Below are 112,863 nucleotides of genomic sequence, written 5' to 3'. Positions count from 1 at the left end.
GGACCGTTTCTCCATGTTCAAAAAGGGGAAGAGGAGCTTTGGTTAAGCCGTGAAACGCGAGAAGAGATTGAACTCCTTGATGAGCAGCTGAATAAAGGGAAGTAAAAAGGCAGCGGGAAATCGGCTGCCTTTTGGCTGTAGAAAAAGCCTGTGTTAACCAGTTAGAGTTGTCCATTTGTCGTGGGAAGGATCACATTCCGCTTACCGGTGGATGCTTGCTGCGGGCACGGCCTCAGCTAACTTGGTCAAGAAAACCATTTGACCAAGTGGATCTTCGGCCCGTGCTGTTCCCGCAGGCATCACCACCGAACGCTCCTCGTGCGGACGTTAGAATATAGGAGAGAAATTGTGCCCTACGCAGGTTCGCACATGCAAAAGAACGGCATGGGCTGCGCTATTCCCGCTTGCGTGGAAAAGAAAATGGGAAGGAACAGGCGCTGATGACGGCTTTCTGCCGGGATATGAAAAAGATTGTCCTCCATCCAGCAAGGGTGAGCTGGGTCAAGGAGAGTCTTTTTCGATGTTAAAGAAGTTCCAAGGAGCGGTGCTCCTTCCACTCCTGCTAAAAGCTCGGGCGCTCGTCCGCGGAAAGGGAAGGGACTTAAGCTTCTGGCGGTAAGAAAGAAAAAAGCTTGTAAAGAAACAGAGGTTTCTCTACAAGCTGAAGGCAGCGGGAAATCCGCTGCCTTTCTTGTTATTCTTTCGTGTATATCTCATGTTTCAATTCTACTTCTTTCACTTCTGCCTGAGGCAGGAGGATTTTCTCGAAATCAAAGGCATTCAACTCTTTGCTGTCTTTCACTTTGTTCGGAAGATCCGGATTTGCAAGAGCACCGGTCCCAATGGAAACGAGATGGGCTTGCCCGGAAGTCAGAAGGGCTTCGGCTTTTTCCGGGTCCTGGAGCTGACCATTGGCGATCACTGTAATTTTGCTGAACGCTTTTGCTGCTTCTGCCAGTGTTCTTGTTCCCTCACCGAAGGAAGCGGCAGCAGCATCACCGTCTGTGACGTGGATATAGTCGAGACCGGTTTTACCGAGAACTCCGAAGATTTCTTCCGCTTCTTTTTCACCACCGGCCCATTTATGGGCTTGATCGGATACTTTCCCTTGCGAAATCCGGATACCGACGATAAAGTCTTCTCCTACGGCTGCAAGGACTTCATCTACCACTTCAAGGACGTAACGCAGCCGGTTTTCTACAGAACCCCCATAAGCGTCTTCTCTGTGGTTTAAGTAATCGGTCAGGAACTGATCCAGCAGATAGCCGTTGGCACCGTGGATTTCCACGCCGTCAAAACCAGCAGCTTTTGCGCGCTTGGCACTGTCGACAAAACTCATTTTCGTCTCCGTCAGGTCTGGTTCATCCATCGCTCTAGGCGTCTGGAACGGACCTGATCCCCCGTAGAAGCCAAGCTGTTCGCCTTTAGGGGCGATGGCAGATGGAGCGATGGTTTCATCTGTATAAGCATTCCCCTGACTTTGGCCTCCCGCGTGCATCAGCTGGGCAATCATGATGGAGCCTTCATCGTGAACCGCTTCTATCACGGGTTTCCATGCATCCGCCTGAATATCTGTCGCAAGGCCTGGTTGATTGTTGTAGCCCTGGCTGAAGCTCTGATCTGTGTAGATGCCTTCGCTGATAATGGCTGCAAAGCCGCCTTTAGCAAAACGGCGGTAATATTCTTTCATTGTATCGTTGGCACGGCCATCAGCCTCTGCGCTGATCCTGGTCATTGGTGCCACAACATAACGGTTTTGGAGTGTTCTGCTGTCTAAATGGAATGAATCAAAAAGCATGTCTTCTGCCACCTTTCCTTATCGTAAGCTCTTTCAGGGTACGTTCTTTTTGTCTCAAATTCAAAGTAAATGCTCAGCCAGCTATAAGCTAGCATACCCCTGCGTCTTTTTTTCATTAGAGACAGTCATCCTTCAATAATCTTCCATCCTGCCGATATAGTAGAAGATAGAACTTTTTAGGAGATGAGCATATGAATTTAGAAGGTAGAGTGGCTGTTATTACCGGTGGTTCCGATGGAATCGGGAAAGCTGCTGCAGAGGAGATGATCCGCCAGGGAGCACGGGTGGTGCTGGCGGATATCAATGAGCACCAAGGAGAGCAGGTCGTTGAAGCATTAAGAAAGCAAGGCGGAGAAGCTGTTTTCTGTAAAACGGACGTGACTGCCTATAATGAGGTGGAAGCGTTGGTGGAAACCGCTGTCGATGCCTTTGGTACGATCGATATTATGTTCAACAATGCAGGGATCGGCGTCAATAAGCCCTTCCTTGAGCATACCCCGGAAGACTATCACGCGGTTGTCGATGTGAATCAGCACGGGGTCTATTATGGAATGCTGGCTGCAGCCAAGAAAATGAAAGAGCTTGATGTGCAGGGGGTGATTATCAACAATGCTTCTGTTTTCGGATTTACAGGAACGCTTGGTATTACCGGCTACCAGGCAGCAAAAGGAGCGGTCGTCACGCTTACAAAGCATGGAGCTTTAGAGCTTGCTCCACACGGCATACGTGTTGTCGCAATCGGACCGGGTGGTGTGAATACGAAAATTGTAGACGGTTACAGGAAAGCCGGCCTTCTGGAATATATGGAGCATCAGCAGTTGACGAGAAAGCTGATTGAGCCGGAGGAAGTCGCTGGTGTGGTGGCCTTTTTAGCTTCCGATGTGTCCCGTTCCATCAATGGAACAACCGTCATGGCGGATGATGGGTTCACTGTGTTCAAGTCCGACATCCGGCCATAAGGAGAGAAGAGTATGAATAACGTAGAAGCAATGAAGCAGAAGGACATGAAGAAGAAAAACGGCCTTTTATTTGCTGGTTTCGGGATCTCTCTTGCTGCTGCTTTTTTGAAGTCTTTCGTAGAACAAGATATGGCGGCTGTGGCGATGTTCGGCACAGAAATGCTTTTATATACGCTTTTGTATACGGTCCTTACATTTGTTATGAGAAAAGACAGCTGGTTCCCTTACATCAGTGTTGTTCTCGTCCAAGTATTTACAATGGCCGGGATATGGGTGACGGGCGGGGGATGGACCATTATATTAGTGAGTTATTTCCTGGCCATCTTTTCCGTCGTTCATTACAAGGCGGCTGTCTTTGCGCTTGGGTATGGACTCGGATTGGTCACGATTCTGACAGGCACTTTTTTAAGTACGGTCAATAAGGACGCCATTCTTGAGGAGGCACCGACAATCCTGTTGGTCTACATTCTCATGGGCCTGCTTCTCGGAGTCTTGATCTACCTTGGCAACCGGCAGGATACATTTATCAGAAAGCTCCTTCTGGAAGCCGAACAACGCTCCAAGGTGGAACAGGAAAAACGCCGCACATTGGAAGAGCATGTAAGTGTGATCATTGATGATTTGTCCAAGGTGAACGAGCATGTACAGCGGAATCGGGTATCGCAGGCAGAAATGAGGCATGCCATTCAGGAAGTAGCGGCTGGCAGCCATCATCAGAGCGGACAGATTACTGCCATTTCCGACCAGTCCAGTTCTTCGCGTACCGAAATGGAAGAGTTGAGCGGTCTTATGGATACACTGAAGGAAGAGACCGGCCGGGCAGGGGAATTGACCGGAGAGGGAAAAACAAAGGTACATAGGTTTACCAAGGGTGTGGAGGAGGTTCACGCGTTTATCCATGATTTGAAAGAAACCTTCTATACACTTAGTGAAAAAGTGAAGGAAACCGACAGCTTCTCTAAAGATATTAAGAAAATTTCAGAGCAGACGAATCTTCTCGCTTTGAATGCGTCCATTGAGGCTGCGAGAGCAGGGGAAGCCGGCAGAGGCTTTTCTGTTGTCGCTGAGGAAATCCGCAAGCTTGCCGAAGTAACCAAGCGGGCGGCTGATCAAATCACTGAGAATCTTTTTGAAGTCAGCCAGAATAATGCAGAAACCTTGTCCAAGATGGAGGTAAGTGTAGAGAAGATGTCTTCGATACAATCTTCTTCTACAGATATACACGGCACCTTCCAGGAGCTGAGCCGCGTGCTTATAGACATCAATCAAAGCTTTGATCAAACGAATGAAGCGGCGGGCCGGGTTGTAGAAAGCAGTACGGAAATTGATCGCTGGAGCGGAGATCTGGCAGCCGTCATCGAGGAGTCGAGCGCCGGAATGGAGCAGATGAGTGCCACAGTAGAGTCATTGACGGATGATAATGGAAAAATCGCCGATACCATGAAAGAAACAACAGACCGAGCTGTTCACCTGCTGGAGGAGAACGTATAAAAAAAGACGGGCTTCATGCCCGTCTTCCTTGGAGGATTCAAGCGAACTGCTTTAGTGCCTTGTACACTTCCTCTCCCTCATCATTTAATACGTGACCGCTTCCGTGGCAGCGGCTGCACTTGGTTTCATAACTGGTTTCCTCGACGGCCAGTTTCCAAGCCGCTTTCTCACTGGCATGATTGACGCGGCTGTAATGGTCCATAATCATATTAGCCTTGCTGTCATCATATTCTTTATAGGCTCCTGTTCCTTGACATAAGGGGCAGACATGATAGAGGTGACTCACCGTATGTTTATTCAAACCGACCACTTCCTTCGTATTTGATATAGTTAAAGTATGATTGATTTTATGAAATATTCTGACAAAAGGCAATACTTTTTCTTCCCATAAAAAAGAAAAAAAGTCATTTTGGACGAAAGACCTACCCGATAGAGATAGAAAAATCTGTGTTATCCAGTTAGAGTTGTCCGCATGTCGTGGTGAGGGGGACACGTTCCGCTTTTTGGGTGGATGGTTCCCGCAGGCGTCACCACCGAACGCTCCTCGTGCCGATGCCTGTGGGAAGACAGCTTTACCCTATGATAAAAGAGAACGTTGAGTACAGCTCCTCCGCTGTTTCAAAAGAACAGGACAAGCTGCGTTACGGCCGCCTGCGTGGGAACAATCCTATCCATGACCAAGTATGGATGACCACTCTTTTGGAGTCACTAGAAAAAAGGTTTCTCTACAAGCTAAAAAGCCACCGGAAATCCGGTGGCTTTTTTCTATCGTCTGTTATTTACCAATGAACATTTGTGTCCAGTAGTTGCCTTCTTCGGCGTGACCTACACCGATGTGGGTGAAGTCAGGGTTCATAATGTTTTCTCGGTGCCCCTGGCTGTTCATCCAGCCTTCAACAACCTGCTCTGGAGATGTCTGTCCCATAGCGATGTTTTCACCGGCTGTGCGGTAGTCAATACCATATTGATCCATCATATCAAATGGAGAACCGTACGTCGGGCTGTTATGGGAGAAATAGTCATTGTTCTGCATATCGAGAGACTTGTCCTCCGCTACTCCGCTGAGCTCTGTATCCAGTTCCAGTGGTTCAAGACCCTGTTTTTCACGTTCCTGGTTCGTAAGTTCCACCACTTCTTTTTCAAAAGCGGATACGTCAGAAGAAACATTCTCTTCCTGGGCGGAATCCTGCGCTTGAGCTTCTTCTTCTGATGCTGTTGTTTCTTCAGGTGCCGGCTGTGGTGCAGCTTCTTCTTCTGCCGGTTGCGCAGGCTCCTCTTGCTGAGCCGGCTGCTCTTCTACGGGTGCCTGCTCAGAAGGCTGGGCATTCCAATTGAATTGTTTAAGCAGAGACTGTACATCCAATTGATCATACTGACCATTGTTCAATGCCTCTTCATTTTGTTTTACCCAGTCGTTCACTTGACTGGAATCTATTTGAATGGTTTTTGTTTGAACCTGATAGTCTTTCTGAACCTCACCTGTAGAAGCAAGGGATGTGGCTGGTGATGCTAGTAGAGACAGCGCAAGTGCGCCAGTCAGAATAAGTGGCTTTTTCATAATCTAAAATTCCTCCTTGATGAGTTGTGTTGTTTGGAACAACTCTATCGTACCATCAAGATCGTGTAATATAGGAGGTTGAATCTGGAAACTGCCATTCTGAGAGATAGAGCATATGGGAGCATCCCCTGTGGAAGAACGACTGAACCCAACGGCGGCGTGAACAGAATAGTCTCATAATTTAATAGAGGGCGGAAGGAAGCATAGGAAGAGTTATCCATTTCGATTATAAATTTCATAAAAGTGCGCCTTGACAGCTTTTGTAAGAGAGGAGATTTGTTACATATGTAACATCAGTGTTACAAGGTAAATCTTCTATGAACCCGTGCTGCAAGAGGCGGGATGGGCCTGGTACACGACATCGGCTTATATTTTTTAGTTGGAGGGATTGGAAAAAGTTATGGTATAGTGAAGGTAGAAATAAAGGAGGTTGATTGTATGACGATGATAGACCTGTCGATTCCGAAGCAGAAACAGCCTTTACGGATAAAAGCGGAGCGGGCTGCCTTTTATGAACAGACACAGCTGATAGAAGGATATGATGATGAAAACTGCTGGCTGCTGTTCTTTTTCAAGCAGACCTTCCTGACGGCTGTTAAGACGAAAAAGATGAAGCGGACCTCCTACGCTTCCCGTGTATGGAAAGAAGGCTTGGTTTATGACCAGCCGCATCCCCTCCTTACGAGATTGTTAGACGCAGAAAAACCCCTTCAGAAAATCAACTATCCCCAGTTGAAAAAGAAAGCTGCCCGGCATTTTACAAGGCAGGAACAAAGCCGGATCCTCACTCTCTTTGAATCTTTTATTCCTAAAAAACAACTGCTTGCTGATATGAAAGCTGTCTTTTATACGTGTAGACGGGAAGGTAAAATGTTTGAATCCTACACAATCGTACGGGAAATGGTGCGTCTGGCGCCTGAGAGCCGGTTCGTACAGGAAATCAGCCATGACCTCGCTTTTGCTTCCGCATCAGAAGCTTACGAAACGCAGGACGCTTCCTTATTCAAACGCGATCGTTTGTACGCCGAAGACCATGCATCGATGGAAGAGAAGTCGCGCCTCCTACTTAACGAAAACAGGGAAGTGGAACACCTTGTCCACAGAATCAACTCCCTGCCCTCATCCTTATCTGCTGAAGAATCAGCAGCGTTCCTTCATTTGGTAAGGGACACCTTTGAGACCCGGGACCAAATGTCTCTGTTGGAACCACTCATATCCAGCCGTCCTGCCTATGATCAAGTCACGGATTTCCTGTTTGACCGCTATCTTGATCAACGTTTAGTAGAACCATCGGCCGGCATCGTTCAACGCTTTGATATCCAGCCGCACTCAGACCAAATGGCATCGGCCGCGGCTATGCTTGATGAAATCGATATGCGGCAGTCCCTTGATGCGGTGCATATCCTTTTGGAGAAAATCCTTCCAGTTCTACCGGAATCGACGGGACACCTGGTAGAGAAATATATTGAAGCCTTGTTTGAGAAGATGGAGATGGAAGAAATCATTGAAAGAATACGACCTTTGTCTGAACAATCCCCGTCGTTTGAGAAAATCGTGCGGATGAAAGAGATTTCGGGTGATCTCGATCACCTCCTTGAACTTGGGGAAGGGTACTATAGTTTCCACCAGCTGGACCAGGCTCTGGAATGTTTCCAAATGGAGATGGAGCTTCAGCCTGATCGTCCTGAGCCCCTCCAATGGCTTGCTAAAGTCTACCAAGATAAACAGATGATGGAGGAGTCTAAAGCGTACCAGAAGCTCTGTGTGGACCTGCAAAAACGAAGCTGATTTTCAAATCATCCGGCGCCGGGAAGCTGATCTTTCATAAGATCAGCTTTTTTTGTGTGGATATTATTGTAAAAAGAACCGATGTGTAATATACTACATTACAACACTAATGCACCCATTCGGAGAGAAGGTGATCAAAGTGATCCTGGATACAGATGGCATGAAACCGATTTATATACAAATCGCAGAATGGATCGAAAGTGAAATCATGAATGGCGGTTTGAACGTGGATGAGAAGGTTTATTCGCAGTATAAGCTGGCGGACATATACAATATCAATCCCGCAACAGCGGCCAAAGGGCTTACAAAATTGGCAGAGGAAGGGATTCTTTATGATAAGCGGGGAATCGGTAAATTTGTGGCCGAAGGGGCAAGGCAGATGATTATCGAGAAACGGAAGAACCAGACATTAAAGCAGTTGATTGACGATGTGGTGACAGAAGCCGGCTATCTTCAACTGTCAGAGAATGAGATTATTGAACTTATCCGGAACTCATGGAAGGGGGGATCAGAATGAAAGCCGTTCAATGCGAAGAAGTAACGAAAAAGTACGGCAGAAGAACAGCGCTCCATGGGGTATCCTTCTCCGTGGAGGAGAATAAAATCATAGGTCTTGCCGGTCGGAACGGAGCAGGGAAAACGACCTTGTTAAAGATTCTCGCAGGCCTTTTGAAAGAAAGTGATGGAGAAGCTGAGGTCTATGGGAAACGGCCGTTCAACAATCTTTTGGTATCAGCCAACAGCATCTACATTGATGATCAGATGAATTTTCCAACGTCCTTAACGCTAAAGGAAATTTTAGAGGAGGGACGCCGCTTTTATCATAATTGGGATCATACACTTGCGATGAACTTGTTTGACTATTTCGGTTTTCACCCAAAAGGTCGTCACAACCAGCTGTCCAAAGGAAAAGAGAGCACCTTCAATATGATTATCGGCCTGGCTTCCCGTTCAGCGCTTACGATTTTTGACGAACCCACTACAGGGATGGATGCCGCGGTTCGGAAGGATTTCTACAGAGCCTTATTAAAAGACTATCTGGCATACCCGCGGACGATCTTACTATCCACACATCATTTGGAAGAGGTGGAGGATATGCTGGAGGAGATCATCCTTCTGGATAAAGGAAATCTTCTGCTGCATACCTCTATGGAAGACATGAAGTCCTATGCGGTCGCGGTATCCGGACGGAAAGAATCCATGCCGGAGTGGATGAAGCTTAAGGTTTTCTTATATGAAGAAAAGCAGGGACCTCACGAAAAGACCATCATCCTTGAGAATGATCTCACAACGGTGGAAAAAGAAGAGTTGAAGCGGAATGGTGTCCAGCTGTCAGCCGTTTCAGCGAGCGATGCCTTCATTTATATGACAGGAGAAGCAAATGGGAAAGGAGGCTTGGATGATGTATTCAGCGGACATATCAACAGCGGAAGTGGTCAAAAAACAAATCAGCTATAAATGGCGCGCCTATATCAGCGTGTTTACGTCGTTGGTGGTCATTCAGCTTCTGGCCGTTCTTTTTTCGTTGAATGGAACGGGAATGAGCAGTTCAGGAGGAATGAATTACAATATTCAGGTGGATTATTACAATGCAGATATGATTATGATTTTTACGATTTTCTGGGGATTTATAACGGCGCTGCTTCTGACGACCAAAGCCTACAGAGAAGATGACTTTGCGTTTGTTACCAACCGCACGAGCGGCACGTTGTCTACGATCATCTATTTGTGGATCATCTGCTCGATTGCGGGGTTCACGGCGTCACTTTCTGGATACCTCTTGAAAGTGGTGGTCTTCCTGTTCACCTCGCAGGAAATCTTGAACAGCACCGGGGCAGGAGGCACGGGGATCTATCTCATGGGCCTTGTATCGCTCATTCTGACTATTTTTATGTTCGCAGGCTTTGGTTATGCGGCTGGTATGATCGTCCAGTGGAATAAGGTGTTCGTCATTCTGCTTCCTGTTCTGATGATTGGTCTCTTGTTTTCACTGGAAAAGGCGGGCTATTCGCTGGATCGATTCTTTTTCCAATTCCTTTTTTCTGAACAGAATTTCTGGCTGTTTATCATGAAGAGTCTGGCCATCAGTACAGCTGCTTATGTTACCGCCTTTCTCATCTCAAACCGATTGGAAGTGAAAAGATGATGGTTCTGCTGCCTATACTTATTCTTGCTCTGGTCGTCGCCGTCACTGCGTTTTCTTCTATAGGAACGATGAAAATGCGCCTGGGTCAGGGGAAAACAGGGTTATGGATGCTTGGAGGGTATTTCGTCCTTCTGCTGGTATCGATGATTGTCTCTGCTTTCCTTTCTTTTGAAACAACAGCTTCAATGAATGAGGAAAGCACACATTCAAAAAATCGATCAGAAATATCCATCCCTATGTTGATTGCCGAGGGAAAAGTGGATGAGGTGAACAAGGATACCCTTGTCAAAGAGTGGTCTTTTGAGCTTCAGGATCACTCATTGACACTTGAAGCCTATGTGGAAAACGAAGGTGGGCCGAGTATTTTCATAGAAAAAACTTCTGATCTAACCGGGAGGGTTCAAGCCTCTTATTACCGCTCGCCGATCTACGTGGATGGTTTAAAAGTCCAGGAAGAATTCAAACCGACTTTGGCCATGAATCAGCAAACCTTGACGGTGAGCGTGGAAAAACCGGTAGATATTCATTACCAAATGTTCACCTCTGAATTTCCTTTCACCCAGTTTTCCGGGGAACGCGGGGACCGGGGAAGAGGAACTCATATCGATTGGGGCGAGGAGGCTGTCTATATTCAGGTTCCTGCAGGGACGGAGATTAACGGAAATTATACCCTTATTGATCCGGCTGCATAAAGAACATGCAAAACGTCTAGGTGTCAGACTCCTAGACGTTTTTTATTCAGCGGCGTTTCCCGCAGCAGCCGCCTTTACGCGGCTTTCGGCGAGGAGGTCTCTGTAAAGGCGCGGCGTCCGATTTTTTAGGTTGATCGTTGTGACTCATCCTTTCCCCTCCCTTCTTTACTATCATAAGCATCTATGATGAAAGCGAAACGGCGTTTTGGCCTAAACAGGTCAGCTCACACCTGTGCGCGGTGGTGATATTCAGACTTGAAGGTTCATAGGATAAAAAAGAAGGATAGATGGACAACGTTTGCCTATGGGGTGAAACGTATGGATGGAGGAGGCGGAAGTGATGAATAAAGACGCTGTACAACTGCAGCAGAAAGTGATTTATTACCGCTCAGAGCTGGATAAATATAAGAAAAAGGTACAGGATTATCAGGAAAACTATCACTACTCCATGCTGGAAAGTTTAAAAAAAGAAAATGAACAATTGAAGCAGGAAAGCGGGCGCTGGTCGGAAGAAGAAGCGGTGCTGAAAGGTGAACTGGCTAAAAGAAACCAGACGTACGAACTCCAGCTGGAAAAAGCCCGGACGGAGGAAGAGCACTATAAAGCAGAAATCAAGAAGTGGCAGGCCCATGTCGTTGATCTGAAAGAATCTGAAAAACAGGAAGAAGCTAGAAGGAAACAGCTCGAGGCCGAGCTTGGGGAATATCAGCAGCGCTTTTTTCAGTCTCAGCGGGATACGTCCATGCTGCAGAGAAGTTATGCGGAACTGAAAGTCGAGATTCAAAGAGAGCAGGATAAACAAAGGGAATGGCATAAGAAAGCGGAAGAATTAGAAAAGTTGTTTGTGGAAGAAGGAAGACGGACCCGCCGTATGCTGCAGGACCAAGCCTTCTTAATGAACAATTACTTGGAAAGCCGGCGCCTGCTTCAAAAAGAAAAGCAGGAGAAAGCTTCTCTCCAAAAAGATGCCTCCCTGCGGAAAAAGGAACTGGAAGAGATGCAAAAACAGTACGAAGTCGAGCGGGAGCAGGTCCGTCAGTTAAAAGGAGAACTCCAAAAATGGCAGACGGCTGCCGATCAACGGAAGAAGGAAGAGGAAAAGCTTCTTCACCAAATGGAGGACCAGATGGCTTCCTTTTTTGGTGAAGCCATCCGCCCTAAACATATGGCCGGCAATAAAAGTACTTTCATGAAAGTGTTGGAAACGAAGATAGAAGAACTTACTTCAGAAATCGAAGCCAGCGAGCAGCATAAAGATAAATAAAGCCCTCAACCTTGAACTTTCAAGTTTGAAGGATCCCTGTTTTTGGCTGGTATCCTCTTTGACTGTATTTCGACTGTGAAATCCAAGTCTTTGTTTCGTAGTATAAAGAAGTCCGGCGTTCTGTAAAATAGAAGGCTGGACTTCTTTTTGTCTCGTCATTTAGTGATGTCACGTTCCACTTATCGGTGGATGCTTGCCGCGGGCACGGCCTCAGCTGACTTGGACAGGAAAACTACCTGCCCAAGTGGATCTTCGGCTCGCGCTGTTCCCGCAGGCGCCACAACCGAACGCTCCTCGTGACATTCGTAGGCTGCTTGGTGTACATCTATTTTGAATAGAGTTGGTTTCACCTGGTAATCGGCATTTCTGATTAATAGATCCCTGGTTCCGGGGCTTTTTTTATTGCTCGGAAGATGGAATGGTGATGTTCAGCTGTCTTCGGTCTGTTCCATCTGTGTCGACGGTCCAGTATTCCCGTTGGGGTTCGCGTCCTGCGAAGTTCCGGTCGATCGTGTAGAGAATCTGGTCAGACGAACGGAAAAACAGGGGATGCCCTGCCTGAACGGAGCTTTTTGTAATCTGCTTGATGTTTTCCCCATTGGGAGTCATCGTGAAGATTTCATATTCGAAGGTGCCTTTTTCATTTGTGGAGGCCACATCGGAAAAGGCGACCGTGTTCCCATCAGGGGATAAGCGCGGACCGCTGACGACGGGTTCCTGGGCTTTCGAATAGGACAGGGATTCCGGCCACATCGTCGTCGTTTCTCCCGATGCGAATTGAAGGCGCTCGATGGCATGTTTTTCATAATCCAGTTTATAAAGCAGCTCCTCTTCGCTGATGACCTGCAGAGAATTGATGGAGACCGAATTCAAGTCGGTGACCTCTTCCATTTCTCCGGATTCGATGGCCAGTTTATAGACATCGAATTCCGTCGGCTGGGTGCGGCCATCATCATAGACGTCCTTATATTCTTCATTTTTCAAAAGGTATAACCGGGTGCCGTCCGGAGAGAAACTCATATCTGATACGTACGTTTCCTCATCAAGCAGAGGAGTGGTTTTCCCTTCCTCCCACAGCATCAACTGTTGATGGTGGTGGACATCGCCTTCCCATTGACGGATAAAGGCGACTTTCCCGTCTGAAGCGAAAACGGGACGCGTATCGTCTTTTCCCTTCTCCGGTTCCGTCAACCGCTCGGCTTCACCACCGCTGGAAGAAACGGTATACAGACTCCCGTGTCCGTCCTGATGGTAGGTGAAGACGATGGATTCATCATCATGGGAAAGATCAGGGGCTTCTCCAAGACCGGTCGGACCGCCGGAAGAATCAGCGAATGTCCCGGTCCAGTACAACAAGCCGAACAACACGGCCATACTGCTAATGAACAGGATGTTCTTCTTTACCAGCGACAACAGCTTCACCTTCCTTTAGCATAGTCTTTCGATAAAACGTGCGAAACGGCTCCGGATAGAAGGAAGATCACTCCGTAAATGCCTATGATTAAATGAAACAGTAAACCAACCAGAAGGATGAAAGCTCCGTACCCGGTCAAGGCTTGTGTGGTTAGAAGCAGAGCCTTTCTTTTTTTCATCCACACCAACGACCCTGCAATGATAAGGAATAAGAAAAAGACCGACCAGGCCAGCGTAATAAGCAGATCAATCATAAAGATCCTCCTTTATATCCAACTCAATATTGTAAGTGGCAGGCCTGCAAGCAGAGCGCAGAACAATAGACCGGTAAAAATGGCTGTGACAGGCTTTCTTCCAATCATGTTCATTTGATATTTGTAGAAAGCCAGCCAGGCTGCTACAGCTGTCAAAGGGAGGAAGACCCTGGCATTCATGCCGCCGAAAACAAGCGCTCCCCATGTGGTGAACAAACCGGCCCCGGAGATCATCACTCCATAGATAAGGTTGACGGTGTGGCTGATTGTTGTCACTGTCCGCTCTTTTTTATCAGCAGAAGGACTCGTAGTAGCGTTATACGAATTCCGTACGATAAAAACAAGGCAGAAGAGGACAAGAAGGGTTATGAAAAAGCTCATGAAGATGACCTGCAGCTGATAAAACGGGGGTACGACCATATAGTTGAACGCATTCCACAACATTGTCAGGAACACAATCACATTGACGGACCAATAATGCCGGCCGGTTCAGGCTATGTTGATGGCAGTCAAAACGACGAGCATTCCGAGTGACAGCTGGATGGCAAGCCATCCAGGCCAGGGGTCCCCGAACGAGAACGTCGCTGTAAGGTGAATGAAGATACCAAGCAGGATGGTACCGGACCCGATCAAGTAAAGCAGTCCCCGTTGGAAAGGGTACAGACTTTCCTGGATACCGCCCCCGATCATGCCGGCATCCCCAAAATCCTTGATGGCCAGTTTCTCCGCTCTTTTTTCATTTTCACCCTCATCGATATACTTTTGTTTGGCGCTCGTAAGGTGAGAGGTCAATTCTTCACGGATTTCCTCCCGTTCTTCTTTCGTGCTCTGCATTTCCTTCAATATGTGATCGACATGCTTTTCAATTCTTTTCATGCCAGGTCCTCCGACGTCTTAGAAATAAGGTCGCTGACACTTTTCCATTCCTGAAGCTTCTGCTGCAGGATGGTGCGGCCTTCATCGGTGATGCGGTAGTATTTCCTCCGTCCTCCGGTTGTTTCGGACCAATAAGACGTCAGCCATTCTTTGCGTTCCAGTCGTTTCAGAGCGGGATAGAGGGTGCCTTCGCTCATATTGTAAAGCTGGTCACTCTGCTCCTTCAGGTGTTTGACAATCTCATAGCCATACATGTCTCTGCGGTTGACTAAGTTCAACATGAGAATATCGATGCTGCCTTTCATGATTTCCCGGTCCATAGATTCACACCTTTTCCAAATTATTCTAAAACCATTGTATAACGAGGCACCTCGTTTAACAAGGGGATAAATGGAAAACTCACACATCTGGGCCTTCGCACATACAGTATCCATTGAGGTGGTGAAAGATGATACATCGCGCTAAGGAGATCCGCGATGATCCGGTTCAAATGGAACAGCAGGAATGGAAGCAGAGACAGCGTCAGCAGCGCTTGAAGCAGGCTCTGACGGTGTCATCACCGGTTTTCCTGCTTCTGCTCTGGGAATGTTTTTCGCGGATGGGATGGATGGATGCCCGTTTCTTCCCACCCCCGAGTGCCATTCTCTTCACATTTTGGGAGCTGGGGCAGAGCGGTGAGCTGTTTCATCATATTGGAATTTCCCTGTTTCGGATTGCTTCAGGATTTTTACTCGGGGTTATCCCGGCGGTGGCGATCGGTTTATTTATGGGATTGTATTCACCGGCACGCCATTTTCTCTCTCCGTTGATTATGGCTGTTATGCCCATCCCTACGCTTGCGCTGCTGCCGATCATCATTATTATGTTTGGGGTCGGCGAAGTTTCGAAGATTGTAACGATTGCCGGCAGTGTCTTTTTTCCAGTTGTCATCAACACCGTGGCCGGGGTGACGAACATCGACCGGATTTATCTGGATGTAGCAAAGAATTACGGGGCGGGGTCCAGACAGTTTTTCTTCAAAATCGCCCTCCCGGGGTCTCTGCCTGTCATGCTCGAAGGTATCCAGATGGGGCAGGCGATTGCCCTGTTGACGATTGTGGCTGCTGAAATGATGGGAGCAAATTCAGGAATCGGTTATCTTATTTGGACGTCCTATAAAGCATTTCTGTTGAAGGAGATGTATGTCGGGCTGATCGTGATTTCGTTCTTCGGTTACCTATTCTCAGTTCTGCTGCGCGGCCTGCAGGTGAAGCTTCTTCCATGGAGGTGATCCAATGAGTACGAAAATCGTCATGAACGATTTAACGAAAGTATTTTATAAAAAAGATGCGAAAGTAACAGCGCTGGAAAACATATCGATGAACATCGAGGACGGTGAATTCATCTGCCTGCTCGGTCCGAGCGGCTGTGGAAAAACGACCCTTCTCCGAATATTGGCAGAGCTGGAAAAGCCGAGTGCCGGCTCGTTTGCCATCACAAGGGAGAAAGACGGGCGCCCACTTCAGTCCATGGTTTTTCAGGAACGGGGGGTTATTCCATGGCTGACAGTGGAAGGGAATGTGAGCTTCGGTCTGAAGATGAGACGCACGCCTGATGAAGTGACAAAGGAGCGCACAGCGTATTACCTCAAAAAGACGGGCTTGGAAAAGTTTTCCGAGTTGTATCCCCGTGAACTGTCGGGTGGGATGAAGCAGAGAGTCAGCATTGCAAGAGCATTTGCCAATGACCCGGAAATCCTTCTGATGGATGAACCCTTTGCTGCCTTGGATGAGCAGAACAAATTCATTCTGCAGGAAGAGCTGCTGTCAATCTGGGCTGAAACCAAAAAGACGGTCTTGTTTATTACCCACAGCATTGATGAAGCCCTCCTTCTCAGTGACCGGATCCTTTTAATGAGTGCGCAGCCGGGAAGGATCATTAAGGAAATCCATATCCAGTCACCAAGACCACGGACGATGGAGCAGATCCGCTCTGACCCGGAAATGGCCGCTCATTTTGTCAGCGTCTGGAACCATCTGCAGAACGAAGTGCAGCAGTCGCGTTCCCCTATTTGAAAGGAGTCGGAATATGATGGTGAAAAAAGTCTGTCACCTGCTTTCGTTTTTATTATTCCTTTTTCTTCTGTTCGGCTGTGGCGCCGTAGAGGAAGAGAAACAGAGGGAAGGCCCCCCGCCTTCAGGAGATATGGAGCCGCTTGAGAAGAAAACGACGGTCGTCATTGCAGAGGATGGTGCGGCTTCCGGGGCCGGCTTTTACATTGCGAAGGAAAAAGGATATTTTGAAGATTACAATATTGATATCCGGTTTACAAGTTTTGCCAATAGTGATGATATGCTTCCGGCTCTTGCCGCCGGAGAAGTGGATATCGCCGGTGGTGTCTCGACAGCGTCCTTCTTTAACGCGATCGCCCAGGGCATTGATGTAAAGATCATTGCCGACAAAGGGCATTACTTTGAAGGGAATTCTTATTTCAGCTTCGTTATCCGCGAAGATCTGCAGAAGGAGATTCAGGAGTATGCCGATTTGAAAGGGAAGCGGATTGCGGTCTCTTCAAGGAATGCTGTCGATGATTACATTTTTCAAAGAATGCTTGAGCATGCCGGTCTGACAGAGGATGATGTCGAGCTCGTCCTGATGTCCGATTTTGGGAATATGCTGGCAGCAATGGGCAGCAAGTCGATCGATGCAGCCTTGCAGATCGAACCTTTAATCACCCAAGGCGAGGCGCAGGGTCTTCACGTCCGCTTTAAAGATGCGACCGATTATGCCCCCGACGCTCAAATTGCTATGGTTCTCGGGTCACCGGACTTCGTTGAAAAAGAAGAAGAAGTTTCTGTCCGGTTCATGGCAGCGTATTTAAAAGGGATCCGTGATTATAACGACGCCTTCCTATACGGGGAGGGATTGGATGAAGTGATTGGAATGATGACGAAACATACGGCTCTCAAAGACCCGGCCATATGGAAGAAGGTCGGTGTCACGGGTCTTGATCCCGACGGCCGGATGTTTGTTGAAGATATTCAAAAGCAGTTTGCGATGTACAAGGAGAACGGTGCCATAAGTGGTGATGTGGATTTTGATCAAGCTGTTGATACATCGCTGACGGATCGCGCATTAGAGGAAATCGGTATGTACGGCCGGTAAAGAAAAAGGCATCCTGACACCAGGGGTGCCCTTTGTACTTTATTTACAAAATATTTCATCATTTTTGACATAACATTTCAAAATGATTCATTGGACGCATTAGGAAGGGATGGGAAAAACAGGAGTTTGCGACTGATCAGGGCCTAAAGTGGTATAGACGACTATATCATAATTCGTTACGCTTTTATTACAATTTGCAAACGCTTTCAAAAAGTTTGTACATAGACCGTCTTTTTCCGATCTAAACGTTTTGCAGAAGCGGCTCCGGATACCCGTGGCCCTTTTACAAATAAATAAGGATAAGGAGGAATGGCAGATGAAGACAATTGGAAAGTGGAGTGCCTTGTTTGTGCTGGTGCTCGGTCTTGCACTTCCCCCGGGACAAGGGGCTGTAAAGGCAGAAGAGGAAACGGAGAGACCGGAACTCATGCTCCTCGAAAATGTTCCACAGGCGGATGTGACTGTGAAAGATGGACAGTTCGACTTAACGGCCTTACATGTGTACGGGGATGGATCGTTTAAAAAGGTTGAAGAGGGGCTGTCATGGGCAGCTTCGAATAAGAAGGTGGTCCAGGTGGATGACAAGGGGCAGCTGACCTTCACAGGGGAGCCTGGTAGATCCTGGGTTGCTGTATCGAATGGACGGGATAAAGATTGGATTTTCGTCTACGTTAAAGGTGGTAAAAAACAGTCGGAAATCCAAATTCAAAAAAATAGAGGGCAGAAATACGACCTGGTTCACCATGCGATGGAGAACATGTCGATGAAAGAAAAAGTCGGTCAGATGCTGATGCCTGACTTCCGGAATTGGAACGGGGAGAATGTTACCAAAATGCTTCCTGAAATTGAAGATCTCGTAAAGGAGTATCATCTTGGCGGAGTCATCTTATTCAGGGAGAATGTCGTAACAACCACTCAGACGACAGAGCTTGTGGCGGACTATCAGGCGGCGGCTGAGAAATATGGACTGCTTGTCACAATTGATCAGGAAGGCGGAATTGTGACCCGTCTGCAGTCCGGGACGGATTTCCCGGGGAATATGGCTTTAGGAGCCACACGTTCGGAAAACATCAGTCAGGATGTAGGCCGGGCGATCGGGGAAGAGCTGTCTGCTCTTGGTATCAATATGAACCTGGCACCTGATATGGATGTCAATAACAACCCGGATAACCCGGTCATCGGGGTAAGGTCCTTCGGCGGAAATCCCGAGCTTGTGGCAGATATGGGACAGGCTTATATGTCAGGCCTTCAGGAAACAGGTGTTGCCGCCACAGCGAAGCACTTTCCGGGGCACGGGGACACGGCTGTCGATTCCCATATCGGCCTCCCGGAAGTACCGTATGACAAGGAACGGTTGAAGGAAGTGGAATTGTATCCCTTCCAACAGGTGATGGATGCCGGGATTGATGCTGTCATGACGGCTCATGTCACATTCCCGGAAATCGATGATACGAAAGTCGTTTCCAAAAAGGACGGCGAAGAAATCGCTCTGCCGGCCACTTTGTCAGAAAAAGTGCTGACGGGTCTGATGCGTGAGGAGATGGGCTATGAAGGCCTTGTGATTACAGATGCGTTGAATATGAATGCGATTCAGGAACATTTTGGGCCTGTGGATGCGGTGATCCGCGCCATTAATGCCGGAACAGACATCGTCCTTATGCCGGTAGGACTCGAAGAAGTGGCGGGTGGAATTTATGAGGCTGTTGACACAGGGGAGATCGAAATGAAAACCATTGAGAATTCTGTAGAGCGGATTCTCACTCTGAAAATCAAACGGGGCATCATCAAATCTGAACAGCCGCCTGCGCTTGAGGAACAAGTAGCGCATGCTGAAGAAGTCGTCGGTTCAGAAGAACATAGGCAGGTGGAAAAGGAAGCCGCAGAGAAATCCATCACTCTTGTGAAGAACGAGGAAGTCCTGCCGCTTCAGGCAGAGACAGACGATAACATCGTCGTTGTCGGTGATTCATTCAGCTCCTCCTTAGCAGAGGCTGTGAAGAAGATCCATGACCGGACCACGTTGATTGATCACAATTCTGAGGCCTTTACGTCCGAAGAGCGGACGGCTCTTCAAGAAGCGGATTATGTCATTGCGGGCACCTATACGTATAATGTCTGGACGAGATCACAGGATCACCCGCAGATGCAGCGGATGCAGGAAATTCTGGAGATCGCTGAAGGACCAGTCATCGGCGTCGGGATCAGAAATCCTTATGATGTGATGGCTTATCCGGAAGTGGACGCTTATATCGCTCAGTACGGGTTCAGGGATGCGAGTTTCTCAGCCACTGCGTCGACTATTTTCGGGGATAATCATCCTTCAGGAACACTTCCGGTGACCATTCCAGGGGAAAACGGTGTGCTGTATGACTATGGAACAGGAATGAGTTACTGAATTTTAAAAAAAGGGGAGAGGTTCATTTGAAAAAATGGCTGGCTGCGGCACTTGTGCTGATCATGACTTGGACGACATTTTCTGTTGTAACGGCGGATCACAATGGAAGCAATGGGAAGCATAAAGGACATTATAAAAATGGAAAAGCCTTGAAGCTTGGGGTGGAAGTCCTGCTTGATGATAAGAAAGAGCTGATTGAAGGGAAAAAAGTCGGCCTGATTACGAATCCGACAGGTGTGGATAAGGACTTGAACAGCATTGTCGACCGGCTCCATAAGGACGAGGATATCGACTTGACGGCTCTCTATGGCCCGGAGCATGGAGTCAGAGGGAGTGCTCAGGCCGGGGAATATGTGGAATTCTATACCGATGAACAGACCGGTCTCCCGGTGTACAGCTTATATGGGGAGACGCGGAAGCCGACTCCTGAGATGCTTGAAGATATTGACGTACTGATGTTTGATATCCAGGATGCAGGTACACGCTTCTATACGTACATTTATACGATGGCCTATGCAATGGAAGCGGCACAGGAAAATGACATTCCTTTCATTGTCCTGGATCGTCCCAACCCGATCAGCGGAGACACGGTCGAGGGGCCGGTGCTGGATATGGATTATCAATCGTTTGTAGGGAATTACCCTATCCCGCTTCGTCACGGCATGACAGTCGGGGAGCTGGCGATGCTTTTCAACGAAGAATATGACATCGGTGCTGACTTGGAAGTGATTGAAATGAAAGGGTGGAAGCGCAAGATGGACTATGACGATACAGGCCTTTCCTTTGTCGCTCCATCACCGAATATGCCGACGGTGGACACCGCCTACGTGTATCCGGGAGCGGCGTTGATCGAAGGAACGAATGTATCGGAAGGGCGGGGAACGACCCGGCCGTTCGAGCTGATCGGTGCGCCATTCATAAACAGTACGGAGCTGGCTGAGGCCATGAACGCCAATCATCTGCCGGGGGTAATGTTCCGTGCCGCTTCCTTTACCCCGTCCTTTTCCAAGCATGCAGGAGAATTATCTCATGGCGTGCAGATTCATGTGACCGACCGGGATGAATACAAAGCAGTGGAAACAGGTCTGACCCTCGTAAAGACCATTCATGATCTGTATCCGGATGATTTCGCTTTCCGTGCAGAGAACAGTTCAGGTATTTCCTTCTTTGATTATTTGATTGGAAATGGCTGGGTGCGTGAAGCGGTCGAAAACGGCAGATCGGTGGAAGATATCCAGGAAGAGTGGGAAGAAGACCTGGAAGACTTCAATGATTTGAGAGAAGATTACCTCCTTTATAAATAATGGAAGCTCCTGCCTCAGAAGTAGTTAATGGGGGCAGGAGTTCTTTTCTTTGTAAGCGTTATTTTTACATTCAAGGGTACCTTGTGATAAAATTTGTAAATATTCATACATATTTGACAAAAAATGTGCGGGAGAGAGGGGAAGGTCATGAGTCAAACGGCTTTACTTAAAAACGTATGGAATCGGATGTGGGTGCTTCATCGAGAAGCGAAGGAGCTGCTGACATTCGCCTCAGGGGGATCAGGTTCCACAGGAAGTGCAGGTGCACCGTCGGCCTCGAGCGAGGAAGAACCTGGACCAGCTTTTGATAGGAGACAGAGAATCGGACTTGTACTCGGGCCGCTTTTGTTTGTGCTCACGCTGTTATTTCTGGAGGCGGATGGATTGTCCGCCAGTGCGGTGGCAGTCCTTGCCAGCACCCTTTGGATTGCGACATGGTGGATTACCGAGGCTGTACCCATTCCGGCGACATCGCTGCTTCCCCTCGTCCTTTTCCCGATTACAGGAGGGCTTGATGGGGGAACGACAGCTTCCTCTTATGGCGATAATACGATTTTTCTTTTTATGGGCGGTTTCCTTATTGCATTATCCATGCAGAAATGGAACCTTCATAAACGGATAGCTTTGTTCATTATTAATGCGGTCGGGACCAGTACAGAACAGATTGTACTCGGGTTTATGGTTGCGACCGGTCTGTTGTCCGCCTGGATTTCCAACACTGCCACAGCGATGATGATGGTGCCGATCGGTATGGCTGTTATCTATCAGGCTTCTGAACAACTGAAAAAACAGGGAGAAACCGTGGATCACAGTAATTTCAACTTCGGGAAAGCCGTCATGCTTGGTGTCGCTTATAGTGCTTCCATCGGTGGGCTGGCAACGCTGATCGGAACGCCCCCGAATACGATTTTCAAAGGAATCGTGGAGCAGACGTACAATATTGAGATCAGTTTTGCCGGCTGGATGGCCTTTGGTGTCCCTGTTTCGGTTATCTTTATCGCTTTGGCGTGGTTTTACTTAGTAAAGATCGCTTACCCCATGAAAATCAAAGAGCTGCCGGGCGGACGCAAGGTGATCAACAAGGAAAGGAAAGAGCTGGGGGCGATGTCATCCGAGGAGAAAATCGTCATGGCTGTTTTTACGCTTACAGCGGCTGCCTGGATATCCCGTTCCTTTTTTCTCGCTCAAATCAACGAAAATATCAATGATACGATGATTGCCATGACAGCGGCTGTGCTGTTGTTCCTCATTCCTTCGTCGAATAGAAAAGGGGACTATCTGCTTGACTGGGATACAGCGAAAGGGCTGCCATGGGGAATTCTCCTTTTGTTCGGGGCGGGCCTTGCCATTGCGTCCGGATTTCAGGAAACTGGTCTGGCGGAGTGGATCGGGACCCAGCTGACCGTGCTTGACGGGGTCAATCTACTGGTGATTATCGTCATTGTCACAGCCATGGTGATTTTCTTGACAGAGATTACGTCCAACACAGCAACGGCAACGATGATGTTTCCGATTATGGCTTCTCTGGCCGGTGCGATTTCTGTTCATCCGTACAGTTTAATGATTGCTGCAGGCATGGCTGCGAGCTGTGCGTTTATGCTGCCCGTTGCTACACCGCCCAACGCTGTTGTTTTTGGTTCAGGATATCTTCGTATTCCAGATATGGCAAAAGCAGGATTTCTGCTGAATGTCGTGGCGGTTGTCCTCATTACTCTGGCTATCTATTTCTATCTCCCAATGGTATGGGATCTGGACCTGGCCTCTTTTCCGGAACGTTTTAACTCATAGAAAGAAGTGGATGTCATGGAAGCGACTGCTGCACAGCATCAACCCTATACACCATCAGAAGCGGGTTTCTGGCGCGTGACCATCGCGCTGATGCTCGCTTCCTTGTCTATATTTTCAACCCTTTATGTCTTTCAGCCGCTGCTTCCGGTTTTTACATCGGAACTGGATATTACAGCCACACAATCCAGTTTGCTGATGTCGGCCTGTGTTACGGCTATGGTTTTCGGTCTGTTCGTTCTTGGTTTTGCTGCGGATCGATACGGACGGGCGCTTGTGATGCGGGGATCTCTCCTTTTCACAGCTCTCAGTTTAATCCTCATCCCGATCATGCCGGAATTTGAATGGATGGTGACGCTCCGTTTTATCCAAGGGTTCTTCCTGGCTGGTATCCCAGCGGCTGCCATGGGGTATCTGGGCGAGGAAGTGTCGTACAGGCATATCGGTCTTGCGATGACCTTGTATATTTCCAGTAATGCTCTTGGAGGCATGGGAGGACGTGTCATCGGAGGTTACTTGACCGACTTATTTGACTGGCAGATGACCCTCTGGTCGTTTTCGGCCTTTGGAGTACTGGCTGCCGTCTTGTTTCTCTGGCTTTTTCCTAAGGAGCGTTTCTTTGAAAAAGCCGAACAAAATCTTGTAGTGGATTTAAAGGGCATGCTGATCCATTTAAAAAGTGTCCCGCTGCTTGTGTTGTTTCTTCTTGGCATCTTGATGCAGATTGTTTTTACGGCGGTTTGGACGTATCTGCCCTTTTATCTTGAGGGCGACCCGTTCCACTGGCCTTTGAAGTGGATTGCCTTCACGTACTTCGCCTATCTTTTCGGTGTGCTGGCCCCTCCAGCTGCAGGCAGGATCTCGGATCAGGCCGGGTTGAAGAAGGTTATGTTCTGTGGTGTCGTGATTTTCCTGATAGGGACAGTTCTTACTGCTGTAAGAGAAGGTTGGAGCATCCTGATCGGACTGTCGCTTTTGTGTATGGGGTTTTTTGTGGCTCACTCCATGGCTTCCGCGCTTGTCAGCAAAACAGCGACCCACCACCGGAGCGGAGCGTCAGGGTTTTATTTGATCAGCTACTATCTCGGAGTGGCCATCGGAAGTACGGCCGTGGGTACTTTATGGGAGAATTTTCAATGGTATGGGGTGTTGAGTGTAGGCTTTCTTCTCCTTGTTCTGTTCGTGCTTTATCCTTTTTATAAAGAGGCCTGATCTGATTTCTTCATGTGATAAAATAAAGGGAGGGAGAGGATACGATGCATGATGTTAAAGGAACTCAAGTGGACGCTCAGACACGCTGCGTCCATTACCACAGCGATATCGATATCATCGCTTTAAAATTCCACTGCTGTGGAACGTACTATGCCTGCTGGTCCTGCCATGAAGAACATGCCGGTCACAAGCCGTCCCGGTGGCCCCGGGAACAATGGAATAAGCGGGCGGTTCTCTGTGGAAACTGCGGATATGAGATGACCATTCAAGCATATATGAATACATCCAGCTGTCCTTCCTGCAGCCACAGGTTCAATGAACGCTGCAGCCTTCATTATCCATTATATTTTGATATGGAAAGCCGCCCATAAAAGGAGGGCGGTTTTTTTGTGCAGAAAAAAAGCCCCGGGACCTGGGGGGGGCCGGGACTGCCTGCCGTGTTATTTGTTCATCTTGAAGTGCGCATTTAATTGACCGCGCAGCATTCGTTCCATCACTTTGCCCTTTTTCGTTTTCTGCAGATCCTTCCTGATTTCATAGGTCTGCACACCTTCCTCGCGTTTATCTGCAATCTGTAGAAGTATTTCTACATCGGAAAATGAATATTTGCGCGTTCCGCGTTTGGTACGCTCCGGATAAATAAGTCCTCGTTCTTCATAATAACGGATTTGTCTCAGGGAAAGCCCGGTCAGTTCATTGACCGTCCCGATGGAAATAACTTTTTTATGTTTATACGACATACATTCTCCTCCTTGGCGGCTAAGGACGGTTCAATCGTGATACAAGCGTTTCCAGTTCAGTCAAGGTGAGGGTGTAGAGTATTTCATCAGCAGCCTGATAGATGCCGGCTTCAATCAACTTTTGAATATAGTATTCTTTCATTTGGTCAACGGCCGCTCGCAAGTGGTTGGACATTATACATCACTCCCGTTCGGATTCCATTTTTTGTTTAAGTTATAATCAGTCTAATGGGAATTGTCTTAATTGTCACTCTTTATGTTAGAAAATCTAACATATTTTTTTCGGAGTGTGAGAAGATGTTCCATTATCCGTGTCGCCTTCATGAATCTTTTATCTGCTTCTTCCGTTAAAATGGATAAAGTCGGCGGGGAAGATGTCTGTCGTAACTGCTGGATTCATGAAATGCTGCAGGCACCCGTATGTCTTGCTTTTTTTTATAAGAGTATAATAATCCCTGTTTATCACAGGGGGAAAAGGTGAATAGGACAAGAAAAAAAGGAATGTGATACTTATGTGGGTCAAGCATCCATATTTTAAATATGTGACAGGAGCTGTACTTTTCCTGATTCTCATTTATTTTCTTGAAAAGCTGGAGTTTCTCTATCCAGTAAAGACCATTTTCGGTACGCTTTTTTATCCGATTTTAATCGCCGGTTTTCTTTTTTACATACTCCGGCCTGTTGTGGAGGTTTTAAGCAGGACGCGTTATCTTCCTAAACCGGCGGCGATTCTCCTTGTATTTGCTGTGATTGGCGGTGCGTTAACGGCGGCCGGCTGGGCTTTGTATGCAACCATTCAAAAACAGATCAACAATATATCCCAGCTTCCTGACAAGGTGAAAAAGACTGCGGAAGAAGCCTCGGACACTTTGGAAAAGAATGATATGGGCATGGTCTCCACAGCGAATATCCAGCAAAGGGTGACGGAGTATTTTGGTGGACTGACCCAGCAGATCGGCAGCCATATGTCCGATATCTTCACAACCGTTGCCGGAGCCGCTTCGGTTCTGGTGATTGTCCCTTTCGTCTTATTCTTTTTACTGAAGGATGGGGACCGCCTTCTTCCTTTCTTAAAAAAGGGACTTCCCGGGAAGTTGAAACCGCGGGGAGAAAAGCTGCTGCGGGATGTAGATAAAACCGTTTCGTCCTATATTGTCGGACAGGTGACCGTGGCAGCAATCGATGGGGTGCTTACCTATATCGGATACGTGATCATCGGTCTTGATTTTGCACTTATTCTCGGACTCTTTACAGCGTTTGCCTGCATCGTTCCCTTTGTAGGTCCTGTCATCGGTGCTGTGCCTGCGATCGGTGTGGCTCTCATGCAGGAGCCGTCCATGGCGTTTTACGTCGTCATTATATTTGTTGTCGTGCAGCAGCTGGAGGGGAATCTGGTGGCACCTTATGTTTTTGGAGAGAAGCTGAATATTCATCCCCTCACCGTCATTCTGCTGCTTGTCGTCGCTGCTCCTTTGTACGGAGTGGTGGGTATGATCATAGCTGTACCCACGTATACAGTGCTGAAAGTCATTTTGAAACACAGTTATCAAACCTATCAAATCTATTATTCTAAATAAAGAGAAAGGCCCGGAAGAATGACTTCCGGGCCTTTCTTTATGCTGTTCTCTGAAAAAAAGAAGGAAGTTTCAGGGATTACCGGAACAGCCTGTTGAATTTTTATTCGATAGATTGTATAGTTACTTAATATCAGAAATGTTTATTTATGCACTCATACTTATAAAAATGTCGGAGGAGGAAGAAGAATGGAACTACAACAGGAAAAAATGAAAGAGACAGCAGGAGCATCTGCTTATACAACGAAGCAGTGGATGAAATTCATCCTTCCTTCTATCATCGGAATTCTACTATTTCTCGTACCTATTTCTATCAATGGCAGAGTAACGATCGGGCTCGGAATTCTAGCGGATGGACTTCAAGGGGCCATGGCTGCTTATATTCCAGCTTTTATGACAGGGGTCATCGTCTTCTCGACACTCGGAACGTTCATCGTGAAATTCGTTCCCGTGGAAAAGAGAAAACCGGAGGCCTTCCTGTTTCAATTATTTGATGTAGGGCCGCTTTGGATGGCTTTCCGTTTCTTTGGGGCTGTTTTTGCGGTTCTGACTCTCACCCAGACGGGCCCGGCGGTGATTCAGTCGGATTTGACCGGCGGTGTCGTATTGAACGATCTGATCCCTGTATTGATGGTCTGGTTTTTGTTCGCCAGCTTGTTTATGCCGCTGCTTTTGGAATTCGGACTGATGGACTTTATCGGTACCGTGGTGCGGAAGGTCATGCATCCCCTGTTCAAGCTTCCGGGGCGGTCTTCGGTCGATGCAATGGCTTCCTGGATGGGGAGCGGGACGGTCGGGGTTTTATTGACGACCCAGCAGTATGAGGGAGGCTATTATTCTAAACGTGAAGCATCCGTGGTGGCTACGAACTTTTCCATTGCTTCCATTGCCTTCAGTTTAGTGATCGCCAAGTTCCTGAATATCGATCACCGGTTCGTTGCCTTCTACTTTACAGTCGTCGTCTGCGGGATTGTAGCTGCGGTCATTTGCCCGCGTATTCCTCCACTGTCGAGAAAAAAAGAAACGTATTACGGACCGGTCGGCAAACAGATTGATGAAGTCGTTCCGGAGGGAGTCTCTTCATTCAGATGGGGATTGGAAAAAGCGGTGGAAAAAGCCGATCAAGTGAAAAGTGCTGGAACGGTTGTGAAAAAAGGGGTTTATAATGTACTGGATATCTGGCTTGGATTGATTCCGTTGGTTATGGCTCTTGGAACGGTTGCGCTGGTAGCTGCAGAATTCACGCCCGTCTTCACGTATTTATCGTACCCATTTCTGCCTCTGCTGCAGCTGCTCCAGATTCCGGAAGCATCAGCCGCAGCTCCTGCGATGATCGTCGGGTTTGCTGACATGTTTCTTCCGGCTGTTGTGGGGAGCGGGATTGAATCAGAGCTGACCCGTTTCATAATCGGAGTCATGTCTCTTACGCAGTTGATTTACATGTCGGAAATAGGCATTCTGTTAATCAAATCTAAAATTCCGATCAACTTCTTTGAACTGTTCATCATTTTCCTGCAGCGGACCGTAATCACGCTGCCTGTGGCCGCGTTGATCGCTCATCTCTTCTTCTTCTAAACACGCTGTTCATAAAAAAGAGGCGCCGCTGATATTCAGCGGCGCCTTTCATTTTATTTCAATAGGGGAGGTCATTACATTCATAGGTTTCGGCTCTTTTTGTCATTTTCAGGGGGCCTTTACGACTTTTATCCTTCAACGTTAAAAAAAGTCGGCGCTGTGATGAATGGAATGTTTCTCATGCTTGATATCCACGCGGGAATTAGGGTAGAGTATGAAAGGATTCTAATCTTGAAGAAAGAAGGAGCATGTATGGAAAAAGAAAATAATATCAAGGGAAATGGCTTGGCCTTAATTCCTTTTCTCGTCTTTATTGTCCTTTTTATCGGTTCTGGGATATGGACCGGAGATTTCTACCAAATGCCGGTGCTGGTCGCTATATTTGCAGCGATTTTAACAGCTCTGTTTATGAATAGAAAAACGGATTTCCAGACAAAGCTGCAGCAGTTTACGGAGGGAGGCGGGCATTCCAATATCATTCTGATGGTCGTCATTTTTCTGCTTGCCGGAGCCTTTTCCACTGTCGCTGAAGGGATGGGAGCGGTAGATTCGACAGTTAACCTCGGGCTGGCCGTTCTGCCGGGACAGCTGCTTATTGTCGGCCTGTTTCTTATTGCGTGTTTTATCTCCATTTCCATGGGGACATCTGTAGGAACGATTGTCGCGCTGGCGCCGATCGGAGTCGGTATTGCAGATCAGACAGGATCGGCCCTTCCATTAACTCTGGGAGCGCTCATTAGTGGGGCGATGTTTGGGGATAACTTATCGATTATCTCTGATACGACCATTGCGGCTGTCCGTACCCAGGGAACGAAGATGAAGGACAAATTCCGCGCCAACTTTCTCATCGTCCTTCCGGCAGCCATTGTAACAGCTGTTATATATGGCGTATTGACCGCTGGTGCATCGGGGAGCGCGCAGGGAGATCAAAGTTTTGAAATCATCAAAGTTCTTCCTTATCTTGGAGTGCTCGTGTTTGCTGTGATGGGGATTAATGTCATCTTCGTCTTAATGGGAGGCGTGATCTCTGCCGGGCTGATTGGACTTCTGATGGGGGATTTCTCAGGAATGGAACTCATCACTCTCATTGGAGATGGTTTTGCCGGGATGCAGGAGCTTTCTCTGCTTGTTATCCTTCTTGGAGGTCTGGTGGAGCTGATCCGCAGAAATGGTGGAATCGATTTCCTATTAGAAAAAATCAGCAGTCGTGCCCGCTCCAGCCGTGGCGGTGAATTCAGCATCGCCGGTCTTGTTGCCGCTGTGAACGTGTCGACAGCGAACAATACCATTTCTATTATTACGGCAGGTCCGCTTGCTAAACAAATCTCTTCACGATTCGGGATTGACCCTAAACGATCGGCGAGTATGCTTGATATCTTCTCAAGCTCGGTGCAGGGGCTGATTCCGTATGGGGCGCAGATCTTATCTGCCGCCAGTGTAGCGAGTATATCACCCGTCAGCATTGTACCGTTTGCCTTTTATCCCATTCTCCTGGCGTTATCAGGAATTCTTGCGATTCTGTTCAGGTTTCCACGTTCTCATGCAAATCAAAAGTAAAGCATTTGAAAAAGCATCAAGCCCTGGCTTGATGCTTTTTTTATTGGGATTGACCATTGGTTATGTAGAAAAGTGGGGATAGGTCAATGCATTCTCCTGTTCAAATGAAGTTTGTTAGCCGTCTTGATTGACGGACAGCAGTGCCTGTTTCAAATCATTGTAGGTTTCCAGCTCTTTGAAGCTGATTTCTGAATCGATAGCAGCCATAGCCATTTCTGTCCGGATGCCTGTCAGGACGGTCCTCGTACCGAGCAGTTTGATGGTTTTCGTTAGATTGAATAAGTCATGAATGAATACATCATCAAACGTGGCAATGCCGGAGAAATCAATGAACAATAGACGCAGGCCGTATTCTTTCACTTTATGAAGGGTATGATCTTTAACGACTTCAAAACGGTCCGGTGAGAATTCTCCTACCAGGGGCAGGACAGCCTGAAATTCATCAATGAGCACCACTGGAGTTGATACTTCATTTAAGTCCTTCTCGATTTTCTCATGTTCTTGTTCTTTCAATTTATTATAGTTATCTGTGGTTGCACGAATCGCTGCATCAAAGGCAGTCACGACTTCTTCCGTAACGAGAAAGCCCTCTTCCACCTTCGCTTCCTTGATCATGTCTGATTTTCTCATGTGCTTCATCAAGGAGAGGCGGAAAACGCAGAGGACATCTACGGTCTGTTTGAGAAGCACCCCACGGGAGTAGAGGTAATTATTCGTATCATAACCGATTTCGGCTGCGTTGGTTTCCTCTGGATGCTGCAGAAGACTTCTCGCCACACGATCAAGAAGCAGGGACAGCATATCGAAGTGATAAGTCAATTCCTGATCGGTATAGTCGATTTCTAATTGGTCCAATGTTGCGGGAAGCAGTTCACTGACAAGTTTCGTCTGGTTATCTTCAAAGTATTGCGCGAGTCTTTGGTTTAAACTGTCCATCTTTGGTCTCCTTCCGATAAGCATTATTGTACCTATACCCTATTTCACCGTTCTATAACTTAAAATTTCCCAGTCGGAGCATTTGATTCTACACTTATTTATTTACTCGGATGATTGTCCGGAAACGGCGAGGTACTGTTGATTGGAAAAAGGGATGAACTGCTGCCCGTTCCAGGAAAGGGGCGTTTGGATGAGGCCGAGGCCATCGGCATTATACCGTCCGATGACGCGTTGGAATGCGAATAATTCATATACACCATCACCGTTGAAGTCGATGGGATATAACTGATTGAGTCCGGATACTGATCCTTCGATCGGGATGAGCAGTGTCCCGTCATCAGCATAGATTTCAGAAAGATAGTCCTCACCGCGGTTACTCAGGTCAATGATAAAAGACAGGGCGAGTGTCTCATTCGTCACGTCCACTTTATAATCATTCTGGTAAGTGACGGAATACGTAAATAAAGAATCGAAGGTCTCATAATTAAATAGAAGAGAAGGCTGATTGTTTAAGAATGCATAGACATAGTAATAACCAAAACCGCCGCTTCCGCCTGAGTCCATACTGATTAAAATATTATCGGTGCCATCCCCCGTGAAATCACCTAAGAACAGCCGTGGTTGATATCCAGTGTTTGTAATGAGGGGAATACTGTAAAACTGCTGGGTACGCCCGTCCTGGATAATGAGCGTAATGCCGGTTACGTACGGACTGTCGGAAGACTGGTACCCGGTCAAGTACACAAAGTCGGTGATGGAGTCTCCGTTGACGTCTCCGTGAGCAAAAGCTGTAACAACTGCCGTTTCTGCCTGCCGCCTGAAGTAATGCTGCATGACGCAGACCTCCTTTATTACAGCTTATGCAGGCTGGGTGGGTCGGTGGAACCAAAAAAAAAGAGCCCGAGGGGCTCTTTTTTAAAGACGGCTGAATCCTTCCTGCTCAAGGAAAGACGCTGCCTCCTGATAGGAGTTGAACGCGCCTTCCAATGTTTCATCAGCATAGACGTTGTAGCCGTCTTCTTCTCTTAATAAAATCAAAGCCTGATCGCGATCGTTCAGCCATTCTTCCATAACCGGATTTTTTTCAGCCGGGGATAAGGAAAGCGAGTCAACCGCCTCTTTGATTAAATGTCTCAAAGCATCGGCGCTGTAGTCTTTAATATTGATCATGCCGCGCTCATCCGTGTCTGCGCCTTCGATTTCACCGGCATAGACAAAGCCGTTGCCATTTGGATGAAGGCGGTATACGATGATTTTCTTATCATAAAGGCTATCCTCATAGTGGAAATTCACTCGTCCAAGCGAGACATCTTTCCGGTCTAATTCCGAAAACTCTTCAATAATTGCAACTTTTTCTTCAAATGTAAGCATAACGTCCTCCTGATGTCATTCGTAGGCTTAGTATAGCACAACCACGAACGTCATACATCAAGTCTGCAGCAATCATTTTGCGCCGAAGTTCATGCGTGTGTAACGCCCGCGGACGATTTGATAAATGCCGTACAGCATCAATCCCAATCCAGCAATACCGAGAAGGACCTGCCCAAAGGGCTGCTGAGATATTTCAGAAAGAGCACCGTCCATGCCTTTAGCCTGATCAGGGTTGGACGTCAAAGCGGTCCTGATGAAGAAGAACCCAATTAAACCAAGCACAACGCCACGGGCAGATAAACCGAAGCGTCCACTCGTTTCAGCTACTTTTCGGTGATGTTTATCCATATCACCATGATTGAAAGATTTCATAAACCGTCCTGTGGATCCTTGGTAAAATTCATAGACGGCATACCCGATCGTAATGAGCCCGACAGCTCCGACGAGCCATTGACCGAAAGGCTGGGATAACAATTGCGCGGACATGGTTTTTTCCGTACTTCCGCCGCTTGAGCCTGCATTCATAGCGATTTTCACTGCATTGTAGGCAATACCACCATAAATGACAGCAGCTACGACATACCCAATCCGGGTAATGATCCCTTTTGCGTCACTGCCTTTATTTGCCGGGTCAAGAACGGCTTCGATCAGCCGCCAGATAATGTAGCCGAGCAGGCCGATGGCCACACCCCATAACAGGATTTCACCAAAAGCTACTTGAGCCACGGTACGGAACATACCGGATGTTCCGGTCGTTTTTCCGCCCCCGACACCGATCACTGCCATGAAAGTGAGGAGGCCGATCAGCATGTATACCGTTCCCTTGGCCATAAAACCGAACCGGGCCAGCCGGCGGACCCATGGTTTTATATCCTCCTTGGTTTGTTGAGCATCTGAATTGCTTGAGGATGTAAATGTAGAAGCCATCTCTCTTTGTTCACTCCTTCTTTAACTTATGATTGCTTAAAGAAGTATTTCCCGATGTGAGACAAAAAGAAACCGGCTCGTGGTGGAAATCATGTTAAAATAGGGGAGAGAAAGGGGGGCGTCCTTATGTATATGACTGTAAAGGAAACTGCTGCATACCTGGAGCTTCCTGATGACTATATCGAGTATCTGATTCATCATAATAAAATTAAAACGGTCCATGATGGGGAGCAGTGGCTGATCAATAAACATCAATTCTCCAAGCATTTGGAGCAGATGGAACACTACAGGGAATTGATTCAGGAGTATTTGAACAGCCCGATTCCGGAAGATCCTGATATTAAGGATGAAGACTAAAAAAACAGAGCCGGTAAGGGCTCTGTTTTTGGCTATTTTCGAACAGCTACGGCTTCGATTTCTACTCTGGCTCCTTTAGGCAGTCTGCTGACCTCAACGGCGGCGCGTGCTGGATAAGGTTCTTTCAAATAGCCGGCATATACGTCGTTCACAGCGGCAAAGTCATCCATGGAAGCAAGGTAGATATTCATTTTAGCTACATGGGAAAAGTCGAGACCGGCTTCCTTCAGAACAGCTTTCAAGTTTTTCATAACCTGATGGGTCTGTTCAGTGACGTCATCGGATACAAATTCCATCGTAGCAGGATCCAGAGGGATCTGGCCGGAAAGAAAAACAAGGCTGCCAAGGTCAACCGCCTGGGAGTAAGGTCCGATGGCACCGGGTGCCTGGGTGGTGGAAATCGTTTGGAACATGGTTCTGCCTCCTTTTATGTATGTGGCTAAAGTTTACCACGTTTTTTTCTTTGGACATAGCGTTATCCGCCGGCGGTTAACCCGCGGCCTTCGTTCTTTAAAAGGAACGTCTCCCGTTTTTTTTCGGTTTAGGCTTCAGGAAACGGGGAAAATGATTGAGGAAGGAGTTGAGGGCATGCCTTATAAAGAAAGACTTGAAAAGCAGATTGAGGAATTAAGAAAACACATGTATGACATATATAATAAGAACCCGGAGGATCCGGAGCTGCTGCGCATTTCCCAGGATCTGGACGACCTTTTGAATCGTTTCGGAAATGAGGACAGCTATCACTGCTCAAACCAGTGAACCTTTTTTACAGAGGAAGGGATGCATGGTTTGATGCTTTCGGCGTGTTGTGTTAAATTATCAGTAATGCCGCCCTGCGATCATTACGACTGCGGGAAACTTAACCATTCCTTCAGGGTGGCAGGTTTCATACATAAAAAAGAGCCTTCTGCATCGAGCAGAAGGCTCTTTTTTATGTACTTTTAAGGTGCAAACGCTTTACTTCAAGAAAAAAAAGAATAAAAAAATAAATATTCAGATAATGGGTTGTTATTCGACAAAGAAGCGGCTAGAATACTTTTTATATTCTCATTTGGAAGGAGGCTCAGCGATGGTCACATTTATCGCATCTGTTGTTTTACTTATTCTCGGTTATTTGGTTTATGGAAAGGTGGTCGAACGCATTTTTGTCATCAATGACGAAAAGACGACACCGGCCTATGAACAAAATGACGGATTTGACTACATGCCTATGAGCTGGTGGAAAGCGAGTTTGATCCAGCTTCTCAATATCGCTGGGCTTGGACCGATTTTTGGTGCTGTTATGGGTGCTCTGTACGGGCCCGTTGCATTTATATGGATTGTCATTGGATCAATTTTCGGAGGAGCGGTCCACGATTACTTCTCTGGAATGATGTCTCTTCGGCATAAAGGCGAGCAGTTCCCCGGCCTTGTAGGGAAATATCTTGGAAACCCAGCCCGTGTCGTCATTAATATTCTATCGATTGGTTTGATGGTGCTGGTTGCCGCTGCATTTACTGCAGGGCCGGCTCAGCTGATGGCAGAGGTTACACCGCTTGGTTTCTTTACATGTATCCTGCTTATTTTTGCTTACTTTCTGGTGGCGACTGTTCTTCCTATCAATAAAATTATCGGAAAAGTGTACCCGGTTTTCGGGGCGATTCTTATCTTTATGGCCGTCAGTATCGGAATTGGATTGTTCTTCTTTGATCACCCGGTTCCAAACCTGACTGTGGAGAACCTCCATCCTCAGGAACTTCCCGTCTGGCCGCTGCTGATGGTTACCGTTTCCTGTGGTGCCATTTCAGGGTTTCATAGTACTCAAAGCCCGATCCTTGCCCGGACGTTGAAAAAAGAAAGCGAAGGAAGAAAAGTATTTTATGGCGCAATGATTGCCGAGGGTATCATTGCCTTGATCTGGGCCGCAGCTGGAATGGCCTTTTTCGGGGGCACAGGAGAGCTTCAAACGGCGCTTGACGCAGGCGGTCCGGCCGGCGTGGTCAACGAAATCAGTACATCTACGCTCGGGACTCTCGGTGGTATTCTTGCCGTTCTGGGTGTCATCATCCTCCCCATTACGACAGGGGATACAGCGCTTCGGTCGTCCCGAATGATGCTGGTGGATCTGCTCAAAGGGTTTACGAATAAAGAATGGAATGGGAAATGGGCGACGATTCTCCTTGCTGTACCTGTCGCTATCCCAACCTTCATGCTCACACAGATGGACTACAGTTTCCTTTGGCGTTATGTCGGCTGGTCGAACCAGGTAGTGGCCACCGTCATGCTTTGGACGGGAGCCATGTATTTGATGAAGCAGGCGAAGTTCCACTGGATCTGCAGTGTGCCCGCGCTGTTTATGACTGCGGTGGTCAGTACCTACATCTTTTATGCGCCGGAAGGATTCGGCCTTGCTTACTCCACATCCATGATATTAGGCGCCGTCATCTGGACAGCCGTCTTCACATGGTTCGTGTGGCAGGTGATCAAACACAAATTGCAGAAACAGCAGCGTGTCCTTACAACGAAAGCAAGCTGACCTCAACACCTTCCATCGTGGAGGGTGTTTTTTCGTCCAGGGATGCTGTGCCTTTGAAGGGTTGATAAAAAGGGCGGTGGATGGATCATATCCTAGTAACTTTATCGGGATTTTATGATAAAATAAAGAAAGTATCGAAATGAAAGGAGTCCTGGCATGAGTAAAATCTATGTACTTCATGAAAACGACGAATGGACCGGCCACTTGACGGAACGGCTGGAAGAATTGGATCTTCCCTACGAGTTATGGCATCTGGATCAAGGGACGCTTGATCTGACAAGCGAGCCTCCGGAAGGCATTTTTTATAACAGGATCAGCGCATCGTCTCATACGAGAAATCACCGTTTTGCACCGGAATATACAGAGGCTGTCCTTGCTTGGCTGGAGCGCCACGGCCGGACGGTAATCAATGGCAGCCGCGCGCTTCGTCTTGAGGTAAGTAAAGTGAATCAGTACATGGCCTTGAATCAGGCAGGTATTCAAACACCGAAAACCATCACAGCCGTGGGCAGATACAACATTCTTGAAGCGGCCCGCAAGCTTGATCAATCCTCTTTCATCACAAAGCATAACCGTGCCGGAAAAGGTCAGGGGGTTCAATTGTTTCATTCGACTGAAGCTCTGAGAGAATATATCGACGGCCCGTCCTTTGAGGAACCGGTCGATGGAATAACGCTGATTCAACAGTATATCAAGGCTCCCGAACCTTACATCGTCCGCCATGAATTTGTCGGTGGGAAGTTTGTCTACGGGGTGAAAGTGGATACATCAGAAGGATTTGAGTTATGTCCGGCTGATGCCTGCACAATCGAAGACCTTTACTGCCCGACAGATCAACAAGCGGAAGCACCGAAAGCAAAGTTTGAAATTCTGGAAAATTATCGTCCGGAAATTGTCGATCATTATGAGGCATTTTTAAAGGAGAACAACGTTCAGGTTGCAGGAATCGAAGCGATCCAGGATGCGGAAGGGAATCTTTTCACTTACGACGTTAACACAAACACGAATTACAACTCGGATGCCGAGGCTGCGGCCGGCATTTACGGCATGCTTGAGCTTGCCCGTTATCTTGGCGGCCTGCTTGAGAAATCGTATGTATAAACAAAGAGATCGATCACACCTTGTGATCGATCTCTTTTTAATGTCGTTTGCTCAGCCACAAGACTCCTGACTTGGCAAGACGAGGGAGGACACCGGTCATAGGCTTTTGGAGCATATTGCCGAATCCGTCGTTTTTCCCAAGCGAGCCGAGGGATCCCTTCAGTTTGACGTCGCCGGGACGTTCCGGTACGCGGTTCTGGAGAACGGCACGAAGGACATCTGCAACTTTTTCGCCTTGCTGGCCGGCCAGCTGTGCACTTGGAGAGTACTCGGAAGACGCACAGTCTCCTACAACATAGACATTTTGATGAGAGGGTACCTGGTAGAAATCATTAATGATGACTTTTTCCTGATCATCTTTTTCAAAAGGAAGCTCTCGTACGAGGAAATTCGGACGTACACCAGCGGTCCATACTGTGACATCATTGATATAACAAAGGCCGTTGTTGCAGACCCCATCCTTCTCGACGTACTCCACATTGGCATGGTGGATAACCTCGACACCATTGTCATTGAACCACTTTTCTACATATTCCTGAATCTTTGAATCAAAAGCTTTCAATACAGAAGAGCCCCGGTCAAGCAGGCGGATGTTCAAATCCGGCCGGCTTTCACGTACCTCAGAAGCGACTTCAATGCCACTCAGCCCGGCACCTACAACGGTAATTTTGCCGTATGCTCCGAGGTTATTGATGGAATAGCCGGCACTACGGGCTTTGGAGAACGTCTGGACACTCTCTGTAAATTGCTGCGCCCCTTCGATGCCGTGATAGTTATCCTCACAACCCAGTCCGATAAGGAGATAATCATAAGGAACAGGCTCAAGGCCGCCTTTCACCCGGACGTGCCCGGCTTCAACATCAATGTTTTCAATTTCATCAAAAACGTAATCCACCTGCTCATGCTCAGGAAAGTCTACACGGGCATGACGGTCGGATTCCGTGCCTGCAGCAATGGTATAAAATTCTGTCTTCAATGAATGGTACGGGTTCCGGTCGATCACGGTGATGTGTACATCATCCCTTACGCCGTCAAGCAGCCCGTGAAGAGCGTTCATGCCGCCGTATCCCCCACCTAAAATGACAACTTTTTTCACTTTTGTTCCACCACCTTCACAAATTCAAGTCCCCTGCGTTCCCTTCTCGTAAACGTTTTCTATCATTTGTTACAATCATTAGCGTATCAAAAAAATCGTCGAAAAACTATATGAATGGCGCATTTATTCCTGGGTGTGGCAGAATATGGATGTCTTTTTTGATGAAGGAAGACATAGTAGAATGAAGCTAATTCAGAAAAAGAGAGGGTCAGATGATGAAGCAGGTATACAGCAGGGTGGTACAATTTCGTGGCTCCCATTACGATTATGGATATTTTCAGGGGAAACAGCTGAAAAATTCGATGACGATAAAAAACCGGGAAAAACAGTGGAAGGTACGTATCCCGCGTTTTACAGTAGAAGAATCAGAAGTGAAGGAGGCGATTACCCGCTTTGCTCCGGGCATTTGGGATGAACTGCTGGGCCTCAGGGATGCCCTGGGGTGGCCGATGGAACGGGTGATGATGGAATTCGGCGGCTACCGGGTCGACTATAAACGAAGCGGCTGCTCCATCATGACGGGTAACGGGTATTTTATCCGTAATTATGATTATATGCCGAAAACGTATGAAGGGCGTTACGCCTTGTTTCAACCGGAAGATCAGGGATACAGCACAATCGGACCGACGCAGAGAATAACCGGTCGTATGGATGGGATGAATGAAAAGGGACTCGTTCTCGGCTATAACTTTATGCATCGGAAGAGGCCGGGAGATGGGTTTATCTGCTGTATGATTGGAAGAATCATCCTCGAATCCTGTGCGGATGTAGAGGAAGCCGTGGCGATGCTGAAAGAAATCCCCCATCGTCATTCGTTCAGCTACACGGTATTTGATCCGAGCGGACGTACGTATGTTGTGGAAGCTTCTCCGCGTGGAACGGCTGTAAGGGAAGCGGATGTGTGTACCAACCATTTTGAAATCATGGTAGAGGAAAACCGGAACCATCTGGTGGATTCCAAACGGCGGATGGAGGCTGTTCAGGCCGGACGTGAACAGCTTTCCGGGGCTTACGAAGCTTTCCGTCTGATGAATGATACAGACGGCGGTGTATTTTCGGATCTCTATGACCAATGGGCTGGTACGATTCATACAGCCGGCTACCTCCCGAAGGAAAGAAAGGCATGGTTTGCTTTAGGTGGAGATCAGGAGCCGGTGGAATTGGACTTTCATCAGTGGCTTGCAGGGAAGGATGAAGCACGGACGATGATTTATGGAGAAGTGGACACAGAACTGCCTTTTGTCCACATGGAAGACGGGGCTTACTGGAATGGAAGAAAACGGAGATAGGGGGAGCGCAATGACGGAACGTGTGGTTGTATCGTGGAGTGGCGGGAAAGATTCTGCTTTTGCTTTATACCTGATGCTGAATGATCCTGCCTATACTGTAAAAGGGTTGATCTCAACCGTGTCTGCAGAAAGGAAGAGGCTTCCGGTCCACGAAGTGAAAAGGGAATGGATAAGGAGCCAGGCTGAGGCCCTGCAGCTGCCCTTATACGAGGTGGAACTTCCGGAAGAGGCCTCCAATGAGCAGTACGAGCAGGCGTTGGGACGACAAGCGGAGCAGCTGAGGAAGGAAGATGTCTCCGCTGTCGTCTACGCCGATCTTTTTCTTGAGGATATCAAAGATTACCGCCTGCAGCTCTTGGATAGGATAGGGATGGAAGGAATATTTCCTTTGTGGAAACAGCCGGCAAAAGAAACAGCAGAGACGTTGATCCAGCTTGGCTTTAAAAGCATCGTCACGACCGTGGATACCGACGTGCTGCCTGAAGAGTATGCAGGAAGGACGTTCAACATGGATTTTCTGGATGCTCTTCCTGAAGGGGTGGATCTGTGCGGGGAACATGGGGAATTCCATACCTTTGTCTATGATGGCCCCTGTTTCATCCACCCGCTGCCCGTCACCTCTGGACTTCGTTTTACCTCTTTAGGTGGAAGATTTGCTCATGTAGAATTAGAGGAGCCCGGCAAATAAGTATGGTAAGATAAGTAGTCGAGAAAAGATTCACTGGAGGTAATTATGGAAGACATTTTACAGTTGAAAGATAAGAACATCGTCGTGATGGGTGTAGCCAATAAGCGGAGCCTTGCCTGGGGCGTAGCGAGGTCCCTCTACAAGGCAGGAGCGAATGTCATTTTTACATATAGAAAAGACCGCAGCTATACGAAACTGCAGAAGCTTCTTGAAGAAGAAGGCGTCGAGGCGGGAGCTGTTGTTCAGTGTGATGTAAACAATGACGAAAGCATCCAGGAGGCCTTTACGACAATCGGAGAGCAGGCAGGTGTGATCCACGGGGTCTGTCACTCCATTGCCTTTGCCCATGCGGAAGACTTGAAAGGCGACTTTATTGAAACGTCCCGGGACGGCTTTGCCTTCGCTCATGATACGAGTGCTTACTCCCTCATAGCGGTAGCCAAAGCGGCGCGGCCGTATATGACAGAAGGCGGTTCATTGATGGCTATGAGCTATCTCGGTGCGGAGCGCCTGGTGAAAGGATACAACGTCATGGGGGTAGCAAAAGCCTCCCTTGAAGCGGCTGTCCGTTACCTCGCTGAAGATATGGGACAGCAGCAGGTCCGTGTGAATGCGATTTCTGCGGGAGCTGTCCGTACGCTCGCTGCAAAGGGTGTACCAAGCTTCAATGAAATTCTCAGCAAGATCGAAGAAACGTCTCCGCTTAGAAAAAATGTGACACAGGAAGAGGTCGGCGATATGACGCTGGCTATGATGAGTCACCTATCCCGGGGGGTAACCGGCGAAATCGTGTATGTGGATTCTGGATATAATATTTTAGGTTGAACAAAAAGCTCCCTTATTCAGGGAGCTTCAGCTTGTAGAGAAACCTCTGTTTCTTTACAAGCTTTTTTCTTTCTTGCCGCCAGGAGCGAAAGCCCCTTCCCTTTCCGCGGACGAGCGCCCGAGCTTCCTCGCAACACCCACGCTCGGCGATCTCGGACCACTCGTTCTTCCGCAGGAGTGGAAGGGGCACCGCTCCTTGGGAGTTCTTTAACATCGAAAATGACTCTCCTCCACCCAGCTCATCCTTGCTGGATGGAGGAGAGTCTTGTTCATATTCCGGCAGGCATCCGTGATCAGCGCCTGTTCTTTCCCTTTTTCTTTTCCACGCAGGCGGCCATAACGCAGCCCATGCCGTTCTTTTGAATCTGCATACACGAGGAGCGTTTGGTGGTGATGCCCGCGGCATTCATCCACCAAAAAGCGGAATGTGACCCTTGGCACGACAAATGGACAACTCTAACTGGTTAACACAGACTTTTTCTACAGCCAAAAGCTCCCTTATTCAGGGAGCTTTTTTAATGGTTAGGAAACGTTTCACGTGGAAAAATTAGGGTATGGGTAATTTAGTGAGTGAAAATCAGCACAGGACCTTATCATTAGATCGGAGGCTTTATGTATGCAGAGACAACAATCAATCATCGAAGAGTCACTGAAAGCAGTTATGGAAGATGAAGATTTTCTACCGGATCTGAAGTACCAGTCCAGAGAGCAGGCGTATAAATCACTGGTGGCCCTTCTATCCACACCGAATCACGTGCACAAATCATACTTAAGAGTTCCCATGGAGGACGGTCAGATCGTTCGTATTCCAGCCTTTCGTATTCAACACAGTGATACGGTAGGCCCATATAAAGGCGGGATCCGCTTCCATGAATCGGTCCATGAAGACGAAGTGGCCAACCTCGCTAAGCTGATGACGTTGAAAAATGCCCTTCATGAGCTGCCGTTCGGCGGAGGAAAAGGCGGCGTCGGAATCAATCCCAAAGATTACAGTGTGAAGGAACTGAATCTGATCTGCAAAAAATATGTCCAGTATTTTAACGATATTCTGGGGCCTGATAAAGACATACCAGCTCCTGACGTAGGAACGGGAGAACGGGAAATGGACTGGATGATGGGTGAGTACAAGGCGCTCCATCCGGGAGAACCCTACCGCAACAGTTTTACAGGCAAAAGCATTGTGAACGGTGGGTCACTTGGACGCCGCGAATCAACAGGGAAAGGTGTCTACTTTACGTTCCGCTATATGCTGCATGACTTCTTGAAGAATAATAAGGACTGGCTGGAAGGGACCGATAATATATTTGCCAAAACGGCGCTGAATCATGCCGATAAAGAATTGAAAATGGCTGTTCAGGGCTTTGGAAACCTTGGATCAGTAGCCGCGCTTGAATCCAGGAAATGTGATTACTTGAACAACAAAGTGGTCGCTGTCAGCGATGCAAACGTCATGTTGTACAACCGTGATGGGCTGGATATTGAAGCACTTGTGGAATTCACGAAACAGAATGATGGAGACCTTCCCACCGAAGATCAGCAGCTGGAAGAGCACGAACTCCAAGCAGAAATCAGAGACCGGGATGAACTGCTTACCATGGATGTCGACGTCCTGTTCCTTGCAGCGCTGGAAGATCAGATTCACGAAGGCAACATGAAGGATATCCAGGCAGAAATTATTGTTGAAGGCGCTAACGGACCTATTACAGAGGAAGCAGATAAGCATCTGGCGGATAAAGGGGTCTTGATCATTCCGGATATCCTTGCCAATGCCGGTGGTGTGATCGTTTCCTTCTATGAATGGGTGCAGGGAAGAGAGGCGCGTTTCATGAACGAAGACGAAGTATTTGAACGGCTGTTCGATAAAATGAAACATACGATGGATACGATTCTTCCGCAGTTTTTCGGAGATCCGTTCCCGCTCCGTCAAAACTGCTATATCCACTCCGTTATGAAATTGTCCAACATTATGTACCGCCAGGGAAAACTATACTAAAGAAAAAGTTCGTCCTACCCAGTTAGAGTTGTCCGTATGTCATGTTGAGAGGGCACGTTCCGCTTATCGGTGGATGCCTGCCGCGGGCACGTCCTCCGCTGACTTGGTCAAGAAAACCATTGGACCAAGTGGATCTTCCGCTCGCACTGTTCCCGGAGACGTCACCACCGAACGCTTCTCGTGCCGATGCCTGTGGGAAGACTGCTTTATCCTATGATAAAAAAGAACGTTGAGCATCGCTTCTTCGCTGTTTCAAAAGCACAGGACAAGCTGCGTTACTGCCGCTTTGAGAAAATCCTATATTGGTGACCGCTCCTTTGAGTCACTGGAAAAAAGGTTTCTCTACAAGCTGAAAAAACTCAGCCTTTCAAAGGCTGAGTTTTTTGTGCATTTTTCCGGAAAAGTGGGAAAGGTAAGGAGTGATGAACCTAGAAGGAGGAATTATCGTGTTAGAAGGAAAATCTGCCTTAATTACAGGATCAGGCCAAGGCATCGGTTTGGAAATTGCTACGGAATTTGCAAAAGCCGGTGCCAAAGTTATGTTAAATGACATCAACCAGGAAACATTGGACAAATCGGTCGAGGAGCTTCGATCTCAAGGCTTTACGGTCGAAGGTGTTGTCGCCAACGTAGCGAAAGAAGAAGATGTGAAGAATGCGATTGAAGAAACAGTCAGTAAATTCGGCCGTATCGATATTCTCGTCAATAATGCCGGGATTCAGCACGTGGCTCCGGTGGAGGAATTTCCATCTGAGAAGTTTGCATTGATTCTTGATATTATGCTCAAAGGCCCATTTTTCGGAATCAAGCACGCCTTTCCCCATATGAAAAAGCAAGGGTATGGACGTGTCTTGAATATGGCTTCCATCAACGGTTTAATTGGGTTTGCCGGTAAAGCAGGGTACAACAGTGCCAAGCACGGGGTTATCGGGCTGACGAAAGTGACGGCTCTGGAGGGAGCTGATGATGGCATTACCGTTAATGCGATCTGCCCAGGCTATGTGGATACGCCGCTTGTTCAGAATCAGCTGGAGGACCTGGCGAACACGCGGAACATTAAGAAAGAAAAAGCCTTGGAAGAAGTCATCTATCCACTTGTCCCTCAGAAACGTCTCCTTCAGGTCCAGGAGGTCGCTGACTACGCCATTTTCCTTGTCAGTGATAAAGCGAAAAGCATCACCGGTCAAGCTGCAGTCATTGACGGTGGGTATACCGTTCAATAAAACCATAAATAAAGGAAAACCCTGTCCTTGGTGCAGGGTTTTTTTATGACTTAGACAAAAAAGGGAGGAACTTCTCATCATGAGAAGTTCCTCCCTTTTTTCTATATGATCATTTGGAGACGTCTGAGGCAGCCGGGTTAATTGATTCCCATCATAGCCAGCAGGATGATGGCTATGGTTGCAATCATTGGAATGACCAAGCCCACTACGAATACGTCCTTGTAGGAATCCTTATGGGTCAGGCCGGTAACCGTGAATAAAGTCAGCAGTGCCCCGTTATGAGGAAGGATGGAAGCACCTGAAGCTACAGAGGTAATTCTGTGGAAGGCTTCCAGACTGAGTCCTTGATTCACTGCTATATCATAATACTCCTGACCGAGCGCTTCCAAAGCGATTCCCATACCACCAGAAGCAGAGCCGGTGATCATCGCTAACAGCTGGACAGCGAAAGCTTCTGAAAAATAAGGGCTGAGTGGAATACTGAAAATAAGCTCTTTCACTGTATCAAATCCGGGGGAAGCGGTAACCACTGTCCCGAAACCAACAGCCGCACTTGTATTAATGGTCGCCATAACCGATCCGGAGGCACCGCCGTTTATGGCTTTGATAAAGTCTTTATAATCTCTCCAGTTAAATGCCATAATCAGCAGAATTCCGATGAGCAGGGCGGTCAGGATATTCAAGTCAAATATATTCAACGTCGCTACTACTGCAATGAGGGGGATGGTGGATAAAATCCAGTTTGGAAGTTCTTCCTCGTTGACACTTTTCACCTGGTTATCCCCTTCAGGTTCTGTAAAGGTTTCATCATTTTTAGTCAGCCGGCCTTCGCGGAATTTCAAATAAAAGTATCCGCCGACAGCCATGATTAAAGCGGCGGCGATGCCCAGAATCGGTGCCGCCATCGTATTGGTCTCGAATGTATTGATCGGAATGATGTTCTGAATCTGTGGTGTACCCGGAACAGCGGTCATCGTAAATGTGAAAGCGCCGAGAACAAAGGTGGACGGGATCAGTTTTCTTGAAACATTCGCTTCTCTGAACATCGCTACAGCGAGAGGATAAACAGCGAAAACGACGACGAACAGACTGACACCGCCGTAGGTTAGAATAGCAGCCGACAGCAGCATACCAAGGATGGCCCGTTTTTTCCCAATGACACTGGAGATTTTGTGAGCGACGGACTGGGCAGCTCCTGTATCCTCCATCAGCTTTCCGAAAATCGCACCGAATAGGAAGATGGGGAAGTAGTCTTTTGCAAAATCTACGAATCCCTGCATGTACGTGTCCGTATAGGCAGGGAGGATGTCCATTCCGCTTAGAATTGCGACAAAGCCTGATACGAGCGGAGCAATCCAGATGATGGACCAGCCCAGGTAGGCGAGAAGCATGAGTAAAACAAGTCCTAAAAGGATACTAATCATGATGATTCCCTCACTTTATGTGGTTGATGTCTGTTTTACTATGTCCAATTCAGCGGATTTGATGAACCACATAAAAAAACTGCCGGCGCTTGGCCGGCAGTTTTGTTGATCAACCTGTATTACGAAGTCCTGCAGCGATTCCGCTGATCGTCAGCAGTACTTCTGTTAGAATTTCATCGTTTGGATCTTCTTCCTTGCGGAGCTCTTTAATCAACTCCACCTGCAGGAAGTTCAATGGGTCGACGTAAGGGTTCCTCAGACGGACGGATTCCTTGATCGTCGGCTGATGATTCAACAGTTCATCATCTTCTGTAATCCGGAGGAGGATTTCTTTCGTACGCTCATATTCTTCAACCACTTCATTGAAGATCCGCTTTCCGATCTTTTCATCCTGGACAAGCTCGGTATACTCACGGGCCGTTTGAATGTCGGCTTTCGTCAGGGCCATCTGCAGGTTATTGATGGTAGAACGGAAGAACGGCCAGTTTTCATACATCTGCTGCAATTGGTCAAGTTGCTCGCTGCCTTGATCGGCATAATAAGCGAGACCCGTTCCTGCGGCGTACCAGGCAGGGAGGAGCTGGCGGTTCTGTGTCCAGGCAAAGACCCATGGAATGGCGCGCAGATTTTCAAACTTAGAGCTGTCCTTACGCTTCATTGGCCGTGACCCTATATTCAGGCCGCTGATTTCCTGAAGCGGCGTGGCTTCATTGAAGTACGTAAGAAATTCAGGGTCGCCGAAGACAAGGTCCTGGTATTTTTTAAGAGACACTTCGGAAATTTCTTCGATGGCCTGTTCCCATGTGTCTTCACGGTGGTGGCCCTGCTCCGATTCCTTCGAGACATTGGCTGCGCCTTCCACAAGGGTGGAGGCTGCCTGTTCCAGGCTTCGGTAAGCAATGTCACGTAGCAGATAACGGGAAGAAAGCACTTCTCCTTGTTCGGTGATCTTCACTCCTTCACCCAGGGTTTCAGCAGGTTGTGACAGCAGGCTGCGGTTCAATGGTCCGCCCCCGCGGCCTAATGAGCCTCCGCGGCCATGGAAGAACTTGAGACCGATACCATAATCCTCGGCCATTTCACGGATTTCCTGCTGAGCCTTGTACAAACGCCAGTTGGCCGTGAGTGTTCCACCATCTTTACTGCCGTCGGAATATCCAAGCATAATTTCCTGTGAACTGCCGCGCTTTTTCAAGTGACGGCTGTATATGTCCATATCAAACACAGTTTTAAGAATCTCAGGTCCGGCAACGAGATCGTCCACGGTTTCCAGCAGCGGGGCAACATTGATGTTGCTTTCCACTGTGCCATCGGCGTGAAGTCTGTAAATACCCGCCTCTTTAGCAAGGACAAGAACTTCCAGAAGATCACTTGCAGCTTCTGTATGACTGATCAAGTAAACTTCAATGGAGCGTTTACCGAACTCCAGGTGAGCTTTACGGATCATTTGGAAAACGGTCAGCATCTGCTGGGTGGACTCTGAATAATCCTCGTTCAGCAGGGAAATCGGACGCGGGTCTTTCAATACATCCTGAAGGACGGCCAGCTTCCGCTCTTCAGAGAGAGCTGAATAGTCCTCTTCAATTCCAACCTTACGGAGCAGTTCGGTAACCGCAGCTTCATGCTCCCCGCTGTGATTACGGATGTCCAGAGTAGCGAGATGGAAGCCGAACATTTCCACCTGTCGGATCAACTTTCTCAATTTTTTGAGTTCGCCTCGGTTCGGCTGGTGGGTCTGGGCGCTTTCCTGTATAAGGAGAAGGTCTTCATGCAGTTCGTCTGCATCTTTATAACCAATCTCAGACCGGCCTACTTGACGCAGGCGTTCAAGGATGATGGCAAACTTCCTGCGGTAGATTTCCCGGTCATCCCGCCATCTCTTTTCTTCAGAAAGAAGAGGTTCCTGCTCCTCGATCGATCGTTTCAGAGCGTCGGTCACGGTCACTTGTGTCGAAGAGTGACTGAATCGTTTCATCAGCTCCACAAGGACCTGGTCATATTTTTTCAAAGCAAGACGGCGCTGCTTCTCAAGCGTTTCCCAAGTGATTTCCGGAGTCACGTTCGGGTTTCCGTCACGGTCTCCACCAATCCAGGATCCGAATTTAAGGAAATTCGGTACGTCCCAGTCTTCTCCTGGGAAATGATCTTCCAGACGATTTTCAAGCTCCTGATGAATATCAGGAAGAACATCAAACAACGTCTGGTCGAAGTAGTACAATCCATTCCGTACTTCATCCATGACGGTCGGTTTGCGCTCACGGAGTTCATCCGTCTGCCATAGAACTGTCACTTCGTTCTGGAGGCTGTCCTGAAGATTTTGGCGTTCTCCTTTTGTGAGCTGCGGGTGATCCAGCTTTTGAAGGATTGCAGCAATCCGTTTCTGGATTTCGAGCACAGTTCTCTTGGTTGCTTCCGTCGGGTGTGCGGTAATGATCAATTCAAGGGAAAGGTCGTGGAGCACATCTTGAATCAACTCTTTGGAAAAGTTGTTGTTTTTCAAATTAACCACGGCACTTTCCAATGAAAAAGGCTGTGCCCCATGATCTTCACGGAGCTGATATTCTCTTCTTCTGCGGATTCTGTGGTTCTGCTCAGCGATATTCACAAGATGGAAATAGATGGAGAATGCGCGGATGACCTGCGAGCGCATAGGAGGCTCGAGGCTCTGGATTTCTTGTTTCAGCTGTTTATAAGTATGCTGTTCAGGGTTTTGGCGTAAGTCTTTGGTCAGCTGGCGGATGGTTTCTACTTTATTTAATAACTCTTCACCGCCGTGATGGACAAGAATGTTTCCAAGCATTTGTCCAAGGGAACGGATATCTCTCCTCAGGGGAGTCGTGTGGTCGTTTGTACTGTTAAGCGTTGTCACAATTTCACCTTCCTGTCAGATCTGTAAAATGGATAGTATTGTGCTTCATAATATTATCAGAATTATTTGTATAGTCAAATGTTCAGCAGTACCCTGTGCTTTTATATGGAAGCAGCAAGGGGGAAGGAATGCTTCCGTAAAGTGTGCTGGCCATAGACATGTAAGCGCTGCCTTCTACTCTGAGTAAAGAACCTTCTTTTCTATTTTAATTTTTTTTGAAGCAGAAAACAAAGATATCAATGATATGGAAACATCCGCTGATTTTTCCATTCATTTTTGGTGAGGAACATTTCCAGTGTGTGCCAAGGCTGGGTCTCCGTCATTTCCTTATTTTTATCTTGTTCTTTGAATGAGAACCCCGCTTTTTCATATACCCGGAGAGCCGGAGTGTTGAAGGCGAAAACGCCTAAGGTGACGCTCTCCAGATGAAGTCGGTCGAAGGCGTAGGTTGTGATTTCACGCAGCATCCGTGCAGCAACCTTTTTTCCTCTGTGTTCGGGATTCGTTATCACACGACCGATTCTTCCTGTCTTAAGAGGTTCGATCCGGCCGATGGAAATGTGTCCGGCCGGGCTGTCTTCCAACAGAGCTGTGAACGATTGACGGTCCTCCTTATTCAAGTATTTCTCCCACTGGCTCAAGGAGAGGGGGTGCTCAAAACCGGAGCCGCTCCATTGTTTCAGCTCGTCCTTTGACCTGATCCATTGACTGATCGTTTCAAAATCTTCCATCCTTGCCTGCCTTAATTTCATAATATAACTCCTTTATAACCAATGGTCTGTTCAGATACTATTACTGATCAGAGGTTTCTGTGCTTTCCAGATGATATCCTGATCTGCTTTAAAGTGGTAACAATTCAGCTGTTTATATTCCATCATATCAGGTGGTAAACTATACAAGGTTAAGTAATTGTTGAGGAGGGAATCAGATGGCTGATCAAGAGGGAAGAAATGAAGAAGTCATCGATGAAGCCTTAGGAGAAAAAGAAATCAAACGCCTGGAGTTCCATGGCGGGGTATTTGCTGCAACGATTCCTTTGGTTTTCTTTATCATTTGGGCCATTGTCTTAAGTGTGGCAGGCCTTGTTACAGAGCAGGGGCTTGTCTTAGGAATTGTGATTGGAATCGGCCTCGGTCTGTTCTTTACTAAATCGAAATGGTCAGATTATGCGCAGAGTCTGATTACAGGGATGGCTCAGCCGGTAGGGATCGTTTCGATCATTGCCTGGTTCTGGGCCGGCATGTTTGCAAATATGCTGTCTGCCGGAGGACTGGTGGATGGTCTGATCTGGTTCGGCTTCCAAACAGGGCTGGAAGGTGGAGCTTTCGTCGGTATTACGTTTCTGCTCGCCGGCTTATTTTCCACAGCCGTAGGAACTGGATACGGTACGGTAGCCACGTTCGGTGTGCTTATGTATCCAGCTGGTGTCATATTAGGAGCGGATCCGGTGCTGCTTGTTGCAGCGATTTTAAGTGGAGCTGTATTCGGGGATAACCTGGCGCCTGTTTCTGACACAACGATCGTCTCTGCAACGACACAGGAAGCGGATGTCCCTGGAGTTGTCCGTTCCCGTTTTAAATACTCCATGGCGGCTGCTGTTCCGGCAATGATTCTTTTCATTGTTTTCGGCGGCGGTGGGGAACAAGGAAGCCAGCAGGTGATCAATGACCTGCAGAGCCAGGTGTCACCCAACGGTCTGTTGATGCTGGTGCCATTTGTACTCGTTCTTATCCTGGCGCTGAGAGGCCAGCATCTTCTGACGTCCTTATCATGGGGGATTCTTGCATCCGTGGCTTTCATATATTTGAGTGGCATATCCTTAAAGGAAGTGCTGTATATTCATTTTAATGAAGCAGGGGACCCTGTGATTGAAGGGGCCCTAATTGATGGAATCAGCGGATATTTCAATATGGCTGTTTTGATCCTGTTCATTCTTGCGGCGGCTTACATGCTTGAAGTAGGAGGGACGATGGAAGTGATTAAGAACTTCTTCCTCCGCATCATCAATGGTGTAGTCCGCAGAGCTGAACTCGCCATCTTTGGTATTGTAGCTTTCTTGAATGCCTTCATCACAATCAACACAGCGGCGGAAATTGCAGCGGCTCCGTTTGTGAGGAAAATCGGGAAGGAATTGAATATTCATCCATACCGGCGGGCCAACTTCCTGGATACAGTGACCTCTTCCCTGGGGTATATTTTCCCTTGGAGTGGTGGTGTCCTGCTTTCCTGGGCCACGGTTCAGGGAGCGGCAGACAAGTATGACTTCCTCCCCGTCGTTTCGCCTGGTGAAGTATTCCCGTATGTGTTCCAAGGATGGCTCCTTCTGCTTGTTATGCTGATCGCAGCATGGACAGGATGGGGGCTCCGTTACACCGGGAAGAACGGCGAAGAAGTGAAGCCTGAAAAGTAAACAGGATCGTCAAAGATAGAAAAAGCGCAGAGATTCGTCTCTGCGCTTTTCAACTGTAGACAAGAGACTTGACTTGCCATCCAGTGGATCTGTAGGTGGTGTGCCTGGTCACGTTCCACTTATCGGCGGATACTTACCGCGGGCACGGCCTCGGTTCACTTGTATAGGAAGACCACCCAGCCAAGTTCCTCCGCAGAAAGGGAGTGGTCTCAGTTCCTGAAGGCCCGATAAAAAGCGGGGAATTTCAAGCCAGAGATTTACCTCTGCGTGTTTTTCTACGGGTTTATAAAGCTTCCACAGTTTCTTTCATTTGATCAAGGTGGCGGAGTTCGTGCCAGCCGATGAATTCAATCCACTGCACCAAGTCCATGTCTCCGAAAGCGGGGTGGGGAAACACACGGTTCTTCAATGTTTCTTCATCTTTGTTATGAATGAGGAATAACGTAGCTTCCCTTGTTTTTTTCAATCCATCCTCGGCTTCTGCAATCGTTTGGAACGTACCTTCAGGCCGGACGGACTCAGGGGCTTCCACCTTGTAGTCCCTTTCCGTCGTCCGGTGGATCGGTTTTTCGGAAGTCTGCTGGATATCTCCCTGCTTTACTGCCTGCTTGATCTGGTAGACGACAAGTTGTTCCATCAGGTACAGGTGCTCCAGAATTTCAAGGACCGACCATTTTCCTTCCCCGGGCTTCTGTGCTGCCATTTCGTCAGAGACGGAATGGGCATACTCCAACAGCTGTTTTCTTTTCTCATCAAGACCATACATAAACAGGTCCTCCTCGTCCTTAGGTTGTTTGAATAGATCAAATAGAATCATCATTCCCCTGCCAGGTGGTGATGAAACCTTTCCTCCATTGTAAACGTAAAACGATAGACAAAGGTTTCATAAATGGTCTAACCCACCCCGGGGTGTGGTATAGAACTATAACCTACATAAAAGGAGGAATCTGTCATGGCAGACTATTCGATTGAGGAGTTTATCAGGGCGACGAAACAGGATGATTCAGAAAATGATTATTTTGAGCTGGAAACCCCGCGTATTCTCGAGGTGAACCTGATGGATCAGGTCTGGGCGAAATCCGGGGCCATGATTTCCTATAATGGGAATATCAAGTTTGAGAGAGAAGGGATTCTGGAGCACGGTGTAGGAAAAATGTTCAAGAAGGCGTTGACGGGAGAAGGCAGTTCGCTGATGAAAGCGACAGGGCGCGGACGTTTGTATCTCGCTGATCAGGGGAAAAAGATTACGATTTTTGACTTGGATAATGAAACGATAACAGTAAACGGCAACGACCTTCTGGCTTTTGAACCGAGCATCGACTGGGATATCAAGCTGATGAAAAAAGTGGCCGGGATGGTTTCCGGCGGTCTGTTTAACGTGACCTTGAATGGCAGCGGACGTGTGGCTGTCACCTCCCATTACGAACCACTGACATTGCTCGTACGCCCGGGAGAACCGGTTATTACGGATCCTCATGCGACCGTAGCCTGGTCCGGGCATTTGGAGCCGAATTTCAAGACGGATGTAAGCTTTAAAACGTTTATCGGACGGGGAAGCGGGGAATCTATTCAAATGCAGTTCGAAGGAGATGGATTTGTCATCGTCCAGCCGTATGAGGAGATTTATACAACCGGCAGTCAGTAAGACTTTTCTTTTGCGTGGACTGGCATAGTCATGCTAAAGTGTGAATACAATGATGATACAAAAAGAATCATCATTTATCCTTTACTTCGTTACTGAAACGTAGTATATTGATAATCAACATTAAATAAATAACGGAAACTTCTTATCCAGAGAGGCGGAGGGACTGGCCCTTTGATGCCCGGCAACCATCGAATCAATCCACGGATTGACGAGAACGGTGCCAATTCCTGTAGGATGAACACCATCCTAAAAGATGAGAGGATCGTACGGATTGATACGAACCCCTTTTCTTATGTGGATAAGAAAAGGGGTTTTTTGCATATCAGCATACCCGTCATGGCTCTCGATAGAAGTTGCGTTAAAGGAAAGGGAAGATGTAGATATGGCAACAGCAATTTTCGGCGCAGGATGTTTTTGGGGAGTAGAAGCATTTTTTGAGAAATTCGAAGGGGTAACGGCAACAACCGTCGGTTACATCGGGGGACATCTCGAAAACCCTTCCTATGAAGAAGTGAAACAGGGAAATACCGGTCATGCGGAAGCTGTCCGTATCGAATATAATCCTGCTGTCATTACGTATGCCAAACTGGTCAATATCTTTTTTGAAGCTCACGACCCGACACAGGTAAATCGTCAGGGCATTGATGTAGGACATCAATACCGTTCAGTGATCTTCTATACAGATGCAAGCCAGAAGTACATTGCAGAAGAGAAAATCAAAGAATGGAGTGCCAAAGGCATCTTCAAGCGTTCAATCGCTACACAGGTGGAAGAGGCTTCCTCTTTCTTTGAAGCAGAAGAGCATCACCAGAAGTACATTCAAAAACATGGCTCCGCAGCCTGTTCCATCGGCTGATGAAAAGCCCCTCACTGAGGGGTTCAGCTTGTAGAGAAACCCCTGTTTCTTTACAAGCTTTTTTCTTTCTTCCCGAAAGGAGCGGTGCCCTTTCCGCGGACGAGCGAACGAGCTTCCTCGCAACACCCACGCTCGGCGGTCTCGGACCACTCGTTCTTCCGCAGGAGTGGAAAGGGCACCGCTCCTTGGGAGTTCTCTAACATCGAACAAGACTCTCCTTCACCCCGCTCATCCTTGCTGGATGGAGGAGAGGCTTGTTCATATTCCGGCAGCCAGCCGTTATCAGCGTCTGTTCTTTTCCTTTTTTTCCACGCAAGTGCGCAACAGCGCAGCCCGTGCCGTTCTTTTGAATCTGAGAACCTGCGTAGGGCGTGCCCGCGGCATTCATATACCGATAAGCGGAAAGTGGCCCTTCCCACGACTAATGGACAACTCTAACTGGTTAACACAGGATTTTTCTATAGCCAGAGCCCCTCAGTGAGGGGGCTTTTTTTATGGGGGAAAGTTCACTAGAATGGAGGAGATGAAGAGAGGAGGGAGAGGCTGTGTTGAATGATATCATCCTTATGGTCATGTGCGCCTTTATGGTTCTTGGAGCTCTTGATTACTACATATTGAATCACCGCCTTGCCTTAGGATGGCGTTTTTATGAAGCCTTTATGATGATGGGTCCTCTGGCCTTGTCCATGGTGGGGATCATCTCTCTGGCCCCGGTGCTGTCCAGATGGCTCGCGCCGGTCGTCACTCCATTGTTCCAGGCTGCAGGAGCTGATCCTTCGATGTTTGCTTCTATGCTGCTTGCCATTGATATGGGGGCTTATCCTCTGGCGGAATCGCTCGCGGCAGACAAAGGAGCGGCTGTTTTTTCGTGGGCTCTGCTTGGGACGATGATGGGCCCTACGCTTGTGTTTACCATTCCAGTTGCCTTGACCGTTGTAGCAAAAAAAGATCATCCTTTTTTCGCAAAGGGAATTCTTGCAGGAATGGTGACGATTCCAATCGGTTGTTTCATCGGCGGGTGGACAGCCGGCTATGAACCGGGGTGGATGCTTAGAAATCTGCTTCCGGCCATGATTCTATCCCTTTTCATCGCCGCCGGTCTCTGGCTCTTCACAGCCTTGACCATTCGTCTGTTTTCCTATTTCGGCAAAGCGGTCGAAATCATTATTATTTCAGGGCTTGCTCTCATCATTATTGAAACGTTAACAGGTATAACGGTTCTCCCCGGTATGGCTCCGTTATCAGAAGGGATGCTCATCGTGGGTAAAATCACTGTCACACTTGCAGGGGCTTATCCGCTGGTGGCGTTTATCAGCAGGCACGGCGAAAAAGTGCTCACCCGTGCGGGAAGACGTCTCGGGATGAACGCGGTATCGATGACAGGATTCATCGCATCGCTTGCTCATCATTTGCCGATGCTTGCCGTCATGAAGGACATGGACGATAGAGGGAAGACCATCAATGCGGCCTTTGCAGTCAGCGGAGCATTCGTATTCGGAAGCCACTTCGCATTTGTGGCCGGCGTCCAGCCGGACATGATACTTCCGGTGATCGTGGGCAAATTAAGTGCAGGTATTCTTGCTGTGAGTTTAGCCCTGATTCTAACGAGACAAGACGTTTCATTTTATGAAGAAGAAGATTCTTCGTATAATGAAGATTGAAATTGATCATAAAGGAGTTTTTCAAATGACGACAGATATGCGCAGACAATTTGACCAATACATCGAGAAATTCAAACAGAATGCCTCCCAGGAAGTTCAGGACAAAATGAGCGACGCCATTAATGAATTGGAAGCCTCTGAAGAGGGGAACGGTCTTTCCAAAGGAGAAAAAGCCCCGGACTTCATCCTTCCAGATGCCAAAGGTGGTCAGGTTCAGCTTTCCGAACAGCTGAAGCAGGGTCCTGCTATCGTAACTTTCTACCGCGGCGGCTGGTGCCCTTACTGCAACATGGAGCTGCGTGCCTATCAGGAAATCATGGATGATATTCATAATGAAGGAGCTCAGCTGATTGCTATCAGCCCGCAGACGCCGGATCAATCCATGACTACTCAGGAGAAAAACGACCTGGAGTATCACGTTTTGAGTGATGTTGGAAACAAAGTTGCTCAGCAGTTCAACCTTGTTTATGAGCTCCCGGATTATCTTGTAGATGTGTATAAGGATAAAGGATTGAATGTAGACAAGCATAATGGAGACGATTCCTGGACGCTTCCAGTATCCGCTACCTACATCATTGATACAGATGGTACGGTTGTATACGAATATACAAAATCTGACTATAAAGACCGTGCAGAACCTTCTGAAGTTCTCCAAGAGCTGAAAAAAGTAAACGCATAAGTCCAAAAAGATGCCCTCCATGGATGTGGAGGGCGTTTTTTTATGAGTGGAAAAATCCGAAAAGGTAGAAGCCGGCTGCCAGCATCAGCAGGACACTGACCTGGATGCAGATGCCAATGATGGAACAGATTTTTCCTGCCGTCGCAAAGTGCCGGCCGTTTTCTTTTTCCTCCTCTTCGCTGCGTAAGAAGGCATTGGCCATCACGATGCCGATGATGCCTGTTATTAATCCGGCGAGAGGGAGGAAGATGGACATGATGCCCAGTACGAGGGATGTCACAGCCTTTTGATACATAGAATGCTCCTCTCCTCCAAACAACCTTAGGGAGGTTATTTGGTATATCGGTTCGCATAGCTGCTGGCGGCGATTGAGTCGGGCTTGATTTTTGGTTCCATCCCAAGGGATTCAATCCTGGCCACCATTTCATTTACATACACTCTTGTCCGGTTCCGGTCACCGGAACCTATATCAATGTGTCCTTCCATTGTAAATGTCGCACCTTTGTAGATGTGAGGGAGGACAATATCAATTAACTCATTTTTCCGTTCTTCTGTAAAAAGGGAGGCAACCCGCTCTGTTAAAGATGTTTCATAGGAAATCCGCTCATGCAGGGTAGTCATTTCCCTGGGGATGACTTCTTTGCGGTAACAGGCCCAGGCCCCTTTTCCTACCCGCTGAATGACGACTCCGGTAATAAACAGCGTGCGGGAAGGGTGGACTTGTGAATCTGTTCCTACCATTAAACGGTAATTCCCGACAGGCTCCCGTTTCATAAATGTTAAAATATGTGAGAACACTTCTGCAAATCCCATTTTTTTATGCGTGAGGTTTTGAAACAAATCGAGCTGGTGCACATGTGCCATCTCCTTTTTTATTTCTAGGCAGTGGAGTGTGGGGGATAAGTGTATTCCCTTTTTTCTCCTTGGGCAATCCTTGATTGTCCTGCCGTGAAACTGTCTCCATCCAAGCAGCTGTGACCATTCTGTTATTAGGATATTCATAGACCTGCTTGAAAGATAACATGTTTTTAAATAGAGTATGTGTGCATTCTGCGCAATTTATGTAAAAAATAGTCAATGTGCAGAGGAAGGGGAGTGAAAGGACTGGATAACCTGGATCCATATCCTGCCCGTTGGAGAAAATGCATGGCACTGGAAAAAGGGCCCTGGTGGTGAGTGAAACAGGCCCTAGAAAATAAAAATCCAGCAAAGAATAATAGTGATCACAAAAGTGATCGCGTAGATCGTGGAGAGTAAAGGAATGCTTCCTTGATCTTTTTTATCGGATTTCAAGTGCTGCAGATCCTCTTCCGGGGTCAACTGGTTTTCCGACTTGTCCATGTTTTTGGCAATGACAACCGTACTGACCAAAGCGGTAATCGACAAAACAATGATGATGGCATAGTACAAAGGATACATTGAACATCCGCCCCCTGATTAAAGTCTTACCTTCATTATAATAGAAAGCGGGCGGATGTTGGAAATGTTCCTGATTTACATATGTTCCGGCGCAGCCATTCCAAGCAGACGCAGCCCTTCCTTCAGTACGACGGCAAATGCGTAAACGAGCGTCAGGCGTTCCTGTTGGGAAGCGGAGCCGATAATTTTTGATTTGGCATAAAAGTGATTGAATGTTCGGGCAAGGTCCAGCAGGTAACGGGCAATTTTAGAGGGATCATTGGTCGTACAGGCCATTTGAGTCATTTCTGGAAATGCACGGACCGCCTTTACTAATGGCCAGGCTTCAGGGTCGTCAACCGCCGGCTGCGGAGTGTCTGCCGAAAATCCGCCTTTACGTAAAAGCGAGCATGCGCGGGCATGAGTGTACTGCAGATATGGACCGGTATTTCCTTCAAAAGTAAGCATATCCTCGAGAGAAAATTCAATATCATGACGTCGATCCTGCTTTAAATCGTGAAAAATCACGGCTCCAACTCCGACTTGGCGCGCTGTTTCTTCAGGATTCGTGAGGTTGGGATTTTTCTCTTTCATATTCAAGAGTGCCTGCGCTACGGCTTCCTTCAGAGCTTCTTCCAACAAAACCGTCTTCCCTTTTCTCGTAGACATCTTTTTTCCATGCTGCAGAATCATCCCGAACGAGACATGCTCCAATCGGTCTGCCCACTCAAACCCGGCCTTTTTCAATACAAGCTTCATCTGCTGAAAATGAAGGGACTGTTCACTGCCAACAACATACAGACTTTTTTCGAAAGGATAAGACTGATAGCGGTCGATGGCGGCAGCGAGATCACGGGTGGCATACGTAGTGGTGCCGTTGCTTTTACGGATCAGACAAGGGGGCATTGTATCGCCCAGTTGAACCACATCCGCTCCTTCTGATGTTTCCAACAGACCCTTTTCCTCCAAAAGTTTGATGACAGGCTCCATTTTGTCCGTATAATAAGCCTCACCGCGAGTCCAATCAAAATCCACTCCAAGCATTTCATATAACGTGTTGAATTCGTTCAGGGAGGCTTCGCGGAACCAGTTCCAAAGGGTGAGCGCCTCCGGGTCCTGGGATTCCAGCTTCTTGAACCATTCTCTGCCTTCTTCAATGAGGGAAGGTTCTTCCTCGGCAGCTTCGTGAAATGTCACATATAGCTTAGTCAGTTCCTTGATTGGATCAGCTTCGACGACATCTGGATCGCCCCAGCGGGTGTAGGCGGCCAGAAGTTTCCCGAACTGTGTCCCGTAATCTCCGATGTAGTTGACCTTTACGGGAGTATAGCCGCACTTGTCCATGAGATTGGCCAGGGCGTTTCCAATGACGGTGGAGCGGAGGTGACCCATGGAGAAGGGTTTGGCGATGTTCGGAGAGGACATATCTAAGACTACGTTTTTCCCCTCCCCAAAGGTATGGCTGCCATAAGCTTCAGGGTCCTCAAGAACTTGATTCAACGTATGTTCGGTAATGAACGAGCGGTCAAAGAAGATGTTGATATAACCACCCTGGACCTCTACCTGATCAAAAACAGGGTGGTTCAGTCTGGAGGCGATTTCTCCTGCAATGATGACTGGTTTTTTACGCATCGACTTGGCTAGAGCGAAGCAGGGGAAGGAGACATCCCCAAAGGATGCCTTTTTCGGTACCTCCAACATGGACTCCACCCATTCGCGTGGATAATCCTCTCCGAGTATGTGAGATATTTGAAGTGCTGTCATTTGCTTTTCCATCTATGCTCCTCCTTTTCCATATAAAAAGGCCCCGTCTCTAAAAAAGAGACGAGGCCTGGACTCGCGGTGCCACTCTTATAGCTGAATGTAAATCAGCCGCTTGAATTTGATAACGGGGTGTCCCCGGATCTTCCTACGTGTGTTTCAGAAGACCATCTCCAAAGTCCGGTTCACCGACAGAAGGACATCCGGGCTTCCACCACCCCCGGTTCGCTGTGACCTTCCCGCCGGCTACTCTCTTTGTCATTGATTTTGAATAGTTGAAAAGATTATATCGGATTTCCAGCCACGATGCAATGTTTCATGTAAAAAGGGTCCATGTGGAATGCGGGACGTGATACGCGCCAACGTAAGAAGCCGCGTTTTGTAAAAATACAGTAAATAGGCCTCTATAACGATCGGTTCTGGAATGAATTTCATAAATTTTCACATTTTAAACTGGGTATATAAACCCTTTTAATTCCCATAAATTTATAATGATCCCGTTCATGGAAAATAACGTGTGTAAAAAGGCGCATATGAATGAGAGCGGTTTCTTTTATCCTGTCAGAAAATGAACCATTCGATGGTGTTCAGGCAAGACTGCCTGATAAGTAAAGCCGGCTTATCATTTGTTTATACAAAATATTCATGAATGCTCGAACGTATGGGACAGCGATGTACGTCTGTTGTGCTGTTTAAGGAGTATTTGAAAAACATCTTTCAAGCAGGAATAGGAAACTTTGATTATGACAAATAGATAACATTTGTATGACAAATCGATAACACTTCTATGTAAGCCTGTGAGAAAGTAAATCCATCACCAACGAGCGGAGGATGTACGCATAGAAAGATGGGGGAGGAATTTTCTATCTAATTACATAATACTTTACTACCTTTTGACGTTTATTCTTGATGTGATAGTGTTGTTTTGCAATCAGATTTCGACACATTTTTTGGAAAGGGAGGTGACGTATGGGAATGATTCCGAGTTATTCACCCGACCGTTTACACAGCATGATGGTTCAAGCGGTGAAGACTCATTTGAACGAAGCCGTCCTTGCCCGGATGGCTGAGCGGTTTATCTCCTATAAGAAAGCAGAAGGGTTTTCCTTTTCGCCGTTGACGCAGCTGCACTTTCATATCCATAGCAGGAAAAAGCATGAAGGGGTGTATGTTCTATCGGCAGCTATCGAGTTTTTAATACTGGCTCTTGATATCCTGGATGATCTTCAGGATGAAGATGCTGGCGATAAACCTTGGAGTCAGGTGTCTTCTGCCTCGTCCATGAATATTTCGACGGGGTTTTTGATGCTGAGCATGCAGCTGATGCATGAGTCCCCTTTTCAAAAAGAAACATCTTCGGATGCTCTTCAGGCCATGCACCAGCAGGTCCTGCAGGCGGTGAATGGTCAGCACGCCGACCTGAATGAATCCGCTTCTACGGAAGAAGAATTTCTAAGGATGATCAGGCGGAAATCCGGTTCGCTGATGGCATGTGCCTGTATGGCCGGAGCAGCTTTTCAAGAGAATGAAGACCTTTCAGGCGTTCGTTTGTATGCGGAGAGTTTTGGAATTGCGGCTCAGTTAGTGAATGACCTGCAGGACATTGTGCGTTTCGATGCTAAAAATGATCTCATTAACAAGAAGTGGACCCTCCCTGTATTTCTGCTCCTGCGGGAAAGCAGTGAGGAAGCCGGCTGGGTACGTGATTACTATGAAGGCCGTGTCGATCAATCGTTTATCACAGATAGAAAGCAGCCGTTGTTTGAGTGGGTATCCCGGTCCCCTGTCAAACCATATATCCAGGTGCTGATCCGGAAATATCAACGGCAGGCGTTACGGGAGCTGGACGTGTTTCAGGCAGGGCAGGCTTGGAAGGAACAAATGAGGAAGAGGATTGAAGATTTATAAAAGATGGATCTTGCATAAGGAGGAAACAATCATGCTATTTGAATTGGTTCAGAAGATTGTACAAAATCCAGCGCTTATGAATGCTGTGAAAGAGGGAAAAGCCGACCTTCCGGGTGTTTCTGAAGTGGAAAAGGAAGCCCTTATTGATGTGTTCGCATCCGAAGACCTTCAGGGCATAGAGTGGAGAATGTGTTACTGGAAGTAATCCATGATAGAGATCCTGAAAGCCAGAGATACTCTGGCTTTTTTGACGTTATAAAAGAAAGGGAATGGAAATGGCTCGAATAAAAAGTAAGAGATTTATCTTTTATTTTAGTTTTATCTTTGTTGTTGCTCTTTATTTAATTTTCGTAACGATGACGAAAACATATGTAGGTATCGATGTCAGTGAGAATAAAGAAAGATCCTTGATCGTGACGAAAGTGGATTCGATTGGCTGGGCTGCTCACCGGAAAATAAAAGAGGGAGATCGTGTTATTGAAGTCAATCACCAGGAGGCAGCCAGGTATCACTCCATTCAAAATTACGGGGTGATCGGTAACCTTAACCAGATGAAGGTCATGAGAGCAGGAACCGAGTTGGAATATAAGGTCCAAAACCCGATGAACTATAATACGCTGCTTTATCATACCATACTGCCGACGGTTGTATTTTTCGTTTTATTTTCGTTTTCATTACAAGTCTATGTAAAAAAACGGGGGGACCCGGTTGCGTTTTATCTGATCGCCTTTCTTCTGGCTGTTGGTATTGGGTATTTAAGTGCAGGCGCTTCTGCGAGAACGGATACTCTTGCGAGGATTATCAACAGTTTCAGCTTGATGATGGTTCCTGTGCTGTTTCTGCATTTTCATTATCAATATTTCTTGAAATACGAGATTCATCTGATTAAAAAGCGCCTATTGGCTGCGGTCTATTCCATTAATCTGGTTGTCGTTCTTATGGATATCATATCTATTTTCTGGATGTCTCTGGGGCATTATGAAGTGATCCGCAATACGCAGCTGATTCTTTTTTCCATGGAGATTCTTATCGGTTTGAGTGTTCTCCTGTATTCTTATCTGACCTTTCGGAAAACCATACATAAGTCGATTTTTCAAAATGCGATTTTCGGAATCATCGTCTCGTTTTTTCCTTTTATCTTCTTGACGGCGCTGCCTAATGCAGTTGTCGGCGTTGAACTGATTCCTGCGCCTGTAACCGCGGTATTCCTCATCTTTCTGCCGATCTTTTTTCTTTATCTCGTGCTGACGGATCGGATATTTGATATTGACTTTATTAACAGCCGTTTGCGGTACTATGCGGTCATTTCTTTCCTGTTGACGGCTGTGGTTATGATTCTGCTCGTTTTCTTTACGAATCTGGATGACCTGCAGTGGATCAGACTGGGGATTCTAACCTACGGACTCTTGATTTTGTTTTTCTATTTTGAAGAAAAGTTTTCTCTTCGTTCCAAATGGTTTGGAGATAAGTTTAACTATCAGCTGAGTCTTGATCGGTTTTCCTATGATGTAGCAAAAATATTAAAAAAAGAAGAGCTGGATGACCGGCTGCTCCGTGAAATCAAAGAGGTGCTTCCAGTAGAGCATGCCTGCCTGTTCTCCTATGACAAAATAGAAAATGAGATGAACCTCATTGCGGGAGATGAATCCATCCCCTACCCATTGATTCAGACGTATATCTCCTATAAAGGAACGTCGTTGTCCATAGGAATGCCGTTTCTATTAGAAGATGGATTAGGGTATGTGCTTAGTGAAAAGCATGATACGGTCGATATATTATGGATTGAACAAAAAGTCAACCGGACACCGTTCAACCAGGATGAGCAGCGTTGGCTGAAAACCATCGTCCAATATACAAGCATCGTATATGAAAATTTTCAATTGATTGAAGGAGTGACCGAAGATTTAAAAAGTTCGATCCAGGATGAACGACGTGTACCTTCGTGGATGCTTCGGTTCATGTTTAAGCTTTCAGAAGAGGAAAGAGCAAGACTTTCCGCCGACCTGCATGATTCTGCTCTTCAGGAACAGCTGGTGTGGTATCGGAAAGTAGAAGAAATAGCCGCCTTGGATCATTTGGATCGTCATGTAAAAGATGAACTCTCTGACGTACAGGAAGGTTTGCTGGGGGTTGTCAGTCAGATTAGGGAAACGTGCACCTTTCTCCGTCCTCCTTTTCTTAAGGAAACGGGTTTTGTGGAAGCATTATCCTACTTGATTGACCATTATCGTCAGCGGGAGGACTTTCATATTGACTATCGATATAATCATTTCACAGCTGATCTTGGGGATGAACAAGCTCTCACGCTTTATCGCATTGCGCAGGAACTGTTGAATAATGCGTCCAAGCATTCGAAGGCGGAATTAATTGAATTTGAACTGAAGAATGATGGAGATATGGTAATGCTATCCTATAAGGATGATGGAGTGGGCGTTCAGAATAATCAACAGAAGCCGTCAACAAAAAGCATGGGCTTAACGGGAATCAGACAGAGAGTCAACAGCCTCGGAGGGAGTATGGAATTCTTTTCACAGGAAGGATCAGGCGTTGAAGCCGCCATCTTAATTCAGGCGGAGGGATGAAGGAAACGATTGGAAAAAGGTTGGAGAAGAGGAGAGGTTTGATGGTTTCGATATTATTGGTGGATGATCATCCGGCTATTGGTGAAGGGTCCAAATTAATCATTGAAAGAGAGAGTGATATGGTTGTAACCATTGCAGACAGTCCTGGGAAAGCTTTGGAAATCTTAAGGGAGCAGAGCTTTTCAATTCTGCTGTTCGATCTGCGTATGAAAGGGATGAATGGCATTGAGCTGACCAAACATGTACGGGCTGAAGGACATACTTCGCCGGTACTCATCTATACAGGTCACGATGTAGGTCCTTATTTCAATACATTAGTGGAGTCTGGAGCTTCGGGGTTCATCAGCAAGACGGCTCCGCGGGAAGAATTGATTGAAGCGATCCGTTACGGGGTGAAGGGGAAAGCAATCGTTCCCGTCTCCCTTCTCGAACAACTAAGAAAAAATGAGGTCCGTGTTGAAGAAATGCCTGAACATGAGCTGCCGGATCGTGACGTTTCCGTTACGTCCAAAGAACAGGAAATCCTCAAAGAGGTTGCCAAGGGGAAAAGCAACAGGGAAATCGCTCAGATTTATTTTAAGAGTCCACGAACGATTGAATACAACTTAACGGAAATCTTCAAAAAACTGCAGGTAAAGACAAGAGCGGAAGCTGTGTTGAAATCCAAGCAGTGGGGGATTATCACGGATGATATGGATTGAATCAGCTCAAGAAGCGTCATCTATAAACCTATGGGCGTAGTTTAGGGGGATCTTCTATATATAGAAGATCCCCCTTTGGCTGTAGAAAAAGCCTGTGTTTACCAGTTAGAGTTGTCCATTTGTTGTATGAAGGGTCACTTTCCGCTTATCGGTAAATGAATGCCGCGGGTACGCCCTCCGCTGACTTGGTCAGGGAGGCCGCCTGCCCAAGTGGTTCTTCAGCCCCTGCTGTTCCCGCATCCTTCACCAATGAAAGCTCCTCGTGCCGGGTTAGAATAGATAGGAGAGAGGGTGTGCCCTAAGCAGGTTTGCAGATTCAAAAGAACGGCACGGGCTGCGTTATTGTCGCTTGCGCGGAAAAAGAATGTACGCGAACAAGCGTTACTGACGGCGGCCTGCCAAAACATGAAAAAGACTGCCCTTCACCTATCCAGGGTGAGATAGGTGAAGGAGAGTCTTTTTCGGTGAAGGGCGGGCGAATACCAGGAGACTCCTGCGGAAAAACGGGCGACCCGAGACCCCGCAGTGTGGGTTTTCACGAGGAGGCTCGGGCGTTCGTCCGCGGAAAGCGAGTGGTATTCGCCCGCACGAACTGCACAAAAAAAGCTTGCAGAAGAACACGGGGGTTCTCTACAAGCTGGGGGATCTTCTATTACATAGAAGATCCCCCTTTTATTTTTCACAGCCTGTCTTTTTTCCCGAGGTCGCTTAGATGCTCGGACGAATCTTCAACTGCATCCTTCACTTATTCTTTGGCATCGTCCCAATATCGATAGGCATGGACAGTATAGCCCTGGTAAGAGGAATAGGAACGGAATGCCTCATCAACGAGGGAAAGCTGATTCTCCATGACCTCTTTTCCTTCCTCATAGAACGAAATATGTGGGTGGGAAGGATTTTCTTTGATTTCTACGGAAATAAGAAGATCTTTTCCAAGCTCTTCAGAAAAATTGACTTCATTCTCAGCAGCTTGAATGATGCCCTCTGCTTGATCACGGAAGGCCATAACTGAGGTGTGATCCATCAATTCGATTACCCATTCATTAAAAGGCGTTTCCGGGGATCCCGGGGTTTCTATATCATCAAACCACATGGCCATGTCCATACTGGCCTCCAAGTCCGAGTCTTCTTTTGTTTCTTGTACAAAGCGTTCCAAGTTGCCCATCCATTGTTTCAATACAGATGCCTGATCGGTGGACCATGATGGTTCTACATAAGGCTCGATATCCAGGTGGATGCCATCAAAGGACTGGTTTTCGTTTACCTCCTGATTGTAGGATTTCACATAATCCACAAGTTTTAAAATCCGGTGTTCTTCTTCCTTCAAGGCCCAGGAAGGGTGTCCACCCATGGCATGTACTTCGATTCCGGCTGCATCCGCGGCTTCCACGAAGTGGGAATAGGCGCTGTAGGGCTGGGATAGATCCAGACGTGTATAGAGCAGATTAATATTGTTTTCTTTTGCGAAATCCAGGATTTTATCTTTTTCATTGATAAGGGTTTCCGCTTCCCATACGTATGTTCCTCGCTTCTGTTCTTTTTCCATGTCCTCTTCGGAAGGTGTTTCCTCCTGCTGTTTTAGATTCGCATAATCATCGATGGCATAACCCGCATAGGAACTGTGCTCCCCAAGGTGTTTATCTATCAGATCGAGGTGCATATGCATACTCTCCGGTCCCTCTTCATAAAAGGTCGTCCAATTCCTCCCTGTTTCTGCTGTCGTTATGCCGATGAGGATCTGTCGTCCTGCCTGGTCTGCGGCCTCTAATTCATTCTCGGTCAAGGCTTCGATTCCATTGGTCGTTTCCAGCGTATCCCGGAAGGCAAGAATGGTCGTATGGTCAAATTGTTGAATCACCCATTCATGAAAAGGAACGTCAGACTGTCCGGGTGTTTCCATTTCATCCAACCAAAAAGGGATGGAATGACTGATTTCAAGTGCCCTGTCTTCCGGGACCGATTGAATCCCTGCTGTGATATTCGCTTTCCATTCACGAAGGACCCGGGGCTGGTCGTCATACCATTCCTCCAAGTATTGGGGCTGGACTTTGAAATGAATACCAGCAAACTGCTGGTCCGATGAGACGGATTGGTTGTATTCCATTACCTCATCCACAAAAGCATCATATCTCCCCTGATTTTCCCCCAGGGCCCATGAAGGTTCTCCGCCAAGGGCATGGACCTCGATCCCTTTGCTGTCTGCTTCCTGAATGAAGTCTGCCGTTACCTGTGGATCCTCTTCTATTCCTTTCAGATATAAAACATTGATGCTGTTCTGCCCGGCGGTCTCCAGAATGGATTCTTGTTCTTCGCCGAGTTCCGTTTTTTCCACCCACATGGCCCTCTTGTATTCTTCTGACTCTGAAAAGCCAAAGAGAGGGAGCGAGAGAGCGGTGAGCATTAAAGATAGACATAGGATTCGATTCATTGTTTACCTCCAAGTGTGTAAGTGATGAGTTTTTAACCAGATTTCTGCCAAACGTACCCTTCTGTTTCTTTCTCTTTATCCGGGGGTCCCGCAACTGATGAACCAGGTATTTTTGAAAGCGGTTCATCTATCCCCGCTTCTGAATCCGAAGCCCGACCCCCTGATAAAAAGGGCGCGGATTTTGTCGGATTTTTGCGGAGGGTTCCGAAATAGAAATTCGCTGTTCCGAAACTGGGTTTTCGATGAAGTGTCCGGACCCCCGTGTTAGCGTTATAAACGTAGCGAGGCAATACACTAACAATCTAAACGCTCTACATTAAGTTTGCAACACTAAAAAAATTTTCCCTAAAGCAAAATTTGAAGGAGGGGGATAAATGAGATGGAAGGGGAAAGGGCTCGCTGTTCTCTTTTTTATAACAGTGGCTGGCAGTTGGTTTTTAGTGGGATCAACAAAGATGACGGAAAGCGAACAGCTCCAAAATGGGAGCCAGCTGACATTTCGTACGCAGGGCGAGCAATTCGAAGTCTATCAGGATGAAAGCTGGTCACCGCTTTTTATTAAAGGGATAAATATGGGAGCCACTTTGCCCGGCCATTTCCCGGGAGAACTTCCCATTTCTAAAGACGACTACCTCCGCTGGTTTGAAATGATTGATGAAATGGGAGTGAACACGATTCGGATTTATACGATCCATCCTCCTGTTTTCTACGAAGCGCTGGTGGAATACAACGAAGATACCCAAGGGGATCCTCTTTATTTCATGCAGGGGGTCTGGTCTCCGGTGAATATCATGGATGACACGGGAGATGCTTTATCCAACCGTGTGCTGCAGGCTTTTAAGCAAGAGATTGATCATGCTGCAGGAGCGGTTTATGGAGACATCCGGATACCTGAGCAGGATGGGAAAGCAAGCGGGAACTATACGGCGTATGCCGGCCCTTATTTGGCTGCCTGGCATATTGGAACGGAATGGAATCCTGATCTTGTTCAACAGACTAATGATAAACACAGCGATGATCCAGCTTTCAGTGGCACATATTTTGGAACCACCGAAGATGCCTCCCCCTTTGAAAGCTGGTTAGCTGAACTTTTGGATTACACAGCAGAGCAGGAAAGTGAAAGAGGGTGGCAGCATCCGATGACCTTTACCAATTGGATGACAACCGATCCTCTGGAGCATCCGCAGGAACCCCAGAAAAGAGAGGATATGGTGAGTGTCGATCCCACACATATTGAGGAAACGAACTGGGCTGCCGGCTATTTTGCTTCGTATCACGCTTACCCGTACTATCCGGACTTTTTAAGGTTCACCGATGAGTACGATGACGTAAAAAATGAAGATGGAAAGGTAGATACATACCTCGGATACTTGAAAGATTTGAAAGATTATCATGAAGGACTGCCTGTCATGATCAGTGAATTCGGAGTTCCTTCATCCAGAGGAAGTGCTCACAATGGTCCTTTAGGCCGGGATCAGGGCGGACATAGTGAACAAGAGCAGGGAAAACATGCTGTCGATCAGCTTCACCATATATACAACGAAGAATTCTCGGGGGCTCTGCTTTTCACCTGGCAGGATGAGTGGTTTAAGAAAACGTGGAATGCCATGCCTTTGAGTACAGATCACAGGGAGGCGTTCTGGTATAACACGTTATCTGCTGAACAATCCTACGGTGTTTTAGGCATGTACCCGGAAAAAGCTGATGATGTGGAGATTGATGGTGATCTCAAGGATTGGCAGGAACTGGAGAAGGAAGACGTGGAGAAAATCTCTGCACCGCTCACTGATTTGAATGTGACCCATGACGAAGGGTATGTGTACATTTCCGCGCGATTACCAGAGGACATCGACTTGGAGAAGCAGTCTGTTTATGTAGGTGTCGATAGTGTGGAGGGAGGAACAGATCCTCCTCAACACCTCCACGGCATCCAACTGGAAGAAGGACTGGAGACGATGATACGTCTCAGTGCATGGGAAAAAAGTGAAGTGTTGATCGAATCCACCTATGATTTCCATACGCGTCTCTATGAAGAAGCTTCCGGCAGCGGTCAGGAGGGAACCTTCCAACCTTGGAAAATGGCTGTCAGTCTACCATTGAGGCATCCTTTGACAAAAGAGGAAATTCCATTTGAAGCCGTAGAGGTGGGACAGATGGACCGCGCTTCCCTTGTGAATCAGGCAGAGGCCGACTGGGAAATCAAAGGCCGTGTGCTGGAGATGAAAATCCCCTGGGGACTGTTAGGGTTCTCAGATCCGAGTACAAAAAAGGCGGTCGGTTATCCTTCTTCTGAGCAGATGGAAGGGGATCTTCCTAAAGAGACGGTGGATGGCATCCGCCTCCTCCCCTGGATCTATGATAAAGAATCAGAGGAAATCCGTGGGTTAAGCAGCTCAGTTTCTACAGAGCCGTACCCGATCTACGAATGGAAGGAATGGCAGGAAACAGCGTATGAAGAAAAAAGAAAGGCGAGCTATTACATGATGAAAGAAGCCTTACAGGGATTGGAACAATAAGGAAGGAGGTTCTCCATGTATATCAACGTTCAAATCGCTTACTACATGATTGGGGTTTTACTCATTCTCATGACCGCATTCATTATGGCGACGTTAAGTTTGAAATGGAATAAAAAACGTGTAGAAAAGCGGAGAGCGCAATGTCTGGTTCGACATAAAGATTATCTGGAATATGTACAAATGCACTTAGGAGAAGAAGACCGGTTAAGACCCCCCGGCGGCTCTCTGACAACCTTTGAACGACGAGTGCTGCAGAGCGAGCTTGTCCAATGGATCAATCAGCTGGATGGGATTTACCGGCAGGGGCTGTTAAGGCTGTGCGGGGATCTCGGGCTGGTCGAACACAATTTAAAGCGGTTGGGCAGTCATCGGCCGCTTGTCCGGTTGGATGCCGCGTATCACCTTGGAGCATTGAGGGCACCTGAAGCCACATCCTCTCTGCTTTCCCTGCTGTATAAGAAGCGTGTGGATTCTTCCTCCTTCATTTATGCACGGGCGGCTGCCCAAACGGCCACACAGTTAAGTGAGATGGGCGATCTGCTCCGTTTCCTTATTGAGAATGGGAAGCAGGATGTTCATTTGACAGCAGACATCACAAAGGAATCTGAACTTGATTTAACACAGTTATTTATCACATTCCTGCATGAAAAGGATCCCAAATATGTGAAGCTCGGGCTTATTGGTCTTCAGAACAGCGTGAAGGCTGATCTGCCTGACCGTATTCAGGAACTGACGAAATCGGATGATCGTGACATTCGTATGAACGCAGCTAAACTGCTGATTTCCTCGGTTGACTTATCTGAAGAGGATGTTCAATTTTATCTTGCTTTCCCGGACTGGGAGGTCCGCAGACTTTTTGCTGAATGGATTGGGAGATCTGGTCTCATTCAATACATTCCCTTGTTATCCACCCGGCTGGAAGATGTAAACTGGATGGTCGCTCGTGCGAGTGCAGCGAGTCTAGTCCGTATGGGAGACGAAGGGTTTGAAGCCCTGTGCCAATTGGCTGTTGGAGATGGAAGTGAGCATGGAAGGGCCGTGGCCATGGAATTCATCGAAGAAAATTTGAAGCAGTCAACCTCCCCATCTTCCCATGTCGAGGACATCATGAGTCACAACCATAAAGAGTTTCTGTACAAGAAGTATTTTGAAAATCACCAGGCATTAACAAACGTCATGTAAGGAAGGAGGATGAAGAATGAGAGAGATCCTGCTGTTCTATGGAATTTTTGCCATGTATTACGTAGTTACGATCAACACCATTTACTTCGGAATTATCTTATTTTCCTTCCGGAGAATACTAGGAATTATGAAGGAAACCTTCTACTCAAAGTATGAGGCCCTGTCCGGATCCAAACATGTCCCGCCCATATCTATCCTTGTTCCAGCTTTCAATGAAGAGCTGACTATCAAGGAAAATGTCAGATCCCTGCTGGCCCTCCATTACCCGGAGTTTGAAGTGATTGTGGTGAATGACGGATCGGGAGACAAAACCCTCGATACCTTAATCGAGGAGTTCCAATTAAAATATCATCCCCCGAATATGATCAAAGATACGATTGCTACAGCTGAGGTCAAAGGGGTTTACTACAATCCGGATTATCCAACTCTCTATCTTGTAGATAAAGAGAATGGTGGAAAAGCAGATTCCCTGAATGCCGGCATCAACTTATCGAATTACTCACTGATCTCATCGATCGATGCGGATTCTTTACTCGAAGAAGATGCGCTGATCCGGATTGCCAGAAAGTATATGGAAAATCCTGAGGAGAATGTGGCGATTGGTGGGAACGTGCGGATTGCCAACGGCTGCCGTATCCAAAACGGGATGGTGAAGCAGGTCAATCTTCCGAAAAAATTACTGCCGATGTTCCAGACCGTAGAGTACTTAAAAGCGTTTCTAGGCGGACGGATCGGCTGGAGTGACGTCAATGGACTGATTATCGTTTCCGGTGCTTTCGGTGTCTTTAAGAAAGAATACGTTGTAAAAGTCGGAGGCTACCGCGGGGGTTACCCTGGGGAGGATATGAACATTATCATAAAACTTCACCGCTACATGCTGGATCACAAGCTTCCCTACAAAATCGATTTTTGTCCGGATGCAGTCTGTTGGACGCAGGCTCCCGACACGTTCAAGATTCTCGGCAGTCAGCGGAAACGCTGGGGCCGTGGAAATTTGAAAAATATGATTGAAGAAGGGCGCTTCATGTTCATGCGTCCGAAATACAAGATCATGGGTATGTTAACGATCCCATATAACATTATTTTTGAAACTTTGAGCCCTTATTTCCGAATTACAGGTTTTCTCGCCATTCTCGGTTACAGCTTCATGGACATGACCGGATGGAAGCTCATGGGAATCTTCATGCTGATTAATGTTCTGTACGGAACACTGCTTGGCTTAGGTTCGCTGCTTTTGGAGGAAATGGCCTTTCAGCGCTACCCGAGAGTCCGCGATTATTTCAAGATGATTTTGTACACGGTTTTGATGTTCTTCGGATACCGTCAGCTGGGGATTTTATGGAGGTTCCTCGGTCACATCGACTTTATGCGGAAAAACAACTCCTGGGGAACGATGGTACGAACCAGTTGGAATGAAGACGAAGACGAAGACAAGGAAAAGGCCGCATAACCGAACGAAAAAAGGAGGGTGGAAAATGGCAGCGACTCATATTGGTTCCCGGATCATTCAATCGTTCAATCATTTTCTTCACTATTATCAGAGCAGCCAATTAAAGTGCGGGATCATTCTGGCCCGTGCAGATATGAATGAAGCAGAGGTCGGGGAAATGGAAGCGTATTTGGAAAAGGAAGAGCCGGGTACCGCCTTTCAAGTCAGTTACGATCCACAGGAGAAGATTCTTGGCATCCTGCTTGATGGCTGTGCCTTGGCGTATACCCATTTTCTATCGCTGCACGTGAAAGATGTGTTAAGCCGGAACCGCCAGCTCACCGGAGATTTATGGGTGGGGAGCTTTCCTGAAAACAGCGACCACGCAGAACAAATGATGTTTGACATGCTTTGGAGAATCATTGATGGAAACCACGAAACGAACGATATCCATGTTTATCAAGGACAGAAGGAAAAGGGTCCATCAACGAAATCCGTGCTGCTTGTTGATAGTGATCAAAGCTTAGTTCAGTTATTGACAAACTACCTGCAGGGAAAAGGTTATGTCGTCCATACAGCAGAAGACGGGAAAACGGGCGTGGATGTCTATCAAAATGTCCTGCCGGATCTCGTCATTACGGAAATCAATCTGTCCGCTCTGGGAGGCTATCAGTTCATCAATCAAATCAAGAACATCGACGAAGCCTCCAAAAAGTCGACAGCGATCATAGTTCTTACAAATAAACAATTGGAAGAAGATGTGAGGCGCACGTTTGATTATGGTGTCTCCGATTATATGACCAAGCCCTTTTCACTTGTAGAGCTTGAAGCACGGATGAAAAGACTCGTGAGCGTTTCTAAATAAATCTTATAAAAGAGAGGGATCAGGAATGGGATATTTTGAACAGCTGTCTCAGAAGATTGAAATGAAGAAAGCAAATATCGGAGTTGTCGGTATGGGGTATGTCGGGCTGCCACTGGCTGTCGAAATGGTGAAGTCAGGATTCAACGTATGTGGCATCGATTTGGATCAGAAGAAGATTCAGTCGCTGCGTGAAGGGCATTCCTACATCAACGATATTGCGGATGAGGATTTGCAGCAGGCGCTTGCCACAGATCGGTTCTTTCCAACAAGTGACTATGAAGTTGTCAAAGACCTTGATGCGGTCAGCATTTGTGTCCCTACCCCATTAAGTGAGAACCAGGATCCGGATACTTCCTATATTACAGGCGTGATCAACAGCATGAAGCCCTTTATGAAAAAAGGAATGCTCGTGACGCTGGAAAGCACCACATATCCGGGGACGACCGAAGAACTGATTTTGAAAGAATTCAATCGTATGGGATACGTCGAAGGCGAAGATATCTTCCTTTGTTATTCACCTGAGCGCGTGGATCCAGGGAACCAGTCCTTCAACACGCATAACATGCCGAAAGTTATGGGCGGCATGACAGAAAAATGTAATACAGTCGGAGGGCTTCTCTACAGAAATTACATTCCAAACGTTGTTCCTGTTACGTCACCCAAAGTTGCAGAGATGTCCAAGCTTCTAGAAAATACGTTCCGAAGCGTCAATATTGCTTTTGTCAATGAGATTGCAATGATGTGTGAACGTATGGATATCGATGTGTGGGAAGTGATTGATGCAGCGGCAACGAAACCATTCGGCTTTATGAAGTTCCAACCGGGACCTGGAATCGGCGGTCACTGTATCCCTCTGGATCCGATGTACTTGTCCTGGAAAGCCAAAGGATTCCGCTTCTATAGTAAGTTCATCGATCTGGCCCAGTCGATCAACAGCAACATGCCGGACGTTGTCGTTGGAAAGACGTCACAGGTATTGAACATTCATGGGAAGTCCATCAATGATTCTAAAATCCTTATTCTCGGTATGGCCTATAAACCGAATATCAGTGATCTTCGTGAATCACCGGGGCTGTATCTCTATGAACTATATAAAGAAAACGGAGCGAAGGTGGAGTATCACGATCCCCATGCCCACAGCTTCCTGGATGATGATGGTGACGTCGTCCACTCGGTTCCTTATGATAAAGAACAGCTGAAAGAGTACGACTGCCTTGTCATGGTCACGAATCACAGTGACTTTGATTATCATGAACTGGCGGAATTAGGAGTTCCGATTGTAGATACAAGGAACGCTTTCCAAGCCTTCGATCAACCACACATTCATAAACTTGGAACGGCTTCGAAAGTGAACAAGAAACAGCACGAATCCATTGCTCTGTAATCAATCAAAGAAAGCTTAAAAACTACTTATTATAAAGGGGATGAACGACAATGTGCGGAATCATGGGATATGTTGGAGATAAAGAAACACAGCGTGTATTAACAGAAGGACTGCGTAAGCTGGAATATCGCGGCTATGACTCTGTTGGTATCGCATTGAACAACGGGGAAACCCTTCAGCATGAGAAGTCTAAAGGAAGACTCGAAGTGTTGGAAGAAAAATTGGAGGGGGCTCCGCTTTCTGGGTCGATCGGAATCGGTCATACCCGATGGGCTACACACGGACGCCCTTCCGATGAGAATTCCCACCCGCATCTGGATGAGCAATCCAAATTTGCTGTCGTCCATAACGGCATTATTGAGAACTATATGGAAATTAAGCGGGAAATGAAGGAGGAAGGCTATTCCTTTACTTCTGAAACGGATTCCGAAGTGATTTCCCACTTATTCTCTCATTTATATGATGGAGAAATAGTATCGACCATCCAGAAAGTGGTGGATAGACTGGAAGGAGCCTACGCGCTTGGAATAGTTTCTGAGCATGATCCAGAGCGGTTGTATGCTGTGCGTGAAGCCAGTCCCCTCATCATCGGATCCGGCGATGGAGAATCCCTGATCAGCTCCGACATCCCCGCTCTGCTGGAACATACACGTGATGTTTATATTTTGGAAGACGGCGAGATGGCAATCCTTTCAAAAGAAGGTGTCACGTTGATGGAAACGGAGACAGGAAAGGAATTGACACGCGATATTTTCCGAGTGGACTGGGATATGGAACAGGCTGAGAAAAATGGGTATGATCACTTTATGCTGAAAGAGATCTTCGAACAGCCGACGGCACTTCGGAAAACGATGACCGGTCGTCTTGATCAGGAAGCGAAACGTGTGGACTTCGAGGAACTGCAGTGGTCACCTGAAACCATTCAGCAATGGAACAAAATTACGATTGTAGCCTGTGGGACAGCTTATCATGCAGGGTTGATCGGTAAGCATGTAATCGAGGAACTGACACGTATTCCAGTCGATGTTGAAGTGGCTTCGGAATTCCGCTATCGACGCCCGATCGTAGACGAGAAGACATTGGTCATTGTTGTCAGTCAATCTGGAGAAACAGCAGATACTCTGGCCGCGCTGCGTCAAAGTCAACACCTTGGAGCGAATGTTCTGGCCATAACGAACGTTGTCGGAAGCTCCATCGCCCGTGAAGCAGATGAAGTGATTTTGACAATGGCCGGTCCGGAGATTGCTGTAGCTTCTACAAAAGCGTACACCACACAAGTGCTGTCATTCTACCTATTAGGTCTGTATCTTGCTGAAAGCAAACAAACCATCACCGAACAAAACTACAAGCAGCTGATTGAGTCCATCATCGAACTGCCGGAGAAAATCGAGGACATGCTGGAGCACTCTCAGGGAATCCGCTGGTACAGTGATTCCATCAAAGATGCCAAAAGTGTCTTTTTCCTCGGCCGGGGACTGGATCATGCGGTTGCGTTGGAAGGATCGTTGAAACTGAAGGAAATCTCCTATATTCATTCGGAAGCTTATGCAGCAGGGGAATTGAAGCACGGAACGCTGGCCTTGATCGAAGAAGGGACACCAGTCATTGCTCTCATTACACAAGATGAAGTGAGTGAGAAAATGCTCGGGAATGTCAAGGAAGTAAAAGCCCGTGGAGCGCAGGTGCTGGGGGTCGCAGAAGAAGGGAATCTGGATATATGGGAGTATGTAGATGAAACGTGCTATATTCCGAACACTCCATCCATTCTGACACCGCTGCTGACAGTCGTTCCTTTACAATTGATCGCTTATTATACATCGCTCGCTCTTGGTAACGACGTCGACAAACCAAGAAACCTTGCGAAGAGCGTTACGGTCGAGTAGGTATCCAAATGATGGAGGTCATGGAACGGCAGCAGACAAAACTGAATAAAAGTAATTTAAAAGGGCTGATGCTTGGGGTTTATGAAAAGGTGGAGAACGAAAGCATCCAAACGGACCGTCAGATTATTGATGAGGTGATGGAGCAGTTAAGACCAATCATCCAGCCGATCGAGGAATAACTACGAATGGGGGAAGAAAAATGAGTGAAACGTTTGCTGTAGTATTAGCTGCTGGCAAAGGAACAAGGATGAAATCCGATCTTCCGAAAGTTCTTCATAAGGTTTGTGGAAAACCTATGGTGGAACATGTCATTGATCAGCTGAAGCAGCTTTCCATCGATGAGATCGTTACCGTTGTGGGTCATCAGAGTGAACGAATACAGGAACAGCTGGGTTCGACCGTAGAGTATGCTTATCAAGCGGAACAGCTCGGCACAGCTCATGCCGTGAAAATGTCTCATGAACAGCTGGGTCATCGTGAAGGCAGCACGCTGATCATTACAGGAGATACGCCGCTCATATCCAGCGGAACGTTAGCCGATTGTCTGGAACTCCATCAGGAGACAAACGCAGCTGCTACGATTCTGACGATGCAGCCGGATGACCCCGCGGGCTATGGAAGGATTATTCGTAATGAGCAGGGACAGGTGGAACGGATTGTTGAAGAAAAGGATGCTTCCGAGCAGGAGCGTTCCGTCAACGAGGTGAATTCGGGTATTTTCTGTTTCGATAACGGGCTGTTATTTGAAGCTTTGGATCTTGTGTCAACGGACAATGAGCAGGGGGAATATTATCTGCCGGATGTCATTGAGGTCCTGCAGCAAAAAGGGGAGCGAATCTCAGCAGCCCGTATGCCGGACGTTGACGAAGGACTCGGCATTAATGATCGAACCCAGCTTGCGAAGGCGGAGAAAATTTTACAGAAACGCATCATTGAATTTCATATGGAAAATGGGGTAACGATTATTGATCCCTTCTCTACTTACATAGGTGCTGACGTGACCATCGGCATCGATACGGTGATTGAACCGAGGACGCATTTAAGAGGGAAAACGAAAATAGGAACGAACTGCATCATTGGTCCGGATGTGGATCTGGAGAATTATCAAGCAGCGGATCGTACAAAAGTGAAAAATTTCTCAAGAACAAATGATATCAGTTCTCTGCCCTATGTTAACTAAATTACAGAAGGAAAGACCTTTCAATGGTGAAAGGTCTTTCTTTAAACGAAAATTCTCCCGAAGAAACAGCATCATCGGATCAGTGATGCTGTTTCTTCTCATCATTGGGGTGGGCATATACATGAGTCAACCATCAAAAGTGAAGGCTACCTGGATCTGGGATTTGGACGAGATGGAAGGAAGCATAGAGGAAAATATCGCTTTCGCTGAAGAGCAGGAAGTGAATTTAATCTATCTGCACATCAGTATTAAAGGATTCGACAGGGAGCGTGTAGAGGCGTTTATAGAAGAAGCTTCCGCTCATAATATCCAAGTGTATGCCCTTGGTGGTGATCCCAACTGGGCGCTGGACAAACATCAGGATAGTCTTGCTGCCTTTATATCCTCGGTCAAGGATTATAATCAAGACGTTCCAAGTGAAGCAGGATTCAAAGGGATCCATATGGATATTGAGCCTTACCTTCTGCCCGAGTGGGATGCGGACAGGGATGAAGTCATAACTCAATGGATGGATAATGTCACATTCTTAAGACAAGAAGTGGAAAAAACAGGCCAGGATCTTCAATTGAGTGGAGATTTTCCGTTTTGGGTGAATGATTTACAAGTGCCGGAGGAAAGTGGATCGCTCAGCTCGTGGATGCTGTCTCAACTGGATTCTATGACGATTATGGCTTACAGGGATTATACGGAAGGACGTAACGGGATTAAACATATTGCTTCCCCCCTCATCGAACAGGCAGCGAATCAAGATAAATCGGTGGTTATTGCTGTGAATGTCATCAAGACGGATGAAGGCAGTTATACGACTTTCTACGACAGCTCACCCGGTCAGATGGAACAGGAGTTGAACGGGTTGAACCAAAGCTTTTCCGGCCATCCCGGCTATGCAGGGACCGCTGTCCACGACTACAGCTATTGGAAGCTTTATCGGAACAAAGAATAGGGGAACGATGTTCTGCTTGTAGAGAAACCTTGTTTTTCTACAAGCTTTTTTTATCTCCGCAATCCTGCCGTGGAGGGGGATATTTTCATCCGTTCAGGACAACGTATGAAGGATATAGGAAACGATGGGGTACATAAACGGACGGTTTTGAGGAGCTGGTTCGGGTTATACATCGGTTCTTCTGCCTTCGTATGGAAACGAGGTGTCTTTTATGGATTGGATATGGAAAGCTGTTTTAATCATCCTCGCAGGTACGATTATTCTTCGTATCGCCGGTCGGAAGTCAATCTCGCAGATGACCTTGTCCCAGACCGTCATCATGATTGCCATTGGGTCGCTGCTGATCCAGCCTGTCGCAGGAGAGAACATCTGGGTTACATTTGGTGTTGGCGGTGTGCTTGTCTTAACTTTGATGGCGATGGAATATTCCCAGGTGAAACTTGATTTTATGGAGAAGTTTTTAACGGGGAGGTCTGTCTCGATTATTGAAAATGGCCAGCTGAATGAAAAAAACTTGAAGAAGCTGCGTTTCACTGTGGACCAATTGGAAATGAAGCTCCGGCAGTCGAATGTGTCCTGTATTCAGGATTTGAAATCGGCCACTCTTGAACCCAACGGCCAGCTCGGCTTTGAGCTGAAAGAAAGGAAGCAGCCTGCGACCAAGCAGGACGTGGAAGACTTAAAGCAGCAGCTGCATCTGCTGGCTTCCAAGCTGCATCCGGATCAAGCGGTCCAGCCTTCCTCAGAAAGCCCGTCCGGTGAGGATTTGTTTAAGGAAGTCGAAAACAAACATCATGAGCAGCCTTTCCCTCGCCGTCTTCAGTAGGAAGAGGCGCGTGGAAGGAATTTTGGTTTAGAAGCTGATATAATGAACTCGAGGTGAGACAAATGGATTCTATACACTCCATTGAAGATTTAGATGCTTTTGTAAATGAGGAAATGCTCTCGATTGTTTATGTATCCAGACCGGGCTGCTCCGTTTGTCATGGTCTTCTACCTCAAGTGGAGGATCTGCTGGCTGATTATCCAAGCATACAAGCCCGCCATGTGAATGCAGATGAAGTACCCCAGGTTGCCGGTCATTACTCTGTGATGACTGTACCGGCCGTTCTTGTCTATTCGGAAGGAAAAGAGCTCTTCCGGAAAGCCCGCTTCGTGCCGATCGGTGAACTCAATCAGCAGCTCGCTAAATTAAATCATTTTATAAACGAAAGCTGAATGCCTGCTTCTGGTCCTTTGACCAGAAGCAGCTTTTTTTATGCATGAAAAAGGGAGGGCGGTTTTTCAGATGAGTGGGGAATGAAAAAATGAATGATTATTCCAACAATTCGGTTTTGTCGAGCATTTCTTAAAAATTCAAGCCGCAAATACATCCATGAGACGAGATTATTTCCGATGAGAAGCGATGACTGCGAAATATCTCTCTTTGAAACCGTTTACACGGACTAATTGACGAATATAGACCCGACTTGTAGAAAAGCCCTTGAATCTGTTTTTGCCAGTGTTATGATGAAAAACGTCTTAGAGAAAAAGCGAACAAAAATGCGAACGGGAGAGATTAACCCAAATGATTAAACAAACGATTGCTTTTCTAGGTGCAGGATCTATGGCAGAGGCGATGATTTCAGGAATGGTGGAGTCGGGTAATATTCCAGCTGAACAGATCATTGTAACCAACCGAAGTAATCAGGAACGTTTAAACCACATTCAATATAAATACGGCGTCCGTACAGTATTAAAAGATGAATTGAATTTCGCTGAAGTGGATCAGTTCATTCTGGCAATGAAGCCGAAAGATATTGACGCTGTTTTGGAAGACTTGAAAAATAAATTGACCCCGGACCAAGTTCTTGTATCTGTTCTTGCCGGTATTTCTACTTCTTATATGGAAGATCGTCTGAATGACCGCCAGCAGGTGGTCCGTGTGATGCCGAATACTTCCAGCATGCTTCGTGAATCAGCCACGGCCGTGTGCCCCGGGCAGTTCGCAGACATGGAGAAGGTCGAAGTTACGAAAGCTCTGCTTCGTTCAATCGGTGAAGTCTTCGTCATAGAAGAAGAGAAAATGGACGTCTTCACTGGAATCGCTGGAAGTGGACCTGCGTACTTTTATTATTTGATGGAGCATATCGAAGAAACGGGCCGTTCAGAAGGGATGGATCCGGAAACGCTTCGTGAAATTGGAGCACAGACACTGCTTGGTGCCGCCAAAATGATGTTGGAACGTGATGAATCCCCGGCAGAACTGCGGGAGAACGTAACTTCACCGAATGGTACAACGGCAGCAGGACTCGATGCGCTTGCAGCCAGCGGCGGAGGTCAGGCGATTTCAGAAGCCGTACGCGGTGCCGCTTCCCGATCCAAAGAATTGAGTGCAGAACTTGAAGGACTTCTCGTAGGCAGTAGATAAATACAGCTGACAGACGCAAAATTGTTAAACAGGAGTGATATGTTGAGTCAAACTAAGAAACGAATCGTTATTAAAATTGGAAGCAGTTCATTAACCAGTGCGCACGGTGAAATCAGCCGTCGTAAACTCGAAAAACTTGTCGATGAAGTTGTCCGTTTGAAGGACGACGGCCATGAAGTCCTCCTTGTCTCCTCAGGCGCGGTAGCCGCGGGTTACCGGAAACTGGGATGCCTGGAGCGTCCGAGCACCCTGCCGGAAAAACAGGCAGCCGCATCCATCGGTCAGGGTCTGCTCATGGAATCGTACTCTGATCTATTCCTATCCCATGGGTATATGGGATCCCAAATCCTCATCACGCGCAGTGATTTCTCTGATGAAAACCGCTACAACAACGCACGTAACACCATCAATGTCCTACTAGAACGCGGAATTATCCCTATTGTAAACGAAAATGACACGATTACGATCGACAGACTGAAGTTCGGAGATAACGACACCCTTTCAGCGAAGGTCGCCGGCCTTGTCGATGCTGATCAGCTGATTATCCTTTCAGATATTGATGGCCTTTATGATGCTGATCCTAGAAAAAACTCCGATGCAAAACTGCTTGATAAAGTCCACGAGATTACCCCTGAAATCGAAGCTGCAGCAGGTGATCCGGGAAGTGCGGTCGGAACAGGCGGCATGAAATCGAAAATTGATGCCTTCAAAATTTCCATGGCTTCCGGTATCGCTTCTTTCCTAGGAAAGGCTAATACACCGAACATCGTCTATGATGCGGTTTACGGGGATGCTGTAGGTACGTACTTTGAAATTACGACTGATGCTGAGAACCTCGATCAGAAGAAACAGTGGATTGCTTTTAACTCCGGACCGGAGGGCACAGTAATCATTGACCACCGTGCAAAAGAAACGGTTGTCGACATGAAACAGAGCTTGATGCCGGCCAATGTTCACCATGTCACAGGGCGCTTTGAAAAAGGTGCTGTCGTACGAATCCATGATCTGGATGGTGAAGAAATCGGCTTAGGCGTAGTCAACTATTCTTCTGAACAAATGAAGAACATGATCAATCTGACACAACCTGAACTCGAGTCTTATGATAAGGCTGCTGTTGAACAGAAAGATTTTGTGTGCCATCTCGAAGTATCCATGCCCGTAGGCGTTTAAAATACTCAAGGAGGTCTTTGATGACTGTAACTATGAATGTAAATGTGGAAGCTCAGGCAATGGAAGCGAAAAAAGCATCCAAACAGCTGATGATCCTTTCAAAAGAAGAAAAGAATGAAGCGCTGCTTCATCTGGCTGATGTACTTGAACGTGAATACGAAAGCATTCTGCAGGCCAATGAAAAAGATTTGGTCAATGGACGTGAGCAAGGCTTCACTGATGCGTTTATGGACCGTCTTTCCTTGTCCAAAGAACGCGTGGAGGATTTTGCCCAGGGACTTCGTGACGTTGCAGAACTGGAAGATCCAACAGGGCAGGTCCTGACAGACTGGACGCTGGAAAATGGACTGCAGGTAGAAAAAGTGACCGTTCCCCTCGGTGTGATCGGTATGATTTATGAAGCACGTCCGAACGTGACCGTCGATGCTACCGGACTCGCTTTGAAATCAGGCAATGCGATTGTCCTGAAAGGTGGCTCGTCTGCCATCCACTCCAACGAGGCTATTGTAGATGTCATTCACAAAGGACTCGAAGAGACGAAAATGCCTAAGGAAGCTGTACAGTTCATCGCTTCTACAGATCGTGCAGCTACAAACGAGCTGTTTACAATGAAAGAGCACATCGACGTATTGATTCCACGTGGAGGCGGACGATTGATTCAGGCTGTGGTAGAAAACGCCACGGTCCCTGTTCTTGAAACAGGTGTCGGCAACTGCCATATCTATATTGATGAGCAGGCGGATGTGGAAAAAGCGCTGAACGTTTTGATCAACTCAAAAACCGATCGTCCGGCTGTCTGTAACGCAGCAGAAACGCTGGTTGTTCACAAAAACTGGTTGAAAGAGCATAAAGATGCCTTAATCGCTGCATTGAAAAAGAACAATATTGCTGTTCATGGCGATGAGCACATCGTTGATACGATTCCAGGCGCTGTTCCAGCTGGAGAAGAAGACTGGGCTGAAGAATATTTGAGCACAGATCTAGCGGTGAAAGCTGTAGACAATCTGACAGATGCAATCGCGCATATTGAAACGTATGGAACGAAGCACTCGGAAGCCATTGTCACAGAAGACCAAAAAGCTGCCGATCACTTCTTTGCGCTTGTTGATGCAGCGGCTCTCTATCACAATGCATCCACACGCTTTACAGATGGCGGGGCCCTTGGATTTGGGGCGGAAATCGGTATTTCCACGCAAAAACTTCATGCCCGCGGACCAATGGGGCTGCCGGCATTGACGACGATCAAGTTCCTTATGAAAGGAAACGGTCAAACCCGATAAACAGAGATCAATTTTTCAGGCTGTCGAGGATATTCTCTCGGCAGCCTGTTTTTTTATGTAAATGAAAAATGTGTTGGAACAGTCAGGGATAAGGAAAAAACGTTCCAGTTAAAGATGGAACACATGGTGGCTCGGATGACTGAATAAGGAAGAGCCCTTCTGATCAAGGAGGCGCATAGGATATAGGACTGGCCTGTTATTCCTCCCATTTCCTGTGGTCATTTACTTTAAACTTCAACAACTGTATGATGTTGGAAACGCATTTTACAGGAGGGCTGGCGATGAGACAGGGAGAGGCTGTAGAGGTATTGTTGGAAAGCTTGAAAGTAGATGCACTCGTAAAGGCTGTCTTTTTAAAAGGGTCCATGGGCAGAGGGGAAGAAGATGTCCATTCCGATGTGGATCTTTACGTCCTTGTGGATGAAGAGGAGGAGCATGCATTTTTAAAGAAGAGAAAAACGCACCTTTTATGCTATCAACCTCTTTTGTTTTATGATGAAATCTTCATCATTGCTCCTCAGGTGATTGCGGTTTATGATAATCTCCTCCACGTGGATTTATTTACAGTTACAGAAGAAACACTGATCCATAAGGATTACGTCCGTGTACTGTACGATCCTGAAGGGCGAATGGAAAGGCATCAACAGGAACAGCAGCTTTATTTAGATGAACGTGATTTTCAGGATGCGGTTGATGATGTCACCTTCTTTTTGCTGCAGTATAAGAAAGCTTCCGATCGTGGAAATGATATGTGGGCATGTAAAGTGTTGAATGACCTGGCTTTGAATACAGCGAAGGTTCTTCTCCAGCATTATGCTCCCGATCGTGCGCAGCTTGGATTGAAAACGGCAGATCAGTCCCTGCCTGCCGGGGTTAAAAAGAAACTTCAAAAGGTTTACCAGCACTTGTCTCTGAGGGAGCATCCTACAGCTGTAAACGTTCTTATTCACCTATTAGAAGAGGAGTCTGCCTGGCTTCAAAAGGTGTGGAAAGGGAAGAAAGATACCCTTCCGTTTTTGGAGCGCATGATCTTCGAACTAAAAAACCAGCTTCCTGTCTGAACAGGAAGCTGGTTTTTTAAAAGGTTTGACCGGCCATCGCCTGCGATAACGTCGCGGTCGTCGTGACGTGACTGAAGTCGAGGCCGAGGGAAACGGCGGTCTGTGCAATTTCCGGACGGATGCCGACGACCGTTGAAGATACTCCGATCAAGCGGAGGCTGTCAATCAGCTGGAAAATCTGCTGGGCAACCATCGTATCCACGAGATAGACTCCTGACAAGTCTATGTACAGCAAGTCTACATCCTGCTCGGTGCATTTTCTCAGTATATTCTCCTGGATCGCAGCGGCCCGGTCGGTATCAATGTTCCCGACAAGAGGCAGGAGCGCCTGCTCATTCGACAGTTGAATCAATGGAGAGCTCAATTCATTGATGGTCGACTGCTGTTTTTCAATCGTACGGTTCAAGTAATTGGATTTTTCCTCGACGACCTGATACATGATCTGATCGAAGGCATCCACCAGGAGACGGGTCCAGCGTGTTTCTCTATCCCTGTCTACGTCGACATCCTGGGTTTCAATGAATTCCTTGAGGAAATCCAAGTATTGGATACGAACACGCATGAATTCCCGCATGATTTCATGTGTAGGAGTCTCGAGATGGTGGGGGTCCCGTCCAATTTCCACGATCCAGTCATTCATGTGAGCGAGAAAGGCCTCTTTATCCAGAGTGAAGATCTCGGCCAGATGTTTGTGAAATGCAAAGTTTTGGGATTTCAAATTTTCAATGGTTGCCTGATCACGGGAGGCATAGACGCCCGAAACCGAACTTTGATCGAGGGAATTATACCATTCTTCCGTTAGAATCGATGCTTTTTTCAATAGAAATTCTCGAAATGCTAGGTTGGCTTTCAATGGGGAAGCTCCTCTCTCTACTTGAGCCTCTCATAAAATCCGGAGAGCATCATAGATACTTTTATTATATAAGGTATCCCTTATATTTTCCATCTTTAGGCGGCTGAATAAGGAAATAAAACAACTTTCCGGACTGGTGCCGATCTATTCATCCACGTCTACCATGTTTTCCTTGGAGTAGTGGTTCCTAAACATCGGATCGAGCTGAAGCATGAAAGGTCGACTGTCATACATGTTCCGGATGCTGTATAGGAGTGGGAAGAGCTGTGACAGGAAGGATTTTCGTGTGGAATCAGCAGCTCCAGAACAGCACAGGAGTGGTCGGGGGAGAGTCTGACCGCTTTGAATATGCAAGATGTAAAGCATATATAGCTGCCCTCCTTTTCTTTGATCCCATTACCACAGAAGCGTTGTCCATCTCTGCAGTACAACATAAACGGAATGGTCGTATTTCCTTGTCGATGCTGATGATCACCGCGCAGAGCTGCGATGGATGTGCGGCAGCTGGTTTCAGAGTGACGACCGGCTACTATTTTCTGGGCTTTTATGATGGCTGCCACCGTCCTTGTCACGGAGCAGCAACTGCAAGAATCGTGTTTCAAAGGCAGTATCCTCCTTTCTATTCGATCTCTTATAGTCTATTCCGGACTGGAAAAAAGGGCTGTGCTTCCGTCCTGTTAGAGCCTGATATAGGACAATGGCCAATCCGTGGGAAGAGGCGGATGCATAAGGTATAGGACAGCGGAAGGAAAACGGCAGCTACAGCCTGCATATACAAGGAAGACCTTCCGTTTAAAGAATGCCAGCGTACACTGGCATTCTTTTAGTTTTTTCTTCTATATAAAAGAGACAGCCCCCTTCTCATGCACACGTATGAAAGGTGAATGTTCATTCATTTTTTGGTTGAATTTTCATAATAATGGGAGTAGAATGAAAACATACTAACCGTTTGGTATGTTACATAACTGAACTATTAAGGAGTGAGCTGATGCATGTGAAGGAGTTGTTCGATCTATCGGGGAAGACGGCGCTCGTAACCGGTGGGGGACGAGGGCTTGGAAAACAGATGGCCGAAGGATTTGCAGAGGCAGGGGCGGATCTTGTCCTTTGCTCCCGGAAACGAGAGGCATGTGAGGAAACCGCCCGGCAGCTTGAAGCAGAATACGGAGTCAAGACTGCCGCTTATGGTTGTGATGTAACAAACGTCGAAGACATCGAGCATGTCGTTCAAAAAACGGTGGAAAAGTTCGGCACCATCGATATTCTCGTCAATAACAGCGGGGCAAGCTGGGGGGCGCCAACGTTGGAAATGCCGCTGGAAGCCTTCCAAAAAGTAATGAATGTCAACGTGACAGGGACGTTCTTAATGTCTCAGAAGGTCGGAGAGGTCATGGTGAATCAAAAGTCAGGCAAGATTATTAATATCGCTTCTGTAGCGGGACTTGGCGGGGCAGATCCCAGATTCATGGATACGATCGGATATAACGCGAGTAAAGGGGCTGTGATCACCTTCACGAAAGACCTTGCTGTAAAGTGGGGAGCCCACAATATTCAAGTGAATGCCCTGGCTCCTGGATTTTTCCCTACCAAAATGTCGAAAGGACTACTGGAACAGGGAGGAGAATTCATTCTGGACCGCACCCCTCTCAACCGTTTCGGGTCCGAAGAGGATTTGAAAGGAGCGGCTCTTTTCCTGGCTTCCCGTGCGTCTGATTATGTGACAGGGGATGTGCTCGTCGTTGATGGCGGAATGCATGCTTCGTGCTGAGAAGAGCTGTTTTGTAAAGGACAGACGCCCATCCGATAAAAGGGATGCGTGTCAAGTTTATAGAGGAGGAATCGCATGGAGATGAAACAGATCACAGTAATTGGAGCGGGGAGTATGGGACATCAGATCGCTATGCTGTCAGCCCTTGCCGGTTTCGATACGTACGTGCAGGATGTCCGTCCCGATGCTTTAGGACAAGCGAAGGACAAGCTGGATCAGATCATGGCGAAATGGGTGAACAAGGACAAAATTTCTCAACAGGAAAAAGCGGAAGCCTTTGAGCGTCTTTCCTTTACGACCGACTTGCGGGAAGCGGCGGGGGAGGCTGACCTTGTTATCGAAGCCGTTGTGGAAAAGCTGGATGTGAAGCGGGAAGTATTTGCCCAGCTTGATGAGATTGTCCCTTCTCATACCGTGCTGGCTACCAACTCTTCTACAATGGTCAGTTCATTAATCGCTGATGTGGTTTCACGTCCGGATAAGGTCTGCAACATGCACTTCTTTTACCCTCCCCTCGTTATGGACTGTGTGGAAGTGGTCAAAGGGGAGCATACATCACAGGAGACGGCAGAATCGGCTATGGACGTCTGCCGGGCGTTGAACCGTACGGCTGTTTTACTGGAAAAAGAGATATCAGGATTTATCGCCAACCGCATTCTTTTTGCGATCCAGAAAGAGGCGGTGAGCCTGTATGAAGGTGGATACGCGGACTTCAAGGATATTGATAAAATCACCCGCAAGGCATTGAGTCATCCGATTGGTCCTTTCGAGCTCATGGACTTGTCAGGCATCGACGTCGGTTGTTATGTGATGCAGCAGCAGTACAACGAAACCGGCGATCCTGCAAACCTTCCACCAAGAACGATGACGGAGAAAGTGGAAGCGGGTGAACTGGGCCGGAAGACAGGGAAGGGCTTTTATACGTATGAAACGAAGGTGAATCAGTAGGAGGAGTAGGGCATGCACGAGATAGAAGTAACGGTACGATTTTGTGAGACGGATATGCTCGGTCATGTGAACAACAGCAATTTTTTTGTTTACATGGAAGATTCCCGCATTCGATTTTTCAAAGAACTGAAGCTTGTCGGGGAGGAGTGGAATTTTATTCTGGCTTCTGCCAAATGTGACTTTCTTAAGCAGGTGTACTTCAATCAGACACTGATCATAAAGAGCAGCGTAGCGAAAATCGGAAACTCCAGTTTTCATCTGATACAGGAGATGGTGGAGAAAGATTCACAGGAAGTCGTGGCTGAGGGAAGTTCAGTCATCGTGCAGTTCGATTTTGAAAAACAGAGAAGTCTGCCATTTACAGACGAAATGAGACAGCGTCTGGAGGAGCATAAGCCCGTTGTGAAATAGGAGGGGTCGGATGGCCGAAACGAAAGATACGCAGGCAGTGCGTAAAGGTGAAGAGCTGGATTATAAGATATTGATTCCCTTTTTGAAAGAACGTTTGAACATGCCGGGCGAGGAGCTTACCATCAGACAGTTCGGCGCCGGACACTCCAACTTAACGTATGAGCTTTCTGCGGGAGAAGACTGGAAGGTTGTGCTGAGGCGTCCGCCGCTTGGGCCGGTTGCTCCAAAGGCCCACGATATGGAGCGGGAATACAACGTGCTCCAGGCGCTGCATCCAGTTTATCCACTGGCTCCGAGACCTTTTCTCTTTGAATCTGGTGATCTGCTCGGAGCCCCTTTTTTCATAATGGAACGCAGAGAAGGAATCGTCTATGATAAACAGTTTCCAGAAGGAGTAGAAGGAAATGCGGAGCTCGGACGGCGGGTTTCACAGACGATGGTGGACAAGCTTGCCGAACTTCATGCTGTGGATTATTCGAAAACAGAACTCGTCCATATGGTGAAGCCTGATGGATTTATGGAGCGTCAAGTACACGGATGGATCAAACGGTACGACCGTTCGCGGACGGACGATGTTGTTTCAGGTGAACGGTTGAAGAAGTGGCTCTTGGATCATATCCCTTTATCCGGGGGAGCTTCTGTCATTCATTATGATTACAAGTTGAACAATGCCATGTTCAGCAGGCAGAACCATGCTGAAATGGTCGGGCTGTTTGACTGGGAAATGACAACGGTTGGAGATCCGCTTGCAGACCTGGGAGCAGCGCTCAGCTATTGGATCCAATCCGATGATCCACCGATGCTGCAGGAAGGGCTGGGCAGACCGCCGGTCACAGTAAAGGATGGCTTTTTTACAAGGGATGAGTTTGTAAACGCTTACTCTTTAAGGAGCGGCCGGAATGTCGACGACATCCATGTTTATTTGACATTTGCTTACTTTAAGCTGGCTGGAATTATCCAGCAGATTTACTTCCGGTATAAAAATGGTCAGACAGAGGATCCAAGATTTGCTCAAATGAATCATTTTGTCAATAACTTGATTCATCATGCGGAAGAAACGGCAGGGTTGTAGGTATGGGGAAAATCGAAGTCATTTTCAAAAAGGAAGACATCCAGCCTGAAAAGCTGGCCGGGAAAACAGCTGTGGTTTTTGACGTGCTTTTTGCAACGTCGACAATGACGGCCGCGATTGCTGATGGGGCGTTGTCTGTGCTCCCTGTTTACAGTCCTGAGCAAGCTCGGAAAACAGCCGAGGCATTTGACCAGCCCTTTCTTCTTGCCGGCGAGGATCAAGGGCGGACGATTGAGGGGTTTTATCCGCCTTTACGAAATCAGCTGAAACCATTTGTTGCGGGTAAACATCTGATTTTGACAACTACGAATGGTACAGTCGCGCTTCACAAGGCTCAACAAGCGGCAGATCTTTATGCCTCATCGCTGCTCAACAACCCGGCAACAGCCAAGCATCTGAACGAATCTCACGGCGGGGAAACGATTGTGATCATCTGCTCTGGATCAAGCGGTTTGTTTACAATGGAGGATTTTTATGGAGCTGGAAGTCTTGTCCATCATATGCAGCAGGATGGACATTGGGAGCTTTCAGATGGGGCGTTAACATCCCTGCATTTTTATAAGGGCGGTGGTGAGGGCCGGGAATTGCTTCGTTCCTGCCGGATTGGAAACTGGTTAATGAAACATGGTCTCGATCCTGTGGAAATCGACTTCGCTGCACAGGAAGGAGTGGTTGAAGCGGTTCTTGCTTACGACAAAATAACAGGACAAGTGAAGGAGAGGTATTATGCATCCAGTTAAAGATGAATGGAAAGGTGGTCGATTCCTCACTTCCGATATTGATCCGGAGGCGGTTTTCACCCCGGAAGATCAGACGGAAGAGCACCGGATGATCGGCCGGACCGCCCGGCAGTTTATTGAAGGAGAGGTGCGTCCATATAGGGAACGCATCGAACGGGGCGATTATGACTTCGTTGCCCGGAAGATGAAAAAAGCAGGGGAGCTGGGGCTCCTGGCTCACAGCATTCCGGAAACGTACGGTGGTCTCGGGCTTGATAAAATCAGCAAAGGCATCGTGGGAGAAGCGCTGGGGAGCGCCGGCGGCTACAGTGTGGCCCATTCCAATCATACGTGTATCGCCACTCTGCCCATTACTTACTTCGGTTCGGAGGAACAGAAGAAGAAATACCTGCCGAAACTTGCCTCTGGAGCTTTTATAGGTGCCTACTGCCTGACAGAACCGGAAGCAGGATCGGACGCTTTATCCGCAAAAACGACAGCTGTCATGAACGACACCGGATCGCATTATGTGCTTAATGGAACGAAAATCTATATAACGAATGCTGCGTTTTCCGATACGTTCATCGTGTACGCGAAAGTGGATGGAGAGCATTTTACAGCTTTTATCGTAGAAAAGGATTTTCCAGGGCTGTCGATCGGTCCGGAAGAAGACAAAATGGGAATCAAAGGATCCTCCACCTGTTCAGTTGTAATGGAAGACTGTCAGGTCCCGGTGGAGAATCTTCTGGGGGACGTCGGCCGGGGGCATTTGATTGCGTTGAATGTGTTGAATCTCGGCCGGTTTAATTTAGGGTTTGCTACACTTGGTGCGGCAAAGTACAGCTTTCAGCTCGCTCTTGCTCATGCTTCCGAGCGTCGGCAGTTTGGAAAAGCGATCACAGATTTCAGGGCAAGTAAGCAGAAACTGGCTTGGATGGCCGCGGACTTATATGCGGCTGAATCGGTCATGTACCGGACAGCGGGTCATATTGAATCAGCACTCGCGGACCACTATGATACAGAAGACAAACAAGCTGTGTCCAAAGCGATGAACGAGCATCGTATGGAAACAGCCATCTGCAAGATTGTCGGATCTGAAACACTGGATCGTGTCGTCGATGAAGCGGTTCAGCTTCACGGAGGGGCAGGGTTCATCAAGGAATATCCGGTTGAACAGGCTTATCGTGATGCGCGCATCAACCGCATTTTTGAAGGAACCAACGAAATTAATCGTCTCCTCATCCCGGGTGCCTTTTTCCAAACAGCCGGAAAAGCGGAAATAGATACACATACCTTAGTGAAACAAGCCGATGAATCCCTGAAAACAGGTGGTTACAAACGGGAGCAGGGTCCTGTGCCGAAGCTCGAAGAGGCGGTCGCTTTGTGTAAAGATTTATATCTCGTTTCCGCTGGAGCTGCCTATAAAATTCATGGATCCGCTATGAAAGAGGAACAGGAAATATTGATGGAACTGGCAGACATAGCCATTGAAATCTACCGCTCCGAATCTACCGTTCTTCGTGCCAAAAAAGGCAGTGGAACCTCAAGTCTTCACCTGCAGCTGGCTGAGACCGTCATTGAGAGGTCCGTTGAAAATGTCCGCCTGTCTGTGAGCCGCTTGTTTTCTTCTCTCCTTAAAGGAGAAGAACGGACGAAGGCATTGAGGAGTGCTGCAGCCCTGTTGAGTGTGTATTCCTTTGAAGGAAGCCTGGATCGGAACCGCCGCCTTGCTGAACAAATGGTAGAATCCGGTCACTATAAAGTTTAAAAGGAGAGATGAAGATGAAATTAGGAAATGAGCATGTAGCTGTGGATATCAATGGACCCGTCATGTCCTGTGTCCTGAACCGTCCGGAAAGTCTGAACGCTTTTTCTGACCAAATGATCGGTGGTTTGATGGAAGCTTTGGAAGAGGCCTCCAGGAATGAGGAAGTGAAAGTGATTACGCTTTCCGGAGCAGGGCGGTCTTTTTCGGCAGGAGGCGATGTGAAAAGCATGGGCGAAGCTTCGGCCCAGCATTTGTATGATCATGTCGGTGAGTTGAATAAACTGATTCTGAAGATCAAAGATGTACCGAAGCCGGTCGTAGCGGTCGTCCATGGGTATGCGGCCGGAGCAGGGTTCAACCTCGCTCTTGCCTGTGATCAGATTCTGGCAGCTGAAGAAAGTCGGTTTGTTTTGAGCTTTGCGCAGGTCGGCTTGATATCCGATGGCGGCGGTCACTATTTTCTTTCCCGTCTCATCGGTCCCTACCGGACGAAAGAGCTGCTGTTTACTGCCGAACCGATTCCAGTCGAGACAGCATCAGAGTGGGGCCTCGTCAACAGGGTGATTCCAGCTGGTGAGCTGGAAGAGACAGCGATGGATTATGCGTTTCGTCTGGCTAAAGGGCCGGGGAGGGCCATCGGTATGATGAAGAAAATTGTGGATCAAGCCGATCAATCCGACCTTGCCGCTATCCTGGAGCAGGAACGGATTTCTCAAACGATGATGGTGGAAACAATGGATCATAAAGAAGGTGTGGCTGCATTTAAGGAAAAGCGGAAACCACAGTTTACAGGGAAGTGAGGGAAGAATGATGAAAGCTATTCAATTTAAAGAATATGGAAGTCCATCCGTCCTTGAAAAAGTGGACATTGAAAAGCCGTCCCTGGCTGAGGATGAAGTGCTGGTCAAAGTATCGGCTGTTGGTGTCAACTATGCCGATACGGCCCGTAGAGAGGGGGCCTATGTGGTTCCGACACCTCTCCCATTTATCCCTGGTGCTGAAGTGGCCGGGGTTGTGGAGGCTGTTGGATCTGACGTCCAGGATGTGCACGAAGGGGACCGTGTCGTGACTTTGATTGAATCCGGTGGGTATGCGGAGTATGCGAAAGCGAAGGCTGTCTCCCTCATTCCGATTCCTGAAGAGGTGGACGATGAAACGGCTGTGGCCATTCCTCTACAGGGACTGACTGCTTATCACATTTTAACGACGATGGGACGGATGGAGCACGGAGAAACGGTGCTTGTTCATGCAGCAGCAGGAGGGGTAGGATCGCTTGCGGTGCAGCTGGCGAAACAGTTTGGTGCAGGGAAAGTCATTGCAACGGCAAGTACAGAGGAGAAGCGGCAGCTGGCTCTTGAACTTGGAGCCGATGAAGCGGTGGACTATACGAAGGAAAACTGGCGGGACGATGTTCTTGAAATGACGGGCGGACGCGGGGTCGATGTTGCTTTGGAAATGGCAGGAGGAGACATTTTCCACGAAACGGTGAAGTGTATGCGGTCGTTCGGTCGTGTAGTCGTGTATGGGGTAGCCAGTGGAGATCCGGCAAAAATGTATCCTTCCGGCTTGATGCACCGAAACTTATCCGTCATCGGTTTCTTCCTTCCGCAGATTATAAAGAAACCGGAAATGTTCAAACGAAGCCTTCACCATTTATTGGAACTAGTGAATACCGGCGATGTAAATTTGACGGTAGGCGGTGTGTATTCATTGGAGGAAGCAGCCAAAGTCCATGAACTGATGCAGGGGAGAAAAACGAAAGGAAAGCTTGTACTTAAGCCATAATGCCGGTTTAAGGCTGTCGGGAAATCCCCGGCAGCTTTTCTATTTTCCCCGATCTTCAAAGGTGCCTCTGAGAATCGGTCCCTTTTTTGAAGCTGATCCAAGGACAGGGAGGAATCAATTGGAAACTTGTCGAATACACAGGACACGCAGAAATAAAGGGGGCTTTTATCTTGTTTACCTATACAGTTGATGATCAGTTGTCATTGAAATTAATTGGACACGAAGACGCTGAAGAACTCTTTCAATTATCGGACCAATCCAGGGATCACCTTCGAACGTGGCTTCCGTGGATTGATTTCACGAAGACGGTGGAGGATACCCGGGGGTTTATCCAAAGCAGCCTAAAGAGATATGCGGAACATAACGGCTGGACGGTCTGTATCCTTTGGGAAGGGCGGATCGCCGGTATCGTTGATTTCCACGAACTGGATTACAACAACAAAAGGACCAGCATCGGTTACTGGATGGGAGAGGAATTTAAAGGGAAAGGTCTGTTGACACGCGCCTGCCGGGTATTATTCGATTATGCCTTTCATACGCTTGGGATGAACCGGATCGAGATCCGTGCGGCGGAGCAGAATGAAAAAAGCAGGGCTGTCCCTGAGCGTCTCGGTTTTGTAGAGGAAGGACTCATCCGCAGCGCCGCCCTCCTCTATGATGAGTATACAGATCATGTGGTCTACGGCATGCTTAAAAAAGACTGGGTCAAACAAACGGTGGACCTATGAAGTATCAGGTAGAAGCTGTCCAGTTGAAAAGTCCCGCCAAAAAAGAAAGCGAAGATGCCTATGTTCTTCATGAGGCCGCCGGTGTTTTCGGCGTGTTTGATGGAGCTACGCCACTTGTTTCGTTTGAAGATGAGGATGGTCATAACGGCGCCTATCTTGCAGCCCATCGTTTCAGGGAACACATGCAGAACATGGACGGTGATGCTTCCTTGAAAAGAACAGTGGAGGAAGCCAACACCCGTTTGTTTGAAGAGATGGTTTCTGCCGGAGTGGATACGTCCAGAGGAGAGGAGCGGTGGTCGACGTGTGTCGCTGCGATTAAATTGGAACACAGGCATTTCCACTATGCTCATCTGGGAGATTGCATGATTATGGCCGGTGATAAAAAGGGGGCTGTTCATGTCCTCACGACAGATACCGTCGCAGGAATCAGCGCCCGTGCAAAATCGAAAAGAGAGAAAGACAGAGGAAATGGACTGCAGGTCAAGGAAGAGCCGTATTATGACGTGCTTCTACATAAGCTTCAGTATAACCGGGGCCTGGCTAACACACCAGGAGGTTATACGGTAGCCAACGGTATGCCGGAGGTGATGACCCATCTGGATTCAGGCTCCTATCCAGTTGAAGGGCTCGAGGATCTATGGCTTGTAAGTGACGGTTTATTCCATCCTGAACTTTCTTTGGAAGAGACATGCAGACGAATGAAGCAGGAGGGGATCCGCTCCTATATCAGCGATCTTACTTCCTATTTAGAGAAGCACCAGCTTCCGATTGACGACCGGACAGTGATCCACCTGCGCTTTTCCTAAACTGTTTGCTGGTGAAACGAAAAAAACCTGAAGGATGACCGCTGTCAATCGATCATCTTTCAGGTTTTATAGTTAGGAGAAAGTCCGTTATGATTCGACCACCGCAAGTAGGAAACCGTCATACCCTTTGTTTCCAACTGTCTGGAAGACGGTGCTCTCCAGACGCGGATGATTGTGGAGAAGGTCGAACATCTGCCGGATTCCTTGGATACTTTGGGACTCGCTGTTTTCCTCGAGGATTTTACCGTTCCGAATGACGTTGTCGACCAGGATGGTTGTTCCTGGTTTGGACAGTTTCAATACGTGTTCGATATAGTGGGGATTGTTCTCCTTATCGGCATCGATGAAAATAAAGTCGAAGGGTTCGTCATTCTCGAGCATAGGGAGCGTCTCGAGAGCAGGCCCGACGTGAATGGAGATTTTATCCTTCACACCAGCGTTTTCCATATTGATGGAAGCCGTTTCGGCATGCTTTGGGTTAAACTCAAGAGTGGTGAGCACTCCATTTTCCGGCAGTGCTTTGGCCATCCAGATTGAGCTGTATCCGCCAAGCGTTCCAATTTCCAACACTCTGCGGGCTGCTTTCATTTTGACATAAAGGTAGAGCATTTTTCCCTGCGCAGCGGAGACACCGATGGAAGGCAGGCCTTCTTTTTCATTCAAGTCTGTAATGGAAGCCATTGCCTCATCCTCAGGAATCAGCCGGTCGATGACGTATTCATCTACGTTTGCCCACGTTTCACGTTCGCTCATAACATCCTCTCCTTTTCTTTTTTTGATGCCGCTTCCCAACCAGCAGCTGGTTACAAAGAACGGGCGGAACCCAGTGGACCGCCCGTTTTTCTATTTATTCAAAAAGCTGTGGAATACCTTGAATCAAGGATACACCGCCCATATAAGCCATTGCAATGACAATGAGGGCTCCGAAGATCGTAAGCCAGAGCGGATGTTTGTAATCGCCGACGATTTTTGTTTTATAGGCGGCCACAAGCATGACCCCGAGAGCAATCGGAAGGATCAGACCATTCAAAGACCCGACAAGAATCAGAACTTTGACAGGTTTCCCGATGGAAACAAAGACCGTGGTGGAAATGACAATAAACCCGACGATGAACCACTTGTGGTACTTCTCGATGGTTTTACTGAATGTACGGATGAAGGATACGGACGTATAAGCGGCACCGACTACTGATGTAACAGCGGCCGCCCACATGATAATTCCGAAAATCTTATATCCGACATTTCCTGCTGCGGCCTGGAATACAGAGGCCGGCGGGTTGGATGGATCGAGGGTGACACCGGAAGCGACCACTCCAAGAGAAGCGAGGAAAAGGAAAATCCTCATAACGGAAGCGATTCCGATCGCCGATACGGAGCTTTTCGTTACCTGCCCCAGAGATTCCTGTCCCTTTACACCGGCGTCAAGAAGGCGGTGGCCCCCTGCGAACGTGATATATCCACCGACGGTTCCACCGACAAGCGTGATAATCGCCAGGAAATCAATCGTATCCGGGGCGAATGTTTTGGCAGCCGCCTCCCCGATAGGCGGGTTGGCTGAGAACATAACAAAGATGGTAAGAGCGATCATGATAAAACCGGCAATTTGAGCGAACCGGTCCATCACCTTTCCAGCTTCCCGAACGAGGAAGACGGCGACGGCTACAATACCGCTGAACAGAGCACCCATCTCAGGGGAGATGCCGAAGAGGACATTGGTCCCCAGTCCGGCACCGGCAATGTTACCGATATTAAAAGCGAGACCTCCGGCTACAATGAGAATGGATAAGAAAACGCCGAGACCCGGCAGGAGGCTGTTCGCTATATCCTGTGCCGGTTTTTCCGAAACGGCGATGATCCGCCAGATGTTCAACTGCGCACCAATATCAATGATGATGGATATGAGGATGACAAAACCGAAACTCGCAGCAAGCTGTTCGGTAAAGTGTGTCGTTTGTGTTAGAAATCCCGGACCGATGGCGGAGGTCGCCATAAGGAAAGCGGCCCCTAAGAGGAGACTTCTGGTCGATTGTTGTTTCATGTTGTTCTCCTTTCTACTTATCGTGATAAGACCGATCCGATAGCTTCAAGCTGGATGCCTGATTCCTGGAAAGCCTCCCGTATGTATTTTGCGAAGTCAACAGCGCTTGCGCCGTCCCCGTGGATACAAATCGTTTCGGCATCGATATCGATATCGATATCTTGAAGCGTTGAGACTTTTCTTTCTTTGACCATACGAATCACCTGATTAACCGCTTCTTCATGATCGGTAATCAAGGCATTCGGTTCCCGGCGTGAAGTGAGAGAGCCATCCTCCTGATAGGTACGGTCGGAAAAGACTTCACTTGCTGTTTTCAACCCGGCAGCTTTACCTGCGTGGATTAATTCACTGCCGGCCAGCCCAAACAGGATGAGTGAAGCATCCACGTCATGAACTGCTTTGGCAACAGCGTCAGCCAGCGGGCGGTTTTTAGCGGCCATGTTGAAAAGGGCGCCGTGTGGTTTGACATGCTGGAGCTGCCCGCCTTCCGCCTGGACAAACCCTTGAAGCGCACCGACCTGGTAAACGACCATATCATACGCTTCCTCTGGTGAAATCTCCATTGGTCGGCGGCCGAAACCAGCCAGATCCGGAAGGCCCGGGTGTGCACCGATTCCTACACCATACTGGATGGCCATGCGTACGGTTTTCTTCATAATGGATGGATCACCAGCGTGATAGCCGCAGGCGATATTCACGGAAGTCACATAGTTCATCATTTCTTCGTCCCGTCCGATTGTGTAGGACCCAAAGCTTTCTCCCATATCACAGTTCAAATCAACAACGTACATGCGTATTCCCCCTTATTTTAATTTCATTTCAATGCCCCGCGCTAACAGCTTAATATCCTTCTCCTGCTGCAGATACAAGCGCTGAGCTTCCTCATGGGTGATCATCGTAAACGAAAAAGATTCTCCAGGACGCATCTGCGCCAGCCTTGGAAGGTCGACAGAAGCGACTTGAGCGATTTTTGGGTAGCCGCCGGTCGTCTGACGGTCTGCGAGAAGAATAATCGGGTTTCCCTCGGCCGGAACCTGAATCGTCCCGAAGGTTACAGCCTCTGAGAGAAGGTCACGTTCTTCCACGGCTGATAACCGGCATCCGGTCAACCGATAGCCCATCCGGTCCGATTTGGAGTCAATGTTGAATGTCTCACTCGTCAAGCGGCCCCGGCTTTCTTCATCAAACCAATCATATTCCCGCCCCGGCATAATCCGGATTGGATCCTTTGTATATCCATTGTGGTTGAAGTCATGTCCGACGTACCAGGAAGCCTCGTGGAAGCTGGAGTCGCCGGCGTCTGATTTCAGCTGCTCCATCACACGCTTGGAGAAGGGAGAAAAAGGAGAAGGTTCAAGAACATCCCCTTTCTCGAGCGGTCGTCCTTGATGTCCGCCGATGCCGGCGCGGATGTAAGTCGACGCGCTGTTCATTGTAATAGGGATATCAAATCCGCCTGCCACAGCCAAATAGGCACGAAATCCGGTCTTTGGTTTTCCAAAACGAAGTTCACTGCCTTGTTTTATGTAAAGAGGTTTCCATGTCCCTACACGTTCTCCGTTAATCATTGGAGTCAGATCGCCGCCGCAGATGGACAGGCAGACGTCCTGCTGGAATTCCAGTACAGGACCCATTAACGTAACTTCAAGAACAGGGGCGTGCTGTTCATTGCCGACCAGAAGATTGGCAATCCGGTAAGCTTCCTGATCCATCACTCCACTGGCAATGACGCCGTGCTTTTGATGTCCGTACCTGCCAAAGTCCTGAATAGTCGTAAGGAGTCCGGGTTTCAATACATGTATCATTCTCCGCCCTCCTTCAGGTTTTCATACTCTTTTTGGGTAATCCTTTTAAATTGAATCCGGTCTCCAGCCTGTAGAAGAGTGGGAGATTCTTCGTTTGATGGATCAAACATTTTCGATGGTGTTCGACCGATCAACTGCCATCCTCCGGGTGTTTCCAAAGGGTAGACGCCTGTCTGGGCGCCGGCAATCCCGACCGTACCGGATGGGATCTTCAAACGAGGATCTTTCCTCCTGGGTGTTGCAATGGCTGGGTCCATACCGCCGATATAGGGGAAACCGGGTGCAAAACCGATCATATAAACCAAGTAGTCTCCGTTCATATGTCTTTCAATGACTTCTTCTTCTGTCAACCCATTCTTCTCAGCCACATAAGCCAGATCCGGACCGAGCTCTCCACCGTAACAGACAGGGATTTCAACCGTCCGGGCCGACCCGGATGCCTTGATTGTTAAAGTGGACAAAAATTGAGACACCTGATGGTGAACCCAATCGTAGGGGAGCTGGTTCTGTGAGGTTTTATGATTGGCTATGTAAAGAGGATCATAAAAAAGTGTCACCGTCGTAAAAGCGGGAATGTACTCGATCATCCATTCCGGCTGCCATTCGTCGAGGCTGCTTGCTGCCGCCTGCACAGTCTGATTGATTTCTTCACTGATTTCGTTTCCGAATTCAATCAAAACCGCCTGATCACCTAAGGGATGCAGGGACCAATCCATACAATAACCTCCTTTATTCCTTGAGTTTTGTCGTAAGGCTGAAAAAATCCTTACCTCTTATCGTAGCCTATTTTAAGGCCGCTTTCAATTTAAGAATCCATTACAGCAAAGGGTTAAAGGATAGGGGTGGAAGGGAATAAAGGAATAAACAAGGAAATGGAGGGATCAAGGATGCCGTGGGATAACGACGATTATCCAAGTTCATTGAAGAATTTGGATACAACGGTCCGGAAAAAGGCCATAGATATCGCCAATGCTATGCTGGACGAAGGGTATGAGGAAGGAAGAGCCCTTCCGATTGCCATTGAACAGGCGAAGGAATGGAGCAGTCATGCGGACGAGGAAGAACGGAAAGAAGTAAAGCAGATGAGTGACAAGGCACTGAGGAGCAGAGAAAAGGGAGAGGATGGAGAGTCGCAAGCGCGTCCGGAATTGATGGACAAAGGCGAACATGTCCTTTCTCACAAGCAGGGCTGGGCTGTCAAAGCGGAGGATGCAGAAAAGCCGTCCAATGTTTATGAAACCAAACAAGAAGCAGTCAACCGGGCAGAAGAAATCGCTGAAAATAAAGGGACGCAGGTGATTATTCATAAGAAGGACGGGACCATTCAGAGGAAACAATCTTTTTAAAATGGAATTTTATGTTTAAAATGGGTGGAAACAGGATATTGTTTTTATACATTAGTTAAAGGAGGAATTCATTGTGGCTGAATCTAAGAACCAGGCAGAACACGTTGTTCCTCATGAGGACGGCTGGGCTGTCAAAGCAGAAGGAGCCGAACAACCGACGAAAATCTACGAGAACAAGCAGGATGCGATCGATCGTGCGAAGGAGATTGCCCAGAACAAAGGGACGTCGGCCATCATTCATACGGAAAAAGGGACCATTCAGAATCAATTCAATTATTCCAGCTGATCAGTGAAAAGCACCCGGATCCGGGTGCTTTTGCTATGTTTTCTTTCCAAGGCCTGTGGTAAGATAAATGGATAATGGTCAGATGGAAGGAAGGATTTCGATGAGTGGAGAAAAACGCAGTGATATCCAGACTGGAGCAGAAGTGGATATCGTTTTGAAACAGGATCAGCGGACAGGAAAGCTGACAAGAGGGAAAGTGAAGGACATTCTTACTAAATCTCCGTCTCATCCGCACGGCATTAAAGTGCGTCTGCAGGATGGACAGGTTGGAAGAGTCAAGCATATTCACGAATAAAAGGCTGACAAGCCAAAAGGTGCCGTCTAAAGACGGCACCTTTTTTATGGATTTGCCAATGCAGAATAATATCGATAAGGCATTTCTATGGTGAAAAAAGCCCCGTCATCATCTTCTTCGGCATGAGCGATTGTATATTCGGTTCCGAAAATTTGTTCCATCGCATAGTCCCCGTTAACAAAAGGCTCACGATCAATGGAGAAACCGGATTGTAAGACTTTATGCCGGTCTTCTTCTGTAAAGCGGCTGATTTCCGTCAATTGGATCATGGGACGAATTAAAGAAGATGCGCCGGGATTTTCTACAATCTCGTAGCTCACTTCCACCTGCACAACGTGCCGTGCTTCACCGAGCATTTCCAAAACGATCGATTTAAATTCTGTAACATCCATAAAGAAGCGTACTTCTTCAGGCTCTATACGGCTTAAGTAATCGGTCATCATCAAAACTCCTTCCCTCTATGGCTATATTACCATGAGAGAAAAGGATTAAACGTCACTCCTATGGAAAAAGCGCACCGGGGAATACCCTCGGTGCGCTTTTGTACTTTCGGAAAATATCTGAAGTTTTTCACCTTGTGTTAGATAAACAAGTCTTCGTGGATAGATTGATCCACGGTATTGCCGCGGTTGTTTAATTCTACATGGTAGTTTTTAAGCAACTTAAACGACGCAATCCCTACCTCTATTGCATCCTTACAGCTCCGAAGCTGATCCAGTGTGATTAAGTCGTATCAAAACGTAGCAGAATGCCAGTCTCATACAAATCACTCTTTCTTTTTCCGAATTGCTCTTTAACGAGCATCAATACCTAGTATAGATTAGAAGTTAATGTATGTCAAATATCGTTTTGAGTATCGTCTACCATGATGTTTAATTGATTTACGATTGAACGGCGGCGTCGGTACATAGATAAGCTTTCCCCAGCTTATTGAAAAATAAACCTAGTCCTTCTGATCAGGCTTCATGTCCTCATCAAATTCTTCTTCCGTAAGTGAATCGTTCTTGGTTTTTTTGTGTTTCTTTTCGTCGTGAGCGAGTTTTTGACGCATTTCTTCGTCGGGGACATTATCCAGCAATTTTTCTTTCTCCAGCTTTTCCTTGAAGCTTTGATCATCCTCTGCCAGACGGTTGTTCTGTTTTTTGTTCTTTTCAGCCATACAGCTGTCCACCTCCATCGATGATTGTATTCTGCTTATCTATTCCTTTTTCTACCATTCCTTAAACGCCTATGACACACTGGACTCTTCAACTTGTAGATTTTCCGCTTTGAAGGACAAAAAGGGAAGCTCTCCTGTGAAATAGAAGACCTTCCCTTTTTAGATAGAGGTTTAATGAAGTTGTGCCTGTCCGACGCAAGCTGTTTATGTGGATCGTGCCATAGACGGCAAATGCCCGCGGACAGGAACGAGCGGGTGCCCACGGTTTATTTGCTGGTGAACTTCTGTTTGATGTTTTGGATAAATGGAATCTGCATGATGTAATCGACAGCGGTGCTGATGATTAATCCGTGAATGATGACGCCGAGGATGGTGAAGATGACAATGATGATATGACCGGCAGCTGTCTCTGGTTCAAATCCGGATTTTCCGAAAAAAGTGAGGGAGAGGACAGCGCTCTGCATCGCATCTGCGTAGGTTTCCAGCTCCTGTTCGTACAAGTTTAGAGGGATAATCAGCAGGAAGATAAGAAGGAAGGTGATTCCAAGGACTCCTGAAAGATGCTGGCGCTTTAGAAAGCGGATAAAAGGCATGGTATAGTACTTTGTCATGGATTTCAGGCGGAGCAGGTGGAGAATCCGGGCGACCCGCGCCACTTGGAAGACTGCATCCAGAGGAACAGCCGCTATAACGATGAAGGGGTTTTTCTTGATGAACTCCCACTTCTTTTCACTGGTTATCAAACGATAAAGAAAGTCGAGGAAAAAAATCGACCACGTGGACCAGACTATGACACTGTTGTAGCCTGTCTGCTGCCATATGGTGGCAATGGACAGAGCGGCAAGGCCGACCATCAACAATTCATAGAGTGTGCGCTTTGGTTTTCTTAGTAGTCGTTTCATGTACATCCTTCTCCCGGCCTGTGTCGAATCTCCTGTTATTATATCATTGCTCCTCATAAATTCGAAAAGAGTTTTTCCTGTCTTCGTCTGCTTTGTTTATGCAAAACATTGGCAGAGTGTGATTCGTTTCGGTGGGGAAGGGTTTGTGGTATTCTCTAGTTAAAGAGAAAGAGGAGAGACATGTGTGCGGATTCTAGTAAACTTTCTGAAGTTCCTTATTGGGATCATCGGAATCGGTCTATTGTTCTTTTATGTGATTCCATATATTGAAAATGAAGCGGGGCCTTCCTTTTTGAAGAAAGAGGATGTGCCAATTCCTGACACCCTTCATCCTGCTGTTCAGGAGAATAAAGGGAAACTTGTCAACCATGCCGAAGAGAAAGGGATTGCTGTCGTCATTACAGATGGTCACCGCTCAGTCGGGGAGCAGGATGCTCTCTATGAGCAGGGAAGGTCCGAAGATGGCAGAATTGTAACCTATGCAGAAGGCGGGGAATCTTATCATAATTACGGTCTTGCCATCGACTTTGCCATTGAAACGAAAGACGGGCGTGTCGTCTGGGATATGAATTATGACGGAAATGACAACGGGGAATCGGATTGGATGGAAGTTGTAGATATAGCTAAGGATCTTGGATTCACGTGGGGAGGGGACTGGGAAAACTTCAAGGATTATCCTCACCTGCAGATGGATTTTGGGTTGTCCATCCGGGAGCTTCAGTACGGCAAGCGTCCGGAAGTCCAAGATTATGCGAAATAAAATACCGCAGCAGGCACCTGGCAGGTGTCCGCTGCGGTATTTGTTATTGCTGGAACGTTTCATAGGGTTTGATCATTCCGAAAACCGTTTCGATGCAGGGGAGGGACAGATTGACTTCACTGCCGAGACGCAGTGCGCCTCCGTGCAGGTGCTCTACTTCCAAAGGCAGGCCTTTCCTGCGGTCCTGGTGCATGGAAGACGTCATATCTTCTCCAAGGCTGCGCAGTTTTTCGAAGCCATTTTGAACGTGTTCCTCTGTCAGGTTAATTTTATGGGCATTTGCCAGTTCTTTCATCTCTGAAAGCATACGCTCGGCAATACGCAGGGTTTGTGGAAAGCTGCGGACAACACCGATGGGTTGATTGACAGCCGTTGTAATTCCTGAAAAAGCTGTAATGAACATGTACTTTTTCCACATATCCTCAAGGATGTTCGGACTTAATGTCCCGGTCATATTTGCCTGATTGCAGGCAAGAGCCAGCTCTTCACAGACGGCCTGCTGGGATGGATGAAGAGGACCGAATACTAAATCATGGAATTCACTTGTATGGACGACATGTCCGGCATCATCCAGGGTGGCTATGATATAAGAAAGCCCGCCGAGGACTGCTTCTTCCCCCAGCTCTTTCTGGAGGATGCTGATGTGTTCCATACCATTGAGGACTGGAAATACTTTGGCTCCTTTTTGGACAAGGGCCTTCAGCCAGTCCATCGTCCCGTGGAGGTGATATCCTTTAACCGCAAGAAACACCAAATCAGGCTCGTGGATTTCCTCTGGACTTCTGGCGATGATGGGAGTGTCCGACTCATAGCTGCCCATTTCGCTATGTATTTGCAAACCATTCTTCTCCAGCTGTTCTGCACGGCCTTCCCGGACGAGGTTGATCACTTCATGACCAGCTTCCTCCCAGCGCGCCCCAAAATAGGCGCCGAGAGCACCTGCACCTAATACAACGATTCTCATCGATCTGCACCTCCGTGATTAATTGGTTTCTGCAACGCGTTCTGTTGTAAAGCTTGATGTAACGACACGGTTCATTTCTACAATATCCTTGATGTTCCCATCCAGATAGTGGATCATATCATCAAAACCGACTTCTTTCATAACATTATGATAGTGCTCTTCACTTTCAAAAACCGATTGGCCGAGGAATAGTTCCTCATTCTCTTCCATTTCCACCAGGTTCAGCAGCCCCATGGAACCTTGTCGTCCTGTTAACTCGCGGGCAAAATAAATGTTGTGCTCAAGGGTCCCGTGATTTTCAAGGATTTCTCCAGACTTTTTGGTGATTTTCAAAAACTTGTCTATATTTCGCTGTTCGACTCTGAAAAAACAAATAATAGTAAACATTGAATGCCCCCTTTAGTTATGCTTTTTTATCTAAACTGGTCGCTCGTCCGGCGTCTATTAATAGGAAAATGGCGGTAACGGAGTGCAGGATCCAGCCGAGAACAGGAATCCACGCAAGGGCACTTGTGATTAACCCGAGTACACTGCCTGCATAAGTCCGATTGTCCCGTACGGCAAAGATCAGAGTAATCAAGTGCGCCACAAACATAAAGAGAAGGGCGTTCCATCCGCTTCCGACTACAAATAATCCCCCGATGAATGGAATAGCAAGAAGTGCCTCACATCCTCCGGTCACCCATTTTAATATTGTTGATAGTTTCATTCGTTAGTCTCCTTTTCACATGTTCTATCCACTTTTTTAACCTTATAGGAAATTTTAAAACCTTTCAATTCATGGAAAGTGAAAAGTAACGGATATTCCTTACTGCCTTATTTCGACATGAACGGGGGAGAGTCCTTTAATTACGCGGATAAAAACCAAGCCTCCCGGGGTTTGATCGGAAGGCTTGGCAGGTTCCCGCTCTCGGGATATAGGGTTTTGAATGGGATGGCTCCGCATTTCTGCGATGTCCAGCTTTGCCACCCAGACTCTCGTGACATAAGTCAATCCCTTACGTGAAGAAAGATCACTTCACTGCAGGGCTTGTCTTATGCATGTCGAGTCTATCGGGGTGGCGCCGCATTTCTGCGATGTCCAGCTGCAGTGCCCAGTCCCTCGAGGTCATAAGTCAATCACCTCCGTGGAGGAAGATCACTCCACTGCGCTGCTTGTCTTATGCTTGTCGGGACTACCAGGGCACTTCCGCATTTCTGAATTACTTACTGGCTTTTTGTAGTTTCTGGATCATTTTGAGGGAGCGGCCGGTTCCGATGGCTACGGATTCGAGCGGGCTTGGGGCCATGTGTACGGGAACGGAAATTTCGTTGGACAGCCATTCCTGCATGCCGTTCAGGAGCGATCCGCCTCCTGTAAGGATGACACCGTGATCGACAATGTCGCCGCTCAATTCCGGCGGACATTCTTCGAGGGTGGCGCGGATGGTTTCCAGAAGCTGATCGAGCGATTCTTTCAGAGCCTGCTGGATTTCCGTTGATTTCAATTCGATGGTTTTCGGCAGCCCTGTGACCATGTCGCGGCCGCGGACTTCCATCGTTTCTTCCGGATGATCGATCAAGGCATAGCCGATTTCCATTTTAATCTGTTCTGCGGTCCGTTCACCGATCAGGACATTGTAGGCTTTGCGTACGTATTGGATGATTTCCTCATCCATCACATCTCCACCTGTACGGATGGATTTGCAGGAAACGACGCCGCCGAAGGAAATAATCGCAACCTCACTCGTTCCACCGCCAATGTCGACGACAACGTTTGCAATCGGTTCATCTACGGGCAGGTCCGCGCCAATCGCTGCGGCAATCGGCTCTTCGATCAGGTGCACATGCTTGGCGCCGTAGCTTTTGACAGCATTGTGAATGGCACGGCGTTCCACAGACGTGGATCCGGATGGCGTACAGATAACGACTGTTGGTTTGCGCATAGATATTCCTGATTTTTTGGAAACTTTTTTCAACAGCTCTTTCAACATTTGTGCCGTCATGTCATAGTCGGCAATAACACCGTCGCGAAGCGGGCGGACAGGAATGATGTTCCGAGGGGTCTTTCCTACCATTTCTTTCGCTTCTTTTCCGACAGCAACAACGTTCTTGGTTTCAGTATTGTAAGCAACGACAGATGGCTCGTTCAGCAGAATTCCTTTAGACTTGGAATAGATAAGTATGTTTGCAGTACCGAGGTCGATACCGATTTCAGCATTTGATAACATTTAGACGTACCTCCAAAGATGACAGATTCTCTTATATGTCTTCTCATATCATAGGAGTTTTATGGGGGTTGAACAACAGGAAATTCGTGGACTCTGCTTATAGTAGGAAAGTCTCTGTGACATGTATAATAAGACTATGGATAGATAGAGGAGTTTGAAAATGAGATTTTTGAAACATGAAGATATTATTAAAAAGTCAGAGCGTATCAACCAATCGTACGAAGTGGACCCGGGATTTTTTGACCAGATTGTAGATGATCTGCTTGATAGTGAAAAAGAGACAGAGGCTGTGATTATCGAAGGATTTGAACGGCTTTTATCTGAAGTGGACCATGAAATTGAGCGTATGGAGGATTTCGCTTCGATGAAACCGAATTGTTTTATGGGGTGTGCGTTCTGCTGTTATTTTCCAATTGTCCTGACGAAATTGGAAGCGAAGCTGCTTTTCCGGTCCATTGAGCAGTTTTCTGCTGAGCGCAGACAAAGGATATTTGACCATTGGGAGAGTTACTTCCCTGCCCAGGAGAAAAAGCTTCAGGAAGCCCTCGCTATGGATTATGAAGACCCGGATACGAAACTGGCCTACAAGCGTTTGAATCTGCCTTGTCCGATGCTTGATCCGGAAACCCAGCTTTGTATGGCTTATGAAGTACGTCCGATTCCGTGCCGTACGTACTTGAATTACAGCGACCCCCAGGTGTGCGCTGATCATGATATGCCGAAGGAGCCGTTCAGTTATGAGTTTTTGTATTCCTTTTATTTCACCAGTATGAATGAACTGATTCAGGCGCTCTATGAAAACGGTGAGGATGTGTTTGTTGATTACCCGATGGATGCGTGGCAGTACGATTACCTGCCGGCGTGGATCCAAAAGTACAGGGAAGGGGAGTTTTATGAAGTATAAGCTCTTATCTTTAAATGTCGGCCGGCCGGAAACGTATGAGACGAATAAAGGTGAATTAGAGAGTGCGTATCGAAAAAAGCCGGTATCCACACCAGCTTTTTTATCGTATTGGAACTTTGAAGGGGACGAGCAGGCTGATAAAAAGAACCATGGAGGGAGAGATAAGGCGGTCTGTCTTTATCCCGCCCAGCATTACAGACATTGGGAAGAGCACTATGGTCAGTCGTTTGCTTTCCCTTCTTTTGGTGAAAATATAACCGTGGAAGGCGTGTCGGAGGAAGAGGTTCATATTGGAGACATCTTCCAGATGGGGGAAGCTCTTCTTCAAATCTCTGAGCCGCGCAAACCTTGTTATATCATCGCCCGTACCCATGGAATTGATGATTTCCCCGCCCAGGTCATGAAAGAAGGGTTTACCGGCTTTTACTTGAGGGTGTTAAAAGAAGGAACCGTGCAGGCCGGGGATTACCTCAGCCTTGTTGAAGCTCATCCTGCCGGGGTGACGGTGGATGATGTGAATCAGCTTCGCTACCACGACAGGGATAATAAAGAGCTTCTAGAAAAGGTCATCCATCTTGAACCTCTTGCAGAAGGGTTGAAAGAGTCTGTGAAAAAACGTCTTTAGGAGGAACGCTATGAATTCATTTTCCAAACGTGCACTGGAACTCGCCTGTGAAAATGTAGAAGCGGGCGGTCATCCCTTTGGAGCTGTTCTGGTTTCTGCCGGGGAGGTAATAGCCGAAGGGGGCAATGAACTACACAAACATCCTGATGTGAGCGGCCATGCTGAAATGCTGGCGATAAGACGGGCCCAGCAGCAAAGAGGTTCGGTCGATTTAAGTGATTGTGTCCTTTATGCCAGTGGTGAACCTTGTTCGATGTGTCTGACGGCCATTTATTTTTCCGGTATTCAGACGGTCGTCTATTCTCAATCTGTGGAAGAAGCGGCAGAGGCTGGTCTTTCTCTTTCTGGTGAAGTCTATGCCCAGATCGCCCAGCCGAAGGAATCGAGGAGGATCACCTATGCATACGAGCCGGTAGAAGACCAGGAGATGAATGCGATGCGGCTGTATGCGGAAAAATCAGTGGAACAGGGGCGTTGACGGTGGATTATGCACATCTTGTTGAAGAGAAAATCAAGCAGGCCTTGAAAGATGGGGATTTCGATCATCTGCCCGGTCACGGGAAACCCCTTCCCAAAGACGAATTCGCACACCTCCCGGAGGAAGTAAGGAACAGCTATCGGATCTTGAAAAATGCCAACATGCTGCCGGAGGAAATGGTGCTCAAAAAGGAAATCAGTGAGCTTGAGGATATTCTCGCGGAAATCAAAGACCCTCAGTTATCGGCGCACTACAAAAAGAAGATCACTGAAAAGCAGATCCGGTTCGACATTCTCATGGAAAAGCGAAAATGGAGTGAATCCTCCGCTTTTCAGAAGTATCAACGGAAAATCGACAATAAATTCGGATTTTAATTCAATAGTTTTCCATGATGCAGCACGAACAGGCTGGGTATTGAAGGATCGGGAAACCTTTATACTGGAAAAAAGGAGGATGCCCGATGTGTGGAAGGTATACACTTTTAGCTGAAGAAGCGGAGGTCCTTAGAGAGTTCGGCATTTCCCAACCGATTCATGGTTATGAGCCAAGATACAATATCGCCCCAGGACAGCAGGTACTGGCTGTGATTCATGACGGCAGAGAAAAGCGGGCCGGTTTCATGAAGTGGGGGCTTGTTCCATCCTGGTCGAAAGACCCGAAAATCGGCTATAAGATGATCAATGCCAGAAGCGAAACCGCTCATGAGAAGCCGAGTTACCGGAAGCTGATGAGCAGGAAGCGATGCTTGATTATAGCGGACAGCTTTTATGAATGGAAAAAAACCGGGAGTGGGAAGCAGCCGCTTCGGATTCAACCAGAAGACAGGACGCTGTTTGCTTTTGCCGGCTTATGGGATCAATGGAAAGGCGGCGGTGACCCCCTCTATACGTGTACCATACTGACTCAGGAAGCAAATGAGGACGTGGCTCCTGTGCACGACCGCATGCCGGTCATTCTTCCACAGGACCAGCAGGACGGGTGGATTACACCTGTGCAGTGGGAGGCACATCAGGCGAAAGAATACCTGGATCAGCTTACGATGGATGATTTATCGATGTATGAAGTCAGTACACATGTGAATTCAGCCAAAAATGAAGACGAGGCGTGCATACGGCCGCTGACATAAAACAGCCCGAAGCAGGATCTGCTTCGGGCTTCAAGTTGTTGAGAAAGGGTGACTGTACGCAGACGGCATTATCCGACCTGGCGTTGTTCTTTCTCCTGCTGTTTTTCCTGTTTCGCTACTTTCAGGAACTTGTTCGTCTCGGCCGCTACGACCCCGGATAACAGGAGCAGGCCGATCAAGTTCGGGAAGGCCATTAATCCGTTCATTACATCAGCGAAGACCCATACGGTGCTCAGCTGAGAAACGGATCCCACGAGAACAAACGCTACAAATACAATTTTGTACAAACCGATGAAGCGCTGGTTTGTTAAATAACCGAAGCATTTTTCTCCGTAATAGGACCAGCCCACGATCGTGGAGAAAGCAAAGAAAATCAAACCGATGGTAACAACATAAGCCCCGAATTCACCCAGGAAAAGCTCAAAGGATGCAGAGGTCAGATCCGCGCCGTCAAGTCCGCCCTGGTACTGACCGGCCATGACGATGGTCAGCCCAGTCATTGTACAAACGATAATGGTGTCAATAAAGACCTGGGTCATTGATACGAGCGCCTGACGTCCGGCATAGTCGGTTCTTGCTGCAGCGGCTGCAATGGGTGCGGATCCAAGTCCGGCTTCATTGGAGAATACGCCCCGGGCAACCCCGTAACGGATCACGCTTCCGAGAATACCGCCGCCCACGGCGTTAGCTGTGAAGGCATCCGAGAAGATGGTCCCAAAGGCCGGCAGGATCAAATCGGCATTAAGCACAAGAATAATTAAGGCCCCAATTACATAAAAAACGGCCATAACTGGGACGAACAAGGCTGTGACACGACCAATACTCTTGATTCCCCCGAGGAGAACCAGTCCCGCGAGAAGCGTCAGTACAATTCCCGTCACCCATGGAGAGATGTTGAAGGTCCCCTCAACAACGTCTGAAACGGAGTTGGACTGCACCATATTTCCGATTCCAAATGCAGCGACGGCCCCGAAGAGGGCAAATAAAATGCCGAGCGGTTTTCCGAGCCATTTGGTTTTTAAGCCGCGGGACAGATAGTACATGGGGCCGCCGGACATCTGTCCGTCTTTTCCTTCAATTCGATATTTAACGGCAAGGACGGCTTCCGCGTATTTCGTCGCCATTCCGAAGACCGCTGTAATCCACATCCAGAAAACGGCTCCCGGTCCGCCAAGCACGACTGCTGTCGCCACCCCGGCGATGTTCCCGGTACCGATGGTTGCCGCAAGCGCGGTCGTCAAAGCCTGATAGTGGGAAATATCCCCTTTTTCACCCGGCTTTTTCTTTTTGTCCGGTTTAAAAGCGAGCCTCAGTGCATAAGGCAGTGTTTTAAACTGGAGAAAACCGAGTCGTAAAGTCAAATAAACCCCTGTACCTACCAGCAGAATCAGCAGGACGGGGCCCCAGACCAGACCACTCAGTTCACTTAAAAAACTATGAAGTGCACTCTGTTCTCCCATTGTCATCCCCCTTAAAGATAAAAAAAGATAAAAACATTCCATGTATAAAATATTCCGAAAATTCAGAGCGTCTGTCAACCTCTTTTTATAAAATGGTGTCGAAAAGCGGTTCAGGGAGAGACGTAAAGGGAATTAAATGGAAGAATAGTTGCACCAGGCAGGATTATGTGTCACCTTATAGAATTAGTACAGTTAGAAATACTATGATGGAGGAACCAACATGATACGAGTTTTATTTGTTTGTCTCGGCAACATCTGCAGGTCGCCGATGGCTGAAGCGGTCTTCAGGAACCTGGTGGAAAAAGAAAACCTCAGCGATCGGATATCTGTAGATTCCGCAGGGACCGGTCATTGGCATACGGGGTCACAGCCTCATGAGGGAACACAGGACATTTTAGATAGGAATAATGTCTCCTATGAAGGCATGACCGCTCGTCAGGTCAGGGAAACGGACTGGGATGAGTTCGACTACCTTGTTGCCATGGACCAGAAAAATCTTCAGGATCTTCACAGCATCCGGCAGAAAGATGGAGTCACTGTGACCAAGCTGATGGACTATCTTCCGCAGTTGGATGTGGATGAAGTGCCCGACCCGTACTACACAGGGAATTTCGATTACGTTTATGACCTTGTCCAGCAGGGATGTGCCGAACTGCTGGCCTCGATAAAAAAAGAATATAAACTTTGAGGAGGAAGAAACATGGGACAGACATTATGGAAGGGAATTCTGATCGGTGCTGCGGCAGGTGCTGCAGCTGCCTTGATTGATAAAGATACACGCACAATGGTTGGCCGGAAATCGAAAGCCGCCGGATCCAAGTGCCGTCAGATTGCTGCAAGTCCGTCAGAAGCTGTTCACTCTCTGCGGGTAAGCTATGAATCGTTTTCCAAGCAGTTGAACAAAGGAGTCGAAGATCTTCTTGAATTATTAGACAAGGCAGAGAGTATGCTAAATAAAGTAGGGGAAATCAATCAGGAGGTCAACGACCAGTTGAGAGCTGCGGACAATTCCGACAACGCTTCCTGATTTCAGGAGTGATGGAATATCATGAAAGTCATCAAGAATTTCTTCCGGGAACTTTTCACCCGGTTCGGGGAGGATGATGTAGGCGGCATGGCTGCCCAGCTTGCCTACTTCTTTCTGTTATCATTATTTCCATTTATGATATTCCTGCTCACGCTTCTAGGGTATCTACATATTGATGAACAGCGCGTTCTCACATTCGTAAGTGCGTATGCTCCTGCAGATACGTTCGAGATCATTACGGAAAACGTCACCTCCCTGTTTTCAGATGAAAACGGAAGCCTGTTATCCATTGGGCTGATAGGAACACTTTGGGCTGCATCGAACGGAGTCAATGCGATTATGCGTGCCTTTAACAGAGCCCACAGCGTGAAGGAGAGCCGGTCCTTTATCGTTTCAAGAATGATCGCCATCGTCTTGACCATCGCTATGGTCGTTGTCATCGGGATCGCTTTTCTGCTTCCGGTAGCGGGGCAGGCCATCGGAGTTCATTTGTTTTCTTATTTCGGTTTATCCGAAAGCTTTATCGGCTTATGGAATGGACTGCGCTGGGTCATTTCCTCGGTCATTTTCTATGTCGTTCTTTCCTTCCTTTATGTAACGGCCCCGAATAAGCGGTTGAAATACAGGGATACCGTAGGAGGAGCCGTTTTTGCTACCATCAGCTGGCAGCTTGTATCGCTGTTGTTCTCCTTTTATGTGAGCAATCTGGGAAACTTCTCAGCGATGTATGGAAGTCTTGGAGGGGTGATCGTCCTGATGATCTGGCTTTATCTTTCCGGGATCGTCATTATTCTCGGTGGTGAGATCAATGCCATGGCCTACCACCGCAGGACAGAAGATACATGGGGATGAAAAGAAGCTGTCGGGGTTACACCCGACAGCTTTTTTTACAGGCATTCTGCTGAATTTGTCTTATCATCGTTTCGTTTCAGGGCCGTATAAAACGCTCGCAGCTCTTATCTTTTGTAAATGATCCAGTCAGAAAAGGAGCATGGATATGAAGAGGAGCGTTCGGCTGTAATGCCTCCAGGAACAGCGCTGGCTGTTTACATTTTTAATTTTTCAAGAGGCGGAGTCCGTTCAGGATGACAAGAATCGTGCTTCCTTCATGGCCGATGACGCCAAGCGGAAGATCCAGCCACTGGA

Annotated in this window: 117 protein-coding genes, 1 pseudogene, 1 riboswitch and 1 other annotated feature (2 of these 120 only partly in view); of the genes and pseudogenes, 76 read left to right on the top strand and 42 right to left on the bottom strand. The window is 47.5% G+C overall.

Features of this window, described 5'->3' with window-relative positions; genetic code table 11:
* Window positions 1-105, top strand: partial view of a DUF3784 domain-containing protein gene (locus ACXADP_RS17270; protein WP_474972003.1) — the 3' end only. The gene continues 633 nt to the left of window position 1, outside the view; 105 of the gene's 738 nt are visible here — the last part of the coding sequence; the start codon falls outside the window, past its left edge; its stop codon occupies window positions 103-105.
* A gap of 589 nt (window positions 106-694) precedes the next feature.
* Here the strand turns inward: ACXADP_RS17270 and ACXADP_RS17265 are convergent.
* On the bottom strand, window positions 695-1,798 hold the full coding sequence (locus ACXADP_RS17265; protein WP_474972002.1) for an oxidoreductase: 1,104 nt from the start codon (window positions 1,796-1,798) through the stop codon (window positions 695-697).
* Window positions 1,799-1,989: 191 nt separating this feature from the next.
* On the opposite strand from ACXADP_RS17265, the gene ACXADP_RS17260 reads away from it, so the two are divergent.
* Entirely contained in the window at window positions 1,990-2,757 is a 768-nt protein-coding gene (locus tag ACXADP_RS17260) for an SDR family NAD(P)-dependent oxidoreductase (RefSeq protein WP_474967485.1), read from the top strand.
* A 12-nt stretch (window positions 2,758-2,769) separates the two neighbouring features.
* Window positions 2,770-4,248, top strand: coding sequence for a methyl-accepting chemotaxis protein (locus ACXADP_RS17255; RefSeq protein WP_474972001.1), 1,479 nt, complete (start codon window positions 2,770-2,772; stop codon window positions 4,246-4,248).
* A 37-nt stretch (window positions 4,249-4,285) separates the two neighbouring features.
* Here the strand turns inward: ACXADP_RS17255 and ACXADP_RS17250 are convergent, their stop codons facing one another.
* The gene (locus ACXADP_RS17250) at window positions 4,286-4,558 is read right to left on the bottom strand and encodes a hypothetical protein (protein ID WP_474972327.1); all 273 of its coding nucleotides are present in this window, start codon (window positions 4,556-4,558) and stop codon (window positions 4,286-4,288) included.
* 465 nt (window positions 4,559-5,023) lie between these two features.
* Entirely contained in the window at window positions 5,024-5,806 is a 783-nt protein-coding gene (locus ACXADP_RS17245) for a CAP domain-containing protein (protein WP_474967488.1), read from the bottom strand.
* A 438-nt stretch (window positions 5,807-6,244) separates the two neighbouring features.
* On the opposite strand from ACXADP_RS17245, the gene ACXADP_RS17240 reads away from it, so the two are divergent.
* The 6 genes from ACXADP_RS17240 to ACXADP_RS17215 all read left to right on the top strand — a co-directional run bounded on the left by ACXADP_RS17240 (window position 6,245) and on the right by ACXADP_RS17215 (window position 11,696).
* Window positions 6,245-7,594, top strand: a complete 1,350-nt coding sequence (locus ACXADP_RS17240; RefSeq protein WP_474967489.1) for a hypothetical protein — start codon at window positions 6,245-6,247, stop codon at window positions 7,592-7,594.
* Window positions 7,595-7,724: 130 nt separating this feature from the next.
* Window positions 7,725-8,111, top strand: coding sequence for a GntR family transcriptional regulator (locus ACXADP_RS17235; RefSeq protein ID WP_474972000.1), 387 nt, complete (start codon window positions 7,725-7,727; stop codon window positions 8,109-8,111).
* Entirely contained in the window at window positions 8,108-9,052 is a 945-nt protein-coding gene (locus ACXADP_RS17230; protein WP_474971999.1) for an ATP-binding cassette domain-containing protein, read from the top strand. Before ACXADP_RS17235 ends, ACXADP_RS17230 begins: the two co-directional genes overlap by 4 nt.
* Window positions 8,994-9,740 (top strand): hypothetical protein, encoded by a 747-nt coding sequence (locus ACXADP_RS17225; RefSeq protein ID WP_474971998.1) that lies wholly within the window; start codon window positions 8,994-8,996, stop codon window positions 9,738-9,740. Before ACXADP_RS17230 ends, ACXADP_RS17225 begins: the two co-directional genes overlap by 59 nt.
* On the top strand, window positions 9,737-10,432 hold the full coding sequence (locus ACXADP_RS17220; protein ID WP_474971997.1) for a hypothetical protein: 696 nt from the start codon (window positions 9,737-9,739) through the stop codon (window positions 10,430-10,432). The genes ACXADP_RS17225 and ACXADP_RS17220 overlap by 4 nt, the downstream gene beginning before the upstream one ends.
* 340 nt (window positions 10,433-10,772) lie before the next feature.
* Window positions 10,773-11,696 (top strand): hypothetical protein, encoded by a 924-nt coding sequence (locus tag ACXADP_RS17215; RefSeq protein ID WP_474971996.1) that lies wholly within the window; start codon window positions 10,773-10,775, stop codon window positions 11,694-11,696.
* Window positions 11,697-12,095: 399 nt separating this feature from the next.
* Here ACXADP_RS17215 and ACXADP_RS17210 read toward each other — a convergent pair whose 3' ends face one another.
* Genes ACXADP_RS17210 through ACXADP_RS17190 form a run of 5 tightly spaced genes read right to left on the bottom strand, consistent with a single transcriptional unit; the run spans window position 12,096 to window position 14,559 of the window.
* A complete protein-coding gene (locus ACXADP_RS17210; protein WP_474971995.1) occupies window positions 12,096-13,109 on the bottom strand; it encodes a hypothetical protein in 1,014 nt (337 codons plus the stop codon).
* A 5-nt stretch (window positions 13,110-13,114) separates the two neighbouring features.
* Window positions 13,115-13,363: a hypothetical protein gene (locus ACXADP_RS17205; protein WP_474967496.1), complete on the bottom strand. Its 249-nt coding sequence runs from the start codon at window positions 13,361-13,363 to the stop codon at window positions 13,115-13,117.
* A 12-nt stretch (window positions 13,364-13,375) separates the two neighbouring features.
* The gene (locus ACXADP_RS17200) at window positions 13,376-13,807 is read right to left on the bottom strand and encodes a hypothetical protein (RefSeq protein ID WP_474971994.1); all 432 of its coding nucleotides are present in this window, start codon (window positions 13,805-13,807) and stop codon (window positions 13,376-13,378) included.
* A 45-nt stretch (window positions 13,808-13,852) separates the two neighbouring features.
* Entirely contained in the window at window positions 13,853-14,239 is a 387-nt protein-coding gene (locus tag ACXADP_RS17195) for a permease prefix domain 1-containing protein (protein WP_474971993.1), read from the bottom strand.
* Complete coding sequence (locus tag ACXADP_RS17190) at window positions 14,236-14,559, bottom strand: PadR family transcriptional regulator (protein ID WP_474967498.1); 324 nt, start codon at window positions 14,557-14,559, stop codon at window positions 14,236-14,238. The genes ACXADP_RS17195 and ACXADP_RS17190 overlap by 4 nt, the downstream gene beginning before the upstream one ends.
* 128 nt (window positions 14,560-14,687) lie before the next feature.
* Here ACXADP_RS17190 and ACXADP_RS17185 point away from each other — a divergent pair, with 128 nt between their 5' ends.
* The 8 genes from ACXADP_RS17185 (at window position 14,688) to ACXADP_RS17150 (ending at window position 24,450) form a co-directional block, all read left to right on the top strand.
* Entirely contained in the window at window positions 14,688-15,509 is an 822-nt protein-coding gene (locus ACXADP_RS17185; protein ID WP_474971992.1) for an ABC transporter permease, read from the top strand.
* A gap of 4 nt (window positions 15,510-15,513) precedes the next feature.
* The gene (locus ACXADP_RS17180) at window positions 15,514-16,293 is read left to right on the top strand and encodes an ABC transporter ATP-binding protein (protein WP_474967500.1); all 780 of its coding nucleotides are present in this window, start codon (window positions 15,514-15,516) and stop codon (window positions 16,291-16,293) included.
* Between the two features lie 16 nt (window positions 16,294-16,309).
* On the top strand, window positions 16,310-17,383 hold the full coding sequence (locus ACXADP_RS17175) for an ABC transporter substrate-binding protein (protein ID WP_474972326.1): 1,074 nt from the start codon (window positions 16,310-16,312) through the stop codon (window positions 17,381-17,383).
* 316 nt (window positions 17,384-17,699) lie between these two features.
* The gene (locus tag ACXADP_RS17170; protein WP_474971991.1) at window positions 17,700-19,778 is read left to right on the top strand and encodes a glycoside hydrolase family 3 protein; all 2,079 of its coding nucleotides are present in this window, start codon (window positions 17,700-17,702) and stop codon (window positions 19,776-19,778) included.
* 26 nt (window positions 19,779-19,804) lie between these two features.
* Window positions 19,805-21,082 (top strand): exo-beta-N-acetylmuramidase NamZ family protein, encoded by a 1,278-nt coding sequence (locus ACXADP_RS17165; RefSeq protein WP_474967502.1) that lies wholly within the window; start codon window positions 19,805-19,807, stop codon window positions 21,080-21,082.
* A 147-nt stretch (window positions 21,083-21,229) separates the two neighbouring features.
* On the top strand, window positions 21,230-22,870 hold the full coding sequence (locus ACXADP_RS17160; protein ID WP_474971990.1) for an SLC13 family permease: 1,641 nt from the start codon (window positions 21,230-21,232) through the stop codon (window positions 22,868-22,870).
* A 15-nt stretch (window positions 22,871-22,885) separates the two neighbouring features.
* A complete protein-coding gene (locus tag ACXADP_RS17155; protein ID WP_474967504.1) occupies window positions 22,886-24,079 on the top strand; it encodes an MFS transporter in 1,194 nt (397 codons plus the stop codon).
* A 44-nt stretch (window positions 24,080-24,123) separates the two neighbouring features.
* Window positions 24,124-24,450: a CHY zinc finger protein gene (locus ACXADP_RS17150; RefSeq protein ID WP_474967505.1), complete on the top strand. Its 327-nt coding sequence runs from the start codon at window positions 24,124-24,126 to the stop codon at window positions 24,448-24,450.
* A gap of 69 nt (window positions 24,451-24,519) precedes the next feature.
* On the opposite strand, the gene ACXADP_RS17145 is transcribed toward ACXADP_RS17150, so the two are convergent.
* Both ACXADP_RS17145 and fbpA read right to left on the bottom strand, forming a co-directional pair.
* Complete coding sequence (locus tag ACXADP_RS17145) at window positions 24,520-24,819, bottom strand: MerR family transcriptional regulator (RefSeq protein ID WP_027956249.1); 300 nt, start codon at window positions 24,817-24,819, stop codon at window positions 24,520-24,522.
* Between the two features lie 19 nt (window positions 24,820-24,838).
* Window positions 24,839-24,994 carry a Fur-regulated basic protein FbpA gene (fbpA, locus tag ACXADP_RS17140; protein ID WP_474967506.1) on the bottom strand — a complete coding sequence of 52 codons (156 nt, stop codon included), beginning with the start codon at window positions 24,992-24,994 and terminating at the stop codon, window positions 24,839-24,841.
* A gap of 337 nt (window positions 24,995-25,331) precedes the next feature.
* Between fbpA and ACXADP_RS17135 the strand changes: the two genes are divergently transcribed.
* From ACXADP_RS17135 to ACXADP_RS17125, 3 genes are all read left to right on the top strand, one after another.
* Window positions 25,332-26,396 carry an AI-2E family transporter gene (locus ACXADP_RS17135; protein WP_474971989.1) on the top strand — a complete coding sequence of 355 codons (1,065 nt, stop codon included), beginning with the start codon at window positions 25,332-25,334 and terminating at the stop codon, window positions 26,394-26,396.
* Window positions 26,397-26,582: 186 nt separating this feature from the next.
* Window positions 26,583-27,968: a YjiH family protein gene (locus tag ACXADP_RS17130; protein WP_474967508.1), complete on the top strand. Its 1,386-nt coding sequence runs from the start codon at window positions 26,583-26,585 to the stop codon at window positions 27,966-27,968.
* A gap of 252 nt (window positions 27,969-28,220) precedes the next feature.
* Complete coding sequence (locus ACXADP_RS17125; protein WP_474971988.1) at window positions 28,221-29,525, top strand: Na+/H+ antiporter NhaC family protein; 1,305 nt, start codon at window positions 28,221-28,223, stop codon at window positions 29,523-29,525.
* A gap of 114 nt (window positions 29,526-29,639) precedes the next feature.
* Here the strand turns inward: ACXADP_RS17125 and ACXADP_RS17120 are convergent, their stop codons facing one another.
* The 4 genes from ACXADP_RS17120 to ACXADP_RS17105 form a co-directional block, all read right to left on the bottom strand.
* Complete coding sequence (locus ACXADP_RS17120; RefSeq protein ID WP_474967510.1) at window positions 29,640-30,461, bottom strand: STAS domain-containing protein; 822 nt, start codon at window positions 30,459-30,461, stop codon at window positions 29,640-29,642.
* A gap of 102 nt (window positions 30,462-30,563) precedes the next feature.
* Complete coding sequence (locus ACXADP_RS17115) at window positions 30,564-31,295, bottom strand: VCBS repeat-containing protein (protein ID WP_474967511.1); 732 nt, start codon at window positions 31,293-31,295, stop codon at window positions 30,564-30,566.
* A gap of 81 nt (window positions 31,296-31,376) precedes the next feature.
* Window positions 31,377-31,832, bottom strand: coding sequence for a hypothetical protein (locus tag ACXADP_RS17110; protein WP_474967512.1), 456 nt, complete (start codon window positions 31,830-31,832; stop codon window positions 31,377-31,379).
* Between the two features lie 72 nt (window positions 31,833-31,904).
* The gene (locus ACXADP_RS17105; protein WP_474971987.1) at window positions 31,905-32,759 is read right to left on the bottom strand and encodes a DUF1206 domain-containing protein; all 855 of its coding nucleotides are present in this window, start codon (window positions 32,757-32,759) and stop codon (window positions 31,905-31,907) included.
* Window positions 32,760-32,885: 126 nt separating this feature from the next.
* On the opposite strand from ACXADP_RS17105, the gene ACXADP_RS17100 reads away from it, so the two are divergent.
* A complete protein-coding gene (locus tag ACXADP_RS17100; RefSeq protein WP_474967514.1) occupies window positions 32,886-33,116 on the top strand; it encodes an excisionase family DNA-binding protein in 231 nt (76 codons plus the stop codon).
* 32 nt (window positions 33,117-33,148) lie between these two features.
* Here the strand turns inward: ACXADP_RS17100 and ACXADP_RS17095 are convergent, their stop codons facing one another.
* Window positions 33,149-33,529: a RidA family protein gene (locus tag ACXADP_RS17095; protein ID WP_474967515.1), complete on the bottom strand. Its 381-nt coding sequence runs from the start codon at window positions 33,527-33,529 to the stop codon at window positions 33,149-33,151.
* Window positions 33,530-33,704: 175 nt separating this feature from the next.
* Here ACXADP_RS17095 and ACXADP_RS17090 point away from each other — a divergent pair, with 175 nt between their 5' ends.
* From ACXADP_RS17090 to ACXADP_RS17080, 3 genes are all read left to right on the top strand, one after another.
* Window positions 33,705-33,875 carry a Spo0E family sporulation regulatory protein-aspartic acid phosphatase gene (locus ACXADP_RS17090; protein ID WP_474967516.1) on the top strand — a complete coding sequence of 57 codons (171 nt, stop codon included), beginning with the start codon at window positions 33,705-33,707 and terminating at the stop codon, window positions 33,873-33,875.
* 310 nt (window positions 33,876-34,185) lie between these two features.
* Entirely contained in the window at window positions 34,186-35,631 is a 1,446-nt protein-coding gene (locus ACXADP_RS17085; protein WP_474971986.1) for a carbon starvation CstA family protein, read from the top strand.
* A 156-nt stretch (window positions 35,632-35,787) separates the two neighbouring features.
* The gene (locus ACXADP_RS17080; RefSeq protein ID WP_474971985.1) at window positions 35,788-36,732 is read left to right on the top strand and encodes an ATP-grasp domain-containing protein; all 945 of its coding nucleotides are present in this window, start codon (window positions 35,788-35,790) and stop codon (window positions 36,730-36,732) included.
* Window positions 36,733-36,769: 37 nt separating this feature from the next.
* Here the strand turns inward: ACXADP_RS17080 and ACXADP_RS17075 are convergent, their stop codons facing one another.
* The gene (locus tag ACXADP_RS17075) at window positions 36,770-37,828 is read right to left on the bottom strand and encodes an NAD(P)/FAD-dependent oxidoreductase (protein ID WP_474971984.1); all 1,059 of its coding nucleotides are present in this window, start codon (window positions 37,826-37,828) and stop codon (window positions 36,770-36,772) included.
* 215 nt (window positions 37,829-38,043) lie between these two features.
* Here ACXADP_RS17075 and ACXADP_RS17070 point away from each other — a divergent pair, with 215 nt between their 5' ends.
* The 3 genes from ACXADP_RS17070 to fabI are packed head-to-tail and all read left to right on the top strand — an operon-like array spanning window position 38,044 to window position 40,630.
* A complete protein-coding gene (locus ACXADP_RS17070; RefSeq protein WP_474972325.1) occupies window positions 38,044-39,117 on the top strand; it encodes a C45 family autoproteolytic acyltransferase/hydolase in 1,074 nt (357 codons plus the stop codon).
* Between the two features lie 10 nt (window positions 39,118-39,127).
* The gene (locus tag ACXADP_RS17065) at window positions 39,128-39,805 is read left to right on the top strand and encodes a Dph6-related ATP pyrophosphatase (protein WP_474971983.1); all 678 of its coding nucleotides are present in this window, start codon (window positions 39,128-39,130) and stop codon (window positions 39,803-39,805) included.
* Window positions 39,806-39,850: 45 nt separating this feature from the next.
* On the top strand, window positions 39,851-40,630 hold the full coding sequence (gene fabI / locus ACXADP_RS17060; RefSeq protein ID WP_474967521.1) for an enoyl-ACP reductase FabI: 780 nt from the start codon (window positions 39,851-39,853) through the stop codon (window positions 40,628-40,630).
* Between the two features lie 207 nt (window positions 40,631-40,837).
* Here fabI and ACXADP_RS17055 read toward each other — a convergent pair whose 3' ends face one another.
* Window positions 40,838-41,071, bottom strand: coding sequence for a hypothetical protein (locus ACXADP_RS17055; protein ID WP_474967522.1), 234 nt, complete (start codon window positions 41,069-41,071; stop codon window positions 40,838-40,840).
* A 175-nt stretch (window positions 41,072-41,246) separates the two neighbouring features.
* Between ACXADP_RS17055 and ACXADP_RS17050 the strand changes: the two genes are divergently transcribed.
* Both ACXADP_RS17050 and ACXADP_RS17045 read left to right on the top strand, forming a co-directional pair.
* Window positions 41,247-42,623 carry a Glu/Leu/Phe/Val family dehydrogenase gene (locus ACXADP_RS17050; RefSeq protein WP_474967523.1) on the top strand — a complete coding sequence of 459 codons (1,377 nt, stop codon included), beginning with the start codon at window positions 41,247-41,249 and terminating at the stop codon, window positions 42,621-42,623.
* Between the two features lie 446 nt (window positions 42,624-43,069).
* Window positions 43,070-43,846, top strand: coding sequence for a 3-hydroxybutyrate dehydrogenase (locus ACXADP_RS17045; RefSeq protein ID WP_474971982.1), 777 nt, complete (start codon window positions 43,070-43,072; stop codon window positions 43,844-43,846).
* A gap of 137 nt (window positions 43,847-43,983) precedes the next feature.
* Here ACXADP_RS17045 and ACXADP_RS17040 read toward each other — a convergent pair whose 3' ends face one another.
* From ACXADP_RS17040 to ACXADP_RS17030, 3 genes are all read right to left on the bottom strand, one after another.
* Entirely contained in the window at window positions 43,984-45,270 is a 1,287-nt protein-coding gene (locus tag ACXADP_RS17040) for a GntP family permease (RefSeq protein WP_474967525.1), read from the bottom strand.
* A 109-nt stretch (window positions 45,271-45,379) separates the two neighbouring features.
* Complete coding sequence (gene ppc / locus ACXADP_RS17035; RefSeq protein WP_474971981.1) at window positions 45,380-48,139, bottom strand: phosphoenolpyruvate carboxylase; 2,760 nt, start codon at window positions 48,137-48,139, stop codon at window positions 45,380-45,382.
* Window positions 48,140-48,375: 236 nt separating this feature from the next.
* A complete protein-coding gene (locus ACXADP_RS17030; protein ID WP_474971980.1) occupies window positions 48,376-48,891 on the bottom strand; it encodes a GNAT family N-acetyltransferase in 516 nt (171 codons plus the stop codon).
* Window positions 48,892-49,067: 176 nt separating this feature from the next.
* Here ACXADP_RS17030 and ACXADP_RS17025 point away from each other — a divergent pair, with 176 nt between their 5' ends.
* Entirely contained in the window at window positions 49,068-50,549 is a 1,482-nt protein-coding gene (locus ACXADP_RS17025) for a Na+/H+ antiporter NhaC family protein (RefSeq protein WP_474971979.1), read from the top strand.
* Between the two features lie 283 nt (window positions 50,550-50,832).
* Here the strand turns inward: ACXADP_RS17025 and ACXADP_RS17020 are convergent, their stop codons facing one another.
* Entirely contained in the window at window positions 50,833-51,315 is a 483-nt protein-coding gene (locus tag ACXADP_RS17020) for a DinB family protein (protein WP_474971978.1), read from the bottom strand.
* A 186-nt stretch (window positions 51,316-51,501) separates the two neighbouring features.
* Here ACXADP_RS17020 and ACXADP_RS17015 point away from each other — a divergent pair, with 186 nt between their 5' ends.
* The 4 genes from ACXADP_RS17015 to ACXADP_RS17000 all read left to right on the top strand — a co-directional run bounded on the left by ACXADP_RS17015 (window position 51,502) and on the right by ACXADP_RS17000 (window position 55,390).
* Window positions 51,502-52,194: an AIM24 family protein gene (locus ACXADP_RS17015; RefSeq protein WP_474971977.1), complete on the top strand. Its 693-nt coding sequence runs from the start codon at window positions 51,502-51,504 to the stop codon at window positions 52,192-52,194.
* Window positions 52,195-52,333: 139 nt separating this feature from the next.
* Window positions 52,334-52,454: riboswitch (SAM riboswitch) on the top strand.
* A gap of 122 nt (window positions 52,455-52,576) precedes the next feature.
* Window positions 52,577-53,050: a peptide-methionine (S)-S-oxide reductase MsrA gene (gene msrA, locus ACXADP_RS17010; RefSeq protein WP_474967531.1), complete on the top strand. Its 474-nt coding sequence runs from the start codon at window positions 52,577-52,579 to the stop codon at window positions 53,048-53,050.
* A 545-nt stretch (window positions 53,051-53,595) separates the two neighbouring features.
* Entirely contained in the window at window positions 53,596-54,711 is a 1,116-nt protein-coding gene (gene eutH / locus ACXADP_RS17005) for an ethanolamine utilization protein EutH (RefSeq protein WP_474967532.1), read from the top strand.
* A gap of 25 nt (window positions 54,712-54,736) precedes the next feature.
* The gene (locus tag ACXADP_RS17000; protein ID WP_474967533.1) at window positions 54,737-55,390 is read left to right on the top strand and encodes a peroxiredoxin-like family protein; all 654 of its coding nucleotides are present in this window, start codon (window positions 54,737-54,739) and stop codon (window positions 55,388-55,390) included.
* A 40-nt stretch (window positions 55,391-55,430) separates the two neighbouring features.
* Here the strand turns inward: ACXADP_RS17000 and ACXADP_RS16995 are convergent, their stop codons facing one another.
* From ACXADP_RS16995 to argS, 4 genes are all read right to left on the bottom strand, one after another.
* A complete protein-coding gene (locus tag ACXADP_RS16995; protein ID WP_474967534.1) occupies window positions 55,431-55,685 on the bottom strand; it encodes a DUF4190 domain-containing protein in 255 nt (84 codons plus the stop codon).
* A 35-nt stretch (window positions 55,686-55,720) separates the two neighbouring features.
* Window positions 55,721-56,203 (bottom strand): ribonuclease H-like YkuK family protein, encoded by a 483-nt coding sequence (locus ACXADP_RS16990; protein WP_474970351.1) that lies wholly within the window; start codon window positions 56,201-56,203, stop codon window positions 55,721-55,723.
* A 375-nt stretch (window positions 56,204-56,578) separates the two neighbouring features.
* Window positions 56,579-56,809, bottom strand: coding sequence for a hypothetical protein (locus ACXADP_RS16985; protein ID WP_474967535.1), 231 nt, complete (start codon window positions 56,807-56,809; stop codon window positions 56,579-56,581).
* Between the two features lie 75 nt (window positions 56,810-56,884).
* Window positions 56,885-58,564 carry an arginine--tRNA ligase gene (gene argS, locus ACXADP_RS16980; protein WP_474971976.1) on the bottom strand — a complete coding sequence of 560 codons (1,680 nt, stop codon included), beginning with the start codon at window positions 58,562-58,564 and terminating at the stop codon, window positions 56,885-56,887.
* A 41-nt stretch (window positions 58,565-58,605) separates the two neighbouring features.
* Window positions 58,606-58,820 (bottom strand) — a binding site (T-box leader).
* A 698-nt stretch (window positions 58,821-59,518) separates the two neighbouring features.
* Between argS and ACXADP_RS16975 the strand changes: the two genes are divergently transcribed.
* The 5 genes and pseudogenes from ACXADP_RS16975 to ACXADP_RS16955 form a co-directional block, all read left to right on the top strand.
* Window positions 59,519-60,457: a polyprenyl synthetase family protein gene (locus tag ACXADP_RS16975; RefSeq protein WP_474971975.1), complete on the top strand. Its 939-nt coding sequence runs from the start codon at window positions 59,519-59,521 to the stop codon at window positions 60,455-60,457.
* Window positions 60,458-60,488: 31 nt separating this feature from the next.
* Window positions 60,489-60,662, top strand: a complete 174-nt coding sequence (gene comX, locus ACXADP_RS16970; protein WP_474967538.1) for a competence pheromone ComX — start codon at window positions 60,489-60,491, stop codon at window positions 60,660-60,662.
* A 70-nt stretch (window positions 60,663-60,732) separates the two neighbouring features.
* On the top strand, window positions 60,733-63,039 hold the full coding sequence (locus tag ACXADP_RS16965; protein ID WP_474971974.1) for a sensor histidine kinase: 2,307 nt from the start codon (window positions 60,733-60,735) through the stop codon (window positions 63,037-63,039).
* 41 nt (window positions 63,040-63,080) lie between these two features.
* On the top strand, window positions 63,081-63,740 hold the full coding sequence (locus tag ACXADP_RS16960; protein ID WP_474967540.1) for a response regulator transcription factor: 660 nt from the start codon (window positions 63,081-63,083) through the stop codon (window positions 63,738-63,740).
* Window positions 63,741-64,047: 307 nt separating this feature from the next.
* Window positions 64,048-64,184, top strand: a pseudogene (locus ACXADP_RS16955) (transposase); the annotation flags it as partial.
* 301 nt (window positions 64,185-64,485) lie between these two features.
* On the opposite strand, the gene ACXADP_RS16950 reads toward ACXADP_RS16955, so the two are convergent.
* Window positions 64,486-66,072, bottom strand: a complete 1,587-nt coding sequence (locus tag ACXADP_RS16950) for a hypothetical protein (RefSeq protein ID WP_474971973.1) — start codon at window positions 66,070-66,072, stop codon at window positions 64,486-64,488.
* A gap of 470 nt (window positions 66,073-66,542) precedes the next feature.
* Here ACXADP_RS16950 and ACXADP_RS16945 point away from each other — a divergent pair, with 470 nt between their 5' ends.
* From ACXADP_RS16945 to ACXADP_RS16875, 15 genes are all read left to right on the top strand, one after another.
* Complete coding sequence (locus ACXADP_RS16945; protein WP_474971972.1) at window positions 66,543-68,684, top strand: hypothetical protein; 2,142 nt, start codon at window positions 66,543-66,545, stop codon at window positions 68,682-68,684.
* A gap of 15 nt (window positions 68,685-68,699) precedes the next feature.
* A complete protein-coding gene (locus ACXADP_RS16940; RefSeq protein WP_474971971.1) occupies window positions 68,700-69,866 on the top strand; it encodes a HEAT repeat domain-containing protein in 1,167 nt (388 codons plus the stop codon).
* A 16-nt stretch (window positions 69,867-69,882) separates the two neighbouring features.
* Window positions 69,883-71,316: a glycosyltransferase family 2 protein gene (locus ACXADP_RS16935; protein ID WP_474971970.1), complete on the top strand. Its 1,434-nt coding sequence runs from the start codon at window positions 69,883-69,885 to the stop codon at window positions 71,314-71,316.
* 25 nt (window positions 71,317-71,341) lie between these two features.
* Entirely contained in the window at window positions 71,342-72,160 is an 819-nt protein-coding gene (locus tag ACXADP_RS16930) for a response regulator transcription factor (RefSeq protein ID WP_474967545.1), read from the top strand.
* Between the two features lie 25 nt (window positions 72,161-72,185).
* On the top strand, window positions 72,186-73,544 hold the full coding sequence (locus ACXADP_RS16925; protein WP_474967546.1) for a nucleotide sugar dehydrogenase: 1,359 nt from the start codon (window positions 72,186-72,188) through the stop codon (window positions 73,542-73,544).
* Between the two features lie 50 nt (window positions 73,545-73,594).
* A complete protein-coding gene (gene glmS, locus ACXADP_RS16920) occupies window positions 73,595-75,427 on the top strand; it encodes a glutamine--fructose-6-phosphate transaminase (isomerizing) (RefSeq protein WP_474971969.1) in 1,833 nt (610 codons plus the stop codon).
* Between the two features lie 8 nt (window positions 75,428-75,435).
* Complete coding sequence (locus ACXADP_RS16915; RefSeq protein ID WP_474967548.1) at window positions 75,436-75,606, top strand: hypothetical protein; 171 nt, start codon at window positions 75,436-75,438, stop codon at window positions 75,604-75,606.
* A 20-nt stretch (window positions 75,607-75,626) separates the two neighbouring features.
* Window positions 75,627-76,607: a bifunctional UDP-N-acetylglucosamine diphosphorylase/glucosamine-1-phosphate N-acetyltransferase GlmU gene (gene glmU, locus ACXADP_RS16910; protein ID WP_474967549.1), complete on the top strand. Its 981-nt coding sequence runs from the start codon at window positions 75,627-75,629 to the stop codon at window positions 76,605-76,607.
* Window positions 76,608-76,728: 121 nt separating this feature from the next.
* Window positions 76,729-77,550, top strand: a complete 822-nt coding sequence (locus ACXADP_RS16905; RefSeq protein ID WP_474971968.1) for a hypothetical protein — start codon at window positions 76,729-76,731, stop codon at window positions 77,548-77,550.
* Window positions 77,551-77,761: 211 nt separating this feature from the next.
* Window positions 77,762-78,376 carry a DUF421 domain-containing protein gene (locus ACXADP_RS16900; RefSeq protein WP_474967551.1) on the top strand — a complete coding sequence of 205 codons (615 nt, stop codon included), beginning with the start codon at window positions 77,762-77,764 and terminating at the stop codon, window positions 78,374-78,376.
* A 62-nt stretch (window positions 78,377-78,438) separates the two neighbouring features.
* Window positions 78,439-78,768 carry a thioredoxin family protein gene (locus ACXADP_RS16895; RefSeq protein ID WP_474967552.1) on the top strand — a complete coding sequence of 110 codons (330 nt, stop codon included), beginning with the start codon at window positions 78,439-78,441 and terminating at the stop codon, window positions 78,766-78,768.
* Window positions 78,769-79,117: 349 nt separating this feature from the next.
* Window positions 79,118-79,960 (top strand): pyrroline-5-carboxylate reductase, encoded by an 843-nt coding sequence (gene proC, locus ACXADP_RS16890; RefSeq protein WP_474967553.1) that lies wholly within the window; start codon window positions 79,118-79,120, stop codon window positions 79,958-79,960.
* A gap of 39 nt (window positions 79,961-79,999) precedes the next feature.
* Entirely contained in the window at window positions 80,000-81,130 is a 1,131-nt protein-coding gene (proB, locus tag ACXADP_RS16885; protein WP_027956205.1) for a glutamate 5-kinase, read from the top strand.
* Window positions 81,131-81,150: 20 nt separating this feature from the next.
* A complete protein-coding gene (locus ACXADP_RS16880) occupies window positions 81,151-82,410 on the top strand; it encodes a glutamate-5-semialdehyde dehydrogenase (protein ID WP_474971967.1) in 1,260 nt (419 codons plus the stop codon).
* A gap of 281 nt (window positions 82,411-82,691) precedes the next feature.
* Window positions 82,692-83,471, top strand: a complete 780-nt coding sequence (locus ACXADP_RS16875) for a nucleotidyltransferase domain-containing protein (protein ID WP_474967555.1) — start codon at window positions 82,692-82,694, stop codon at window positions 83,469-83,471.
* 16 nt (window positions 83,472-83,487) lie between these two features.
* Here the strand turns inward: ACXADP_RS16875 and ACXADP_RS16870 are convergent, their stop codons facing one another.
* A complete protein-coding gene (locus tag ACXADP_RS16870; protein ID WP_474967556.1) occupies window positions 83,488-84,324 on the bottom strand; it encodes an STAS domain-containing protein in 837 nt (278 codons plus the stop codon).
* A gap of 158 nt (window positions 84,325-84,482) precedes the next feature.
* A complete protein-coding gene (locus ACXADP_RS16865; protein WP_474972324.1) occupies window positions 84,483-84,884 on the bottom strand; it encodes a CotY/CotZ family spore coat protein in 402 nt (133 codons plus the stop codon).
* Window positions 84,885-85,312: 428 nt separating this feature from the next.
* Here ACXADP_RS16865 and ACXADP_RS16860 point away from each other — a divergent pair, with 428 nt between their 5' ends.
* From ACXADP_RS16860 to ACXADP_RS16815, 10 genes are all read left to right on the top strand, one after another.
* On the top strand, window positions 85,313-86,092 hold the full coding sequence (locus tag ACXADP_RS16860) for an SDR family oxidoreductase (protein WP_474971966.1): 780 nt from the start codon (window positions 85,313-85,315) through the stop codon (window positions 86,090-86,092).
* A gap of 75 nt (window positions 86,093-86,167) precedes the next feature.
* A complete protein-coding gene (locus ACXADP_RS16855) occupies window positions 86,168-87,040 on the top strand; it encodes a 3-hydroxyacyl-CoA dehydrogenase family protein (protein ID WP_474971965.1) in 873 nt (290 codons plus the stop codon).
* A gap of 12 nt (window positions 87,041-87,052) precedes the next feature.
* Complete coding sequence (locus tag ACXADP_RS16850) at window positions 87,053-87,451, top strand: acyl-CoA thioesterase (protein WP_474967559.1); 399 nt, start codon at window positions 87,053-87,055, stop codon at window positions 87,449-87,451.
* Between the two features lie 10 nt (window positions 87,452-87,461).
* Window positions 87,462-88,523 (top strand): phosphotransferase family protein, encoded by a 1,062-nt coding sequence (locus ACXADP_RS16845; protein WP_474967560.1) that lies wholly within the window; start codon window positions 87,462-87,464, stop codon window positions 88,521-88,523.
* A 2-nt stretch (window positions 88,524-88,525) separates the two neighbouring features.
* A complete protein-coding gene (locus ACXADP_RS16840; protein WP_474967561.1) occupies window positions 88,526-89,263 on the top strand; it encodes a 2-phosphosulfolactate phosphatase in 738 nt (245 codons plus the stop codon).
* The gene (locus ACXADP_RS16835) at window positions 89,250-91,010 is read left to right on the top strand and encodes an acyl-CoA dehydrogenase family protein (RefSeq protein ID WP_474971964.1); all 1,761 of its coding nucleotides are present in this window, start codon (window positions 89,250-89,252) and stop codon (window positions 91,008-91,010) included. Before ACXADP_RS16840 ends, ACXADP_RS16835 begins: the two co-directional genes overlap by 14 nt.
* Window positions 91,011-91,024: 14 nt before the next feature.
* A complete protein-coding gene (locus ACXADP_RS16830; protein WP_474971963.1) occupies window positions 91,025-91,810 on the top strand; it encodes an enoyl-CoA hydratase/isomerase family protein in 786 nt (261 codons plus the stop codon).
* Between the two features lie 10 nt (window positions 91,811-91,820).
* Window positions 91,821-92,795 carry a quinone oxidoreductase family protein gene (locus tag ACXADP_RS16825; RefSeq protein ID WP_474971962.1) on the top strand — a complete coding sequence of 325 codons (975 nt, stop codon included), beginning with the start codon at window positions 91,821-91,823 and terminating at the stop codon, window positions 92,793-92,795.
* 170 nt (window positions 92,796-92,965) lie between these two features.
* Window positions 92,966-93,523, top strand: a complete 558-nt coding sequence (locus tag ACXADP_RS16820; RefSeq protein ID WP_474971961.1) for a GNAT family N-acetyltransferase — start codon at window positions 92,966-92,968, stop codon at window positions 93,521-93,523.
* On the top strand, window positions 93,520-94,332 hold the full coding sequence (locus tag ACXADP_RS16815) for a protein phosphatase 2C domain-containing protein (RefSeq protein WP_474967566.1): 813 nt from the start codon (window positions 93,520-93,522) through the stop codon (window positions 94,330-94,332). The genes ACXADP_RS16820 and ACXADP_RS16815 overlap by 4 nt, the downstream gene beginning before the upstream one ends.
* An 87-nt stretch (window positions 94,333-94,419) precedes the next feature.
* On the opposite strand, the gene ACXADP_RS16810 is transcribed toward ACXADP_RS16815, so the two are convergent.
* The 5 genes from ACXADP_RS16810 to pxpB all read right to left on the bottom strand — a co-directional run bounded on the left by ACXADP_RS16810 (window position 94,420) and on the right by pxpB (window position 98,891).
* Window positions 94,420-95,085 (bottom strand): O-methyltransferase, encoded by a 666-nt coding sequence (locus ACXADP_RS16810; protein ID WP_474967567.1) that lies wholly within the window; start codon window positions 95,083-95,085, stop codon window positions 94,420-94,422.
* A gap of 94 nt (window positions 95,086-95,179) precedes the next feature.
* The gene (locus tag ACXADP_RS16805; protein WP_474967568.1) at window positions 95,180-96,370 is read right to left on the bottom strand and encodes an NRAMP family divalent metal transporter; all 1,191 of its coding nucleotides are present in this window, start codon (window positions 96,368-96,370) and stop codon (window positions 95,180-95,182) included.
* Window positions 96,371-96,387: 17 nt separating this feature from the next.
* Entirely contained in the window at window positions 96,388-97,161 is a 774-nt protein-coding gene (locus ACXADP_RS16800; RefSeq protein WP_474967569.1) for a LamB/YcsF family protein, read from the bottom strand.
* 12 nt (window positions 97,162-97,173) lie between these two features.
* A complete protein-coding gene (locus tag ACXADP_RS16795) occupies window positions 97,174-98,175 on the bottom strand; it encodes a 5-oxoprolinase subunit C family protein (RefSeq protein ID WP_474971960.1) in 1,002 nt (333 codons plus the stop codon).
* Window positions 98,172-98,891, bottom strand: a complete 720-nt coding sequence (gene pxpB / locus ACXADP_RS16790; RefSeq protein ID WP_474971959.1) for a 5-oxoprolinase subunit PxpB — start codon at window positions 98,889-98,891, stop codon at window positions 98,172-98,174. Before pxpB ends, ACXADP_RS16795 begins: the two co-directional genes overlap by 4 nt.
* Window positions 98,892-99,062: 171 nt before the next feature.
* Between pxpB and ACXADP_RS16785 the strand changes: the two genes are divergently transcribed.
* From ACXADP_RS16785 to ACXADP_RS16775, 3 genes are all read left to right on the top strand, one after another.
* On the top strand, window positions 99,063-99,521 hold the full coding sequence (locus ACXADP_RS16785) for a DUF2188 domain-containing protein (protein WP_474971958.1): 459 nt from the start codon (window positions 99,063-99,065) through the stop codon (window positions 99,519-99,521).
* A 73-nt stretch (window positions 99,522-99,594) separates the two neighbouring features.
* On the top strand, window positions 99,595-99,807 hold the full coding sequence (locus ACXADP_RS16780; protein ID WP_474967573.1) for a DUF2188 domain-containing protein: 213 nt from the start codon (window positions 99,595-99,597) through the stop codon (window positions 99,805-99,807).
* Between the two features lie 100 nt (window positions 99,808-99,907).
* Window positions 99,908-100,102 carry a YwbE family protein gene (locus ACXADP_RS16775; RefSeq protein ID WP_474971957.1) on the top strand — a complete coding sequence of 65 codons (195 nt, stop codon included), beginning with the start codon at window positions 99,908-99,910 and terminating at the stop codon, window positions 100,100-100,102.
* A 44-nt stretch (window positions 100,103-100,146) separates the two neighbouring features.
* Here ACXADP_RS16775 and ACXADP_RS16770 read toward each other — a convergent pair whose 3' ends face one another.
* The 3 genes from ACXADP_RS16770 to ACXADP_RS16760 form a co-directional block, all read right to left on the bottom strand.
* Window positions 100,147-100,542 (bottom strand): hypothetical protein, encoded by a 396-nt coding sequence (locus tag ACXADP_RS16770; RefSeq protein ID WP_474971956.1) that lies wholly within the window; start codon window positions 100,540-100,542, stop codon window positions 100,147-100,149.
* Between the two features lie 503 nt (window positions 100,543-101,045).
* Window positions 101,046-101,261 (bottom strand): hypothetical protein, encoded by a 216-nt coding sequence (locus tag ACXADP_RS16765; RefSeq protein ID WP_474967578.1) that lies wholly within the window; start codon window positions 101,259-101,261, stop codon window positions 101,046-101,048.
* Between the two features lie 266 nt (window positions 101,262-101,527).
* Window positions 101,528-102,163 carry a hypothetical protein gene (locus ACXADP_RS16760; protein WP_474967579.1) on the bottom strand — a complete coding sequence of 212 codons (636 nt, stop codon included), beginning with the start codon at window positions 102,161-102,163 and terminating at the stop codon, window positions 101,528-101,530.
* A 184-nt stretch (window positions 102,164-102,347) separates the two neighbouring features.
* On the opposite strand from ACXADP_RS16760, the gene ACXADP_RS16755 reads away from it, so the two are divergent.
* Window positions 102,348-102,923 (top strand): M15 family metallopeptidase, encoded by a 576-nt coding sequence (locus tag ACXADP_RS16755; protein ID WP_474967580.1) that lies wholly within the window; start codon window positions 102,348-102,350, stop codon window positions 102,921-102,923.
* Window positions 102,924-102,966: 43 nt separating this feature from the next.
* Here the strand turns inward: ACXADP_RS16755 and ACXADP_RS16750 are convergent, their stop codons facing one another.
* The 4 genes from ACXADP_RS16750 to mreBH form a co-directional block, all read right to left on the bottom strand.
* Window positions 102,967-103,887 (bottom strand): ketopantoate reductase family protein, encoded by a 921-nt coding sequence (locus tag ACXADP_RS16750; RefSeq protein ID WP_474967581.1) that lies wholly within the window; start codon window positions 103,885-103,887, stop codon window positions 102,967-102,969.
* An 18-nt stretch (window positions 103,888-103,905) separates the two neighbouring features.
* On the bottom strand, window positions 103,906-104,274 hold the full coding sequence (locus tag ACXADP_RS16745) for a DUF1428 family protein (RefSeq protein WP_206934166.1): 369 nt from the start codon (window positions 104,272-104,274) through the stop codon (window positions 103,906-103,908).
* A gap of 16 nt (window positions 104,275-104,290) precedes the next feature.
* Window positions 104,291-104,596: a hypothetical protein gene (locus ACXADP_RS16740; RefSeq protein ID WP_474967582.1), complete on the bottom strand. Its 306-nt coding sequence runs from the start codon at window positions 104,594-104,596 to the stop codon at window positions 104,291-104,293.
* 493 nt (window positions 104,597-105,089) lie between these two features.
* A complete protein-coding gene (mreBH, locus tag ACXADP_RS16735) occupies window positions 105,090-106,097 on the bottom strand; it encodes a rod-share determining protein MreBH (protein WP_027956173.1) in 1,008 nt (335 codons plus the stop codon).
* A 160-nt stretch (window positions 106,098-106,257) separates the two neighbouring features.
* Between mreBH and ACXADP_RS16730 the strand changes: the two genes are divergently transcribed.
* From ACXADP_RS16730 to ACXADP_RS16710, 5 genes are all read left to right on the top strand, one after another.
* Window positions 106,258-107,001 carry a YkgJ family cysteine cluster protein gene (locus ACXADP_RS16730; protein WP_474967583.1) on the top strand — a complete coding sequence of 248 codons (744 nt, stop codon included), beginning with the start codon at window positions 106,258-106,260 and terminating at the stop codon, window positions 106,999-107,001.
* Window positions 106,991-107,626, top strand: coding sequence for an MOSC domain-containing protein (locus tag ACXADP_RS16725; RefSeq protein ID WP_474967584.1), 636 nt, complete (start codon window positions 106,991-106,993; stop codon window positions 107,624-107,626). Before ACXADP_RS16730 ends, ACXADP_RS16725 begins: the two co-directional genes overlap by 11 nt.
* Before the next feature lie 10 nt (window positions 107,627-107,636).
* The gene (locus ACXADP_RS16720; protein WP_474967585.1) at window positions 107,637-108,104 is read left to right on the top strand and encodes a nucleoside deaminase; all 468 of its coding nucleotides are present in this window, start codon (window positions 107,637-107,639) and stop codon (window positions 108,102-108,104) included.
* A 2-nt stretch (window positions 108,105-108,106) separates the two neighbouring features.
* Window positions 108,107-108,478, top strand: coding sequence for a DnaJ family domain-containing protein (locus ACXADP_RS16715; RefSeq protein ID WP_474967586.1), 372 nt, complete (start codon window positions 108,107-108,109; stop codon window positions 108,476-108,478).
* A gap of 86 nt (window positions 108,479-108,564) precedes the next feature.
* A complete protein-coding gene (locus ACXADP_RS16710; protein WP_474967587.1) occupies window positions 108,565-109,230 on the top strand; it encodes an SOS response-associated peptidase in 666 nt (221 codons plus the stop codon).
* Between the two features lie 68 nt (window positions 109,231-109,298).
* On the opposite strand, the gene ACXADP_RS16705 is transcribed toward ACXADP_RS16710, so the two are convergent.
* Entirely contained in the window at window positions 109,299-110,690 is a 1,392-nt protein-coding gene (locus ACXADP_RS16705; protein WP_474967588.1) for an alanine/glycine:cation symporter family protein, read from the bottom strand.
* Window positions 110,691-110,910: 220 nt separating this feature from the next.
* Between ACXADP_RS16705 and ACXADP_RS16700 the strand changes: the two genes are divergently transcribed.
* The 3 genes from ACXADP_RS16700 to ACXADP_RS16690 are packed head-to-tail and all read left to right on the top strand — an operon-like array spanning window position 110,911 to window position 112,569.
* Window positions 110,911-111,378: a low molecular weight protein-tyrosine-phosphatase gene (locus ACXADP_RS16700; protein WP_474967589.1), complete on the top strand. Its 468-nt coding sequence runs from the start codon at window positions 110,911-110,913 to the stop codon at window positions 111,376-111,378.
* Window positions 111,379-111,390: 12 nt separating this feature from the next.
* Window positions 111,391-111,717 carry a hypothetical protein gene (locus ACXADP_RS16695; protein ID WP_027956162.1) on the top strand — a complete coding sequence of 109 codons (327 nt, stop codon included), beginning with the start codon at window positions 111,391-111,393 and terminating at the stop codon, window positions 111,715-111,717.
* Window positions 111,718-111,738: 21 nt separating this feature from the next.
* Window positions 111,739-112,569, top strand: coding sequence for a YihY/virulence factor BrkB family protein (locus ACXADP_RS16690; RefSeq protein ID WP_474967590.1), 831 nt, complete (start codon window positions 111,739-111,741; stop codon window positions 112,567-112,569).
* A 202-nt stretch (window positions 112,570-112,771) separates the two neighbouring features.
* On the opposite strand, the gene ACXADP_RS16685 is transcribed toward ACXADP_RS16690, so the two are convergent.
* Window positions 112,772-112,863 carry the final stretch of a heavy metal translocating P-type ATPase gene (locus ACXADP_RS16685; protein WP_474970353.1) on the bottom strand. 1,762 nt of this gene lie beyond the right edge of the window, so the window shows 92 of its 1,854 coding nt (coding positions 1,763-1,854); the start codon falls outside the window, past its right edge; it ends in the stop codon at window positions 112,772-112,774.

The organism is Halobacillus sp. AWH4_228 (genome assembly GCF_056158365.1).
Note: the sequence above shows the minus strand (reverse complement) of the source record. Positions and strands in the feature narration are given on the sequence as shown.

What these genes read in the sequence shown, in the direction of transcription:
- ACXADP_RS16750 (WP_474967581.1), bottom strand. Translation starts at nt 103,887, where the DNA reads ATGAGAATCGTTGTATTAGGTGCAGGTGCTCTCGGCGCCTATTTTGGG.
- ACXADP_RS17190 (WP_474967498.1), bottom strand. Translation starts at nt 14,559, where the DNA reads ATGGACCGGGAAATCATGAAAGGCAGCATCGATATTCTCATGTTGAAC.
- ACXADP_RS17230 (WP_474971999.1), top strand. Translation starts at nt 8,108, where the DNA reads ATGAAAGCCGTTCAATGCGAAGAAGTAACGAAAAAGTACGGCAGAAGA.
- ACXADP_RS16945 (WP_474971972.1), top strand. Translation starts at nt 66,543, where the DNA reads ATGAGATGGAAGGGGAAAGGGCTCGCTGTTCTCTTTTTTATAACAGTG.
- ACXADP_RS16850 (WP_474967559.1), top strand. Translation starts at nt 87,053, where the DNA reads ATGCACGAGATAGAAGTAACGGTACGATTTTGTGAGACGGATATGCTC.
- ACXADP_RS16730 (WP_474967583.1), top strand. Translation starts at nt 106,258, where the DNA reads ATGAGATTTTTGAAACATGAAGATATTATTAAAAAGTCAGAGCGTATC.
- ACXADP_RS16875 (WP_474967555.1), top strand. Translation starts at nt 82,692, where the DNA reads ATGAGACAGGGAGAGGCTGTAGAGGTATTGTTGGAAAGCTTGAAAGTA.
- ACXADP_RS16800 (WP_474967569.1), bottom strand. Translation starts at nt 97,161, where the DNA reads ATGTACGTTGTTGATTTGAACTGTGATATGGGAGAAAGCTTTGGGTCC.
- ACXADP_RS16770 (WP_474971956.1), bottom strand. Translation starts at nt 100,542, where the DNA reads ATGACCGATTACTTAAGCCGTATAGAGCCTGAAGAAGTACGCTTCTTT.
- comX (WP_474967538.1), top strand. Translation starts at nt 60,489, where the DNA reads ATGCTATTTGAATTGGTTCAGAAGATTGTACAAAATCCAGCGCTTATG.
- pxpB (WP_474971959.1), bottom strand. Translation starts at nt 98,891, where the DNA reads ATGGATTGGTCCCTGCATCCCTTAGGTGATCAGGCGGTTTTGATTGAA.
- ACXADP_RS16720 (WP_474967585.1), top strand. Translation starts at nt 107,637, where the DNA reads ATGAATTCATTTTCCAAACGTGCACTGGAACTCGCCTGTGAAAATGTA.
- ACXADP_RS16990 (WP_474970351.1), bottom strand. Translation starts at nt 56,203, where the DNA reads ATGGGATTTGCAGAAGTGTTCTCACATATTTTAACATTTATGAAACGG.
- ACXADP_RS16810 (WP_474967567.1), bottom strand. Translation starts at nt 95,085, where the DNA reads ATGAGCGAACGTGAAACGTGGGCAAACGTAGATGAATACGTCATCGAC.
- ACXADP_RS17040 (WP_474967525.1), bottom strand. Translation starts at nt 45,270, where the DNA reads ATGATTAGTATCCTTTTAGGACTTGTTTTACTCATGCTTCTCGCCTAC.
- ACXADP_RS16860 (WP_474971966.1), top strand. Translation starts at nt 85,313, where the DNA reads ATGCATGTGAAGGAGTTGTTCGATCTATCGGGGAAGACGGCGCTCGTA.
- mreBH (WP_027956173.1), bottom strand. Translation starts at nt 106,097, where the DNA reads ATGTTATCAAATGCTGAAATCGGTATCGACCTCGGTACTGCAAACATA.
- ACXADP_RS16935 (WP_474971970.1), top strand. Translation starts at nt 69,883, where the DNA reads ATGAGAGAGATCCTGCTGTTCTATGGAATTTTTGCCATGTATTACGTA.
- ACXADP_RS17170 (WP_474971991.1), top strand. Translation starts at nt 17,700, where the DNA reads ATGAAGACAATTGGAAAGTGGAGTGCCTTGTTTGTGCTGGTGCTCGGT.
- ACXADP_RS17070 (WP_474972325.1), top strand. Translation starts at nt 38,044, where the DNA reads ATGAAGCAGGTATACAGCAGGGTGGTACAATTTCGTGGCTCCCATTAC.
- ACXADP_RS17155 (WP_474967504.1), top strand. Translation starts at nt 22,886, where the DNA reads ATGGAAGCGACTGCTGCACAGCATCAACCCTATACACCATCAGAAGCG.
- ACXADP_RS16915 (WP_474967548.1), top strand. Translation starts at nt 75,436, where the DNA reads ATGATGGAGGTCATGGAACGGCAGCAGACAAAACTGAATAAAAGTAAT.
- ACXADP_RS16695 (WP_027956162.1), top strand. Translation starts at nt 111,391, where the DNA reads ATGGGACAGACATTATGGAAGGGAATTCTGATCGGTGCTGCGGCAGGT.
- ACXADP_RS17085 (WP_474971986.1), top strand. Translation starts at nt 34,186, where the DNA reads ATGGTCACATTTATCGCATCTGTTGTTTTACTTATTCTCGGTTATTTG.
- ACXADP_RS16985 (WP_474967535.1), bottom strand. Translation starts at nt 56,809, where the DNA reads ATGTATCCTTTGTACTATGCCATCATCATTGTTTTGTCGATTACCGCT.
- fbpA (WP_474967506.1), bottom strand. Translation starts at nt 24,994, where the DNA reads ATGTCCAACCACTTGCGAGCGGCCGTTGACCAAATGAAAGAATACTAT.
- ACXADP_RS16855 (WP_474971965.1), top strand. Translation starts at nt 86,168, where the DNA reads ATGGAGATGAAACAGATCACAGTAATTGGAGCGGGGAGTATGGGACAT.
- ACXADP_RS16710 (WP_474967587.1), top strand. Translation starts at nt 108,565, where the DNA reads ATGTGTGGAAGGTATACACTTTTAGCTGAAGAAGCGGAGGTCCTTAGA.
- ACXADP_RS16705 (WP_474967588.1), bottom strand. Translation starts at nt 110,690, where the DNA reads ATGGGAGAACAGAGTGCACTTCATAGTTTTTTAAGTGAACTGAGTGGT.
- ACXADP_RS17110 (WP_474967512.1), bottom strand. Translation starts at nt 31,832, where the DNA reads ATGCTTACATTTGAAGAAAAAGTTGCAATTATTGAAGAGTTTTCGGAA.
- ACXADP_RS17215 (WP_474971996.1), top strand. Translation starts at nt 10,773, where the DNA reads ATGAATAAAGACGCTGTACAACTGCAGCAGAAAGTGATTTATTACCGC.
- ACXADP_RS16805 (WP_474967568.1), bottom strand. Translation starts at nt 96,370, where the DNA reads ATGAAACAACAATCGACCAGAAGTCTCCTCTTAGGGGCCGCTTTCCTT.
- ACXADP_RS16840 (WP_474967561.1), top strand. Translation starts at nt 88,526, where the DNA reads ATGGGGAAAATCGAAGTCATTTTCAAAAAGGAAGACATCCAGCCTGAA.
- ACXADP_RS17260 (WP_474967485.1), top strand. Translation starts at nt 1,990, where the DNA reads ATGAATTTAGAAGGTAGAGTGGCTGTTATTACCGGTGGTTCCGATGGA.
- ACXADP_RS16815 (WP_474967566.1), top strand. Translation starts at nt 93,520, where the DNA reads ATGAAGTATCAGGTAGAAGCTGTCCAGTTGAAAAGTCCCGCCAAAAAA.
- ACXADP_RS16725 (WP_474967584.1), top strand. Translation starts at nt 106,991, where the DNA reads ATGAAGTATAAGCTCTTATCTTTAAATGTCGGCCGGCCGGAAACGTAT.
- ACXADP_RS16830 (WP_474971963.1), top strand. Translation starts at nt 91,025, where the DNA reads ATGAAATTAGGAAATGAGCATGTAGCTGTGGATATCAATGGACCCGTC.
- ACXADP_RS17145 (WP_027956249.1), bottom strand. Translation starts at nt 24,819, where the DNA reads ATGTCGTATAAACATAAAAAAGTTATTTCCATCGGGACGGTCAATGAA.
- ACXADP_RS17020 (WP_474971978.1), bottom strand. Translation starts at nt 51,315, where the DNA reads ATGTATGGTCTTGATGAGAAAAGAAAACAGCTGTTGGAGTATGCCCAT.
- ACXADP_RS17000 (WP_474967533.1), top strand. Translation starts at nt 54,737, where the DNA reads ATGACGACAGATATGCGCAGACAATTTGACCAATACATCGAGAAATTC.
- ACXADP_RS16760 (WP_474967579.1), bottom strand. Translation starts at nt 102,163, where the DNA reads ATGAAACGACTACTAAGAAAACCAAAGCGCACACTCTATGAATTGTTG.
- ACXADP_RS17180 (WP_474967500.1), top strand. Translation starts at nt 15,514, where the DNA reads ATGAGTACGAAAATCGTCATGAACGATTTAACGAAAGTATTTTATAAA.
- ACXADP_RS17135 (WP_474971989.1), top strand. Translation starts at nt 25,332, where the DNA reads ATGTGGGTCAAGCATCCATATTTTAAATATGTGACAGGAGCTGTACTT.
- ACXADP_RS17125 (WP_474971988.1), top strand. Translation starts at nt 28,221, where the DNA reads ATGGAAAAAGAAAATAATATCAAGGGAAATGGCTTGGCCTTAATTCCT.
- ACXADP_RS17115 (WP_474967511.1), bottom strand. Translation starts at nt 31,295, where the DNA reads ATGCAGCATTACTTCAGGCGGCAGGCAGAAACGGCAGTTGTTACAGCT.
- glmU (WP_474967549.1), top strand. Translation starts at nt 75,627, where the DNA reads ATGAGTGAAACGTTTGCTGTAGTATTAGCTGCTGGCAAAGGAACAAGG.
- proC (WP_474967553.1), top strand. Translation starts at nt 79,118, where the DNA reads ATGATTAAACAAACGATTGCTTTTCTAGGTGCAGGATCTATGGCAGAG.
- ACXADP_RS17120 (WP_474967510.1), bottom strand. Translation starts at nt 30,461, where the DNA reads ATGGACAGTTTAAACCAAAGACTCGCGCAATACTTTGAAGATAACCAG.
- ACXADP_RS17150 (WP_474967505.1), top strand. Translation starts at nt 24,124, where the DNA reads ATGCATGATGTTAAAGGAACTCAAGTGGACGCTCAGACACGCTGCGTC.
- ACXADP_RS16845 (WP_474967560.1), top strand. Translation starts at nt 87,462, where the DNA reads ATGGCCGAAACGAAAGATACGCAGGCAGTGCGTAAAGGTGAAGAGCTG.
- fabI (WP_474967521.1), top strand. Translation starts at nt 39,851, where the DNA reads ATGGAAGACATTTTACAGTTGAAAGATAAGAACATCGTCGTGATGGGT.
- ACXADP_RS16835 (WP_474971964.1), top strand. Translation starts at nt 89,250, where the DNA reads ATGCATCCAGTTAAAGATGAATGGAAAGGTGGTCGATTCCTCACTTCC.
- ACXADP_RS16690 (WP_474967590.1), top strand. Translation starts at nt 111,739, where the DNA reads ATGAAAGTCATCAAGAATTTCTTCCGGGAACTTTTCACCCGGTTCGGG.
- ACXADP_RS17160 (WP_474971990.1), top strand. Translation starts at nt 21,230, where the DNA reads ATGAGTCAAACGGCTTTACTTAAAAACGTATGGAATCGGATGTGGGTG.
- ACXADP_RS16930 (WP_474967545.1), top strand. Translation starts at nt 71,342, where the DNA reads ATGGCAGCGACTCATATTGGTTCCCGGATCATTCAATCGTTCAATCAT.
- ACXADP_RS16765 (WP_474967578.1), bottom strand. Translation starts at nt 101,261, where the DNA reads ATGGCTGAAAAGAACAAAAAACAGAACAACCGTCTGGCAGAGGATGAT.
- ACXADP_RS17240 (WP_474967489.1), top strand. Translation starts at nt 6,245, where the DNA reads ATGACGATGATAGACCTGTCGATTCCGAAGCAGAAACAGCCTTTACGG.
- ACXADP_RS16775 (WP_474971957.1), top strand. Translation starts at nt 99,908, where the DNA reads ATGAGTGGAGAAAAACGCAGTGATATCCAGACTGGAGCAGAAGTGGAT.
- ACXADP_RS17080 (WP_474971985.1), top strand. Translation starts at nt 35,788, where the DNA reads ATGAGTAAAATCTATGTACTTCATGAAAACGACGAATGGACCGGCCAC.
- ACXADP_RS17225 (WP_474971998.1), top strand. Translation starts at nt 8,994, where the DNA reads ATGATGTATTCAGCGGACATATCAACAGCGGAAGTGGTCAAAAAACAA.
- glmS (WP_474971969.1), top strand. Translation starts at nt 73,595, where the DNA reads ATGTGCGGAATCATGGGATATGTTGGAGATAAAGAAACACAGCGTGTA.
- ACXADP_RS17220 (WP_474971997.1), top strand. Translation starts at nt 9,737, where the DNA reads ATGATGGTTCTGCTGCCTATACTTATTCTTGCTCTGGTCGTCGCCGTC.
- ACXADP_RS16740 (WP_474967582.1), bottom strand. Translation starts at nt 104,596, where the DNA reads ATGAAACTATCAACAATATTAAAATGGGTGACCGGAGGATGTGAGGCA.
- ACXADP_RS16960 (WP_474967540.1), top strand. Translation starts at nt 63,081, where the DNA reads ATGGTTTCGATATTATTGGTGGATGATCATCCGGCTATTGGTGAAGGG.
- ACXADP_RS16940 (WP_474971971.1), top strand. Translation starts at nt 68,700, where the DNA reads ATGTATATCAACGTTCAAATCGCTTACTACATGATTGGGGTTTTACTC.
- ACXADP_RS16785 (WP_474971958.1), top strand. Translation starts at nt 99,063, where the DNA reads ATGCCGTGGGATAACGACGATTATCCAAGTTCATTGAAGAATTTGGAT.
- ACXADP_RS16975 (WP_474971975.1), top strand. Translation starts at nt 59,519, where the DNA reads ATGGGAATGATTCCGAGTTATTCACCCGACCGTTTACACAGCATGATG.
- ACXADP_RS17175 (WP_474972326.1), top strand. Translation starts at nt 16,310, where the DNA reads ATGGTGAAAAAAGTCTGTCACCTGCTTTCGTTTTTATTATTCCTTTTT.
- ACXADP_RS16825 (WP_474971962.1), top strand. Translation starts at nt 91,821, where the DNA reads ATGAAAGCTATTCAATTTAAAGAATATGGAAGTCCATCCGTCCTTGAA.
- ACXADP_RS16965 (WP_474971974.1), top strand. Translation starts at nt 60,733, where the DNA reads ATGGCTCGAATAAAAAGTAAGAGATTTATCTTTTATTTTAGTTTTATC.
- ACXADP_RS16900 (WP_474967551.1), top strand. Translation starts at nt 77,762, where the DNA reads ATGGATTGGATATGGAAAGCTGTTTTAATCATCCTCGCAGGTACGATT.
- ACXADP_RS17185 (WP_474971992.1), top strand. Translation starts at nt 14,688, where the DNA reads ATGATACATCGCGCTAAGGAGATCCGCGATGATCCGGTTCAAATGGAA.
- ACXADP_RS17025 (WP_474971979.1), top strand. Translation starts at nt 49,068, where the DNA reads ATGGCTGATCAAGAGGGAAGAAATGAAGAAGTCATCGATGAAGCCTTA.
- ACXADP_RS17265 (WP_474972002.1), bottom strand. Translation starts at nt 1,798, where the DNA reads ATGCTTTTTGATTCATTCCATTTAGACAGCAGAACACTCCAAAACCGT.
- ACXADP_RS16905 (WP_474971968.1), top strand. Translation starts at nt 76,729, where the DNA reads ATGAGTCAACCATCAAAAGTGAAGGCTACCTGGATCTGGGATTTGGAC.
- msrA (WP_474967531.1), top strand. Translation starts at nt 52,577, where the DNA reads ATGGCAACAGCAATTTTCGGCGCAGGATGTTTTTGGGGAGTAGAAGCA.
- ACXADP_RS16745 (WP_206934166.1), bottom strand. Translation starts at nt 104,274, where the DNA reads ATGTTTACTATTATTTGTTTTTTCAGAGTCGAACAGCGAAATATAGAC.
- ACXADP_RS16895 (WP_474967552.1), top strand. Translation starts at nt 78,439, where the DNA reads ATGGATTCTATACACTCCATTGAAGATTTAGATGCTTTTGTAAATGAG.
- ACXADP_RS17030 (WP_474971980.1), bottom strand. Translation starts at nt 48,891, where the DNA reads ATGAAATTAAGGCAGGCAAGGATGGAAGATTTTGAAACGATCAGTCAA.
- ACXADP_RS17195 (WP_474971993.1), bottom strand. Translation starts at nt 14,239, where the DNA reads ATGAAAAGAATTGAAAAGCATGTCGATCACATATTGAAGGAAATGCAG.
- ACXADP_RS17015 (WP_474971977.1), top strand. Translation starts at nt 51,502, where the DNA reads ATGGCAGACTATTCGATTGAGGAGTTTATCAGGGCGACGAAACAGGAT.
- ACXADP_RS16880 (WP_474971967.1), top strand. Translation starts at nt 81,151, where the DNA reads ATGACTGTAACTATGAATGTAAATGTGGAAGCTCAGGCAATGGAAGCG.
- ACXADP_RS17065 (WP_474971983.1), top strand. Translation starts at nt 39,128, where the DNA reads ATGACGGAACGTGTGGTTGTATCGTGGAGTGGCGGGAAAGATTCTGCT.
- ACXADP_RS16795 (WP_474971960.1), bottom strand. Translation starts at nt 98,175, where the DNA reads ATGATACATGTATTGAAACCCGGACTCCTTACGACTATTCAGGACTTT.
- ACXADP_RS17200 (WP_474971994.1), bottom strand. Translation starts at nt 13,807, where the DNA reads ATGTTGTGGAATGCGTTCAACTATATGGTCGTACCCCCGTTTTATCAG.
- ACXADP_RS17130 (WP_474967508.1), top strand. Translation starts at nt 26,583, where the DNA reads ATGGAACTACAACAGGAAAAAATGAAAGAGACAGCAGGAGCATCTGCT.
- ACXADP_RS17205 (WP_474967496.1), bottom strand. Translation starts at nt 13,363, where the DNA reads ATGATTGATCTGCTTATTACGCTGGCCTGGTCGGTCTTTTTCTTATTC.
- ACXADP_RS17245 (WP_474967488.1), bottom strand. Translation starts at nt 5,806, where the DNA reads ATGAAAAAGCCACTTATTCTGACTGGCGCACTTGCGCTGTCTCTACTA.
- ACXADP_RS17105 (WP_474971987.1), bottom strand. Translation starts at nt 32,759, where the DNA reads ATGGCTTCTACATTTACATCCTCAAGCAATTCAGATGCTCAACAAACC.
- proB (WP_027956205.1), top strand. Translation starts at nt 80,000, where the DNA reads ATGTTGAGTCAAACTAAGAAACGAATCGTTATTAAAATTGGAAGCAGT.
- ACXADP_RS17095 (WP_474967515.1), bottom strand. Translation starts at nt 33,529, where the DNA reads ATGTTCCAAACGATTTCCACCACCCAGGCACCCGGTGCCATCGGACCT.
- argS (WP_474971976.1), bottom strand. Translation starts at nt 58,564, where the DNA reads ATGGAAAAGCAAATGACAGCACTTCAAATATCTCACATACTCGGAGAG.
- ACXADP_RS17050 (WP_474967523.1), top strand. Translation starts at nt 41,247, where the DNA reads ATGCAGAGACAACAATCAATCATCGAAGAGTCACTGAAAGCAGTTATG.
- ACXADP_RS16700 (WP_474967589.1), top strand. Translation starts at nt 110,911, where the DNA reads ATGATACGAGTTTTATTTGTTTGTCTCGGCAACATCTGCAGGTCGCCG.
- ACXADP_RS17255 (WP_474972001.1), top strand. Translation starts at nt 2,770, where the DNA reads ATGAATAACGTAGAAGCAATGAAGCAGAAGGACATGAAGAAGAAAAAC.
- ACXADP_RS16995 (WP_474967534.1), bottom strand. Translation starts at nt 55,685, where the DNA reads ATGTATCAAAAGGCTGTGACATCCCTCGTACTGGGCATCATGTCCATC.
- ACXADP_RS17100 (WP_474967514.1), top strand. Translation starts at nt 32,886, where the DNA reads ATGTATATGACTGTAAAGGAAACTGCTGCATACCTGGAGCTTCCTGAT.
- ACXADP_RS17090 (WP_474967516.1), top strand. Translation starts at nt 33,705, where the DNA reads ATGCCTTATAAAGAAAGACTTGAAAAGCAGATTGAGGAATTAAGAAAA.
- ACXADP_RS16925 (WP_474967546.1), top strand. Translation starts at nt 72,186, where the DNA reads ATGGGATATTTTGAACAGCTGTCTCAGAAGATTGAAATGAAGAAAGCA.